A 111360-nucleotide genomic window follows, 5' to 3' on the forward strand; every position below is an offset into this window, starting at 1 on the left:
GGAGCGGTCCTTGGCGCCGTCAATGGCTGGATCTGCGAGAAGTGGAAGCTTCCGTCCTTCATCGTCACCCTCGGCATGCTGAACGTCGCAAGCGGCCTGGCCCGCGTCGTCAGCGACAATTCCACGATCACTGGCCTGCCGCAGCCTTTCGTCGATTTCGGCAACCTGATCTTCTGGGGCGTCTTTCCGTCGATCTTCCTGATTGCGATCGTCGTCGTGCTCATCGGCTGGTTCGTGCTGCGTTATACCGTCTTCGGCCGCTTCGTCTTCGCGATCGGCACCAATGAAGAGGCCGTGCGGCTGTCGGGGCACGCGCCGAAAAAATACAAGATCGCCGTCTTCACGATCTCAGGTCTGACGGCCGGCATTGCCGCCATGGTCTATCTGCTGCGCCTCAATGTCGGCAGCCCGGTCGCCGGCATCGGCTACGAGCTGAACGCTATTGCCGCGGTCATCATCGGCGGCACCAGCCTTTCGGGCGGCAAGGGCTCGATCATCGGCACGCTGGTCGGCGCCTGCATTCTGCAGGTCCTGTCGACGGGGTTGCAGCTGCTCGGCGCCGACGACAACATCAAGCCGATCGTCATCGGCGCCGTCATCGTCCTTGCCGTCATTCTCGACAGCTATCGTGGCCGGCTGATGCGGATCTTGGAAACGCGAAGCCCTTGATTGGCCGTTGCGTTTGATACCGGGCCGACCTACATCTGTCCGGCATTCAGCGAGGGACGGAAATGGCCAAGATCACCAATGTAGCGGTCCAGATGGATCATGTCGCCGGCATCAATATCGCGGGCGATTCCACCTTCGCGATGAGCCTGGAGGCGCAGACGCGCGGTTACAAGCTTTTCCATTACACGCCTGAGCGCCTGAGCTTTCGCGACGGCAAGCTCTTTGCCAGCGTCGAGCCGATGCTGCTGCGCGACGTCAAGGGTGATCATTTCGAACTCGGCGCGTCCGAGCGCGTCGATCTCTCGACCATGGACGTGGTGCTGCTGCGGCAGGACCCGCCCTTCGACATGGCCTACATCACCTCGACGCATCTGCTCGAGCGCATCCATCCGAAGACGCTCGTCGTCAACGATCCGGCCTGGGTGCGCAATTCGCCGGAAAAAATCTTCGTCACCGAATTTGCCGATCTGATGCCGAAGACGCTGATCACTAGGGATGCAGCCGAAATCCGCCGCTTCCGCGACGAGATGGGCGACATCATCCTGAAGCCGCTCTATGGCAATGGCGGCGCCGGCGTCTTCCACTCCACCCGCGACGACCGCAACCTCTCCTCGCTGCTGGAAATGTTCGGCCAGCTGTTCCGCGAGCCCTTCATCGCCCAGCAGTATCTGCCCGACGTGCGCAAGGGCGACAAGCGCATCATCCTGGTCGATGGCGAATTCGCCGGCGCGATCAACCGCGTTCCGGCCGAGCACGACAGCCGCTCCAACATGCATGTCGGCGGCCGCGCCGAGGCGACCGAGCTGACGCCGCGCGAAAAGGAAATCTGCGAACGCATCGGTCCGGCGCTGAGGGAACGCGGCTTCCTGCTCGTCGGCATCGACGTGATCGGCGATTACATGACCGAGATCAACGTCACCTCGCCCACAGGCATTCGCGAGGTCAAGAAGTTCGGCGGCGCAGATATCGCCAGCCTGCTTTGGGATGCGATCGAGCGCAAGCGCGGCTGAGCCTCCCGGCCGCAGCCGGAGACGCGGGCATGATCGGATACAACCGAATGTCACTTGATACGTCCGAATATGTTCCGCGACTGTTCTTGTTTTATTCTTGTTTCCATGCAAGATTGCAACCGCTGGCCTTAAAGGCCGCAGGGCGGTAAGTAGAGTTTGCTGGGCAAGGGGTAGGCGGATGGTCGCGCGCGTCAGTACGGTTGCATTTCAGGGTATCGAAGGCGTGCCGGTCGAGGTCCAGGTCATGATCGCGCCCGGCAAGGTCGGAATGCAGATCGTCGGCCTGCCCGACAAGGCGGTTGCCGAAAGCCGCGAGCGCGTGCAGGCGGCCCTGCATGCTTCCGGTCTGGCGCTGCCGGCAAAACGGGTGACTGTCAATCTGGCGCCTGCCGATCTTCCGAAGGAAGGCTCGCACTTCGACCTTCCCATCGCGCTCGCTTTGATGGCCGCCCTCGGCGCCATTCCCGCCGATGCGCTGTCGGATTTTGTCGTCGTCGGCGAACTCAATCTCGATGGAACGATCGCCGCCATTGCTGGCGCTCTGCCGGCCGCGATCGGCGCCAATGCGCTCGGCAAGGGGCTGATCTGCCCGGCCGAAAGCGGCGCGGAAGCCGCCTGGGCCGGTGCCGACGTCGATATTCTCGCACCCCGCAGCCTGATTGCCCTCGCCAATCATTTCCGCGGCACGCAGGTGCTCTCCCGGCCGGAGCCGTCCATCCGCGCCAACGCCGCCAACCTGCCCGACCTCGCCGAGATCAAGGGCCAGGAGAGCGCCAAGCGCGCGCTCGAGGTCGCGGCCGCCGGCGGCCATAACCTCTTGATGGTCGGGCCTCCCGGCTCCGGCAAGTCGATGCTGGCGGCAAGGCTGCCCTCCATCCTGCCGCCGCTTTCGGCGGCCGAGCTGCTTGAAGTGTCGATGGTCCATTCGATCGCCGGCCAGCTCACCGGCGGCAAGCTGTCCGACCGCCGGCCGTTTCGCACCCCGCATCATTCCGCCACCATGGCGGCTCTCGTCGGCGGCGGTTTGCGCGCCCGCCCCGGCGAGGCCTCGCTTGCCCATCACGGCGTACTTTTCCTCGATGAGTTTCCCGAGTTCACGCCGCAGGCGCTCGATGCCCTCCGCCAGCCGCTCGAAGGCGGCGAATGCGTCATCGCCCGCGCCAATCACCGCGTCTCCTATCCGGCGAAATTCCAGCTGATCGCGGCAATGAACCCCTGCCGCTGCGGCATGGCGGGCGAGCCCGGCCATACCTGCGCCCGCGGCCCGCGCTGCATGAGCGATTACCAGGCCCGCATCTCCGGCCCGCTGATGGACCGCATCGATATCCGCATTGACGTACCCGCCGTTTCCGCCGCCGATCTCATCCGCCCGATGGCCGCCGAGGCGAGCGCCGACGTCGCCCGCCGCGTCGCCCGCGCCCGCGAAATCCAGCAGCAGCGCTTCGAAGCCGCCGGCGCCAAGGGCATCGGCACCAATGCCCGCTGCTCGACCGCCATGATCGAGAAACTCGCCGAACCCGACGCCGGCGGCCTGCAGCTCCTGCGCGACGCCGCCGAAAAAATGAAATTCTCCGCCCGCGGCTACCACCGCGTCCTCAAGGTCGCCCGCACACTCGCCGATCTCGACGGCAAGCCGACGGTCGGCCGGATGCATCTGGCGGAGGCGATCTCCTACAGGATTGCCGGGGAGAGGCTGTCGGCCGCGGCTTAGGGAAGAAGGACGATGCCGTTACAGTAAGTTGGTGATATGTCTTTCTCCTCCTACTACGCTTTTTTGCTATTTTAGGGTGGTCAATGGGACTTCTGCACGAAATTCAGAATGATGCCGTGGATCAAGCAAGCACTACTTCGTCACTGCTCCGCAAATGTCTCTTGTTGGCATCGCGAATCGAAAGTCTTCTGCTAGAAGACTGGGTCAGACACGAACTAAACGGCTATCCTGAGAGCGAAGAGGTGCCAGACTACCGAAGATTGTCGATGAACTTCAAAGGCAACTTCGTTGCCTCGTTTGGACGACAAATTACAAATGCCCCGATCCCCCAGCATATCGTGGGAAAAATTGCAAAGCGACCGAATATTGGGACCTATCAGTTTCGCGGAGCGGTAAGCACGCTTGATGATAGGCAGGGCATGAGCGAGAGTGGTACCCTGCGTGTTAATTACGATAATATGGCGATGTTCCTTCACGATAAGGTGTTTGAAGACTATCAATGCCTACAGTTTTGGGGTGAGATCTCGACTATGGCTGCGCTTGCTATTCCCGATATAGTAAAAACACGTGTCCTCGATTTTACCCTGAAACTGGCCAAAACCTATCCGACCGCTGGGGACCTGGTCGGTATGACAACAACGGACCGAGGAATGAAAGAAAACCTATCTCAGATCTTCAATACGACTATAAATGGCCAAGCCAATTTGGTGGGCGTTGCCGATAAATCAACAATTTCAATTGTGAACGAGGCAGGCTCCGTAGCGGAGCTACGCAAGGCGTTATTGGAAGCCGAAATAGAACCCGTTGATCTTGGCGAATTGGAAAGGGCAGTAGGAGAAGAAAAACAGGTTGTTGCACCGGGAAAATTTGGTCCGAAGGTAACTGCTTGGATCGGGAAGATGGCCGGGAAAGCAGCCTCGGGCGCATGGGGTGTCGGGCTCACTGCTGGAACAAAGCTCGTAGAGTCTGCGCTTCTAAGATTCTACGGGTTCACACCGTGAACTCGCCGCAAGCGACAGTCGTCGCATCCGTCTCGTCGGAGTGATCTCCTATTTATTCCTGTCGAAAGGCTGACAACTGCGGCGTAGGAAGAAGAGGTGCAGGAGCGCCCAAGACCCCGGCAGCGTTCGTGGTTAAGATGTACCGCTACGCCAACCCATCAACTCACCCGAAAGATAAAGATATGGCGACAGTTAAATTCTTTAACGTCGAAGACGACACCGCGATTCTTTTTGGTGCAAATGGAACAGCGCTCACGGCGTCCCTTGCGGCCGTGGCGGGGATGATTTCGAACATTAAGTTCTCAATCCCTACGTTCCCAATGTGGATTTATTTCCTTGGCCTCATTTTTGCCTTTGGATCCAAGATGGTAATAATGGCTTATAATGGTGACATCCGCGAAAGAGAAAAGAGCCAAGCGACCCGCGATTTCCTCCTTGAGATCAAAGACGATCCGAATTTAATCGACGCCTTGAAGGCCGATTGGGACATCCAGTGGAAGACGATGGAGGAGAGGCGGAAAGTCTTATTGAGCCCCAACGTCGCTGAACGGCTTAACTATTGGCGTGCCCTATTTTTCTTCGCGTCAGCACTATGTTTTCTCGTTGGGACCTCCACCATCATTTGGTTTGTGGGTACGAAGGCTAGCGTTTAGTCACCCATTGTTGTGTAATTGTCGTTCCCAGTTCTTGTTGCGTTCCTTGCCCCCGAAAGCAGGGGGGCGGGTTCTTTAACACAGCCAATTGAAATACGGCCTCCGGCTCAGTCGCGAAATTGTAGCGGAGCGCCTAAGCGCTCCGATAATCTGCTGGGAGGTCAAGCCTACCTCAGCCCCCCAGCCCCTCAAACAGCGCCGTCGACAGATACCGCTCGGCAAAGGACGGGATGATCACGACGATGTTCTTCCCCGCATTCTCCGGACGGCTGCCGACCTTGATCGCCGCCGCCAGCGCCGCACCCGAAGAGATCCCCACCGGCACGCCTTCGAGCCTTGCGACTAGGCGCGCCTGTTCGAAGGCCTCGTCATTGGTGACGGTGACCACTTCGTCGTAAATACCGGTGTCGAGGATTTTGGGGGCGAAGCCGGCGCCGATGCCCTGGATCTTGTGCGGGCCGGGATTGCCGCCGGAGAGGATCGGCGAGTCGGCCGGCTCGACGGCGATGATCTGGACTTCGGGCTTGCGGCTTTTCAGCACCTGGCCGACGCCGGTGATCGTGCCGCCGGTGCCGATGCCCGAGACGACGATATCAACTGTGCCGTCGGTGTCGTTCCAGATTTCCTCGGCCGTCGTCTGGCGGTGGATTTCGGGATTGGCGGGATTTTCGAACTGCTGCGGAATGATGGCGTCGGGAAGCGACTCCGCCAGTTCTTCGGCCTTGGCGATGGCGCCCTTCATGCCCTTCGGCCCTTCGGTCAGCACCAGCTCGGCGCCGAGCAGCACCAGCATCTTACGGCGCTCGACCGACATGGTCTCCGGCATGGTGAGGATCAGACGGTAGCCCTTGGCGGCGGCGGCGAAGGCCAGCGCGATGCCCGTATTGCCGGAGGTCGGCTCGATCAGCACCGTCTTGCCGGGGGTGATCTTGCCCTGGGCTTCCAGGCTCTCGATCATCGCCACGCCGATGCGGTCCTTGACGGAGGCGATCGGGTTGAAGAATTCGAGCTTGCCGATCAGGTTGGCGACGACGCCCTTTTCCCGCGCCAGCTTGTCGAAGCGCACGAGCGGCGTGTTGCCGATGGTCTCGGTGATCGAGGAATAGATGCGGCCGCGGCCGGGCTTGTGCGACATGGTGCTCTCCCTTTTGAAATGCGGTTCTGAAATTGAGGAAGAGAATAGGGTCAAAGCGCGCGCGAGGCCAGACCGCGTTCATGCCGGGGCAGGCGGCCGCGGAGAAAAAAACCTTTGAAAACCGTTTCTTGCGGAATGTTTATTTCAGGCCGCCCGCGTGGCGATGAAGGCAGCCGTGCCGGCGAGGATGCCGGCGGCAACCCGGTTCAGCGCCTGCAATGCGCGCGGTTGCCTCAGCATCGTGCGGGCGCGTGAGGCGAGCAGCATATAGGGCACCAGCACGGCGATCAGCACCACGAAGGTCGCGGCGAGCAGCATGGCATAGTCGGCGAGCCCGATATTGCCGATGTCGATCAGCGTCGGCGCAAGCGCGACATAGAAGAGCATCGTCTTCGGATTGCCGAGCGTTACCAGCAGGCCGGAAAGGAACGACATGCCGATATTGCTGGACTTGCCTGCGGCAATATCATGCGGCAACAGCCCCGCCGTCCAGAGCTTCCAGGCGATATAGCCGAGATAAAGCGCCCCGGCGATCTTGATTGCGATGAACACCTCGGTGAAGGTCTGCGCCACGAAGGCAAGGCCGAGAATGACGGCGGTGAGGTAGATCATGTCGCCGAGCACCAGGCCGAGGCCCATGAAGAAGGTCTCGCGGAAATTCGAGCCGAGCGCGCGGGCGACGATCGCGGTAATCCCGGGTCCGGGGATGGCGGCCGCGATGAACAGCGCTCCGGCATAGGCAAGCAAGGCGGCAAGGCTCATGGGTCGCTCCCTCTTCCCCGGTGTCTTATGCCAGGTGAGCGGCGCCATCAATGCATCGGCGTTGATGGGTGCATCACGAGAAGGAATGTCTGCCGCCGCCCTTGCCGGAACACGCCCTTAGAACAGGATGATTTTAGGCTCTTTCGGCCTAAAATCTGAATCCTGTTCTAAATTAAAGAGTTAGAGCGTGTCGCGCAAAAGTGTGCGCGGTTTTGCGATAACGACACGTGTAAAAACAAAGACCTAAAGCACGGGGAGCGAATCTGAAAGATCGCGACGTGCTTTAGAGCATGATGTCGCCCGAAAACCGCCTGCACTTTTCGGCATCATGCTCTAGCTCTGAAGCGCCCTTGGCCGCAGCCATCGCGGCGCCCAGCCGAGATTCATGCCGGCGGCGGCAAGGAGAATGGTCGCAGCACCGGCGATCTGCATCGGCTGCAGCGCGTGGCCGAAGGCCAGCCGGTCGACGAGGATCGCGGCAATCGGATAGAGGAAGGAGAGCGCGCCGGTCAGATGCGTCGGCAGCCGCTGGATGGCGCCGTAGAGCAGCACATACATCAGGCCGGTATGGACGACGCCGATGGAAACCAGGATCGCCCAGCTTCCGGCATCCGCGGGCGGATGGGAAAAGTCCATCATCGGCGCCAGCATCAGCATGCCGGTCGCGACCTGGATCAGCGCGATCAGATGCGGCGGCGTGCCTTTCAGCCATTTCGCGGCAAGCGCTGCGAGCGCGTAGAAGAAAGCCGCGCCCAGCGCCATCAGGATGCCGAGGCCGTAGCTCTCGAACGTATCGCCGCTTCCGCCCGGTTTTGCCTGAACGATCGCCATCATGCCGGCAAAGGCGAGCGCCAGCCAGAACAGTTTGGCGGCGGTGATCTTCTCGCCAAGAAACAGCGCGCCGAGGACCAGCAGCATGAAGGGCTGGGTGTTGTAGACGGTCGTCGCGACCGAGATCGTCGCATGCGAATAGGAGGCGAAGAGCAGCAGCCAGTTGACGACGATGGCGATGCCGCCGAAGACGGCAATGGCGAAGGCGCGCAGCGTGATGATGCCGGGCCGCAGCAGCCCGAGAGCGCCGCAGATGGCAAGCAGGGTGAGCGCGCCGAACAGGCAGCGCCAGAAGACCACGCCGCTGACCGGCTGGCCGGACATGACGACGAACCAGCCGATCGTCCCCGAGATCAGCATCGCTGCCGTCATTTCCGCCGTGCCTCTTCTAATGTCGCTGCTCATGATCGCCTCCGTTTTGCTGAGGTGATAATATTGCGGCGAGGGGCAAAATTATATAAAGATAAAAACGAACTTCGCTGCCTTCACCTAATAATAATAGGGGGAATTACGCCCATGCCTAACGATGTCCAGCCGCCGGATGAAATCGATCAGGCCATTCTGGAGGCGCTGGCCGGCAATGCCCGCATCTCGCTAAAGGAGCTGGCGCAGCAGGTGGGGCTTTCCTCGCCGAGTGCTGCCGAGCGTCTGCGGCGGCTGGAGGAGCGCGGCGTCATCAAGGCCTTCACCATCGATCTCGATCCCGCCGCCGTCGGCTACCCCCTGCAGGCGATCGTCCGCGTGCGGCCGCTGCCGGGACAGCTGCATTTCGTCGAGCGCCTCATTCAGGAAATTCCCGAAATCGTCGAATGCGACAAGGTGACCGGCGAGGATTGCTTCATCGCCCGCCTGGTCATCCGCTCGATGGCGGAACTTGACGGCCTCCTGGACAGGGTCGCCGAACGTGCGGAGACCAACACCGCGATGATTAAAGCCTCGCCCGTCAAGCGCCGCCTGCCGCCTTTGTCACGTGGGAAATAGATCGGCGAAACGGGTTAGAAATCCGCCATCGGCGAGAGCATCGCCGGAAAATGCGGAGCATCGTCACCGAGCCCGCGCAGCATCAGCGTCGTCCCGCTTTCAAAGGGCTGCGGAGCGCCCGTCCAATCGAGCTTGTCGGGACGGAAGAGGACCTCGACGGTGGCCGAGGCAATGTCGAGCCCGCCGAGGATCGCGGCGAGCGACGGGATTTCCGCTGCCACGACATCGAGAAGGCTGAAGCGGCCTGTCCCATCCATCTTCCAGGCGACGACTGCCTGGCAGTCTTCCAGAAAGCTGATGCGGACATCGGGATCGAGCTGCGTGTTGATGAGAAACATCGCCGCATTCATTGCCACCGAGAGCGTCGTCGAAACCGGGCTGCGTGCTTTCAGCAGCAATTGCAGCAGGGCAAGATCCTCCGCATCCGCCGGCAAAAGCGGCCGGGCGGCTGTGGCGTCAATCGCGGGGGCGGGGGCCGTTCCCACATATCGGTGCAGCGGCATCGCGCGAAAACCGTAAGGCTCATAGAGCGACGGTTTATCGGTGTAGAGGACGACGGCTTCGAACCCCTGCCGCTCGCACCAGTCGAGCGCCTTCGCCGTCAGATCGCGATAAAGCCCGCGACCGCGCCACGGCGGCCGCACCGCACCCGATTGCAGCCCGGCGGCATGGACGATCCGGCCGTTGAGGGCAAAGGGCAGCGCAAAGGCCGTGAGATTGGCTGCAAGCTCGCCCTCGGCGTCAAACCAGCCGAACGGCATGCTGGTGGGATCCGGGCCGCCAAGCTGTTGCAGCGGACCGATGTCGATGCCGAAAATATCCTGGAGCAGCCGGACAAGCGCAGTCCAGCCGGCGGGATCGCCGAAATACTCCTGCCGGAAGGTAAGGCCCGCGCTGTCGAGGCCCGTTGCCATCACACGCCGGTGGAGCCGAAGCCGCCGGCGCCACGCGCGGTTTCGCTTGCCGCGGTGATCTCCGCCACCCGCGCCTGGGTCACCCGCGCGATCACCATCTGGGCGATGCGCATGCCGCGCTCGACGGTGAAGGCTTCCTCGCCGAGATTGGCAAGCAGCACCTTCACTTCGCCGCGATAGTCGCTGTCGACGGTGCCGGGTGAATTGAGGCAGGTGATGCCGTGTTTGAAGGCAAGGCCGGAGCGCGGACGCACCTGACCTTCGAACCCTTCGGGGATTTCGAAGATGAAGCCGGTCGGCACCAGCGCCCGTTTGCCGGGCAGAAGCGTTAGCGGCGCATCCGCGTCGACGGCGGCGCGCAGGTCCATGCCGGCCGCCCCCTTGCTTTCATAGGCGGGCAGGTCGAGGCTTTCGCCATTCGGAAGACGGATGAGGTTCAGCGTCGGGCGCGTATCATGATGAATGGTCATGGCCCATTACTTTGCGCCCCGCGCGCCGAGGTCAATTGCAATCTCGGCCTTTAATCGTTAGATACGCCGCAATTCCACAGGATTCACACCATGGCCGAAAGTCTCGCCGAGGCGGTCTCCCGCCGCCGCACATTCGCTATTATCGCCCACCCGGACGCGGGCAAGACGACGCTCACCGAAAAACTGCTGCTGTTCGGCGGTGCCATTCAGCTTGCCGGCGAAGTCAAGGCGAAGAAGGACCGTATGCAGACGCGTTCCGACTGGATGAAAATCGAGCGCGAGCGCGGCATCTCCGTCGTCACCTCGGTGATGACCTTCGAATATAACGACAATGTCTTCAACATCCTCGACACGCCGGGCCACGAGGATTTCGCCGACGACACCTATCGCACCCTGACGGCGGTCGATGCCGCCGTCATGGTCATCGATGCCGCCAAGGGCATCGAGCCGCGCACGCTGAAGCTTTTCGAAGTCTGCCGCATGCGCGATATCCCGATCATTACCTTCATCAACAAGATGGACCGCGAAAGCCGCGATCCCTTCGAGATCCTCGACGAGGTGGAAGAGAAGCTGGCGCTGGATACGGCGCCGATCACCTGGCCGATCGGCCGCTCGAAAACCTTCTGCGGCTCCTATCATCTCGCCAACAGCACCGCCCGTGGTTCCGATACCGAAGTCGAGACGACGCCGGTCAATGGCCCGCAGGCCGTTGCCGGCAAGCTGCCGGAAAACGAGCGCCAGGCCTTCATCGACGAGACCGAGCTGGCGATCGAAGCCTGCCGGCCCTTCGACCGCGACTCCTTCCTCGAAGGCCATATGACGCCTGTTTTCTTCGGCTCGGCGCTGCGCAATTTCGGTGTTCGCGATCTGATCAACGCGCTTGGCGAATTCGCGCCGCCGCCGCGCGACCAGGTCGCCGATACCAGGACGGTGCATGCGACCGACGACAAGATGACGGCCTTTGTCTTCAAGATCCAGGCCAACATGGATCCCAACCACCGCGACCGCATCGCCTTTGCCCGCATCTGCTCCGGCAAGCTCGAACGCGGCATGAAGGCGAGGCTCGCCCGCACCGGCAAGCAGCTCGGCCTGACGGCGCCGCAATTCTTCTTCGCCTCGCAGCGCCAGCTGGCCGACACCGCCTATGCCGGCGATGTCGTCGGCATTCCCAATCACGGTACGCTGCGCATCGGCGATACGCTGACCGAAGGTGAATCGCTGGTCTTCCAGGGCGTGCCGAACTTCTCGCCTGAGATCCTGCGCCGCGTGCGCCTCGAAGATGCGATGAAGGCGAAGAAGCTCAAGGAAGCCCTGCAGCAGATGGCTGAAGAAGGCGTCGTCCAGCTGTTTTCGCCGGAAGACGGCTCGCCCGCGATCGTCGGCGTCGTCGGCGCCCTGCAGCTCGACGTCCTGAAGGAGCGCCTGATGGCCGAATACGGCCTGCCGGTCTCCTTCGAAATGTCGCGCTTCTCCGTCTGCCGCTGGATCTCCGCCGACCAGCCTGCCGATCTGGAAAAATTCCTGACCGTCAAACGCGGCGATATCGCCCGCGATCTCGACGGCGATCCTGTTTTCCTCGCCCAGGACGCCTTCTCGCTGCGTTACGAGGCGGAGCGCTATCCGGCGATCAAGATGGTCGCCATCAAGGAATATCACGCCGCCAAGGCGGCGTGATCCTCATCCTGCCAGCCGTTCCGCCAGGAAATCGACGACGGCGCGAACCGCCGGCAGTTGGCCCCGCCTGTGCGGCATCAGGATCGTCGTGTCGATACTGCCGGCCGTCCAATCCGGCAGCACTCTCATCAGCCGCCCGTCGGCCAGCGCCTTCCGGCAGACGGATGTCGGCAGGCAGGTAATGCCGAGCCCGGCCGCGGCCGCCTCCATCAGGACTTGCGGCTGATCCGCGGCCATCAGTTGCTGGAGGATGGCAGGCCGATCAGTGAAAGCATGGCGATCCTCCATCATATAGCCGCACGCGGCATCGGCAGCGGTCAAAGCTTTGCGCAGGGCTCGGAGGATTTCGATCGCCTGAACCAGATGGTCGCCTACCTCAACACCAGTTTCTTCGGCGCCTTCGCCCCGCTCTGGCATGCGGTGGAACATCCGCTGGAACCGGGTGCAAAGCAGGCTTTGACGGCTTATGGCATAGCCGCGGTCGAGAAGGCGCATCACAAGCTGGAGCGCCTGCTCGATGGGCGGGAATGGCTCCTCGGCGACGGGCCGAGCCTGGCGGAGGCCTATTTCGTCGGGATCGCCAGATGGAACGATTTCCATAAGGTCGTGGATCGCCGCCAATTTCCAAGTCTGAACCGTCTCTATGAGCGCGTGCAGCGGGAGCCGGCCGTGCGTTTCGCGCATGCAATCGAGCATCGGCAGGAGACGAGAAGCAGCGGCGCTTTCCTCGGTGAAATCGATCTGGCTGAAGCCCTCGGCCTGTTGAAATCGGCAGCCTGAACACATGGCCGTCGCGCTCTTGTGGTGCGACGGTCACTTGCCGTTCAGCCGGCCGCGATGATCTCGATTTCAACCAGCCAGTCGTCGCGCAGCGTTTCGACGATGATGGCAGTGGTTGGCACCGCGCGACCGTTCAGCGCCCGAAGACGCGCATTCTGTTCGCCTCCATCGAGGCGCCGTCCCTGAGATAACTCGTCAACGCCGCTGCCGAGGGATCTGTTGAAAAAGTTTTCGTATCGCTGGAATAACTTCCTTACCGCGGTCTTCATCAGTCGCTCTCCTCGATTGCAGCCTGATGTCTCGGATCAATCCTCGCCATCGAACCGTGGCAGCGGCTCGATAGTCTCCACCCAAGGCAAGGCTGAGCGGCACCAGATCTGTTTTCTGGGCGCCAGCTCCCGCCGCTGATCGATGCCGCCGAGGCGGATGCCGACCGCGCCGCCGTCGTCATCCGTGCGGTAGAGGGGCGATCCGCAATTCGGGCAGAAGAATTGCCGGCTGAGGCCGCCGCTGTCGCCATATTTGGCGTAGCCTTTCGGCTCGCCCGATATCAGGCTGAAACTTCCCGGCCGCGCCGGCGCCGTGACGCGATAGGCCGAGCCGGTCAGCCGCTGGCAATCGGTGCAGTGGCAGATCGAGACCCGCTCCGGATCGATCTCCGCCAGATAGCGGATTGTCCCGCAGTGGCATCCTCCTGATATATGCATCGGCAATTCCTCAATCCGCCGGCTGAGCGAGCGGACGCGTGGCGTAGAAGGCTTTCGCATCCGCCGTGAAGGCGGCCCGCTGGTCGGCTTTGGTGTAGAACATGTGACCGCCGCGATAGAGTTTCAGCCCGACGCGGCCGCCGGCGAGCGACGGCGGCAGATGATCGACGACATAGCGGCTGACGCTGTAAGGCGTCACCACATCGCTGTAGCCATGCGCGATCAGGAGATGGAAGGCTGCATTCGAGGCGAGCAGCTGCCTGACGTCGTCGGTAGCGCTCGCCTGGAAGCGCGATCCGCCGCGCCCGCCGCCCCATTCCCAGCGCCGGCTGATATCGCCGTCGAGCAGCGAATAGGTCATTTCAGTCTTGAAGCCGAGTTCGCTGCGGGCATAGTCTGCGAAAGCGCCGCCATAGGCCCGGGTAAAGCCGTCGAGAATGGCGTCGTCCCCGCGGTCGTAGTCCGATTCCGGATAGGGGTCGGGGGCTGCGAAGGAGGCGTCGTATGAACTCATCACCTCGCCGCTTCCCGCATCCGAGTGCTTGACGAAGGAATTGCCGAGGAAGCCTCGGTTGCGGGTGACGATGTCCTGAGGAATGCCGGTCAATCGCGAGACCTTGCCGTAGAAGGCATCGGCCTCGGCGCCTGTTGGCGGCGGACCGGCCAGTGTGATCAGATAATCGCCGAGCGCGAAGGTCTCGGCCTCGCGCTGCTTCTCTTCGTCGAAGGCGTTGTCCCGGTCGAGCTTGGCCGCGGCCAGCGATGGCAGCTCCAGCGCGGCGCCGAGCGCGAACTGATCGGCACTGAACATCAGCTGGCCTTCGAGCAAGGGCGAAAGCATCACCGCGCCGGCGATGATGATGCCCTGGCTTTCCTGCAGCGCCGAGGCGACCTTGGCTGCACGGAAGCCGCCATAACTTTCACCGAGAAGATATTTCGGCGAATTGGAGCGGTTGTTGTGGGCGACATAGAGCGCGATCGCCTTGGCAATGCTCTGGGCGTCGGCATTGACGCTGTAATAATTGGAGGAGTCGTCCGCCTTTACCGTCCGGCTCCAGCCGGTGCCGATTGGATCGATGAGCACGAGATCAGTGAAATCGAGCCAGCTTTGCGCGTTGTCGACCAGCTTCGCATTGGCGCCGTCGCGGCCCTGCGGCCCGAAATCGAGGACTTTCGGCCCGACCAGCCCGAGATGCAGGAAGGCGGAAGCCGCTCCCGGCCCGCCATTGAAGGCAAAGGTCAGCGGCCGATCCGGCCCGCCGTCCTTCGCGACATAGGCGGTATAGAAGATCGCGCCGGTCTGGGCGCCGTCCTGGCCGAAGAGATCGAGGGTGCCGGCGGTCGCGGTATAGGCGATCGTCCGCCCGCCGATCGTCAACGTGTGATCCGTGACGGAATCGGCCGGCAGCAGCTTCAGCACGCCGTCGCGCGCGCTGCGTTCGACATTCGCCTGGCGTTCGCCGCCTTCCTGCGCCGGGGAAGGGGCAGGGGCGAGCGGTGCCATAAGCGCGGCGAGCAGAAACAGGGTTCGTATGCGCACGACTTGTCCTCCGGCGAATCCAGGCGGAGATAGCGTAGCACCCGCGGCCGGCGACCGGCATCAAGAGAAGGTGATGGGCGAGTGACAGCGGAAGAGCGGCTCAGGATGCCTTCTCGACCGCGTGCACATTCACTTCCAACGCCCGGCCGGCCTTCCAGCCGTTGATTGCCGCGCCGAGCCCGAGCGCGACGAAGAGGAGCGCGCACCAGGAAAAGCTTCCGGTCCAGCCGCGAATGAGGCCGACGACCATCGGGCCGATGGCCGCAAGAAGATATCCGACGCACTGGGCCATGCCGGAGAGATGGGCGGCGACATCGGGATCGCGCGAGCGCAGCACGATCGTCGTCATCGCCGCCGCGATCAGCCCGCCCTGGCCGATGCCCTGCAGCACCGCCCACAGCCAGACGGTCGAAAGCGGCGCGAAGAGCAGGCCGAGCAGGGCAGTGACGGCGACGCCGCAGAGGCCCGCATTGATCAGCCGCTGATCTTTGCCGCGCACGGCGATATGCGGCACGATAAGGCAGGATGCCGCCTGAACCATCACCGACATCGAGACGATCGCCCCGGCGGTGACGCCGTCGATCCCGCGTTCGCGCAAGATCGGCACCAGCCAGCCGAAGACGCAATAGGCGAGCGCCGATTGCAGCCCCATGAACAGCGTGACCTGCCAGGCGAGCCGGTCCCGCCAGAGACCTTCGACGCGAAAGCCGTTTCGCCTCGGCTGGCCGCCGCTGCGAAGGACCTGCGGCAGCCAGATCAGGCCGACGACGAGCGCCGGCAGCGCCCAGGCGGCGAGCGCGCCCTCGAGGGAGCCGCCGAGCGCGTGCTCGATCGGCAGCGTCAGGCCGGCGGCGCTTGCGGCGCCCGCGCAGAGCGCCATCGTATAGAAGCCGGTCATCAGCGCGGCTTGTGCGGGGAAATCCCGCTTCACCAGCCCCGGCAGGAGCACGTTGCCGATGGCGATGCAGGCGCCCGCCAGAGCGGTGCCGATGAAGAGCAGCGGCACGGACGAAAGCCCGCGCAAAGCCGTGCCGAGGGCGAGAAGCAGGATGACGCCGAGCAGCGTGCGTTCCGAACCGATGCGCTGGGCAAGGCGGGGCGCCAGCGGCGAAAACGCGCCGAGGCAGACGACCGGCAGCGTCGTCAGCAGGCTGGCGCCGAGCCCGGTGAGACCGAGTTCGGCGCGGATCTCAGGCTGGAGTGCGGAGGCGCTGGAGAAGACCGGACGCAGGTTGAAGGCGATCAGCACGAGGCTGGCGCCGAGCAGAAAACGATCGGCAGCGCTTCGCACCGGTGTCGCCCGCGGCGGCGGAAGGCTGCCGGCCTCGGCATCGATCAGCAGGTCGTCGGCAGGGTCGAGGGTGTCGATGGCTTGGTTGGACGGTGTGTTCATGACAGGATCATCCGGTCGAGTGCGGCAAGAACCGGCGCCATGAAGCGGCGCACTGCCGCATCCGCTCTGTCGGGATCGCCAGTTTCGATCGCGTCGACGATACAGGCATGCGCCTGCATGTCGGGCTCGGGAATATCCTTGCCGAGCGTCGCTGCGATGGTGTCGGCGATCGAGGCCGAGAAGAAATCATAGATCTCGATCATCGCGCGGTTGCCGGAGGCGGCGATGACCGCTTTGTGGAAGGCGAGGTCGCGCTGGATGAAGGCGGCCTCGTCGCCGGCATAGCTGCCGCGTTCCTCAAGCAGCCTGCGAAGCCCGGCCACCGTCTCCGGCGTCTTGCGCGCCGCTGCCAGCCGGGCGGCCTCGACATCGAGCGCCAGGCGCGCTTCGAACTGGTCGCGCAGGCTGGCGCGGCGCGCCATCGTCAGCGGCCGGCCGGCATCGCTGGTCGAGCGCACATAGGTTCCCGAACCCTGCCGGGTTTCGAGATAACCCTGGGAGACGAGCACCCGCACCGCCTCGCGGACCGTGCCGCGGCTGACGGAAAGCATGGCGGACAGCGAGGCCTCGTTCGGCAGCTTGTCGCCGACCGCCCAGCGCTTGCCGAGAATGTCGCTGCGGATCGCCTCGATCGCCTCGTCGGCGAGGTTGGTCTTGCTGAGCGCCTGCATCTTCTACTCATAAAGTCATCTGATGATTTTATGAGTAGACAGATTTCGATCTTCCGTCAACGGGATGAAGAGCAGGCAATAAAAAAGGGCCGCCTCGGCGACCCTTTCCATGAGTTTGGCCTCATACTGGCCTGGACTGTCAATGCAGCCCCAGGAAGGCGGGTATTAGAGCGAGGGCTGCCTCGCTTTCATCACCTCTTCCATGCCCGTTACGAGGTCCGAAATCTCATTAGACATTGGATCACCTTCCTTTCGTTCTGTTGCTGATAGACCAAAGGTAGGCTGATTCTTTTCAGATGCAAGTAGAAATCCACAGATGCGCCGCCTCGATACCTGCGAGACGTTCACGAGAGAAGACAGTGTTTTGCGGAATTTGAACCGTTGCCCGGTCACGAAACAGTCATGATCGGCTTGCAAATCGCCCCCGCGTTAAGCTGTTATTAGCCGCAGCGTTCGACAATTTCAGCATTCCCGCCGGTGCGGCGGCGGGTTCCGGAGCAAGAAAGCCATGTGTCGCTGGGCAGCCTATCGCGGAGAACCCCTCTATCTCGAGGAGCTGGTGTCCTCGCCTGCCCATTCGCTGATCGAGCAGTCCCATTGCGCCACCCGCGCCAAGACGGCGACGAACGGCGATGGTTTCGGCATTGCCTGGTATGGCGACAGGCCCGAGCCGGGCCGCTACCGCGACATCCTGCCGGCATGGTCGGATTGCAATCTGAAGAGCCTGGCGCGGCAGATCCGCTCGCCGCTCTTCCTCGCCCATGTCCGCGCCGCTACCGGCGGCGGCACGCGGCGCGACAACTGCCATCCCTTTACCCATGATACCTGGTCCTTCATGCACAATGGCCAGATCTCCGGCTTCGAGCGTCTGCGCCGGCCGATGGAGGCGATGCTCGACGACGAGCTGTTCAATGCCCGCGGCGGCACCACCGATTCCGAGCTGATGTTCCTGCTGGCGCTGCAGTTCGGCCTGCGCGAGGCGCCGATCGCTGCGATGGCCGATATGGTCGGCTTCATTGAGGACCTGGCCGAAAGCAGTCTCGGCTCCATCCTCCTGCGCTTCACCGCCGCCTTTTCCGATGGGAAGACGCTGTATGCGATCCGCTATGCCACAGATCGCAAGGCGCCGACGCTCTACGCTTCTCCCGTCGGAACGGGCCATTGCCTCGTGTCCGAACCGTTGAATGACGATGTCGACGCCTGGGCCGAAATTCCTGACGGCAGCGCCGTCATTGTCGGCGAGCACGGCATCGAGGTTGTCGACTTCCGGCCGGCGAAGCGCGGTGTGCCAAAGCCACAGCGTGTGGCCGTATCGGCTTGAGCTGCCGGACTGTCAGCTGAGCCGCTCGCGACTAGCGGAGCCGCTCGGCAATCAGCGCCGCCAGCCTTTCGGCAACCTCTTCCTTGGCGAGATCAGGCCATTGCTCGACGCCGTCATGGCGGATCAGTTTGACGCTGTTTCGGCTGCCGCCCATGATTCCGGTCGCGGGAGAGACATCGTTGGCGACGATCATGTCGGCGCCCTTTCTTTCGAGTTTCGCCCTGGCATTGCTTTCGACGTCCTGTGTCTCGGCGGCAAAGCCGATCACCAGATTCGGCCGCATCGTGTGATGGCCGACGGTCTTCAGGATGTCGGGGTTCTCGGTGAGCGCCAGCGTCGGAATGGATTCGCCCGGATGTTTTTTCAGCTTCTGATCGGCGGCCGAGGCCACGCGCCAGTCCGCCACCGCCGCGACCATCACGGCGATGTCGGCCGGCAGCGCAGCAAGCACGGCATCGCGCATTTCCTCGGCCCGCTCGACATGGATGACGCGGACACCGGCGGGATCGGGGATCGTTACCGGCCCCGAGACCAGCGTCACCTCGGCCCCGCGCTTTGCCAGTGCGGCGGCGATCGCATGCCCCTGCCGGCCGGAAGAACGGTTGGCGATGTAGCGCACCGGATCGATCGGCTCATGCGTCGGTCCTGACGTGACGATCGCCTTGCGCCCCTTCAGCGGTTTTTCTCCGTCGTCGAGCAGCGCTTCGGCGGCGGCGACGATGTCGAGCGGCTCCGCCATCCGGCCGATGCCCGCCTCCCGGCTTTCGGCCATCTCGCCGGCCATCGGCCCGACGAAGCGGACGCCGTCTCGCTGCAGCGTGGCCGCGTTGCGCCGGGTCGCCGCATGCGCCCACATGCTGGGGTTCATCGCCGGTGCGGCAAGCACCGGCCTCTCCGTCGCCAGCAGCACGGTCGAGGCGAGATCGTCGGCAAAGCCGTTCGCCATCTTCGCCATCAGGTCGGCAGTGGCGGGAGCAATGAGAACCAGATCGCAGTCGCGCGCCAGCCTGATGTGGCCCACATCCTGTTCGTCCTGGCGCGAAAACAGATCGACAAAGACATGATCTGCCGCCAGTGCGCCGACGGCAAGCGGCGTGACGAATTCCTGCGCCCCGTTGGTCATGACGGGCCGCACGCTGGCGCCACGCTCGCGCAGCCGGCGGATCAGATCCAGGCTCTTGTAAGCCGCGATGCCGCCGGAGATGATGAGGAGGATGCGTTTGCCGCTGAGAGCCATGGCTTTCTACCCGTCGCCTTTTTGACCTGCCCCCCGACCCTAAGCCTTTGGCGCAGAACATGCAATCGCGCGGATACCAGGCGTCGCGGCCGGGTTGAGGGATCACCAACCCGGCCGGCGGATATCGCCGTCTCAGCTGCGCGTGATCGAAATGCCGCCGTCAACAAGCGAGGCCGTGCCGGTGACGAAGCTTGCATCGTCGGAGGCGAGGTAGAGAACCGAGCGGGCGACTTCCTCAGGTGCCGCGACACGCTTCAGCGCATGCATATTGGTGACGGCAGCCTGTTTGTCCGCCGTATCGTTCATGTCCCGATACATGTCCGTATCGACGGCGCCCGGCAGCACGGCGTTGACGCGTACGCCCTGCGGCCCGAATTCAGCGGCGAGCGCCTGCGTCAGGCCGATCAGGCCGGATTTGCTCGCGGCATAGGCGGCAACGCCGGGAAAGGCGAAGCTGTAGCCGACGAAGGTCGAGGTGAAGATCACCGAGCCGCCGCCATTTTCCGCCATCGCGCCGATCTGGTGTTTGGCGGCGAGGAAGGATGCCGTGAGATTGACGGCCACCGTCTCGCTGAAGCCTGCTTCCGAAACGCCGGTGCTCGGGCCGGCCTCGCCGATGATGCCGGCATTGTTGAAGGCGATGTCGAGCTTGCCGTAGTTCGTTACGGCGGTCGTGACCAGCGCCTTGTGATAGTCTTCCGACCGGACGTCGCCGGCAACGGCCATGGCGTCACCGCCCTCCGCCCTGATCTCCGCGACGAGGCTGTCGAGCTCGGCCTGCCGGCGGGCGCCGACCACGACCTTTGCGCCTTCGGCAGCAAAGAGCTTTGCCGTGACGCGGCCGATGCCTGAGCTTGCGCCGGTGACGATCGCGACCTTGTTGTTCAAACGGTTCATGGTTCCATCTCCTGGGTTGAAGCGGGGCGGCCCCTGCCGTCCCATTCCGTTGAATGGAAGATGGCATTTTCTATTCGTTCGGATTAGTCTCCAGATCGGGGAATTCGAATTCGGAAAGACCGAACAATGATCAGTATCGAGGGCATTACCGCTTTCGTTGCCGTCGTCGAGGCCGGATCGGTTAGCGAGGCCGCCCGGCGCCTGCGCCTCTCCAAATCCGTCGTCAGCGAAAGGCTGGCGGAGCTGGAGAAGTCACTCGGGGGCATGCTGCTGCACCGCACGACCCGCAAGCTTACTTTGACGGAGGATGGGACGGCTTTCCTGGAGCGCGCAACGCGTATCGTGCGCGAGATCGAGGACGCCGCAGCCGCTATGGCGGAGCGGCGCGGAACATTGTCCGGCTCGATCCGCATTGCCGCCCCCGTCACCTTCGGCCGCATGCATCTCGGCCCGGCGCTCTATCCCTTTCTTGCCGAACATCGCGAGATCGAATTGACCCTCGATATCGACGATCGCCGCGTCGATGCCGCTTCCGATGGTTACGACGCCATCATTCGCCATGGCCCGATCGCCGACAGTCGGCTGGTCGCATGGAAGCTTGCGCCGAGCCGCCGTCTTCTTTGCGCCTCACCGGACTATCTCGCGCGGGAGGGAGTGCCGGCGTCGCTGACCGATCTCAACAGCCATCGCGGCATCTTCTACACCAATCGCGGCGTTGCCGACTGGCGCTTCGAGACCCCGGAGGGCGCGGTCCTCGTCCGCGCGAAACTGGCGCTCGGAATCAACAATGGCGACATGCTTCGCGACGCCGCCATTGCCGGCCTCGGCATCGCGCTGCTGCCCGCCTTCATCGCCGGTCCGGCCATCCGTGAAGGCCGGCTTGCCGAAATCGATGTTGGCCGCAGGCCTGAAGCCGAGTTTATCTACATGGCCCATCCCGAGGGCCGAAATCCCTCGGCCAAGCTGCGCGCCATCGCCGATCATCTGAAGAAGAGCTTCGGCGACCCGCCCTATTGGGATCCGGCAGGATAGCTCAGCAGGCTCATCAGGTTCTCGGTGACGGGCGAGTGATGTGTTTTCAGGATCGCCAGCGCCAGACGCGCCACGGCCGGCGGCCCTTCGATTGGCCTGTAGACCACACCTTCGAGCTTGATCTGTGAAATCGAGGCCGGCACGATCGAGACGCCGAGATCGGCCGCTACCAGATTGACGACGGAAGAAATTTGCGGCGCCTCCTGCGCTACGGCCAGCTCGAACCCTGCCTTGCGGCAGGCCAGCACGACATCGTCGTAGAGGCTCAAACCCACCAGCCGGGGAAAGAGAATGAAGGGTTCGCCGGCCAGCGCCGCAAGCGGTAGCTTGCTGCGCCGTGCCAAGGGATGGTTGGCGGGCAGCGCGATCACCATGGGCTCATCCGGCAGTCGCCGCAGCCGGATGCCGGCGGGATCATCAAGGCTCGGGCGCATGAAGGCGGCATCGAGTTCGCCCGCTTCCAGCTTCTGCATGAGCGCCAGCGTATTCATCTCGGTCAGCGCCAGCCGCACCTCCGGCCAATGGGCGCGAAAGCGGCGGATCGTCGTGCTGACCACTGGATTGAAGGCCGAAGAGGCGGTGAAGCCGAGCGACAGGCGTCCGGTTTCGCCGCGATTGGCTCTCTGCGCGGCAAGCTTCGCCTTCTCCGCTGCCGCCACCGCGGCCCTTGCCTCGCCGAGGAACGCAGCACCCGCCGCCGTCAGTTCGGCCCCGTGCGGCACGCGGTGAAAGAGCGCCGCACCCACCTCCGTCTCGAGGTCGCGGATCTGCTGGCTGAGCGGCGGCTGTCCGATGCCGAGCTTGCCGGCTGCGCGGGTGAAGTTGCCTTCCTCCGCCACCGCCAGGAAATATCTGAGGTGCCGCAGCTCCATCGCCATCTCCAAAACCTATTGAAATCGTCGGTTTCATATATTGGACAAATGGAGCGGTGTTGACTAGATCGGCAGTGGAAGGATGACGTTATGCCGATGTCAGTGCATGCAGTGAAAGCCTCCGAGCAAGCCGCGATATCGGGGCAAAAGCACTACCTCTCGCGCGGCACTAGCGCCTATCGCCGCGCCAGCCTGGCGCTCTTCCTCTCCGGCTTTTCCACCTTCTCGCTGCTCTATTGCGTCCAACCGCTGTTGCCGATCTTTGCCCAGGAATTTTCCGTCAGCCCGGCCGAAAGCTCGCTGTCGCTCTCGCTCTCCACCGGCTTTCTCGCACTCGCCATCCTTTGCGCCGCCGCTGTCTCGGAAGGACTCGGCCGCCGCAGCCTGATGTCGATATCGCTGGTCGGCGCGGCCGTGCTGACGATTGCCACCGCTTTTACGCCGAACTGGCACCTGCTGCTCGTCATTCGCGCCCTGCAGGGCCTCGTCCTCGGCGGCGTGCCTGCCGTCGCCATGGCCTATCTTGCCGAGGAGATCGATCCGCGCGGCCTCGGCGCCACCATGGGCCTTTATGTCGGCGGCACGGCCTTCGGCGGCATGTCCGGCCGTGTTCTCACAGGCATCTTCGCCGAATATCTCGGCTGGCGGCCGGCGCTCTTCCTGATCGGCGCCATCGGCCTTGCCGCCGCCATCGGCTTCATCGCCCTGCTGCCGTCATCAAGGAATTTCGCCCGCCGGCCCGGTTTTGATCCGCGTTACCATGTGAAGGCCTGGCTCGGCCATGTCGGCAATCCGGCGCTGCCCTTCCTCTTCGCCATCGCCTTCCTGGCGATGGGCTCCTTCGTGACCATCTACAATTATGCCGGTTTCCGCCTCGTGGCGCCGCCTTACGGCCTCAACCAGACCGAACTCGGCCTGATCTTCACCGTTTATCTCTTTGGCATCGGCGCTTCCTCGATCGGAGGCCTCATCGGAGACCGGATCGGCCACTTCCGCGTCCTGCTCTTCGGCCTTGCGCTGACGGCTGCCGGCAGCGCGCTGACGCTCTTCGCGCCGCTGCCGTCCATCATCCTCGGCATAACGGTACTGACGACCGGCTTTTTCATGAGCCATTCCATCGCCAGCGGCCTGGTCGGCAAGCTGGCGCGTGGCACCAAGGGCCACGCCTCTTCGCTCTATATGCTCGCCTATTATGTCGGCTCCAGCCTCATGGGCTCGGCCGGCGGCTGGTTCTTCGCCGTCGAAGGCTGGGCAGCCGTCGTTGCCTTCACGCTTGCCATGCTGGCGCTCGCCTTTATCTGCGCCTGTGCCGCCCAGCATTTCACGAGGAGAAAGATATAATCCGCATCGACCGTCTCGATCATCTCGTGCTGACCGTCGCCGATGTCGCAGCCACCTGCGATTTCTATTCCCGCATTCTCGGCATGTCGGTCGAAACCTTCGCGGAAGGCCGAAAGGCGTTGAAATTCGGCCGCCAGAAGATCAACCTGCATCAGGCCGGCCACGAATTCGAGCCCAAGGCGAAACATCCCGTCCCCGGCTCCGGCGATCTCTGCTTCATCGCCGAGACGCCGCTTGCCGATGTCATCGCACATCTGCTGACGCGGGGGATTGCGATCGAGGAAGGCCCGGTCGAACGCACCGGCGCGACCGGCCGCTTGCGCTCGATCTATTTCAGGGATCCCGATGGCAACCTCATCGAGGTTTCCAATCTGGCCAGCTGATGCGCTCACCGTCGAGCCGCCCACGGTGCACGCTGGCGCTATCGCTGTCTAAGGCCTCATTTGCCGCCGGTAGGAGAGGGTTCTTCGTAATTCTCGGAAAATCGGCCACGTGAGAGAAAAACCTTCAATGCGTCCTGTGCTACGGGCCTGATCCGCTCAGCGCACCCTGACTGAATATATTCAGCTTCACTTTGGAAGTGACGCGTCTCATCACTAATGCCTTCCAGCACCCGCCCAAGTGCATCGACAGCTCGCTCCTCCTCTTCTGTGATCGCGCTATTTGGCCGCACGACCAATCGCCCGTGATGCCAGCAGTCGTAAAAACCCTCGAAGAACTCATTGTAGTTCACTTCAATGAGTCCCTCATTGCCGCGCGAGAGAATTTCGATGGCTTCGATGATTCGGTTTCGCCAACGCTGTTCAACAATTCGGTCTGAAACTTCTTCACCCACGACAAAATTCTCCGCGACCTATGCCTTTGAAAGATTTCTCAAGCGCTTCTGCGCTCTCGCTGTTTCTGATGGAAGGACGGCGATCGGCAAATCAGGATTGTTCAACCAAGCCGGATATAGGGCACGTCCTTCTTCGCCACCTCGTCCAGCGCCTCCTCGTAACCGGCATCGGCGTATCGCATGACGCCGAGGGCGGTGTCGTTGGTCAGCGCGTGGTCGAGCCGCTCGTCGGCGGCATCGGTGCCGTCGGCGACGACGGTGACGCCGCAGCTCGTCATGTAGCCGGCGTAGCCGCCGCCGCCGGAATGGACGACGACGAGATCGGCCATCGACGAGCAGAGCATCATCGCGTCGATCAGCGGCCAGTCGGCGATCGCGTCGGAACCGTCCTTCATCCGCTCGGTCATGATATTGGGATGCGCCATGGCGCCGGCGTCGAGATGGTCGCGGGAAAAGGCGACGGGACCTTTCAGCTCGCCGCTTGCCACCAGCGCGTTGACGCGAAGGGCAAGCGCGGTGCGCTCGCCATGGCCGAGCCAGGCGATGCGGGCCGGCAGGCCTTCGAAGGGAATGTGCTCGCGCGCCAGCCGGATCCAGTTGGTGATGATCTTGTTGTCGGGGAACATTTCAAGCAGCAGGTCGTCGATCCGGGCGATATCGCTCTCCTCGCCCGACAGAGCCATCCAGCGGAAGGGGCCGATCGCCCGGGCAAAGAGCGGCCGGAGATAGGCTTCGGTGAAGATCGGGATGTCGAAGGCGTTGGCGACGCCGCCCTCGCGCGCCTGGGTGCGGATGAGGTTGCCGTTGTCGAAGACCTCGGAGCCGCGTTTCTGGAATTCCAGCATCGCCGTCACATGATCGACGATCGAGGCGCGGCTGGCTGCCATGAGCTGGCCTTGTCCGTCGTCGCGCAGGCCCTTGACCTGATCGAGGCTCATGCCTTTCGGCACATAGCCGTAGACGAGGTCGTGCGCCGAGGTCTGGTCGGTGACGATATCGGGCACGATGCCGCGCCGGGCAATCTCGGGATAGACCTCGGCCGCATTGCCGACGAGCCCGACGGACAGCGCCCGCTTTTCCTTCACCGCCGCGTCGATCATCTCAAGGGCGGCATCGAGATCGGGCGCGATCTCCTGGAGATAACCGATCTGCTGGCGCTTGCGGGCGCGCTCCGGATCAATGTCGATGCAGAGGATCGCAGCCCCCGCCATGCGGCCGGCGAGCGGCTGGGCGCCGCCCATACCGCCGAGGCCGGCCGTCAGCACGAAGCGGCCGGCAAGATCGCCGCCGAAGCGCCGTTCGGCAATGCGCATGAAGATCTCGTAGGTTCCCTGGATGACGCCCTGGCTGCCGATATATTGCCAGGCGCCGGCCGTCAGTCCGCCCCAGCAGATCAGTCCCTTGCGCTGCAGCTCGTAGAACACCTCGGCCTTCGCCCATTGCCCGACGATATTGCAGTTCGCCATGATGACGAGCGGCGCCTTGGCATGCGTTCGCACCAGCCCGATCGGCTTGCCCGACTGGATGAGCAGCGTCTGGTCCTCTTCCATCTCGGTCAGCGCCTTGACGATGCCCTTGTGCGCCGCCCAGTTGCGCGCCGCCTTGCCGAGCGCGGCATAGACGATCAGATTGTCGGGATCCTCGCCAACGGACAGCACGTTTTCGAGCAGCCGCAGCAGCGCTTCCTGCCGCCAGCCCTTGGCCCGCAGCTCCGGCCCGCCGGGGATGGGGAATTTCGGATGACGCGGATTGGCCTTCGGCATGGTTGTTCCTCGCTTGGTTCTCTGTTTTTCTCTTCTCCCCACTGGGGAGAAGGTGGCCCGAAGGGTCGGATGAGGGGGCCACACAGCACAACATTCATTGCCCTTCGCTTGCGCTCAGGGCATTCGCGGCTTTGCCGCTCACCCCCTCATCTGTCCTTCGGACATCTTCTCCCCGCTGGGGAGAAGGGGGAAAGCGCCGTCCCTACTTCCCCGGCAGCGATTCCACATAGGCGAGCGCGCCGTCCAGTAAACGCCGTCTCAGCGCATCGTCGCCGTAAACGTCGGCCGTGGCCCGGACCCAGCCCTGCATCACCCGCTCGCCTGACAGCATCTGGATCACGCCCGGCAGCGCCAGCGCCCAGCGGTCATTGCCCTTGCCGAGACGGATCAGCATACCGTCGCTGCGCGCGCCGCAGAGAAGATTGCCGTTCAGCATGAAGGCCCGGCCGCCGAACATGGATTTTTCGCCAAGGCCCGGGCGGTCGCCGAGTTCCTCGCGCAGCAGTTCTTCGAGACCGGGATCGCGCGCCATGGCTCAGGCCTTCGTTTCCAATGCATAGCGTGCGATCTCGATACCCATCGCCTTTTCGACGACCGGATAGACGGTCGGATCGAGCACGCTTGCAGACAGCGGAATGATATCCTTCGGCACATGCAGGATGAAGATCTGCATGCCTTCCCTGAGCTGGCCGACGCTGAGCGGTTCGCCTTCCGGCGACAGTGTGGTGATCACGGCGGGGAAGGTCGCAAGCCGCCCGCCATCGGCATCGTCCACGGCCATGTATTCGTTCATGACGTGCAGCGTTACCGATTTTGCGCCCGAACCGACGATGACCGTGCCGATGTCGAAGGCTTCCCTGGTGTAGACGACGTCTTTTCGAGAGATGGCGCCTTCAGCAAGGATATGCCCGCCCGTCGTCTTGCAGATCGCGTCGATGACCGCAGACCCGCCGCGCTTCTCGGCCGCGATGATCGCTTCTCCAAGCGAAAGCGCCATCGAAATGCCGCCGAGCGCCGCATGGCTGCGCACATAGGAGGCTCTGAGCGGATTGCGGCAGCTGGCGATGAAGCCGCCGGATTGATCGGCGGCGGCACGCAGCACCGGCGAGATCTTCGCCGTCGCCCCCTTTACCACCAGCTCGATATAACGATTCTCGGCCCTGTTGCCGCCGACCGCGGTCTGGATCATCGGCTCGGGCGAACCGGCCATGCCGATCGAACCCATGTCGCCGGTGGGATGCGCGCGGATATCGCCGACGGCATCGACCACCTTGGTGCCGAGGATCGCCGATGGCAGCCAGCCGTTCAGCGTCGAGGATTTGCCGTTCTGGCCGATGATCAGCCCGGAAAGCTTTTCACCGAGCGCCTCCTGCAAGAGCTGCACGGCCTTCACATAGTCGATGCCCTGCATTTCCCAGGGCGTCGTGGAGGCGGGCGCCCCGATCGCAGCTGCCGTGGCAACCCAGTCCTCGTCCTTCAGTTCCTCGATCGAGACCAGTTCCGGTTTCCCGACATTGACGGCTGCAAGCCCGAGCATCCGCCCGTGATCGGCCCAGCCGCCGCCGCCGGCGGCATAGACGGAGCCGCCCTTCACGGCGGCTTCCACGTCCTTCTCAACCAGTATGCGTCCCATCGGCCTTCTCCCGCTTCAAATCCCTATCCATCTCCCGCACCGCTTCGAAGAGCACGGCGGCGCCGAGCGCGATATCGTCATTATCGGCCCATTCGTCGGCGGAGTGGCTGCGGCCCTCCCGGCATGGCACGAAGATCATCGCCGCCGGCGCCACCTTGGCGATCCAGGCCGCGTCGTGTCCCGCGCCCGACGCCATGCGCCGATGTTTTGCGCCGACGCGTTCGCAGGCGGTTTCCAGGGTCGAAAGCAGGCCGGCATCGCCCGGTGTCGGCATGTTGTCGGACACCCGGTTCGGCGTTTCGATGGTTACGCCGAAGGCGGTCGCTAGCTTTTCGACATGGCCGTCGAGCCAGCGGCAGAAGGCCTCCATGTCGGCGCGAATCTCGGCGCGCCCGTCGATCAGCAGCACGACTTTCGACGGCACGACATTGGCCGCATTCGGCTCGATCCTGAATTCGCCGACCGTCGCCGCAAAATGCCCCGGCGTCCTGGCGAGCTCGGCGGCGGCGTTGCGGATATCGAGCACCAACTGCGATGCCGCCACCAGCGCATCAGCCCGCCGGTCCATCGGCGTTGTGCCGGCATGGTCGGCTCGCCCCTCGACGGTAATTTCGATGCGGGTGATGCCCGCGATCGCGGTGACGATGCCGATATCCTTGCGTTCGGCTTCGAGCACCGGCCCCTGCTCGATATGCAGTTCGAGAAAGCCCGCAATATCCGGCCTCTTCTGCTGCCGTAGCACACCGGGCTCACCGCCCACCTGCGCAATGCCCCCGGCGAGATCGAGATCGCCGCTGACGCGCGAAAGCCACGCCTCCGGCAATTGTCCGGTCATGCCGCGGCTGCCGATGCAGGAGACGCCGAAGATGCTGACTTCTTCGGCAAGGAAATCGACGATCTCCAGATCGTGGTCGAGCTCGATCGTCTGGTCGCGCAGCGCGCGGGCGACCTCGAGCGCCGAGATCACTCCAGCGATGCCGTCGAAGCGGCCGCCATCCGGCACTGTGTCGGAATGCGAACCGACCATGATCGTGCCGAGCCAGGGTTTGCGGCCTGTGCGCCGGCCGATCAGATTGCCGGCGGCATCGATCCGGGTTTCCAACCCCGCCGCTTTCATCCGCGCTTCGATATAGGCCCGGCCTTCGAGAAAGAGCGGCGAAAAGGCCCGCCGCGTCCAGGGGTGCCCCGGCTCGGTGACGGCGGCCAGCGCGTCGATATCCTCAGCGATCCGGGCAGCGTTGACGGGCAGATTGCGGGTCATAAACCTGCCCCCGTGATAACTTGGCGCGCCGGCGGCCGCAGGAACCGGCCGCTGCCGGGCTCGGCCAGCACCTTGCCGCCCTCGGCGATCTTTTCGCCGCGCAGATAGGTGGCCGAAACGGTCCACGGCAGGCGGATGCCGTTGTAGGGGCTCCAGCCGACGACATTGTTGCCGCTTGCCGACGCGTCATAGACACTTTCCCGCGGTTCCAGCACGGCGATATCGGCGTCCCTCCCAGGCGTCAGCGCCCCCTTGATATGGTCGAGCCGGAAATGCCTGGCCGGATTTTCCGCCATCAGCCGGGCTGCCCATGTCAGCGGAATGCCGCGTTCGATGGCTCCTTTCACGAAAAGCGGCACCATCACTTCGAGTCCCGGCACGCCGGATGCGTTGGTGAGCATATCGGGATTGGTCTTGCGGTTTTCCGACCAGCTGACGTGATCGGTCGAGACCAGCCAGACATCGCCGTCGGCCACCTTGCGCCACAGACTCTCCACCTCGGCGCGCGGGCGGATCGGCGGATTGATCTTCGCCTTGCCGCCGAGGCGCTTCACGTCGTTTTCCTCGTCGAGGGTGAGGTAATGGATGCAGCATTCGACCGTCGCCGCAAAACCGTCACGGCGATAGGCGCGGGCGATATCGTAGCCGCGCCCGAGCGAGCAGTGCACCACATGTGCGGGGCAGCCGGTATTGGCGCCGGTCTCGAAGATTGTGTGCATCGCCAGGAGTTCGGTGATCGCAGGCCGTGACAGGCCGTGCGCCCGCCAGTCGGTGATGCCGCTCGCCTTGACCTGCTCCATATAGCTGCGCACCGCTTCGTCGTCTTCATTGTGCACGCCCGCCGTCAGCCCGGTGGGCGCGATCGCCGCGAAGCAGGCGTCGAGCAGGGCCGGCGGAATGCGCGGAAAACGCTTGGGATCGGTGCCGAAGGTCGAGAATTTGAAGGCCGCGACGCCTGCCTCCACCATCTCGCGGATTCGCGCCGGTCCTTCCTCGGGATCGATGGTGCCGTAAAGGGCGAAGTCGACGCGCGCCTGCGGGCCGGCATGCTCGATCTTCCGCTTTAGCGCCGCGGCCGAGCAGACGAGATTGCCCTCGTCATAGGGCATGTCGACGATCGTTGTTACACCGCCGGCCGCCGCCGACCGCGTCGACCAGATGAAATCCTCCTGGTCTTTCTGGGAAAGCGAATGCACCTGTGCGTCGATGGCGCCGGGCAGGATCAGCGCTTTGCCGAGCAGGTGCCGCTCGCGCGCCGCAGGTGGAGTGCCGAGGCCGACCTCGGCGATCTTGCCGTCGCGGGCGGCGACATAGCCCTCTTCGAGAACGCGGTCCGGCAGTACCACCGTGCCCTGCAGAACGAGATCGAAGTCCATGCCGCTTCCTCCTAGACTGAAGTCAGACTGCTGCCGGCTCATGCCGGGCGAGCCGCTCCTCGATATATTCGGGCGAGCTGAGCGCGAAGAAATCGTCGAAGGAGGCGATCGGAACCTGCTCCGTCAGTTTCGAGAGGAAGGTGTCCGAGCCGAGTTCCTCTTCGATCGCCTCCACCTCCGCCGAAAGCGGCCGGTCGACGACATAGAAATCCGCATGTTTGCGCACGACCTCATAGAGCATCGCAGCAACACCCCTGGGCTCATCGCCCAGAATGTCGATCGCCTGGGCGGAGAGCAAGGCTTCGAGAGCCGCCAGACGCTTCAGCGCCTGCATCTGCCGCTCGAAGCGCTCGATGACGAGCGGCAGAAAGGCGGCTTCATCCTCCAGGCCGGCCGCAACCACCAGCGACTGCGCCGAAACCGGGCTGGACATCGACAATACGCGCGAGAAGATCTCGCCGGCAAGCTTGATGATCGGCCCGAAACCGGTAGCAATCCGTCCCGGCGGCACCAGATTGACCGGCAGGTCGCGCCGCTGGCCGTTGCCGAGAATGACGCAGCGGTTGAAGGCGTTGCGCGCCGCATGCGCCATGCAGAGCGCCGCCGATTCTAAGAGGATCGTCACATCGAGCGGCAGCGATCCGCCGGATGTCATCACCCGGCCTTCCACCACGACGGGATTGTCGTCCGAGCGGCCGGTGGCGGCAAGGATCTTGTGGCCGGTCGACAGCAGGTTCTCGATCACCGCGCCGAACACCTGGGCGATCATGCGCAGGCTGAGCGGATCCTGCACATGCGTCGCGACCGGCCAGTTCCAGTCCTCCGACGCATTGCAGAGCCAGGCGCCGATCAGCGCTTCGCGCGCCGTGCCGACATGGCGGACCGCCTTCCAGGGGTCGCGGGAGGCGCCGAGCGCGCCGGCCGCCATCATCGCCGTTGCCAACAGGACGCGGATCGAGGCCGCGGCATTGCGCGTCGTTTCCGCCGCCGCGGCAAAGCTCACCGCATTGACGCTGAGCGAAGCGAGGCTATCGCGCGGGGCCATCCGCACCGGTTGCAGCCCCGCCGCCCGGAAGGCGTCGGCCGCCTGCATCCGCTGGCCGCGATAGACCGCTTCGCCGACGCCGGTCAGCACCGCGCCGATCTGTCCCATCAGGCCGATATCGGCGCATCCGATCGAGCCGGTTCGGCGCACGACCGGAATGAGGTCGGCTTCCAGCATCGTGATGTAGGCCTGAATGAGCTCCGGCGTGCAGCCGACCTGGCCGGTCAGCGCCGTATTGACGCGGATCGCCATGGCATTGCGCACGACATTGCAGGAAAAGGGCGTGCCGGTGCCGAAATGATGGGCGCGCACCAGGCCGAGATTGAAGGTGTCGAGTTCGTCGGCCGACCACTCCACATCCTTCATGGCGCCGACACCCGTCGTCGAGCCGTAGACCGGCATGCCCGAAGCAATCGCATCCTCGACGATCTCGCGGGCGATGGCGATGCGGGCCATGCCGGTCGGCGAAGCCGAAATCGCCGCCTTGCCCGCCCCAATCGTCACCATCTCGGCAAAACCGAGCGGCCGTCCGGAAAGTTGGATGCCAAGGCGTTCGTGCTTCATATGCCGTATCTCCTAACTTCAGAGACTAAGCGAGCCTTCCGTCACATGGGATATCCCAAATGCCGAACACAGCATGCTTCTGGCAGGCTGTCAGCTCAGCATCCAGGCAATATAGAGAAGCGTCAATGCGATGACCCAGAGAGCGATCTTGGCCGAGCGGTTGTGACGCGCCTCGGCCTTGCCGATTGCCTCCGCCGTCTGCGCGTCGAAACGCAGGCCGTGCTCGCTCATATGCAGCAGTTCGTGGTGGAATTTTTCGGTTTTCGCTGCGATTTCGGGCACGGCTTCGGCGAGTTTCACCGCCGCCTTCAGGCCGTCCTTGAGATCGGTGACGATCCGCTTCGGCCCGAGATTGGTGCGGATCCAATCGCCGACCACAGGCTCGGACGCCTTCCACATGTTGAAGCGCGGATTGAGCATGCGCGACACGCCCTCGACCACGACCATGGTCTTCTGCAGCATGACGAGTTCCGGCCGCGTCGCCATGTCGAAGAGTTCGGTTACTTCGAAGAGCAGCGTCAGCAGCTTGCCCATCGAGATGGTCTCGGCCGGCTGCCCATGGATCGGCTCGCCGATCGCCCGGATGGCCTGGGCGAAGCTCTCGACATTGTGGTGACCCGGCACATAGCCCGCTTCGAAGTGCACCTCCGCCACGCGGACATAATCGCGGGTGATGAAGCCATAGAGGATTTCGGCGAGGAAGCGCCGCTCCTTCTTGCCGAGCCGCCCGACGATGCCCATGTCGACGGCGACGATCATGCCGCCCGCATCGACGAAGAGATTGCCCGGATGCATGTCGGCATGGAAGAAGCCGTCGCGCAGCGTATGGCGCAGGAACGACTGGATCAGCGTATCGGCGAGCAGGTTGAGATCATGGCCGGCCGCGCGCAGGCCCTCGACGTCGGACATTCTCGTGCCGTCGATCCACTCCATGGTGATGACGTCGCGCCCGGTGCGCTCCCAGTCGACCTTCGGGACGCGGAAGCCGGGATCCTCTTGGGTATTCTCGGCGATCTCGGAAAGGGCGGCTGCCTCCAGGCGAAGATCCATCTCCACCTTGGTCGTCTGTTCCAGTGTCTTCGTCACCTCGACCGGCCGCAGTCGCCGGCTAAAAGGCAGGAAACGCTCCTGCATATGGGCAACGAGGTACATGGCCTCGATGTCATGGGCAAAACGCTGGCGCACGCCGGGCCGCACGACCTTGACGGCGACCTTCTTGCGGCCCGCGGCCGTTTCGACTTCCGCCGGATGCACCTGCGCGATCGAAGCGGCGGCGATCGGATCGCCGAAGCTCGCATAGAGCTCGTCGATCGGCCGCCCGAGCGAGGCCTCGATATTGGCCTTGGCGGCAGCCGGGGGGAAGAAGGCCATCCGGTCCTGCAATTGCGACAGGTCGTTGGCGAATTCGACGCCGACCACGTCAGGCCGCGTCGCCAGGAACTGGCCGATCTTCACATAGGAGGGCCCGAGCCGCTCGACGGCCTGCGCCAGCCGGTCACTGCGCTTCTGATGCCTTGCCTTGCTCCGCTCGAAAATCGTGACGCAGGATTTGGCGAGCGCGACCGGCGGCGGCAAGCCTTCGGAAGGAAGCGCTGAAACGACGCCCTCGCGCACAAGCACCCAGCCGACGCGCCAAAGGCGGAAATAGGCTCCGAAGGTGCTCATGCTGAAATGCCCCGGTGACGGAGGTTCGTCTCTTTTTTCTTCATTCCCTCAGAGCTTCCAGCCGGAATGCAGTGCGGCAATGCCGCCGGTATAATTGGTGTAGGTGACACGCGAAAAACCGGCTTGGCGGATCATTGCCGCGAAATTCTCCTGGTTGGGGAATTTGCGGATCGATTCCACGAGATATTGGTAGGGTTCGGCATCGCCGGTGATCGCCTTGCCGAATTGCGGAATGGCGTTGAACGACCAGGCGTCATAGATCTTGTCGAGAAGCGGCATCTCGACCTCGGAAAATTCCAGCACCAGCAGCCGTCCGCCGCGCTTCAGCACGCGATAGGCCTCCGACAGCGCCACGTCGATCCGCGGCACGTTGCGGATGCCGAAGGCGATCGTATAGGCGTCGAAGCTCGACGCCTCGAAGGGCAGTTCCTCGGCATTGGCTTCGACGAAGGTGAGATTGTTGGAAAGCTTCTTCTTTTCCGCCCGCTCGGCGCCGACGCCGAGCATCGAGCCGTTGATGTCGAGCACGGTCGCATGCGCCTGCCGGCCCGAAGCCTCGACGATGCGGAAGGCGATATCACCAGTGCCGCCGGCAACGTCGAGCACCTTGTAGCCGGGCTCCCTGCGCGGGTTGAGGGCTGCGATCATCGCATCCTTCCAGGCCCGGTGCATGCCCATGGACATGACGTCGTTCATGATGTCGTAGCGCTTGGCGACCTTATGGAACACCTGGTTGACCAGGCCCTGCTTCTCGCCATCAGGCACATCGCGGAAGCCGTAGGAGGTTTCCATGCCGCCATCGGCGGAAGTGCGGCTTTCTGACATCAGGCTGCTCCGTTCCTTCAAGATTCGGACGCGGCGGCCATGGCGAAAGACCGCGAGCGACGTTATCACTGGGCCGCGCTCTCCGCGGCACACAGGCGCTATAGCGCACATCGTGCTGGGTTGAAACACGTTAGATATAGATGGGTTAAGATGCCGGAATTGCCAGAAGTCGAAACGGTCAAACGCGGCCTGACGCCGGCGATGGAGGGTGCTCGTGTCGCAAGGCTGGAACTGCGCCGCAGCGATCTGCGCTTTCCCTTTCCCGATGCTCTGGCGGAACGGGTTTCCGGCCGCACCATTATCGGCCTCGGCCGCCGCGCCAAATATCTGCTGGTCGATCTCGACGACGGCAACACGCTGATTTCCCATCTCGGCATGTCCGGCTCATTCCGCGTCGAAGAAGGGGCAGCTTCCGAGACACCGGGCGAATTCCACCATGCCCGCTCCAAGGACGAGAAGCACGATCACGTCGTCTTCCATCTGGAGGGTCAAGGCGGCCCGCGCCGGGTCGTCTATAACGATCCGCGCCGTTTCGGCTTCATGGATATAGTCGGACGCGCCGATCTCGGCGCCCATCCCTTCTTCCGCGATCTCGGGCCGGAGCCGACGGGCAACGAGCTCGGCGCCGCCTACCTCGCCGAACGTTTCCGCGACAAGGCGCAGCCGCTGAAGAGCGCGCTCCTCGATCAGAAGAACATCGCAGGGCTCGGCAATATATATGTGTGCGAAGCGCTATGGCGTTCGCATCTCTCCCCGATCCGCGCCGCCGGCACGCTGGTGACGTCAAGCGGTAAACCGAAGGAAAAGCTCGCCCTCCTCGTCGCCTCGATCCGCGACGTCATTGCCGATGCGATCGCCGCCGGGGGATCGTCGCTGCGCGACCATATTCAGACGGATGGATCGCTTGGCTACTTCCAGCATTCCTTCTCAGTTTACGATCGCGAAGGTCAGGCTTGCGGCACGCCGGGCTGCGGCGGTACGGTCGCCCGTATCGTGCAGGCGGGTCGCTCCACCTTCTATTGCGCCGCCTGCCAGAAATAAAAGAGAACCGGGAGACCAGCATGGCTTATGAGACCCTGATCGTCGAAACCCGAGGCAATGTCGGCCTCGTCACGCTGAACCGCCCACAGGCGCTGAACGCGCTGAATTCCACCGTGCTGAAGGAGCTGAAGGAAGCCTATGCCGGCTTCCACGCCGACGAGGCGGTCGGCGCCATCGTTATCACCGGCTCCGAGCGCGCCTTTGCCGCCGGCGCCGACATCAAGGAAATGCAGTCGCTGCAGTTCGCCGACATGTATAAGAGCGATTTCATCAGCGGCTGGGATGATATCGCCAAGGCTCGCAAGCCTGTCATCGCCGCCGTCAGCGGCTTTGCGCTCGGCGGCGGCTGCGAGCTCGCCATGATGTGCGATTTCATCATTGCCTCGGAGACGGCCAAGTTCGGCCAACCGGAAATCACCCTCGGCGTCATTCCCGGCATGGGCGGTTCGCAGCGGCTGACACGCGCCGTCGGCAAGGCGAAGGCGATGGATCTCGTGCTAACCGGCCGGATGATGGACGCGGCCGAGGCCGAACGATCGGGACTCGTTTCGCGTGTGGTGGCGCCCGAACGGCTGCTCGAGGAGGCTCTTGCCGCCGCCGAGAAAATCGCCTCGCTTTCGCAGCCCTCGGTGATGATGGCCAAGGAGGCGGTCAACCGCGCCTTCGAGACGACGCTGGAGGAGGGGCTGCGGTTCGAGCGCCGCCTGTTTCACAGCCTCTTCGCCACCGATGATCAGAAAGAAGGCATGGCGGCCTTCGTCGAGAAGCGCAAACCTGCCTTCAAGCACCGTTGAATGCTTTTCGGCGCTTACGGCTGGAAAGCTTGAAAATCCGCGTTGACGTGGGCCGGCTTTAGGGTTATATGCCCGCCCACGGTTCGGAAAGCCGGTCTGGTTTTCCGCGATTGCTCCCGCATTGCTGGATTTGGTGGCCGCAGGGCCCGCGGTAGTGGCGGAGTTTGTTCGAATTCTTGAGAGAGGCATCCATGGCCAATACAACTTCGGCGAAAAAAGCGACCCGCAAGATCGCCCGCCGTACCGACGTCAATAAGGCTCGTCGCTCGCGCGTTCGTACTTTCGTTCGCCAGGTCGAAGAGGCCATCGCATCCGGTGACGCCGACAAGGCGAAGGCGGCTTTCCTGGCCGCCCAGCCGGAGCTTGCCCGCGCTGCCAGCAAGGGCGTACTTCACTCCAACACGGCATCCCGCAAGGTCTCGCGCCTGGCCGCTCGTGTGAAGGCTCTTTCGGTCTCCGCGACCGCGTAATCTTCCGTTAACGACCACTTCGTTATGATTAGCCCGGTAATTTTACCGGGCTTTTTCGATTCCGCCGATCGGCCCTTTCATGGTTAATCTCACGACCGTTTCGTGTCAGCGCCATGACAGGAAAAGTTGTTTAAAAACAATGACTTGCGCAAGGATGCTTTCATGCTGCGCGACTCTGGCCGAAGCTTGCCGGACCATGGGCGAGTCAAGAAGATTTTTATTTTTTTTCTTTCCATGCGTGTCAAAATAGCCCGAAAGGGGAATCTCCTTGATTCAAAAGCGATTCTTTTTTGACGCTGGTGTGACGCCCGAAAAGGGCGGGCGGAGTCAATGGCCGCTTCTTAATTTTGCGTAAAATTCATCGTTGATCTTGCCTTTTGATCCTGCCTAAATGGCTTCCAACAAAGGGCGCGGACATCACCTGCAGAGGCTCGGTCTTAACTGCCACGTCGGCAGGGCGATAAGTTTGTGCCATTTGTTACGGAGCCTTGCGCTTCCGTTTTTTCAAGCACTTGACGGATTTGGGCCGTAACGTGGCTGTTACGGAACGGGGATGTTTTGTGCCTATGGCAGCCACACGTTTAACGCGAGGCTGCGGGATAGGGGTAAGGAATATTGCGTTCGGGCTGGTCGGCCGAAAACGAGGATTGACCGCCAGCCTGGCACGGAAGGCCGATGAAGGTTGCCGCATGAACGCGGTACCTGCAACGGTGTTCTGCGCCGTGTTTGAGTGAACCGGCAGGTGAGCGGCTTCATGAGGATGCCGCCAGCCCGCCAAGGCGGGGAATGATCGGGCGGCTATTTTAGCGGAAGCCGCCCGGTGGAATTGAAAGGCGGCATTATGCACATGAATACGATGACGGCGGGCGGGCTCGACAATGGGGATGCGGCACCGCAGGCGTTCGGCTCCATTCGCCTGGAAGTGGGGGAAGCAAAGGCGGAAATGAAGCAAGGCGTATTGTTTGAGCGTGTCAGTGCGCGCTTGAAGGCTCAAGTCGGTCCAGACGTCTATGCCAGCTGGTTTGCGAGGCTGAAGCTGCATTCGGTATCGAAGAGCGTGGTTCGCCTCTCGGTGCCCACGACCTTCCTGAAGTCGTGGATCAACAATCGTTATCTCGATCTCATCACCGGTCTGTTCCAGGCCGAGGATGCGGAAATTCTCAAAGTCGAAATCCTGGTGCGTACGGCAACGCGCAGCGGCATGAAGCCTGCCGACGAGGTCGTCCAGCCGGAGCCGGCCGCTCCCGCACAGATGCGCCGCCCGGTCAGCGCCCAGCCGGCCGGTCAGGCCGTCCAGCAGGCGGTTTCGGCCGTCGCCGCGGCAAGGCCCGCAAGCCTGGGCTCGCCGCTCTTCGGTTCGCCGCTCGACAGCCGCTTCACCTTCGAGACCTTCGTCGAAGGCAGCTCGAACCGGGTCGCCCTTGCGGCGGCGAAGACGATCGCGGAAGCCGGTTCCGGCGCCGTGCGCTTCAACCCGCTCTTCGTCCATTCGACGGTCGGTCTCGGTAAGACCCACCTCCTGCAGGCGATCGCCAATGCGGCGGTTCAAAACCCGCGGGCTCTGCGCGTCGTCTATCTGACGGCCGAATATTTCATGTGGCGTTTTGCGACCGCGATCCGCGACAATGATGCGCTGACGCTGAAGGATTCGCTGCGCAACATCGACCTGCTGATCATCGACGACATGCAGTTCCTGCAGGGCAAGATGATCCAGCATGAGTTCTGCCATCTCTTGAACATGCTGCTCGACAGCGCCAAGCAGGTCGTTGTCGCCGCCGATCGCGCGCCCTGGGAGCTGGAATCGCTCGACCCGCGCGTCCGTTCGCGCCTGCAGGGCGGTGTGGCGATCGAACTCGACGCGCCGGATTACGAGATGCGCCTCGAAATCCTCAAGCGTCGCCTTGCCGCGGCCCGGCTCGAAGACCCGTCGCTCGAAATTCCGGCAGATCTGCTGCAGCACGTCGCCCGCAACGTCACGGCCAGCGGCCGCGAGCTGGAAGGCGCCTTCAACCAGCTGATCTTCCGCCGCTCCTTCGAGCCGAACCTGTCGATCGAGCGCGTGGACGAGTTGCTCGCCCATCTCGTCGGCTCCGGCGAACCGCGCCGCGTGCGCATCGAGGATATCCAGCGCATCGTCGCAAGGCACTATAATGTGTCGCGCCAGGAACTGGTCTCGAACCGCCGCACCCGCGTCATCGTCAAGCCGCGCCAGATCGCCATGTATCTGTCGAAGACGCTGACGCCGCGCTCCTTCCCCGAGATCGGCCGCCGTTTCGGCGGACGCGATCACACGACGGTGCTGCATGCCGTGCGCAAGATCGAGGAGCTGATATCAGGAGACACCAAGCTTTCGCACGAAATCGAGCTGCTGAAGCGGCTGATCAACGAATAATTGGTGGATTTTCGAGGAAATTCGACGGCCGGGAGCGATTCCGGCCGTTTTCCTTTATAAGCTTTTTATTCTATACCTCCGCCCATCCCGTGCATGTCCGATTTGGAGCGGCGCGCATCGGAGAAAAACGAAAGCGCCGAAACGGGCGCGTGGGAGGATATGCATGAGTTTCAGAAAGATTGCCGTTGTCGGCCTGGGCAAGGTCGGACGGCTGGCGGCGACGCTGTTGCATGAGGGCGGCTTCGAGGTCATCGGCGTCGATGCGCAACTGCCTTTGGGCGAGCTTCCCTTCAAGTGCCGCACCGGCGATATCTCCGATCCTCAGGTGATCGGTGGGCTGCTGTCGAACGTCGAGGCGGTGCTGTCCTGCCTGCCTTATCACCTGAACATCGAGCTGGCGCGGGCCGCCCATCTTGCCGGCATCCATTATTTCGATCTGACGGAAGACGTTCCCACAACCAATTTCATCATCGAACTGTCGAAGACGGCCCGCGGCCTGATGGCGCCGCAATGCGGCCTGGCGCCCGGTTTTGTCGGCATCGTCGGTGCAAGCCTTGCCGATGGTTTCGATCGTTGCCGCTCGATCCGCATGCGCGTCGGCGCCCTGCCGCAGCATCCCACAGGTCTTCTCGGCTATGCCTTCAACTGGTCGCCGGAAGGCGTCGTCAACGAATATCTGAACGATTGCGAGGTCATCGAGGGCGGGGTGCGCAAGCTCGTCTCGCCGATGGAATGGCACGAGACCGTCTATGTCGGCGGCGTCAAGCTCGAAGCCTTCACGACCTCGGGCGGCCTCGGCACCATGTGCGATACCATGCTCGGAAAGATCGATAATCTCGATTACAAGACCATGCGGTATCCCGGTCATATGGAGCTGATGAACTTCTTCTTCCATGAGCTCCTGATGCGCGACAAGCGCAAGCTTGCCGGCGAGATCCTGACCAATGCCAAGCCGCCGGTTGAAGACGATGTCGTCTATGTCCATGTCGCCGCCGAAGGCACGGAGAACGGCAGCCTGCGCCGCAAGGAATTCGTGCGCGCCTATTACCCGATCGAGATCGCCGGCGCGCGCCGCACGGCCATTGCCTGGACGACGTCGGCGTCCGTCGTCGCCGTCATCGAGATGGTCCGCGACGGATTGCTGCCGGCGACCGGTTTCCTGCACCAGGAACACATTCCGCTGGAGATGTTCCTGAAGACGCCGACCGGCAGCCTCTTCAAGGCCGGCGCCACCAATCACGGCTGAGAAATGCTTTCCGGCGCGGCAGCAATGTTGCTGCGCCGGAATAAACCCGTTGCAGGAGCTTCAGCAGGCGAGGTCGGCGACGACCGAGTCGAGGATCAGCATGCCGGATGGCGTGCAGCGCAGACGGGAATTGCCGATGCGCTCGACGAATTTGTGTTCGAGCAGGAATTCTTCGCGTTTCGGATCGAGCTCGCGTCCCGAAAGCTGCTGCCAGCGCGCAAGGTCGACCCCCTCCCGCAGCCGCAGCCCCATCAGCAGCAGTTCGTCGGCCTGCTCGTCGTAACCGAGCCGGTCCTGGTCGAGAATGCCGTTGCCGTCACGCTCGACCATCTCGAGCCAGGCCTCCGGCTTGCGCTCGGTGGCGGTCGCGATCTTCTCGGGGCCGCGTGTCAGCCGGCCGTGCGCGCCGGGGCCGATGCCGGCATAATCGCCGTAACGCCAGTAGGTCAGGTTGTGCCGGCTTTCAGCACCCGGCCGCGCATGGTTGGAGACCTCATAGGCGGGCATTCCTTCGCGCGCCGTAATCTCCTGCGTCGCCTCGTAGAGCAGCGCCGATTGCTCGCCATCCGGCACGATCAGCTTGCCCGCCTTGTGCAGGCCGTAGAAGGGCGTGCCTTCCTCGATGGTCAGCTGATAGAGCGAAAGATGATCGACCGCATAGGAGATCGCTTCCTTCAGCTCCTTTTCCCATTCCTCGACCGTCTGATCGGGCCGGGCATAGATGAGGTCGAAGGACATGCGCGGGAAGATGTCGCGCGCCAGCCGGATCGCCTTCAGAGCGTCGGCGACGTCATGCAGCCGGCCGAGGAACCTGAGATCCCGGTCGTTCAGCGCCTGCACGCCGAGAGAGACGCGGTTGACGCCGGCGGCACGGTAGCCGCGGAAGCGTTCCGCTTCGACGCTCGAAGGGTTCGCCTCCATGGTGATCTCGATACCATCGGGCACATGCCAGTGCCGCGCAATGCCGTCGAGTATGGCGTCGACGGTTTCCGGTTTCATCAGCGAGGGCGTGCCGCCGCCGAGGAAGATGCTCGTCACCGTCTTCGGCCCGCTCATCGCCCGGACTGCCGCCGTCTCCTTCAGGAAGGCTGATGTAAAGCGCTCCTGATCCACCGGCTGGTGGCGCACATGACTGTTGAAGTCGCAGTAGGGACACTTCGCCGCGCAGAAGGGCCAATGCACGTAGACGCCGAAGCCGGGCTCGCCGGTATCGGGCAAGAGCGCCGCATCGCGCAAGGAGCCTGGCGTATCGAAATTGTCCACGTGGTGACCTTATGCCTCCAGGCAGGTTTCGACGAAGAGCTTGAAGGCGCGCGCCCGGTGCGACAGCGCCTGCGGCTTGCCGACGTTCCAGCCGTGCTTTTCCTCGCCGCTCATCTCGCCGAAGGTCACGCCGTAACCCTCCGGCTGGAAGACCGGATCATAGCCGAAGCCCTGGGTGCCGCGCGGCGGCCAGACGACATTGCCTTCCACCTCGCCGCGAAACAGCTCCGTATGGCCGTCAGGCCAGGCAAGGCAGAGCACGCTGACGAAACGCGCCTTGCGCTGTTCGGGCGTCTTCGCGCCCGCCTCCTGCAGCGCCTTTTCCACCTTGGCCATCGCCATGTCGAAATCGCGCGTGCCGTCGGGCTTTTCAGCCCAATTGGCGGTGTAGACACCGGGATCGCCGCCAAGCGCGTCGACCACCAGCCCGGAATCATCCGATAGCGCCGGCATGCCGGCTGATTTGGCGGAGGCGACCGCCTTGATCGTCGCATTCTCCTCGAAGCTCGTGCCGGTTTCGTCGGGCTCGACGAAATTCAGCTCCGCTGCCGATTTGGCGGTGAAGCCGAGCGGACCGATCAATTCCTGGATCTCGCGGATCTTGCCGGCATTGTGGCTGGCGACGACGATGGTTTTCGTTTCGAGCTTGCGCATTCAGATATCCTGTTCGATGCCCCAGATTTTAGCCTCCGCGCATTCCAGGCTGTTGCCGGCAGGATCACGGAAATAGATCGAGCGGCCGCCGTTCGGCCAATGAACCTCGGATTCGATCGCCACGCCGGCGGCTCTCAACCGTTCGGTCATGGCATCGATATTGCGGCCGGCCACCCTGAAGCAGGCGTGGCCCTGGCCTGATGTGCCGTGCGGCGGCACCTGCAGCGCATCGGGCGCCGGCGGCTTTACCGTTTCTTCGGGATTGAAGATCAGGAGAACGCCCGGTCCACAGCGGAAGAAGACATGCCGGTTGGCCGCACGGGTGATCTTTTCAAGTCCGAGAACGTTCTCGTAGAACGCCTCGGCCTGATCGAGATCGCGCGCGTAGAGCGCCGTTTCCAGCATGCCTTCCAGCATGGGGTTCATCCCGCAATGGCCTGTTTCTGCAGGGCGACGAGTTCGCCGATGCCGTTCTTGGCAAGATGCATCAGCGAGGTGAATTCCTCTTCGCTGAAGGGCGCGCCCTCGGCCGTGCCCTGGATCTCGACGATCCCGCCGGCGCCCGTCATCACGAAATTCGCATCGGTCTCCGCCGAGGAATCTTCGAGGTAATCGAGATCGATCACCGCCTGGCTGGCGAAGACGCCGCAGGAGATAGCGGCGACATGATCCTTCAGGACCCGGTCGACCTTGATCATGTTGCGGCTTTCCATCCATTTCAGGCAGTCGTAAAGCGCGATCCAGCCGCCGGTGATCGAGGCCGTCCGCGTGCCGCCGTCGGCCTGGATGACGTCGCAGTCGAGCGTGATCTGTCTTTCGCCGAGCGCCTGCAGATCGACGACGGCGCGTAGCGAGCGGCCGATCAGCCGCTGGATTTCCTGGGTGCGCCCGCCCTGCTTGCCGGCCGCCGCCTCGCGCTTCATCCGCTCGCCGGTCGCCCGCGGCAGCATGCCGTATTCGGCCGTGACCCAGCCCTTGCCGGTATTGCGCAGCCACGGCGGCGTCTTGTCTTCGAGGCTTGCCGTGCAGAGCACGTGCGTATCGCCGAATTTCACCAGGCAGGAGCCTTCCGCATGCTTGGAAAAGTTGCGCTCGAACGAGACCTTGCGCATCTGGTCGGTTTTTCTGCCTGAAGGCCGCATTCTTATCTCCTGGAGTTGCTGACCGCTTCTACGATTGGCCGCGCCCATTTGCAAATTCCCTTTTGCCACGGGTGCGAGTTTGACTATATTTTCGAGAGCATCATCAGCGTGGGTTCGAGAAGTTCATGGGCATCAGGTCGACGTCGGTTTCGGATGCCGTTGCTGCATTGGACGAGCGCTCCAGGGAAATTTTCCGCCGCATCGTCGAAGGCTATCTGGAAAGCGGCGAGCCGCTCGGTTCGCGCAATCTGTCGCGCCTTCTGCCGATGTCGCTCTCGCCGGCCTCGGTGCGTAACGTCATGAGCGATCTCGAAGAGCTGGGGCTGATCTATTCGCCGCATGTCAGCGCCGGCCGGCTGCCGACCCAGATCGGACTGCGCTTCTTCGTCGACGCCTTCATGCAGGTCGGCGATCTCTCTGCCGAGGACCGCGCCAATATCGACCGCCAGGTGCGGGCCGAAGCCGGCGGCAATCCTCTGGAATCGATGATGAACGAGGCGAGCCGCATGCTGTCGGGCATTTCGCGCGGCGCCGGCCTCGTCATTACCTCGAAAAGCGATCCGGTGCTGAAACATGTCGAGTTCATCCGGCTCGAGCCGACCAAGGCGCTCGCCGTGCTCGTCGGCGACCACGACCAGGTGGAAAACCGCATTATCGAGCTGCCGGCGGGCATCACATCCTCGCAACTGACGGAAGCGGCGAATTTCCTCAATGCCCATATGTCCGGTCAGACCCTGCCGGAGCTGCGCAAGCAATTGAGCCGCCTGAAGGATGATGTCCGTCACGAGCTCGATGCCCTGTCGCGCGATCTCGTCGAGCGTGGCATCGCCGTCTGGTCCGGCAGCCCTGATGAGGGGAAGCCCGCCCAGCTCATCATCCGCGGCCGCGCCAATCTGCTCGAAGGCCTTGCCGGCGCCGAGGATATCGACCGGCTGCGCATGCTGTTCGACGATCTCGAAAAGAAGGACAGCCTGATCGAGCTTCTCAATCTGGCCGAAAGCGGTTCGGGCGTGCGCATCTTCATCGGCTCGGAAAACAAGCTCTTCTCGCTGTCCGGCTCGTCGCTCATCGTCGCCCCCTATCGTGACGAGGACGACCGGATCGTCGGCGCTGTCGGCGTCATCGGCCCGACGCGGCTCAATTATTCCCGGATCGTGCCGATGGTGGATTACACCGCCCAGCTCGTCTCCCGCCTTTCGCGCAATCCGCTTTGAAGGCGTTTCGAAAGAAGGCGCGGAATTTTCGCTTCTTCGTCACGCAGACTTGATTTTTTCCGGTCAAACCTCGATATCGGGCGCATCTGAAGACACCAACCGGAGACCGTCATGACCGATGAAACGACGAAAAACGGACCTGACGCAACTGCGGCCGATGCCGCAGCCGACGCCGCCGCCTACGTCGAGAACGATACCGTGCAGGAAGAGACCGCCCAGCCAGACCCGCTCGAGCTTCTGAAAGCCGAAAACGGCGAGCTGCGCGACCGCTATCTGCGCCTTGCCGCCGAGATGGACAATCTGCGCCGCCGCACCGAGCGTGAGGTCAAGGACGCCAAGTCCTATTCCGTCGCCGGCTTTGCGCGCGACATGCTCGCCGTTTCCGACAATCTGCGCCGGGCGCTGGATGCCATCTCTCCGGAGGCCAAGGCCACGGCCGATGCCGGCCTGACCACGCTGATCGAGGGTGTGGAGATGACCGAACGCGCCATGCTCTCGGCGCTTGAGCGCCATGGCGTGCGCAAGCTGGAGCCGGTCGGCCAGAAGTTCGATCCCAATTTCCATCAGGCAATGTTCGAAGTGCCGAACCCCGAGGTGCCGAACAACACCGTCGTCCAGGTCGTACAGGCGGGCTTCACCATCGGCGAGCGCGTGCTGCGCCCGGCCATGGTCGGCGTCGCCAAGGGCGGCCCGAAGCCTGTTGAAGCCGAAGCCAATTCCGTTTTCGACGAGAAAGACGCCTGAGTTGCTTTCCTTCCCGTCGATAGGGAAGGAAAGCCGAAAAGTCAGATGCGGGCGAAGCGTTCGATCAGAAGATCGAAGAAGCCGTCCGCATCGACATAGCGCATGACCTTCGCATTGCGTTTGCGCTCGGTTACATGCCACCAGTCGACGACGGTCATGCCGACGGTGAGTTCGGACTGGATCTCGATCTCGACATTGCAGTCCCGGCCCTTGAAAAGCTCCGGCTTCAAGAGGTAGGCGATAACGGTGGGATCATGCAGCGGCCCGCCGTCTGAACCATATTTCTCGATATCGAAGCGTTCGAAGAATTCCAGCATCTCGACCATCGCCTTGGCCGGCGCCGTGCCGATCTCGGCCATGCGCTTCACCCGGTCCTTGCGGGTCAGCAGCTGGTGCGTCACGTCGAGCGGCATCATTACGATCGGAACGCCGGAGCGGAAGACGATGTCGGCCGCCTCCGGATCGACATAGATGTTGAATTCGGCGGCCGGCGTGATGTTGCCGCCTTCGAAGAAGCCGCCGCCCATCATCACCAGCTCGCGGATGCGCGGGATGACGTCGGGAGCCTTCTGGAAGGCTATGCCGATGTTGGTAAGCGGCCCGAGCGTGCAGAGCGTCACCGTGCCTTCCGCCTCGCGGCGCAGGGTCTCGATGATGAAATCGACGGAGTGGCCGGGCTGCAGCGCCATCGTCGGCTCGTCGAGTTCGGGGCCGTCGAGACCGGTCTTGCCGTGCACATGTTCCGCCGTCACCAGCTTGCGGGCGATCGGCGTGTCGGCGCCTGCGAAGACCTTCGTCTCCGGCCGGCCGCAGAGTTCGCAGACGATGCGCGCATTGCGGCTCGTGAGCGGAAGCGGCACGTTGCCGGCGACCGTGGTGATGCCAAGCACCTCCAGCTCATCGGGGCTGCCGAAGGCAAGCATGATGGCGGCTGCATCGTCCTGGCCGGGATCCGTGTCGATGATGATTTTTCTCACGTGTGCCATTCCGATTGTCCCATCCTCGCGGCGCTCTGTTTGTGCATGCACCATTTTCTTCATATCCCGTCACAAATCAGCACATCGCGCGGGCACGTTTTGATGCGAGGCTGCAGGCTCTTTGTCAAGCAAGGAGGAAGCTGCCGCGCCAGCCAAATCGAGGAGGCGACGCCGACATCTCGCCTGCGCCTTGCAGGGCCGGGATCCTGTCCCCATATTAGCGCCATCCGGATGCTGCGTATGAGGTCCGGGATGGTCGCTTGCGTCAAGGACTTGAAAACAGATGAGCCGCATTACCCCTTTCGCCAGCCCGCTGCTTCTGGGCTTCGATGCCATGGAAAAGACGCTGGAGCGCATTTCCAAGGCGAGCGACGGATATCCGCCCTACAATATCGAGCGCATCGCCGCCGATAGCGGCGCGCCGGAGCGCCTGCGCATTACCCTTGCCGTTGCCGGTTTCAGCGAGGAAGAACTCGACATTTCCACCGAGGAGAATCAGCTTGTGATCCGCGGCCGCCAGGCGGAGCAGGGCGAGCGGGACTATCTCTATCGCGGCATCGCCTCCCGTCAGTTCCAGCGCACCTTCGTCCTGGCGGACGGCATGCAGGTTTTGGGCGCCGGCTTGAAGAACGGCTTGCTCTCCGTCGATCTAATTCGTCCGGAACCCGCGCGCATGGTCAAGAAAATTAACATTTCGGTCTCACAGTAGCACAACGGTTTCCAAAAACCGTTGGTCCCTTCTCTCGGAGGAACAGGAATGTTGATGAAAGAAGCCACGTCTCGTCTGACCAAGTCCGAGCTTGCCCATATCGGCAGCGGCGAGGTCGCCTACATAAGAAAGATGCGCACCGAAGAGGTCGCCAAGTGTTTTCCCGAGGCGCCGGACATCGATCCGAACGTCGATCTCTGGGCACTTTTCGGCGCCGACGGCACGCCGATCCTCTTGACGGACAACCGCTCCAGCACCTTCTTCAAGGCTGCCGAGGACGAACTGAAGACGGTCAGCCTGCACTGACCGTCAAAGGGTGCCTAATTTTTGCGACGCTGCCTCAGGGGCCAATCGCCGTTGGTGCTGTGCCTGTAACTGCCCTTTAGCCGCCGACTCTCAGATTTTCCTGAACGTCAGATAGGCCGACGACCGGCCCTCGCGCCGCGCCTTGGCCTCGTAGCGGGTGCTCGGCCAGCCCTCGTAAGGCGTCAGCCAGTCTGCGGTATTTTCAGCCAGCCAGTCGAAGCCGCCGTGGTCGCGGCATTTGAGCAGCGTCCAGTTCACATAGGTATCGATGTCTGAGGCGAAGCAGAACAGGCCGCCGGGCTTCAGCACGCGGTGAAAGCGGTCGAGATTGGTTTTCGAGACGAAGCGCCGTTTCCAGTGCTTCCGCTTCGGCCAAGGGTCGGGATAGAGCAGGTCAATCTGGTCGAGCGAGGCGTCCGGCAGCCAGTCGAGCAGCTGCGTCGCGTCGTCATTATAGACGCGGATGTTCTGCGTTCCGGTCTGGCCGGCGCGCGCGAGCAGCTTCTGCATGGAATTGACGAAGGGCTCGACGCCGATGAAACCGGTGGACGGCGTCTCAAGCGCGCGGTGCATCAGATGTTCGCCGCCGCCGAAACCGATTTCCAGCCGCAATGTCTCGACCGGAACCGGAAAAAGCGAAGTCGGCGGCTCCGGGGGAGCCGCCGAGAGATCGATGAGGAATGCCGGCAGCAGGCTGTGCAATGTTTCGGCCTGCTGTTCGCGCAGGGCCTTTCCCTTGCGGCGACCGAAGAAGGCTTCGGTCGCCCGGCCCCGGCGTTCCATATCCGTCATGCAGCAGCCTTGGTCTTGACCGCTTCCTTGAGGGCCTTCACCAGGTCGGTGCGCTCCCAGGAGAACGAGCCGTCACGGCCGGCCTTGCGGCCGAAATGGCCGTAAGCCGAGGTCTTGGCGTAGATCGGCTTGTTGAGGTCGAGGTGGCGGCGGATGCCCGACGGCGACAGGTCCATATTCTCGCGGATCGCAGCTTCGATCTGGTCTTCCGAAACACCCTTGCCGGTGCCGTGCAGATCGACATAGATCGACAGCGGCTGAGCGACGCCGATCGCGTAGGAGAGCTGGATCGTGCAGCGGTCGGCGAGGCTGGCGGCGACCACGTTCTTGGCGAGGTAGCGAGCGGCATAGGCGGCCGAACGGTCGACCTTGGTCGTGTCCTTGCCGGAGAATGCGCCGCCGCCATGCGGAGCGGCACCGCCGTAAGTGTCGACGATGATCTTGCGGCCGGTAAGGCCGGCGTCGCCGTCCGGTCCGCCGATGACGAACTTGCCGGTCGGATTGATGTACCACTTGCAGTCTTCAGCAATCTTCAGTTCGCCGAGCGCTTCGCGGATATAGGGCTCGACGACCGCGCGGACCTTCTTGGAATCCCAGCTGTCGTCGAGATGCTGGGTCGAAAGCACGATCGACGTCACTTCCGACGGCTTGCCGTCAACGTAGCGTACGGTCACCTGGCTCTTGGCGTCGGGGCCGAGCTTGGCGACTTCGCCGTCGCCCTTCTTGCGGGCCACCGCGAGCAGCTGCAGGATCTTGTGCGAGTAATAGATCGGCGCCGGCATCAGGTCCGGCGTTTCCTTGCAGGCGTAACCGAACATGATGCCCTGGTCGCCGGCGCCCTCGTCACCCTGCTGGTCGGCGGCGCTGTCGACGCCCTGGGCGATGTCGGCCGACTGCGAGTGCAGGAGCACGTCGATCTTCGCCTTCTTCCAGTGGAAGCCGTCCTGCTCATAGCCGATATCCTTGATGGCGCGGCGGGCGGCGGCCTTGAACTTGGACGGATTGATGACGTCCTTGCCGTCCTTGTCCTTCTTCATCAGGCTCGGCGGCAGGCGGACTTCGCCGGCGATGACGACGCGGTTGGTCGTTGCCAGCGTTTCGCAGGCAATGCGCACGCCCCAGGGATTGACGCCCGTTTTGGCCGCTTCGCGGTAGACCAGGTCGACGATCTCGTCGGAGATGCGGTCACACACCTTGTCCGGATGACCTTCGGCAACAGATTCGCTGGTAAAGAGATAATTCGCGCGCATTCCGGGATTCCCCTCAAAGAACAAAAGCTAGCTAGTAGGTACTCAGTTCAGGGGCTGATGACAAGCGTACAACGACATAAATATATCTTTATATCTGCGGCAAAGTGACAAATTTTGCCCTAAAACAGCAAAAAAGCGGCCTTTCGACCGCTTTTCGAATTTCTGCAATGAAGATGGCTCAGTCGGAGTCGGCTTCGGCGGCAAGCGCCTTCACAAGCTCCACAACCTTGCGACGGACCTTGGGATCGGAAATCTTCACGAAGGCGCGATTGAGCTGCAGGCCTTCCGAGGAGGAAAGGAAATCGACGACGTAATTCGAGCTGGAGGCTTCCGCCATGCCGCCGATGGCGCCGGAATGTTCGCCCGGCGCATCCTCGAAGAAGAAGGACACCGGAACATTGAGAATGCTCGAAATGTTCTGCAGGCGGCTTGCGCCGACGCGGTTGGTGCCTTTTTCGTATTTCTGAATCTGCTGGAAGGTGATGCCCAGGCTCTCGCCAAGCTTTTCCTGACTCATGCCCAGCATCGTGCGGCGAAGGCGAATGCGGCTGCCGACATGAATGTCGATCGGATTCGGCTTCTTCTTGTTTTCAATCATGGTCGTGCCCTAGCTACGAATTTCAACCTGTTTCTAACCGGCATGCCCCTGATCCATCCCAAAACGCCACGTTGTAAGCGGTGGGAACCCACCGATTAACATACGTTAAGAACGCCGATTGACACTACTATGCAATTTTAGGGGTTTTTGGTCAATTCAACCCTGAAATAAAACCTGCGCGTGAAATTAGTGCAATCAAAATCAACAGCGCCTCAATCAACCAGAAGTATGTTTGATGGGGGAATGTTGTCCCGAACCCATTGCCGAGCCCATCAACAGTTGCATCAATAAAGCCGGTCTCACCAAGATCGAGGCCCGCAACAATTTCTCCATGCGCGTTCACCAAGGCCGAAATGCCGTTGTTGGCGTCGCGAATCAGCGGCAGGCCGGTCTCGATCGCCCGCACCCGCGCCTGCTGGAAATGCTGATAGGGGCCGGGCGTGATGCCGAACCAGGCATCGTTGGTGATATTGAGGAGCGCATTCGCGTCTTTGATGTCGCCGGTCATTTCGCCGGGAAAAATGATCTCGTAGCAGATCAGCGGATAGAGGTTGAGGCCGCCGGGCAGCGCCAGCAGATGGCGGGTGGCGGCGGCCGAAAATCCGCCCGGAATCTCGACAACGTTCTGGATGCCGAGTTCGGTGAGTACGTCCTCGAAGGGCAGATATTCGCCGAAAGGCACGAGATGCACCTTGTCGGAGGCGGCGATGATCTGGCCGCGGCCGTCGATCACGTAGATGGAATTGTAATAGCGCACCGGCGTGCCGGGCCCCATCTCCTCGGCGCGCACGGCGCCGGCGATCAGGATCTGGTTGTCGTCGAGCGTGTCGGCGATCCGCGTCAGCGCATCCTGGTTGTCAGTCAGGATGAACGGGATCGAGGTTTCCGGCCAGACGATGATATCAGGCTTGCGCCCGCCATTCTGAGGCGCTTCGGCCGAAAGCTTCAGATGCGTTTCGAAAATCGCATTGCGGTCGGCGTCGTTGTCCATCTTCGCCGACTGGTCGATGGCTGGCTGCACCAGCCGCACCACCGGCCGCTTGTCCTCGGGCAGGGGTTGCGGCCGCGGCGCGAGATAGAGGGCATAGGCGCCGTAACCGAGATGGGCGCCAAACAGCGCGACGGCAAGCGCGATGCCCGGCAGCACGCCTTGCCGTGTTCCCGCAAGGGCAGGGGCGGAAAAGACGAAGACGGCAAGGGCCGTCACTCCCATCGCGCCGATCACATGCGCCGACTGCATCATCAGCGGAACGGGCATCATGCCGTAGCCGACGGCGTTCCAGGGGAAGCCGGTGAGGATCGTGCTGCGAAGCCATTCAAAGAGCCCGAAGGCTGCCGCAAGCGCGGCGATCCGCCCCAGGCCGTCCGACCAGAAGATGCGGGCAAGCGCGGTCGCCAGGCCGTAAAAGATCGCAAGACAGGCCGGCAGGCCGAGGATGGCGAGGGGCAGCGCCCAGACGAATTCGTCCGAATCGACGAGCAGCGCGTGGCCGAGCCACCAGAGACCGGCGACGAAATAGCCGAAGCCGAAGAGCCACCCGACGGTGAACGCCGGCCACAGCCGGCCGATCAGACTGCTTTCAGGCGAAGCCGCTGCCCCGTCGATCAGCCAGACGAGCAGCGTGAAGGACAAGAACATCGCCGCGAAGAAGCCGAAGGGCGGCAGCGCCAGCACGGCGAATGCCCCGGCGAAGACGGCCAGCAACGACCGTTTGAACCCCCAGACGAGGATAACCCTGTCCGCAAGCCGCTCCATGCGCACTCCCATCAAGCCGCGAATCAACCCATCCGCAGTCTTTCAAAAAAGCGGCTCTTTGTCCTGTCAGTTGGCAGTCGATTCGGCCGGCCTGTCGTCGCCGACCTCGGAACCGGGGCCGATGTCGCCGTCCGCCTTGGCGCGGCGGCGGATGGCGTGACGCTTGCGGGTGATGCGCAGCCGCTTGATGCGGCGCGGATCGGCATCGAGGATGTGGAACTCGAAGTTCGGCAGCGCCTGGACGACTTCGCCGCGCACCGGGATGCGGCCGAGGGCGGAGAAGATCAGGCCGCCCAGCGTATCGACCTCGTCGACCTGCTCGCTGATATCGAAATCCGGCCCGATCGCTTCGGCGATCTCTTCCAGTTCGACGCGGGCATCGGCGAGGAAGACGTCTTCGGCGACGCGCTTGAACATCACCTCTTCGTCGTCATGTTCGTCGTCGATGTCGCCGACCACCATTTCGACGATGTCCTCATGCGAGGCGAGACCGTCGGTGCCGCCATATTCGTCGATAACAAGCGCCATCTGGGTGCGGTTCACCTGCATGCGGCGAAGCAGGTCGGATGCCAGCATCGACGGCGGCACGAACAGGATCTTGCGGATGATGCCGGCTTCGGCCAGCGTTTTCTGCAGATCGACACGGGCGAGATCGAAATTCGGCTTGGCCGAGCGCGGCGGCTTCTGGATGTTCTCGGGCGCGACCTCGATGGCCGGCGTTGCGGCGGCCGGCTTTGCCGGGTTACGGCGCTTGTTGCGCGCCTGTTTGGCGACATAGGAAAGCAGGTCGCGGATATGCACCATGCCGCGCGGATCGTCGAGCGTGTCGGCATAGACGGGCATGCGCGAACGGCCGGATTCCTCGAAGAGGATCATCAACTCGCCGATGGTGATGTTCTGGTCGACCGCCTCGATATCGGCGCGCGGCACCATCACGTCGGCGACACGCACCTCGCGAAAGCGCAAGATGTTGTGCAGCATCGCCCGCTCGTCGGGCGAAAAGGCGTCGTCGCCGGCCGCATCGGTCATCAGCGCGTCGGCGAGGTCCTCGCGCAGCCGCGAACCTTGTTGTGGGCGAAGGATGCGCGCGGCGCGCGACCAGAAGGATTGGGGTCGGCCGGATGGCCGACTACTACTGCCCGCCTCGTCTGAGGAAGAGGATGGCTCGGAGTCCTTGGCGTCTGCCGCCGGCTTCGTCGTAAAGTCGCTCATGGTTCCATTTTAAGGTCTTGACCCTCGTAAGGATCAGATAGGCCGAGCTGCGCTAAAATGCGAGTCTCCAACCCCTCCATAATTTCGGCTTCGGCACTATTCATATGGTCGTAGCCGAGAAGATGCAAGAAACCATGGACCAGAAGATGCGTCAGGTGGTCGTCGAAACTCTTTTCGAGCTCCTGGGCTTCCCGCTCCACGGTCTCGCGGGCGATGATGATGTCGCCAAGCATCGGGCCCGGCATCTTGCCGGGCTGAACCGGAAAGGCCGGGAAGGAGAGCACGTTGGTCGCCTTGTCCTTGCCGCGCCATTCCGCATTGATGTCCTGGATCGAGGCATCGTCGGTAAACACCAGAGAAACCTCGGGCGGCATCTGCGGAAAGGGCTGTTTCTCGCTGTCACGCAGATAGACCGCGGCCGCCCCGAGAACGCGGTCGCAAAACGACAGCAGCGTTTCCTCCCCGGGCCAGCCGATGTCCTCGACGCTGATCTGGATGTCGAGTTCGGCCATTAGTCCTGCCGGCTGACGTCTTCGGCTTCGACGGCATAGGTGGAATCATAGGCCCTGACGATGCGCCCGACCAGCGGATGACGCACGACGTCGGTATCCTTGAAGCGCACGATCGAGATGCCCTCGACGCCGTTCAGAAGCTGCAGGGCCTCGACGAGGCCGGATTTGACGCCGCGCGGCAAGTCGATCTGGCTGGGGTCGCCGGTCACGATCATACGCGCGTTTTCGCCGAGGCGCGTCAGGAACATCTTCATCTGCATCGACGTGGTGTTCTGCGCTTCGTCGAGGATGATCGCGGCATTGGCGAGCGTGCGGCCGCGCATGAAGGCGAGCGGCGCGATTTCGATGACGCCGGCGGTGATTGCCCGGTCGACCTTGTCGGCGGGGATCATGTCGTAAAGCGCGTCATAGAGTGGGCGGAGATAGGGATCGACCTTTTCCTTCATGTCGCCCGGCAGAAAGCCGAGGCGCTCACCGGCTTCGACCGCCGGACGCGACAGGATGATCTTTTCGACCGCGCCGCGCTCCAGAAGCTGGGCGGCGTGCGCGACGGCGAGATAGGTCTTGCCGGTGCCGGCAGGACCGACGCCGAAGACGAGCTCGGCGCGCTCCAGCGCCCTGATATAGGCGTCCTGCGTCGGCGTGCGCGCGATGATCGTCCTCTTGCGGGTGGAAATCTGCGCCATGGTCAGCTTGGCCTTGCGCTCCATTGTGGGAAGGCTGAGCTGATCGTCGGCGGCGACCGCCATGCGGATTGCGCCTTCGACGTCGGATCGTTCCACGCTGCCGCCCTTCTGAAGCTTTTCATAGAGATAATCGAGCGTTCGCCGCGCCTGGTTGGTGGCCACGACGTCGCCCGTGATGACGACGGAATTGCCGCGCGCCCGCGCATCGATGTTGAGCCGCTCTTCGAGCAGCTTGAGATTCTGGTCGAACTGGCCGAAGAGCTCGCTGGCGAACCGATTGTTCTCGAACGTCAGGACGAAGTGATTGGTGTCGCTCGGCGTGCGGGGGTGGCGCGGTGAAGAAGAAACCAATTCTTGTCCATTCAAGCGGTCGGGCTCCTTGGGTTAAACCGCAGCCTCTGCGCGTTCGGCAAACAGGCTGTTGGTTCCGGTTCCGGTGATTCGCACTTTAATAATGTCACCGATTTGCGATGCTTTTGCATCAACATTCACAGACTGAAGCCAGGGAGAACGTCCGATCAGCTGGCCGGCCATGCGGCCGGGCTTTTCGAGCAACAGATCGATCTCCTTGCCGATGCAGGATTCGGCAAATTCCTGCTGCTGCTTCAGGAGAAGCGCTTGCAGGCGTTCCAGCCGTTCTGCCTTGGTTTCTTCCGGCACCTGATCCTTCAGTTCCGCACCGGGTGTGCCCGGCCGAGTCGAGTATTTGAACGAGAAGGCCTGCGCATAGCGCACCTCCTCCACAAGTCTCAGTGTATCCTCAAAATCCGCGTCTGTCTCCCCCGGAAAGCCGGTAATGAAATCGCCCGACAGCGCGATGTCGGGCCGCACCGTGCGGATGCGCTCGATCAGGCTGAGATATTCGGCTGCCGTATGGCGCCGGTTCATTGCCTTCAGGATACGGTCTGAGCCCGATTGCACCGGCAGGTGCAGGTAGGGCATCAGCGCCCGGAGGTCGCGATGGGCCTCGATCAGCCGGTCGTCCATGTCGCGCGGATGGCTTGTGGTATAACGCAGCCGCGCAAGGCCGGGGATCTCGGCGAGGCGGTAGAGCAGGTCGCCGAGGCTCCAGGCTTCGCCGCGCGGCCCGGCGCCGTGCCAGGCATTGACGTTCTGCCCGAGCAGGGTGATCTCGCGCACGCCGCCCTCGACCAGCTTTTCGGCTTCCTCGACGATCTGGGAAACCGGCCGCGACACTTCCGAGCCGCGCGTGTAGGGCACGACGCAGAAGGTGCAGAACTTGTCGCAGCCTTCCTGCACCGTCAGGAAGGCGGTGACACCGCGGGCGCGGATCTTCCGGCTTTCGGCGATCGGCAGATGCTCGAACTTGTCCTCGATCGCATATTCCGTATCGACCACCCGACGGCCCTCTTTGGCCTGGCGCAGTGCTTCCGGAAGGCGATGATAGGTCTGCGGGCCGATGACGACGTCGACGGCGGGCGCGCGGCGCAGGATCTCCTCGCCTTCGGCCTGGGCGACGCAGCCGGCAACGCCGATCATCATCTCCCGGCCGTCCGCCGCCTTCTTCTTTTTCATCTCGCGCAGCCGCCCGAGCGCCGAATAGACCTTCTCGGCGGCCTTCTCTCTTATATGGCAGGTGTTGAGGAGAACGAGGTCCGCCTCTTCCATATCTTCCGTCGGCTCGTAACCGTCGCGGGCGAGGGCATCGCTCATGCGCGTGGAATCGTAGACGTTCATCTGGCAGCCATAGGTCTTGATGAAGACCTTGCGGCTGTTGCTGCCATCGCGGAGCGTCTGCTCCGGGGCCTGAAGAAGGGCGCTGTCCTGTGTCATGCCCGGCTATTTAGTGGTTTTTGCGGCCTGAGAAAATCGAAATCTTGCTTCAGGAAATTTCCCGCCCGCGCAGGCAGCTGTTCAGGAGGTTGCGGATACGCAGGGCGATCGTCGCGCTCACCTCCTTGCGGTTGGTGTCGGCGCGGTATTCCACCGCCTCACCGAAGGAAACCTCGGCATCGATGGCGCCGCATCGTACGATGTCGATGAGATGCGGCAGGAGCTCGATATCGCCCGGCCAGGCGGCGAGCGGCCTGTGATAGCGCCCCATGGCGATGCCGTGCACCCTGGTATAGGCAATTGCCACCGGTTGCACCACGACCGTTCCGGTCGGAGAGTAAGGCACGGCCATCGCGGCGGCGCCGAACAGCGAGGACTTGACGTCCAGCAGCCGATTGCCGTCCGACGTCGTGCCCTCGGGAAAGAGCACGACGATCTCGCCGTCGGCCATGCGCCCGGCGATCTCGTTCGCCTGGTGTCCGGTCTTGCGCCTTTCCTCGCGCACGACGAAGACGCTTTTCTGCAGCTTGGCGAGCGTGCCGAAGATCGGCCAGTCGGCCACTTCGATCTTGGCGATGAAGGCGACGTCGGCGACGGCCGACATCACCATGATATCCATCCAGGACGAATGATTGGAGCAGAGCATCAGCGGCCGGCGGTTCTCCAGCCTGCCGCTCACGCGGATGCGGATGCCGAGGCAATAACAGACGATGCGGTGCCAGATGCGCGGAAGCCAACGGCGCAGCCGCCAGTCGAAACGCAGGGCCAGCAGCTGCAGCGGGATGAGCGCGATGCTGACGACGAAGATGACGACCGCGGCGAGGGCGATGCGCAGCCAGGCGATCAAATGCCACTCTCCCTGGCTGCCATTGCTTCAGCGTTCTTCGTTTTTCAACGGAATGCCGTAGAGTTCCAGGCGGTGGTCGACCAGCCGGAAGCCGTGTTCGCGGGCAATGCGCTCCTGCAGCGCCTCGATCTCGGGCGAACGGAATTCGATCACCGTACCGTTCTTCAGGTCGATCAGGTGATCGTGATGTTCTTCCGGAACCGTTTCATAGCGTGAGCGCCCGTCGCGGAAGTCATGGCGGGCGATGATGCCGGCATCCTCGAACAGTTTGACGGTACGATAGACGGTGGAGATCGAAATCTTCGCATCGACCTTCACAGAGCGACGGTAAAGTTCTTCGACGTCGGGATGATCTTGTGAGTCTTCCAGGATCCGCGCGATCACGCGGCGCTGCTCGGTCATGCGCATGCCGCGTTCGGTGCAAAGCTCCTCGAGGGTCTTGGCTACATCAGGCATGGCCCGCCTTCAAAAAGATATTCGTCTTGCGACAAGACAGGACGGCGTTCGTGCCGACCTGCATGTCATCTCTCTGTCAGGGAACTACCTAAGAACGCGCTTCATGACAAGCGCCGTGGAGAGGGCGCCGTTCTCCTGCTTGTAGTAGCCCTGACGCTCGCCGACCTTTTCGAAGCCGAGCTTGCGATAGAGGCCAAGAGCTGCCGTATTGCCGTTGTCGACCTCGAGAAACATGGTCTCGCCGCCGCGTGCGCGCGCTTCCCGCATCGCCGCCTGCATCAGCCGCCAGCCGAGCCCGGAGCGGGCGGCCTTGGCCTGCACGGCGATCGTCAGGATTTCCGCCTCGCCGGCGACCTCGCGTGCGAGGATGAAGCCCGGAAGCGGCTTTCTCAAGATGGCGTTGGTCTGGCGCGCGACGAAGCCGAACACCGTTTCCTGCGAAAGCAGGCTATGGAACTCGCCGTCGCCCCAGGGGCGCGCGAAGCGTTCGCCATGCAGGACAGCGACATCGCGGCAATCCTCGGGCTCCATGGCGATGATTTCGAATTCGGGCTTCAGCGTCAGATAGGCTTCCAGCATCGTCATACTCGTCGCGCAATCGCATACCCGGCCTGCGGTTTGGCATCGGGTCCGCGCAGATAAAGGGGCTTCGGCTTTCCGGCATCGGGGGAGGCGGCAGCACCGAGGCGCGCCACGATGGAGATCGGGAATCTATTGGCGTAATCGCCGTCAGTGCCGGGCTTCAGGAGCGGCGTCGCCGATCCGGTGATCTCGCCGTCGAAGCCGGCCGCAAGAGCCTGGGCTTGCGCGACGCTCAACGCCCGTGGTTCATCGAGCGGCGAGCCATCGGCTGCGAAGGGCTGCAGGTAGATTTCGTCCCGCTTGGCGTCCATGGCCGCGAGAACCGCGCGGCCGGGCGTCTTCTCGCGCCGGGCAGCGGCCATGACTTCGAGCGTGGTGACGCCGACGGCAGGCACGTTGAGGGAGAGCGCAAAACCGCGGGCTGCGGCGACGCCGACGCGGATGCCGGTAAAGGAGCCGGGGCCGATGGTGACGGCCAGGCGGTCGATATGAGAAAGCGTCACTCCGGCCTGATCCAGCGCGCGGTCGACGATACCAATCAGATGTTCAGCATGCCCCTTGCCGATCATGTCCGATGCCTCCCCCAGCACCGTATTCCTGCCGCTGTCATAGACGGCGGCAGCGCAATCCACACCTGCCGTGTCGAGCGCCAGAACGATCATGCCATCAATTTCCGAATAAACTATTGTCGCCTATTCATAAATCCCTCTGGCCGAACCTGACATGAACGGCCGGAGAAAACTCCGGATTCTTAAGCGGCGATCACTTCCTGCACTTCCGGGACGAAATGGCGCAGCAGGTTCTGGACGCCGTGCTTCAGCGTTGCCGTCGAGGACGGGCAGCCGGAGCAGGAACCCTTCATGTTCAGATAGACTTTGCCGTCTTTGAAACCGCGGAAGGTGATGTCGCCGCCGTCTTGGGCAACGGCCGGGCGCACGCGGGTTTCGAGAAGCTCCTTGATGGTCAGCACGATGGATTCATCGCTCTCGTCGAAGAATTCTTCGTCGGCATCGGCATCTTCGGAGAGGATGGAGGCATCGCCCATGACGGGCTTGCCGGACATGAAATGCTCCATGATCGAGCCGAGGATAGCCGGCTTAAGATGCTGCCATTCGGCATTGTCCTTGGAGACGGAAATGAAGTCGTAGCCGAAATAGACGCCGGTCACGCCAGGAATATCGAACAGGCGAGCCGCAAGCGGCGAGGCCTGCGCCTCTTCGGCGCTGCGGAATTCGGCCGTGCCGTTTTCCATCACCACCTTGCCCGGCAGGAATTTCTGCGTGGCGGGATTGGGTGTGGCTTCGGTCTGAATGAACATCTGGATCTCCATGCGGCAGGCCCGTGACCTCAGCCGACTTTAGAATTCTTCAAAAGAAAATAAGCCCAATGCGGGCTCTATTCAAGAGACTTGTACTCAAGATTCTCAGCAGAGCGCGTCGATTTCCTCGTTGGTCAACGTATCCGGCAGCACGGTGACCGGGATCGGAAAGGCGGCGGCACGGCCGGCGACCGATGAAACCAGAGGCCCTGGGCCTTCCTTCGCCGAACCGGCGGCAAGAACCAGGATTGCCACATCGCGGTCTTCTTCGATCATGGCGTTGATCTGCTCGGCCGCGCTGCCCTCGCGGATGACGATCTCGGGCTCGATGCCGATCGTTTCGCGCACGATCTGGGCAATCTTGGCGACCACCGCCTCAGCCTCCTCGCGCGCCTCGGCCCGCATGATCTCCTCGACGCCGAGCCATTGCTGGAAATCGCCGTCCGGGATCACGTAGAGCAGCACGAGGCCGCCATTGGAATTCTTCGCGCGCCGGCCGGCATAATGAACGGCGCGCTGGCATTCGGGTGTACCGTCGATCACTGCCATGAATTTGCGGCGATGACCTTCGAGCCGTGAGAGTCGCTTCGATACCATGGAGCGGACTCTGACACCCGAAGCGAAAAAATTGCAAGCTCAGTTTTTGCTCCTCTTGCCCCAGCGGAGAGAAGAGGAGATGCACCCTCAGTAGAGGAAGCCGATGACGTCGCGCACCTGCTTCATCGTCACTTCGGCGCGCTCCCTTGCGCGCTCTCCGCCCCTGCGCAGGATGGCGTCGATATGGCTGGTGTCGTCCATCAACCGGCGCATCTCGCCGGTGATCGGCGCAAGCACATGGATCGCCAGATCGACCAGCGCGGGCTTGAAGACGGAGAACTGCTGCCCGCCGAATTCGGCAAGCACTTCGGTCTTCGACTTGTCGGCGAGAGCTGCATAGATCGCCACCAGATTATCCGCCTCGGGACGGCCCTGCAGCCCATCGATCTCGCTCGGCAAGCCGTCCGGATCGGTCTTCGCCTTGCGGATCTTCTTCGAGATCGCCTCCTCGTCGTCCATCAGATTGATGCGCGAGAGGTCGGAGGGGTCCGATTTCGACATTTTCTTGGTGCCGTCGCGCAACGACATGACGCGCGGCGCCGGTCCGCCGATCAGCGGTTCCACCATCGGGAAATAGGCATGCACCGGCTCATCGCCGACGGTGATGTCGACGCCATAACCGGTCCTTCGAATATGCTCGGCATAATCGAGGTTGAATTTCATCGCGATATCGCGGGCGAGCTCGAGATGCTGCTTCTGGTCCTCGCCGACAGGCACGTGGGTGGCGCGATAGACGAGGATGTCGGCGGCCATCAGGCTCGGATAGGCGTAGAGGCCGAGCGAAGCCTGCTCGCGGTCCTTGCCGGCCTTGTCCTTGAACTGCGTCATGCGGTTCATCCAGCCGATGCGGGCGACACAGTTGAAGATCCAGGCGAGCTCCGCATGCTGCGGCACGGCCGATTGATTGAAGACGATATGTTTTTCCGGATCGATGCCGGCGGCGATGAAGGCGGCTGCGATCGAACGCGTCTGGCTCGGCATGTCCTCGTGGACGAGCTGAGCGGTGAGGGCATGCATGTCGACGACGCAATAGATGCAGTCGTTGCCTTCCTGCAGCGCCACGAACCGGCGGATCGCGCCGAGATAGTTGCCGAGATGCAGATTGCCGGTCGGCTGCACGCCGGAGAATACGAGTTTCTTGAATTCGCTCATGTCGTCCTCAATAGGCTGGTGGAGGGCCCACAGCTTTGGTTTGCTGCATGGCAGCAGGGCTTTTCGCCCATGTTGTTAACGCCGCGGCTTATGCACGGGCAACCCGTCGCAATCAAGGGGTTCAGGCTGCGGCATGCTGGATCAGGTCGAAGCTGTTGCCATAGGGATCCGCAAAGACCGCCACCGTGCCGTAAACCTCATGCCTCGGCTCTTCCAGAAAGCGCACTCCGGCCGCAAGCATTGCGGCATGATCGCGGGCGAAATCGTCGGTCTTCAGAAAGAAGCCCACGCGGCCGCCCGTCTGATTGCCGATCGCCGCCCGCTGTGCATCGTTTGCCGCCTGCGCCAGCAGAAAGGCCGCGCCATCCCCGCCCTTCGGCTTCACCACCACCCAGCGCTTGCCCTCCGGCTGCGCCTCGTCCTGAAGGCAATCGAAACCAAGCGCATCGCAATAGAAGGCCTTGGCGCGGTCGAAATCGTCGACGACGAGAGTGACGAGAAAAAGCGACTGCATCATATGATCTCCTGGATTTGGACGTTTATTCCATTTCGAGGCGGCTGAGCCCCAGATTTTAAGCCAAATTGATCATTTGATTTAGCTATAATTGAGTATAAAATTTCACAGAAAAGCTTTTATTGAACTGAAAATCTCCGGGCGCACGTTTGGCGGCCCGCAGGCCGCCGTGCCAACCGCTCGGAGGGACCATGCAGAACGCCAGTTTGCTCGTCATGGCAGGCCTTTTCGCCCTACAATCAGCAACCAATGCCGTCGGTCAAGACGCCAAAAGGCATGCCGTTCATCTTCCCAAGCATGAGGCGCGCCTCGCCTATGCGGTCCAGACCGTCAGTGTTCGCGCCGGCTGTTTTCCCACGCGCCTGAGGGCGATCCTGTCCCATATCGCGGCAAAGACGGGACGCCGGCCGATCGTCACGTCCGGCCACCGGCCGCATCCGCGCCGCCACGGCTCCCTGCATGGAAAATGCCTGGCCGCCGATATCAGGGTTCCCGGCCTCTCCGAGCGCACGATCATTGCCGCCGCAAGAAGCGCGCCCGGCATCGGCGGCATTGGCAGCTATTGCAACGGCATCGTTCATGTCGACGTCGGCCCGCAGAGGCGATGGGTTGATTGCTAAAGCATGTCGCGCAAAAGTGTGCCGCGGTTTTGCGATAACGACATGCGCGAAAGGGAAAAACTAAAGCGCGGGCAGCGAATCTGAAAGATCGCGTCGCGCTTTAGCCGTCCTTTGCCGGTGCCGGCTTTCGGTTCAGATTGCGGCGGATCATGCCGAGATCGGCGCCGCCGATCAGGAAGGCGGCGGCGAAATAGATCAGCATGCTGATCGCAATCAGCAGCCCGAGCGTGCCGATCTTGGTCAGAAGCGGCGCGCCGGACGCCAGCCAGGGTGCGAAATATTGCTTCAGGAAGACGATGGCCGCACCCATGACCGCAGCGGCGATGACGAGCAGCGCGGCGCGCTTGGCCAGCGCCCATTCCCATGTCAGATGGCCGCGGCGCAGAAGCGTGGTGAACAGCAGCACGGTGCTGATCCAGCCGGCGGTGGCTTCGGCGACCGCAATGCCGGGCGCGCCCATATAAGGGAAGAGGGTGAGCGCGGTGGCGCAGTTGGTCGCAACCGCAATCGCCGAGAAGCGCATTGGCGTCTTGGTGTCCTCGCGGGCATAGAAGCCGGGCTGCAGCGCCTTGATCAGCACGAAGGCAGGCAGGCCGATGCCGTAGATCGCCAGGATGGCGCCGACGACGGCGGTGTTTTCCTGATGGAAGGCGCCGCGTTCGTAAAGCACGCGGATGATCTCGTCGGAGAGCATCCAGAGCGCGCAGGCGGCGGGGATCGTCAGGAACAGCACGAATTCGATCGAGCGGTTCTGCAGGTTCGCCGCCTCGCGCAGCGCGCCGCCCTTCAGCGCCCGGGCAAGCTCCGGCAGCAGCACCACGCCGACGGCGACGCCGACCACGCCGAGCGGCAGCTGGTAGATGCGGTCGGCATATTGCAGCGCCGCGATCGCGCCGTCGCGCGAGGAGGCGATCGCCTGGCCGATCAGCTGGTTGATCTGGGTGATGCCGCCGGTGACGGCGGCCGGCACGGCGAGGATCAGCAGCCGCTTGACGTTCGGCGTCATCTTCGGGAAGCGGAAGCCGATGCTCATGCCGGCCGCCAGCACGCCGACATAGACGACGGCGAGCTGCAGCACGCCGGCGACAAGCACGCCCCAGGAAAGATACCAGGCGGTCGCCAGCGGGTCGGCACCGGTATAGAGCGCATAGAACAGCGCTCCGATCATCACCACGTTCAAGAAGACGGGGGCGATGGCGGCGGCGAAGAAATGATGCAGCGAATTCAGCATGCCGCTCATCATCGCCGTCAGCGACATACACATGAGATAGGGGAACATCACGGCCGCCATGCGGATCGTGATCGAGAATTTCTCGGGGTCGTCGGCGAAACCCGGCGCGATGACGAAGCGCACCAAGAGCGGCATGCAGAGCTCCATCACGATGGTGATGAGGAGCAGCACCGAAAAGAGCACGCCGAAGACTTCTTCGGAAAAGCGCTTGGCCCCATCCGTGCCGTTCGCCTCGATCTCCTTGGCAAAGAGCGGCACGAAGGCGGCATTGAAGGCGCCTTCGGCAAACAGCCGGCGAAAGAGGTTCGGAAAACGGAAGGCGGCGTAGAAGACGTCGGCCATCGGCCCGGTGCCGAGTGCTGCCGCCATCAGCGTTTCACGGGCGAAGCCGAAGATGCGGCTGCCGAGGGTTGCGCCGCCGACGGTCGCGAATTTCTTGACGAGGCTCATGCTTGGGGGCTCATGCGGGAGAACCGGCTTTCTTGTCGGTGGGTGTAGAGGTCCGGGCGGTGGCGGCAGGTGCGATGATGCCGGAGGGCATGCGCTCGCGCAGCTCGTCCTCCTCCTCGGCCATGACGGCCTTCATCCGGGCGGTGATGTTGGCGCGCTTGCTGTCGCCGGAAATCTTCTGTCCCACAAGATCGGTGACATAGAAGGTGTCGATCACCTTTTCGCCGAAGGTGGTGATGCGGGCCGACTGGATGTCGAGCGACAGATCGGAGAGCACGGCGGTGATCTCCGAGAGCAGTCCCGGCCGGTCGAGGCATTCGACCTCGATGACCGTGAATTTGTTCGACAGGCTGTTGGTGATGTTGACCGACGGCGGAATAACGAAGGCCTTGCTTTTCTTGCGGTTGCGCGTGCGCGTGGCGATGACCTCGGGCAGGCGCTTGCGGCCGGACAGCACGTCCTCGATCATCCGCCCGATCGTCGCCGCGCGGCGCAGCTCGTCCGCATCGTCGGTGAATTCGCGGCTGACATGGATCGTGTCGAGCGCGCGCCCGTCCGAAGTCGTGAAGATCTGCGCATCCACGATGTTGGCGCCGGCCGCCGCACAGGCCCCGGCGATGACGGCGAGCAGGCGCGGATGGTCGGGCGACAGCACGGTAATCTCGGTGATCGCGTGGAAGCTGTCGGTCCGCACCGTGGTGGCGAGGGCCTGTCCTGCCTTGTCCGCCTGACGGATGAAATGGGCGTGGCGGAGCTGGTCTTCCAGCGGCACGGAGAGCAGGTAGGGCTGGTAGTGCAGCTTGGTATAGGTGTTGCGGTCCTTCTGGCTCCACTCGGCAAGTGCCGCGCGTAGCGCGTCGGCCGCCGCATTGGCCCGCTCCTTGCGGGAGACTTCCGAAAAGCCGCCGGCGAGCAGCAGCTCGGTTTCGTAATAGAGCGTGCGCAGAAGCTGGCCCTTCCAGCCGTTCCACACGCCGGGCCCGACGGCGCGGATATCGCAGATGGTCAGGATCAAGAGCATTTTCAGCCGGTCGAGCGACTGCACGCGGTCGGCGAAATCCGTGATCGTCTTGCGGTCGGTGAGGTCGCGGGTCTGCGCCACCATCGACATCGTCAGATGTTCCTCGATCAGCCAGACGACGATCTCCGTCTGCTTCTGCGACAGGCCGAAGCGGGCGCAGAGCTTGCGGGCGACGCGGGCGCCGGCGATCGAATGATCCTCCAGCCGGCCCTTGGCGATATCGTGGAGCAGAACGGCGACATAAAGCGCCTCGCGGTCCTCGATATTGGGCATCAGCTTGTTGGCGAGCGGATGCAGATCCTCGGATCGCGCCCCGTCGATCTCTGAGAGAACCTCGACGGTGCGTATCAGATGTTCGTCGACCGTATAGTGGTGATACATGTTGAACTGCATCATCGCGACGATCTTGCCGAATTCGGGGATGAAGCGGCCGAGCACGCCGGCCTCGTTCATGCGGCGCAGGATGAGCGCCGGATCGCGCTTCGACGTCAGGATCGACATGAAGAGCCGGTTCGCCTCGTCGTTTTCCCGGAGCTTGTTGTCGATCAGGGCCAGCGAACGGGTGACGCGCTTCAGCGCATCCGGATGAAATTCCAGCCCGTTGATGTCGGCGACGTGGAACAGCCGGATGATGCTGATCGGATCGCGTTTGAAGACCTCGGCGTCGGCCAGCGCGATGCGGCCGCGGTCTTCGACGAATTCGACGCTGCCGGCGATCTTGCGGTTGCGGTGGGTGAAGCGGCTGATGACGCCGGTCAGGCCCGGGATCGACTTCGCCTGCTGGTCTTCCAATGCGGCGCAGAGAATGCGGGTCAAATCGCCGACGTCCTTGGCGACGAGGAAATAGTGCTTCATGAAGCGCTCGACCGCCGAAAGGCCGGGACGGGTGTGGTAGCCGAAGGCTTCGGCGATCTCGCGCTGGATATCGAAGGACAGGCGCTCCTCGGCCTTGCCGGTGAGGAAGTGCATATGGCAGCGCACGGCCCAGAGAAAATCGTCGGCTTTCTCAAGCAGCCGGTATTCGTGCTTCGAGAGCACGCCGAGCTTGACCAGCTCCGCCTGATCGCGCACGTGATAATAATATTTCGAAATCCAGAACAGCGTGTGCAGGTCGCGAAGCCCGCCTTTGCCTTCCTTGACGTTCGGTTCGACGAGGTAGCGCGTGTCGCCTGCCTTGCGATGGCGTTCGTCGCGTTCGGCAAGCTTGGCGGCGATGAATTCAGGACCGGTGCCGGTGACGATTTCCTTGTCGAAGCGGGTCTCCAGCTCCGTTTCCAGCCGATGCAGGCCGCAGATGTAGCGCATCTCCAGAATGGCGGTGCGGATCGTCATGTCGGACTTCGAAAGCGCGATGCATTCATCCACCGTACGGGTGGCATGGCCGACCTTGAAACCCATGTCCCAGAGCACGTAGAGCATGAACTCGACTGCCTTGTGCGTCTCGTCCGCCGGCCGCGGCAGAAAGAGGAACAGTAGGTCGATATCGGAGCCCGGCGCCAGCGTGTCGCGGCCGTAGCCGCCGACGGCGGTGACCGCGAATTTGTCCCGCTGCTGCGGAAAGACGTGGGTGATGGCGAAATTGTAGAGGACGGCAATGATCTGGTCCTGCAGCCAGGAAAGCCGGTAGGCGCAATTGAGCCCGCCGCCGTCGGCCATAAGGGCGGCGCGCGCTTTCTGCCGGCCTTCCGCGCTTGCCTTCTTCAACGCGGCGAGAAGATCTGCACGCATCACGTCCGGCCGGTTGCGATTGGCTTCGGCGACGGCATCACACTGCTTCTGCAGGAGCTCGGCGTCGAGGATCTGGGAGAAATCGAGGTCGCGCATCGCTGTCACAGGGGCGGTTTCCTGTTCATTCCGGGCTGCCGGTTCAGGGCTTTCCGCTTGTTTCGTTTGCATGCGCTATAGCCTCTTTGCCCGATGAATGACACGGGCCTTGATACTGCATGAACCTTTAAATTTGGCGAAATGGTGTTGCCATGCTGCGATGCGGGACGCTTTGACGCAAGAAGCCTCAAGCGGCGGTCTGCGCTTGCAGCGCGTACAGCACCTGCCGGGTTTCGCTCAGGATCTCCTCGAGCGTCTGCTTATCGCATTCGCGATAGCCTGCCATGGCGATCGAGGTCGCGAGCTCGGATATCATAGCGCAGGAGCGTGTGATTTTCAGCAATCCGATCGGCGATGTCCAGCCGCGCGCATTGCGGTCCTTGTCGGCGCGCCGCATCGTGTCGAGCATGGAGCAGATGAGCGAGAGGCGCTGCGTTTCGCGAACCAGCTTCTCCATGAACATGGGCGCGCTCCTATTTCAGCTTCTTCTTGAGATCGTAAAGCGCATCCAGCGCCTCGCGCGGCGTCATGTCGTCAAGGCTCATCGCCTTCAGCGTCTCCTCGACCTTGGACGGACCGCGCGCCGTCTCCTCGCGGCGCACTGCCACCTGGAAGAGCGGCAGGTCGTCGATCAGCTGGCTCGCCGGGTTCTTGCGGTCGGCATCCTCGAGCCGCATGAGGACGTCGCGGGCGCGCGCCACGACCGAGGCCGGAAGCCCGGCAAGGCGGGCGACCTGGATGCCGTAGGAGCGGTCGGCCGCACCCGGGCCGACTTCGTGCAGGAAAATGACGTCGCCGTCCCATTCCTTGACGCGCATCGTGGCGTTCGATAGCCGGCCAAGCTTTTCCGAAAGCACCGTCAGCTCGTGGAAATGCGTGGCGAAAAGGCCGCGGCAGCGGTTGGCCTCGTGCAAATGCTCGACGGCAGCCCAGGCGATCGACAGGCCGTCGAACGTCGCCGTGCCGCGGCCGATTTCGTCGAGGATGACGAGGGAGCGGTCGCTTGCCTGGTTGAGGATCGCAGCCGTTTCCACCATCTCGACCATGAAGGTCGAGCGCCCGCGCGCTAGGTCGTCGGAGGCGCCGACACGCGAGAAAAGCCGATCGACGACACCGATATGGGCTGATCTCGCCGGCACGAACGAGCCCATCTGCGCCAGGATCGCGATCAGCGCGTTCTGGCGTAGGAAGGTCGATTTACCGCCCATATTGGGACCGGTCAGCAGCCAGATGGCGCCGTCCTTGTCGCCGTCCTTCGGCGAGAGATCGCAATGGTTGGCGACGAAGGGGCCGCCCGCCTGCCGTCGCAGCGCCTGCTCGACCACGGGATGGCGGCCGCCCTCGATCGCAAACATCTTCGAGCCGTCGACCTGCGGCCGGCAATAGGCCTGCTCTTCGGCGAGAAGCGCAAGGCCCGCTGCGACATCGATGACGGCGAGCGCCCGCGCGCCCGATTTGATCGCCTCGGCTTCAGCCACCACGGCCGCCATCATCCTGTCGAAGGCTTCGAGCTCGATTGCGAGCGCCCGGTCGGCGGCATTGGCGATGCGGCTTTCGAGAACGGCAAGCTCGGTGGTGGTGAAGCGCATGGCACTCGCCATCGTCTGGCGGTGGATGAAGCGGGCCTTTGCCTCGGCCGTATCGGTCATCGGCCCGGCATTGCCGGCGGTCACCTCGATGAAATAGCCGAGGATGTTGTTATGCTTGATCTTCAGCGACCTTATACCGGTTTCCTCGGCATATTGCAGCTGCAGGCCGGCGATGACACGGCGCGACTGGTCGCGCAGCGCCCGGACCCCGTCGAGTTCGGCATTGGCGCCGTCGCGCAGGAAGCCGCCGTCGCGCTTCAGGAGCGGCAATTCGTCGGAAAGCGTCTCGGTAAGCAGCTTTTCGAGCGCCGCCGGAAGGGCCTGTAGCCCGGCGAGCGCCTCGCCGAGTTCTTCGGGCAGCATCGCCTTGTCGAACATCTCCGCGATACCGGCGGCCGCGCCGAGGCCCTGGCGGATCGCCGAGAGATCGCGCGGGCCGCCGCGGTCGAGCGCCAGGCGGGAGAGCGCCCGCGGCATATCAGGCACGTGTTTCAGCGTGTCGCGCAGGTTGCCGCAGAGCGAGGGTTCGTCGATCAGAAAGCCGATCGAATCGAGCCGGGCATTGATGCGGCCGGGATCGGTGAGCGGCGACATCAGCCGTTCGGCGAGAAGCCGCGCGCCGCCGCCGGTGACGGTCCGGTCGATCGCCTTCAGCAGCGAGCCGTTGCGATCGCCGGAAAGCGTGCGGGCAAGCTCGAGATTGGCGCGCGTGGCCGGGTCGATGAAAAGCGTCGAGGCCGCGCTTTCCCGCTCCGGCTTTCCGAGCGGCGGCCGCTCAGCGATCTGCGTCTTCTCGACATAGGCAACGGCGGCGGCGGCGGCCGCAAGCTCGGCGCGCGAGAAGGTGCCGAAGCCGTCGAGCGTGGCGACGCCGAAGTAACGGGCGATCCGGCCCTCGGCGCTGGCGCTGTCGAAGAGTACCGCTGGCTGCGGCACGGCAGTGCGGCCGAGCACGTCGAAGACCGCCTTCAGTTCCGGATCGTGGAAGATCGTGTCGGGTAGGATCAGTTCGCGCGGATCGATGCGCAGAATATCGGCGAGCAGCCGCGATGCTTCCGTCTCGGCCAGCCGGAAGACGCCGGTGGAGATATCGATCCAGGCAAGCGCAAGGGCCGGTTCGGCCCCGCCGCGAATACGGGTCAGCGCCATTAGATAGTTCGATTCCGAGGGCGAAAGCAGCTTTTCCTCGGTGATCGTGCCCGGCGTGACCAGGCGGACGACGTCGCGCTTGACGACGGATTTGCCGCCGCGTTTCTTGGCTTCGGCCGGATCCTCGATCTGCTCGCAGACGGCGACGCGGAAACCGAGGGAAATCAGCTTCTGCAGATAATCGTCGGCCGCGTGCACCGGAACGCCGCACATCGGAATGTCCTGGCCCATGTGCTGGCCGCGCTTCGTCAGCGTGATGCCGAGCGCGCGGGCGGCTTCCAGCGCGTCCTCGAAGAACAGCTCGTAAAAGTCGCCCATGCGGTAGAAGAGAAGCGAATCCGGATTGTTCGCCTTGATCTCTATATATTGCTCCATCATCGGCGTGGCCGAGGCGCGGCTTTCCGCCGTAGCAAGCTCGGCAGCCGAAAAGGCTTCGTTCCCGGTATCTATTCGTGCGTTCACGGAGGTGCAGTTTTTCCCAAAAAAACAGGTGCCAACCCTATCCGCCCGCCGCTATAGATGACAACAGCATTTGAGGAAGAGCAAAGCGTCGCCCACAGGACGTTGGAGGATATATGCCCGATATCGATAAGAAGGATCGTCCGGTGACCTCGGTGACCGACCAGGAGGCGCTCGATTTTCACGCCATGGGCCGCCCCGGCAAGCTGGAGATCAACCCGACCAAGCCGATGGCGACGCAGCGCGATCTCTCGCTCGCCTATTCCCCCGGTGTCGCCGTCCCCGTCAAGGCGATTGCCGCCGATCCGCAGACGGCCTACGACTATACGGCGCGCGGCAATATGGTCGCCGTCATTTCCAACGGCACTGCCATTCTCGGCCTCGGCAATCTGGGTGCTCTCGCCTCCAAGCCGGTCATGGAAGGCAAGTCGGTGCTCTTCAAGCGCTTTGCCGACGTCGATTCCATCGACCTCGAGATCGATACCGAAAACGTCGACGAGTTCATCAACTGCGTGCGCTTCCTCGGCCCGTCCTTCGGCGGCATCAATCTGGAAGACATCAAGGCGCCGGATTGCTTCGTCATCGAAAGCCGCCTGCGCGAGCTGATGGACATTCCCGTCTTCCATGACGACCAGCACGGAACGGCAATCATCGCCGCCGCCGGCCTGATCAACGCGCTGGAGCTGACCGGCCGCGACCTGAAGACGACGAAGCTCGTCTGCAACGGGGCGGGAGCGGCGGCGATTGCCTGCGTCGAGCTCATCAAGGCGATGGGTTTTGCGCCTGACAATATCATCCTCTGCGATACCAAGGGCGTCATCTACCAGGGCCGCACCGAGGGCATGAACCAGTGGAAGTCGGCGCATGCGGCAAAGACCGATGCGCGTACGCTGGAAGAGGCGATGAAGGGTGCGGACGTCATTTTCGGCCTGTCTCAGAAGGGCGCCTTCTCGGCCGATATGATCCGCTCGATGGCCGATCGGCCGATCATCTTCGCCATGGCCAATCCCGATCCCGAAATCACCCCGGAAGAGGTGGCCCGCATCCGCGACGACGCCATCATGGCGACGGGCCGCTCGGATTATCCGAACCAGGTCAACAACGTCCTCGGCTTCCCCTATATTTTCCGCGGCGCGCTGGATGTCCGCGCTTCGACCATCAACGACGAAATGAAGATAGCAGCCGTCAAGGCCTTGGCAAATCTTGCCCGCGAGGACGTGCCCGATGATGTGGTCGCCGCCTATCAGGGGAACCGGCCACGTTTCGGGGCGCAATACATCATCCCCGTTCCCTTCGACCCGCGACTGATCTCGGCGATCCCGGTCGCGGTCGCTGAAGCCGCGATCGAAACCGGCGTCGCCCGCAAGGTCATCACCGACATGGCGGGTTACGCCCGCGAACTCTCGGCGCGCCGCGATCCGATCGCCTCGACGCTCGCGAGCCTCTATGAGCGCGTGCGCCGCCGCCCGAAGCGGATCGTCTTTGCCGAAGCCGAGGAGGAGCAGGTCCTGCGGGCTGCGCTCTCCTACGCCAATCAGCAGCTCGGCACCGCCATCCTGCTCGGCCGCGAAGACCTGATACGTGCGACGGCCGAACGCGCCGGCATCGATCTTAACCGGCCGGGCCTGGAGATCGTCAATGCCCGCATCTCTACCCGCGTCGAGGCCTATATCGATTATCTCTATGCCAGGCTTCAGCGGCACGGCTATCTCCATCGCGATGCCCAGCGCCTGATCCACAACGACCGCAACCACTTTGCCGCCACCATGGTGGCGTTGGGTGACGCCGACGGCATGGTCACGGGCATCACCCGCAACTATTCGACCGCCCTCGAGGATGTGCGCCGCTGCATCGACGAGAAGCCCGGCCACCGCGTCATCGGCGTGTCGCTGGCGCTCTGCCGCGGCCGCACGGTCTTCGTTGCCGATACGGCGGTGCATGACATGCCGACAGCGGAGCAGCTTGCCGATATCGCCGAGGAGGCCGCCGGCCTCGCCCGCCGCATGGGCTATCAGCCGCGCGTCGCGATGCTCGCCTATTCCACCTTCGGCCATCCCTCGGGCGAACGCTCCGAGCGGGTGCGCGAGGCGGTGAAGATCCTCGATAAGCGCCGCGTCGATTTCGAATATGACGGCGAGATGGCGGCCGACGTCGCGCTGAACCGCAAGGTGATGGAACAATATCCCTTCTGCCGCCTTTCCGGCCCCGCCAACGTGCTCGTCATGCCGGCCTTCCACTCGGCCTCGATCTCGACCAAGATGCTGCAGGAACTCGGCGGCTCGACAGTGATCGGCCCGATCCTTGTCGGCCTCGACAAGGCGGTGCAGATCACCTCGATGGGTGCCAAGGACAGCGACATCGTCAACATGGCGGCGATCGCTGCCTATGGGGCAGGTTCGTAAACTCGCCTCTGCCGATTCGGATTTAGCGCCCGGCCGACAGCACGTCGGCCGGGCGCGCCTTTTTGTGGCTTACTCGCCGAGGATATGGTTGAAAGCGTCCATCCGATAAGTCATACTTTTGATACGGTGCGCGCGGCATAAAATTGATATTTCATCAGCCTTTTGGATTCCCATGCCGGAAAATGCATCCCCGAATTTCACCGCCCGGTTTCAGGGCACAACCTTCGACGATATGGTCGAGGCTCTGACCAAGGGGTTCGGTTCGTTCGACGCATGGCGGAATGGTCGAGACAAACCACTCGAATGGAAAGTCGGGTTTTGGGGTGATGAGAGGTTGTCGCTGGTCAGCAACCAGGATTCCGGCGGCTGGGGTGCAAGAACGGCACATGGAACGCCGGAAACGCTGGCAATCATCGTTCCGCGCACGGGGGCTCTCGACGTATCGTTTGGCCGGACTGTGGTCGAAGCTACGCCGGGGCGGCTGTTGTTGACGAACAATCTCGAGCCAGAACGGGTTTCCGTGAGGGCGGCGCCTCACCGGTCGGACACACTCAGTCTGAGTTGGGCGATCTTGGCTCAGACCGTCGCCGCCGTATTGGAGACCCCGCTGACCGGGTCAATGGACTTGGCGCCGGTCGTTGATCGGTCCACGGCAGCGGGACAGATGATCGGCAATCTCGCGCACACGATGATCATCGGCATGCGCAACAACGGCCCGCTGCTTCACTCGCCAATTGCCATGTTGAATCTGATCCAGGCGTTTGCCGATCTCGTGGTGCGGTTGGTTCCTCATCGGCTCTCGCATCTTCTCGACAAGAAAATCCACCTGATCGCGCCTCGCCACGTCCGTCGTGCAATTGAATTTATGCAAGCGAACATCGCACAGCCGTTGACAATGCATAGTGTCGCGGAGGCGACAGGCATTTCCATTCGCGCTCTTGAAGTCGGTTTTCGCGCCTTCAAGGGAACCACGCCGTCCGCTTACCTCAGGACGATCCGCCTGCAAGCGGTCCGGGAGGATCTGCGCGACCCTTCAAACCGGCAGCCGTTGCGGGATATCTGTTTGAAGTGGGGGTTTTTCCACTTTGGCCGTTTCGCGGCGATCTATCGGGCGGCCTATGGAGAGAACCCGTCGGACACGAGAAGGCGATCCGATATATAAGGCGCCGATCGGAAGTCCTGGCGGGTTTCCGCCAGGACTGAATGCTTCGATCAGACCAGGAAAACTCTAAAGCACGTCGCGATCTTTCAGATTCGCTTCCCGTGCTTTAGATCTTTGTTTTTACACGTGTCGTTATCGCAAAACCGCGCACACTTTTGCGCGACACGCTTCAGCTCGCGAAGCGGCCGGCGTCGGCGCCGTAATAGTTCAGGTAACGGTCCGAAATGCTGGAGATCGGCAGCACGATCAGCACGTCTGTCGTGTTGAAGGCGTGGTCGATAACCGCGTTGGAGCCGACCATGGCGCCGAGGCGCAGATAACCCTTGATGAGCGGCGGCAAAGCCATCAGCGCCCGCTTGGGATTGACGGCCTCGACCGGCATCAGGTCCATGTTGCGGGCGAGATGCGGCAGGGCGCCGACCGCCCATTCGTCCTTCGCCAACACAGTGTGATAGAGGAAGGACAGCGCCAGCGCGTGGCTTTCCAGATAGACGCCAGGGAAGGAAGCGCAGCCGAACATGGCGCTCATGCCGTGCTTCAGCGCATAGGCCCAGTTGCCCTGCCACAGAAGCTCGACGGTGCGCTTGGTCCGGTATTCCGGCAGCACGCAGGACCGCCCGAGTTCCATGAAACGCTTGTCCGGATGCTTGGCCAGCAGGCTCTCGATTTCGAATTCGGAAGCCGAGTAAAAACCGCCATTGGCAAGCGCGACGTCCTGGCGCAGCAGCCGGTAGGTACCGACGATCTGGTCTTCCGGATCGCCCTCGAGCGAGCGGTCGAGAACGAGAAGATGGTCGCAGAAAGCGTCATAGGCATCGAAATCACGTTCGCGGCGCATCGCTTCCGGCGGCAGCTGCGCCTTCATTTCATTGACGAAAACGCGATACCGGACGGCCTGGGCGGCATCGATCTCGCGTGCCGTGCGGGCAAGGCGGGTCTCCAGGTTGCCGATGCGGCCGAGGATATCGCCGTCCTTTTGCACGGCAGCCGTCGAGGGTCGGGCAGCCTCCGCAGCAGTGTCACGATTCAGGATGTCGATGGAGGACATGGCGATTCTCCCGTTGCCGGCTTATCGACGCCATAAAACACTTCTGTACGACAGGAAAGTGACATATTGCATTTCCCGGCGCAAGAAGCGTGGGCTGGTCTCGAGCTCCTTACCGCGCCTCTGCGCGACGGGCGGAAAGCGCGGCGACAGCCTGAACTTCCGTCAGCAGCCGCACCGGATCGACCGGCTTTACCATGACGCGGTTGGCGCCGTTCAGCAAGACCTGGCGGCGCGATTCGTCGCTCTTGTCGGCCGTCAGCACGATCACCGGAACCGGGGCGAGATCGAGCCGCCGTTCGTGGCCGCGCAGCCGCCCCAGCATGTCGATGCCGTTGCCGCCCGGCATCGAGAGATCGCTGATGATGATATCGGGCCGGGCGCTTGCTTCGTAGAGCGCGCAATCGAGCAGCGTCTCGAAATCCTCGACGTGGCGCACCTTATGCCCGCCCTTTTCGAGCATGACACGCACCAGCGTGGCATTGATCGGATCGTCCTCGCCGAGCAGGATGCTGAGGCCGCTTGCCGCAATCACCGTCTCGGCCACCGAAAGCCCGAAGCCCGGCTGGTTGTCGTTCAGCGCGTCGCGCTTCTCCATGCCGCGCATGCGCCCGCGCAGCACGTCGATCAGCGATTGTTCGCGCAGCGGCCGGATGAGCCAGGCGTCGAAGAGATCGAGCGGATGGGCGCTGCGCTCCTCCGGATTGACGAGCAGTACCTTGCGCAGGCCGAGCGCGGCGATTTCGGCGCGGTCGGCGAGATGGGTGGAAAATTCCGCCGACATGCGATGGTCGACGATGATATCGGTCGGCCGCCGGCTGCCATTGGCCATGCCGAGCAGCGTCGCACGCGCCGTCTCGCCGTCGCTGACGAGATGGCAGAGGCCGCCGAGCGCGGTGATCGTTTCGGCAATCGCAGCGCGCGCAGCCCCGGCAGGTGCCAGCAGCACGACGCTGTTGCCGGCAAGCAACGTGTTTCGCCGGTCCGGCCGCTCGCTGCCGATGTCGACGGGAAAGCGAATGGAGAATTCGCTGCCTTTGCCTTTTTCGCTGGCAACCGTCAGCGCGCCGCCGAATTCGCGCATGATGCGGGCGGAGATGGCAAGGCCGAGCCCGGTGCCGCTGCTCTTCTCCGCGACGGTCCCGCCCTGCTCGAACTCGCCGAAGACGCGCGCCTGCTCCTCCGCCGTCATGCCGGGACCCGTATCGGCCACGGTGATCAGCAGATTGCCGGCATCGAGCCACACGCGGATGAAGACGCCGCCCGCCTGGGTGAATTTCACGGCGTTGCCGATGACGTTGAAGAGCACCTGGCGCAGCCGCGCCGGGTCGAAGCTCATATTCTCGGGCACGTCGGAGGATACCGTCGCGCCGATCTCGATGCCCTTTTCATGCGCCCGGTGGGCGAGCATCTCGACGACGCTTTCCAGGAGTTTGCGCAGCGATTCCGAGCGCGGATGCAGCTCGAAGCGGCCGACCTCGATGGTGGAGAAGTCAAGGAGGTCATCGACGAGCTGCGCCAGCGCATGGCCGGATTGGCGTATGTTCGCGAGATAATTCTGCTGTTCCTGCGTCAGCCGCGTTTCCGCGATCAGATGCGTCATGCCGAGAATGCCCGAAAGCGGCGTGCGCACCTCATGGCTGACGGTGGCAAGCAGCCTGGATTTGGCGGCGCTGTTATATTCGGCCTTCTGCCGGGCTTCCTCACGCGCCTGGGCGATGAGGCGTTCCTCGGTCACATCGCGGGCAACGCTCTGCAACAGCAGGCGGCCGTTTGCCGGATCGCGGGTGACGACGTCGCGCCAGAGGAAGATGCGCTGGCCCTCCGGCGTCGAGATCTCGACATCGTAGCAGTGCGGCACCGGGCCGGGGCGAAAGGCGATTCCGATCTCCTCGCAGGTCCGCCCTTCCGGACGCGGCCGCCCGGTCAGGCGGCGAAAAGTATCGTTGGCGCCGATGATGCGCCGGTCCATGGTGCGGCTGACCGTGATATCGCCGAGCACGTCGTGCACGTCGGCAAAGAGTTTCGCGCCGTCGTTCCAGTCCGGCAGAGGTTTCATCTTGTGCTGCCCGGGTCGGCGCCGGCGGACCATCAGGACCGCATAGCTGGCGATGACGGCAAGGCCGAGAACGACGAGGCCGCCCGAAAGGAGCAGCGGATCGCCGGCATGGGCAAGCAGCATCAGGATCGTCGCGGTGAGAAGGCCGGTCCCGCCCAGCCAATAGAACAGCAGGACCCTTGCGGCTGCAGGCCCCTTTCGGGCGTCATCGGCTTGCTGAGATGCGGATGCGTCCGGCCGTGAGGGAGAGCCCTCCAGCCGCGTCTCATGCGGCTTGGCGGCGGCTCCGCCGAACGCGGCGGACAATCTTTCCTGCAACTGTCCCAGGTTGTGCATGGTATCTGGGTAACATGAGGGCCGTTCCGAATGCCTTCAGGAATTCGATAAGATTTTAGCGGCTCGCCTTTTTCGGCAGCAGCAGTTCGTCGAGGATGACGCAGCCCGCACCGATGGTGATGAAGCTGTCGGCGAGGTTGAAGACCGCGAAAGACCAGCTGTCGGTGTGGAAGAGGATGTAATCGATCACATGGCCATAGGCGAAGCGGTCGACGAGATTGCCGATCGCACCGGCGATGATCAGCGCATAGCCGAGATGCGCGAGCCAGCGATCCTTCTCCGTGCGGTACCACAGCCAGATGACGAAGGCGACGATGACGAGCCGCATGCCGACGATGAACCAGCCGTCCATGCCCGACAGCATCGAAAAGGCGACGCCGAGATTGTAGGTGCGGTAGAGCGCCAGCATTGGAATGACGGGAACGGCTTCCTGCAGCGGCAGATAGTGGTCGACGGCGATCTTGACGGCTTGGTCGATGAGTACGGCGATGACGATGAAGAGAAGAATGGGCGCCGGGCGAGAAAAGAGCGCGGGGCGTGCGTGCGTCTGTTCGGTCATTTGACCTCGGCAAGTGAGAGGAGATGGCGGCGCGCCTCGAAAAGCATGACGGCGGTGGCGACGGCGAGGTTCAGGGAATCGGCGCGGCCCTGCTGCGGAATGCGGGCGAGCGCGTCGGCCTCCCTCGCCAGCTGGTCCGGCAGGCCGGACTGCTCGTTGCCCATCAGCAATACGACCGGCTTCTTCCTGTAGTCGATCGTGCGGTAATCGACCGCGCCGGCAAGATGCGTCGCAACGATGGAAACGCCGGCCGATTTCCGCCAGGCGATGAATTCCTCCGGCGTCGCCCGCGCCACCGGAACGGCGAAGACCGAGCCCATGGTGGCGCGCACGGTCTCGAGCGAGAAGGGATCGGTCGCTTCGCCAACCAGAATGACGCCGGAAGCGCCGGCCGCATCGGCCGTGCGGATGATGGTGCCGAGATTGCCGGGGTCGCGCACGCGGTCGAGCGCCACCCATGTCTCGCCCTCTTTCGGCCGGATATCCCTGAGCGGCTTCCAGCGCTGGTCGAAGATGCCGACGACCATTTGCGGATTGTCGCGGCGGCTGATCGAGGCGATCACCTTTTCGCTGACTTCGAGCACCAGCCCGCCCGAGGCGACTGTTTTCGCCGCCATCTGTTCGACCAGCGGCTTGCCCTTGGCAGCCTTGGCATAGACCAGCGTGCGGATCGTCCAGCCGAGTTCGATCGCGTCGATGACGAGCTTCAGCCCCTCGGCCAGGAAAGTCCCGCTTTCCTCCCGCGACTTCTTGTTCGTCAGCGCCTTGATGTCCTTGATGATGGGATTGGCGAGCGAGGTGACTTCTTTCACCTGGCCGACCCTGCGCGGTCCCTGATCGTGGAAGTCCTTGCTCATTTCGGCACCCAACGGGAAAAGAGAGAGGTGGAAAGCGCGCGGCCTTGCGTCTTGCCGTCGGCGCCTGCCTCGCGGATCACCAGCTCGCCGGATTCGACCACGCCGCCCGCACCGCGCATCGTCTCGCGCATCAGTTCGTGGATCGAATAGAAGCTGGCGCGGATCGAATAGGCCGTCAGCACCAGTCCGGCTGCCTTCGGCGAGAGAATCTCGCGGCAGATGTCGAGCATCAGCGGCAGATGCTCGAAGAGATGCCAGACCTCGCCGTTCGGGCCGCGGCCGAATTTCGGCGGGTCGGTGAGGATGATGTCGTACTGGCTGCCGCGGCGCTCCTCGCGCAGGATGAATTTCATCGCATCCTCGCAGATCCAGCGGATCGGCAGCTTCTCCATGCGCCCGAGCGCCTGGTTTTCGCGCGCCCAGCCGATTGCCTTCTTCGATGCGTCGACATGGGTAACCTCGGCGCCCGCCGCGGCGGCGACAAGCGAGGCGACGCCGGTATAGCCGAAGAGGTTCAGCACCTTCAGCGGCCGGCCGGCTGTTTCGGCCTGCTCCTTCATCCAGCTCCAGTGCACGATCTGTTCGGGAAAGACGCCGACATGACGGAAGGAGGTGAAGCGGCCGAGAAAATCGACGCCGAGCAGGTTGAGCGGCCAGGTTTCGCCGAGCGCCTCCTTCGGGAAGCGCCAGCGGCCGGTGCCTTCCTCGTCGGTATCGCCGGTGAAGACGGCATCGACCTTTTCCCAGACATGCGGTGGCAGCGAAGGCTGCCACAGCGCCTGGGCCTCGGGGCGGATGATGCGATAGGGACCGTATTGCTCCAGCTTCTGGCCGTTGCCGCTGTCGATCAGGTGGAAGTCGCCGGCCCCGAGCGATTCGAGAATAACCGGCACGCGCTCAGCCGGGCGCTCGCCGCTGCGCGTCATGAGAGGGCGCGAAATCGCGGCTGGTGCCGCAGCTTCGCGCACCGCCTCGCGTGCGGCCGCAGGCCGCGCGACGGGCTTCGCCGGCCGGCCGGCCCGATCGTCCCTGCGGCTTTCACCGGCGGGACCCGATGTCTTCTTCTGGCCCGGCCGGCGTTCTCTTTGTTTCAACGTGCTCTTCCGCGTCTCTGTCGAGGTGTCTTCATGGGGTTTTCGTCCTCTAGCCCAGAAGACCGCGCCGGATCAACTGCGCCGACCAAGCCCCGAAGCAGGTTCTCCCGGCCCGGCCTTTATTTCAAGCCCTCGCGTCCCTGCATGCGGAGCCAGCTTTCTGCCGAATAAAGCGCTGCGACATGCATCGACTGCATAATGACGGCGCCGGACCGTAGATCGGCGAGGATGTCCCCGAGATCGGCAAACAGCATGTCGGCCTTCTCGCCGGGGTCGAAACTGGGTTCGCCTGCTCTGTTCAGGCCGAGCGCCAGCCAGCTTGTGACCACGTTGCTGTGGTTGGCGGCATTCGGATAGGAAGTGAGCAGCCTGACGAAAGTCGAGGCTTCGTAGCCGGTCTCTTCCCGCAGTTCGCGCCGCGCCGCAGCCATCGCCGCATCACCGGCCTCCATGTCACCACGTTCCACGCCACCAGCGACGAGGCCGAGCACGATCTCGCCGCGGCCATGCCGGTATTCCCGCGTCAGCAATACGCGCCCGTCCGGCATCAGCGGGATGACATTGATCCAATCAGGGTAATCGAGCACATGGAACGGGGCGATGACGGTTCCATCGGCGGTCAGGCAGTCGTCGCTGCGAAGCCTGATCCAGCGATCCTCATAGGTGATGCGGCTCGCCGTCACGCTCCAGGGCTTCAACTCGTCGCTCATCACAATCCCTGCTCCAGATGAAGCCAGGCAGATAACATTCCCTTCCGCCTTGGCAAAGCGCTTTGCCGTTGGGATAAGATTGAGCGAATCGGAGATGGGGCTGTCGAATGGATTTCACCGGCGAAGAACGCATCGCCGCGCCGCGGGATGTCGTCTGGGCGGCGCTCAACGATCCCGAGATCATGCGCGTCTGCATCCCCGGCTGTCAAAATATCGAGCGGCTGTCGCCGGAAACCTTCGAGGCGACGATCAAGGTCAAGTTCAGTCTGCTGTCGGCCACCTTCCACGGACTGCTGACGCTTTCCAATGTCGATGCGCCGAAAAGCTACACGCTGTCTGCCGAAGGCAAGGGCGGCCTTGCCGGTTTTGCCAAAGGCAGTGCGGATGTCGTGCTCGAGGAGAGCGGTGCCGAGACGATCCTGCACTACCGCGCCGGGGCCGAACTCGGCGGCAGGCTCGCAGGGCTCGGCGCCCGCCTGCTCGATTCCACCTCGCACAGACTCGCCGAGGGTTTCTTTTCGGATTTCAATGCCGCCGTCGTCGCCAAAATGGCGGCGGACTGACGTCACGGCTTGGCGCGGCCAGAGGCTTGGTTTAAGCCGGAATCATGACATGGACCATCAGGCCGCCGCGGGCGGAAGACCAGGAAGCGCTCGCGGAGATCTATCTGTCCGTACGCCGCGAAACATTCGTCTGGGTCGATCCCGGCAAATTCCATCGCGAGGATTTCGCCGCCCATACCAATGGCGAGACGATCTTCGTCTGCGAGCATGCGGATGGCGGCGTGGCGGGCTTTCTCTCGCTCTGGCCGGCGGATGATTTCATTCACATGCTGTATATACGCCCGGAATTTCAGGGCTGCGGCGCTGGCACGGCGCTCTTGCGGGCGCTGCCGGAATGGCCGCGACACAAATACCGCCTGAAATGCCTGGTGAAAAACCGGCGGGCAAAGGCCTTCTACCTCTCCCATGGTTTCGAGGTCACCGGCAACGGCGCGTCGCCGGAAGGCGATTATGAGGAGCTGAGCTTCGTTCCGGCCTGATGACCGGCAGAACCGCTGTCTGAAATATTGGATGGTTTAGCGCGACGGCAATTGCCCGGCAATTTCCTCGGCGCGATTCTTGTGGCGGTCGGCTTCGCCCTGCCAGTGGATGGCTTCCTTGGCCTCGGTGCGGGCGCGCTTGCGGTGTTTGCCCTGGCCGAACCAGGTGGCGGCCGAACCGACGAGCATGCCTGTGATCAGCGCGATGAACAGGAAGACGAAGAAGGGTGCGGAAACCGCAAGCACCTGGTCTTCGGGCCTAAACGGATTGAAGGCGAGCGTGACGCTCTGCCGGTTGGCGACGCAGAAGACAATGAGAATGACGCCGAGCGGCAACAAAATCAAAAGGTTGACGATCTTCTTGGCCATTTCAGGTCTCCACATGCTGGATTTGCGCCGGTCTTTTCGGGCCGATGCGCCAAAGCGAGCCGCGATCTTTCAGATTCGCGCCTTGCGCTTTAGGCCTTTGTTTTTACGCATGTCACAAACCGCTGCACACCTTTGCGCGACATGCTCTAGCAGAATAGGAAAACGGCCTTCAAGTTCAAGTGCGGTTTCGCCGCAGGCAGTTCGCGCCGCTCAATCCTCTTCGTCGGCCTGGCCGGGGTTCAGCCGCTCGCGCAGTTCCTTGCCGGTCTTGAAGAAAGGAACCCACTTTTCCTCGACGAAGACGGTATCGCCGGTGCGCGGGTTGCGGCCGGAACGGGAAGGGCGGTTCTTCACGGAAAAGGCGCCGAAGCCGCGCAATTCGACGCGGTTACCCGCAGCCAGTGCATCGGTGATCTCGTCGAGAACCGCGTTGACGATATTCTCGACGTCGCGATGATAGAGATGCGGGTTGCGTGCCGCAACAATCTGCACCAATTCGGACTTGATCACAGTCGCCCCCTTAAATTATTGATTTCTTATCAATCGCGGCCAACCTGCCAAACTGAAAGCAGCCCGTCAAGAAGCAACTTTGGGGGCAGGATTCCATTGAGATCCTGGCCTTTGACGAGATCATCATAACCGAAGATCGTAATCAACCGCGAAACAGCCCCCGCGAGCAGAAAGGGCGTATTGCTCTTCTTGTCCCAATCCACCATCGGCAGCTCGCTGTCGATGCCGCGCGATGTGAGATAGGCGCGGATTTCCGCTTCGCCGCCGATCGTATCGACGAGTTTCACCTTCAGCGCCTGCCGGCCGGTGTAGATCGTGCCGTCGGCGAGCTTCAGCACCTCATCCCGCGGCAATTTGCGCCGGTCGGCCACCAGATCGACGAACCAGTTATAACTGTCGAGCACCATGTTGCGGATCATCGACTTCGCTTCCTCGCTCGCCTCGTGGAAGGGCGAGGGCTCGGCCTTCAGCGGCGAGGATTTGATCTCCTGCAGCGATACGCCGATCTTGTCGAGCAGCGGCTGGATCTGCGGATATTGGAAGATGACGCCGATCGAGCCGGTGATCGAGCTGTCGCCGGCAATGATCGTGTCGCCGGCGGTTGCGACCATGTAGCCGGCGGAGGCGGCAAGCGTGCGCACGTCGGAGACGACGGGCTTCTTGGCCGCAATCGCCCGGATCGCCTTGAAGATCTTTTCGCCGCCATAGGTCGTGCCGCCGGGCGAGGAGATCGAAACCACCACCGCCTTGACCTGGTTGTCGGCCTCGATCTTCTTCAATCGCTCGAGAAGCTCGTCGTCATCGACGATCAGCCCCGATATTGTCACATGGGCGACATGCGGGCGCGCCGTTCCGGCGTCGCCGAGAGCAAATTGATAGAAGGCGAAACCAAGCCCCACGATCAGGGCGACCGCGACGATGCGCCAGAATCCGAGCTTGCGGCGCAGCCGCCGCCGATCCGCAATGATCGAACTGTCCATGAAAACCTCCAGCGCTGGGCTCCGGTTTCGGCATCCGCCGATGGGTCCGGTGAAATAGGGTGGCAGCGGCACGTACGAATGCCACTTTTTGATGCTTTTCCGTTTTCTTGCTTGTTGCAGAAAAAATTCCATATTGGCAAGCCAATGTAATAATGCGAAACGAACTGTGATTGGCGGCCGGCTTTGTTACGAAGGCGCGGCGATCACCGCACATGGACGAGGCATATGCTCGATACCCTGAAGAACAACGGAAGCGCCGCTTTTGCGGGGTCCGGCAAGACCCCCTATGGCGATGCGTTGTTCCATTCTGCTCGCGTGCGGCGGCTGAAGGTCCTGCTGCCTGCGGCAGCCCTGATCGTCTCTTTCGCCTTCATTGCGGTGTCGGTGATCCGCACTTACCTGCCCGAAAATATCAAGATCGAAGGCGCCAAGATCGAAAACGGCAAGGTCGTGATGGAAAAGCCGGCGATCTCGGGACGCAATTCCGACGGCATCAATTATTCCATGCTTGCCGAAAGGGCGCTGCAGGATATCCGCGATCCCGATCTCATCACACTTGAAACCATCAAGGCTGCCGTGCCGATGAATGACGGGCTGATCGCCCGTGTCGTCGCCTCGACCGCCGACTATAATCGCGCCACCGACAATCTGCATATGACGACCCCCTTCACCCTGGTGCTGAGCAGCGGTCTCAATGCGAAATTCCAGTCCGCCCATCTCGACATCAAGGGCGGAAACATGCGCAGCGACGATCCCGTCACCATCACCAAGGACAATGCCTCCATAGTTGCGAACACGCTTCAGATCACCGATAAGGGGCGCGTGATCACATTCGAGGGGAATGTTCGCATGAATGTCGATCCCACCACCATCCATAAACAGGGCACTTAACCAGCCGGGTCACCTATGACAAAAGATTGTCGCATTTCCATTTGCAAGACTGGCCTGGCACTCATTGCCGGCGCATTTGCCCTTATTCTGACGGCCTCCGGCGCTGGCGCGCAGCAGGCGACGGCCTCGATGCCGGGCATGAAGCTTTCCAACGACCAGCCGATCCAGATCGAAAGCGACAAGCTCGAAATCCACGATCAGGAACACACTGCTTTGTTCACCGGCAACGTCAAGGTCGTCCAGGGGACGACGACCATGCAGTCGGGCAAGATGACTGTCTACTACAAGGACAAGGCGGCAAAGCCGGCCGCCGATGGGAGCCAGCCCGCCGCGCAACCGCAGCAGTCGGCCTCGCTTGCATCCGGAAGCGCCGATATCGACAAGATCCTGGTGACGGACAAGGTCTACTTGGTCTCGGGCACCCAGACGGCGACCGCCGATGACGGTAATTTCGACATGGCCTCGCAGACATTCATCCTTACGGCGGATGAGGGAAATAAAGTCATATTGTCGGACGGGCCGAACGTTTTCACCGGCTGTAAGCTGACGGTTCACATGCAAACCGGCCAGGCGGAGCTTGAAAGCTGCGGCGGGCGTGTCCAGATTCAGCTCGATCCGAAATCGCAGCAGCAGAAGCAGAACTGAAACCGGCCTCCCACGTGAAATTATCATCGCTATCCACCATGTTCGGCAAACCTGAGCCGCAAGCCTCGGGTGCCGCCGACAAGAGCCGCTATCAGGGAACGCTGATCGCACGTGGTCTGACGAAGACCTATGCGACGCGTCGCGTCGTCAACGGCGTTTCGCTGGTGGTGCGCCGTGGCGAGGCCGTCGGCCTGCTCGGCCCGAACGGCGCCGGCAAGACCACCTGTTTCTACATGATCACCGGCCTCGTGCCGGTGGATGAAGGCACGATCGAGATCGACGGAAACGAAGTCACGACCATGCCGATGTACCGCCGCTCGCGCCTCGGCGTCGGCTATCTGCCGCAGGAAGCCTCGATCTTCCGCGGGCTGACGGTGGAGGAGAACATCCGCGCCGTCCTCGAAGTGCACGTGAAGGACAAGGCCGAGCGCGAGCAGAAGCTGAACGAGCTTCTGGAGGAATTCCATATCCAGAAGCTGCGCAAGAGTGCCGCCGTCGCCCTCTCGGGCGGTGAACGCCGCCGCCTGGAAATCGCCCGCGCCCTTGCCACCGACCCGACCTTCATGCTGCTCGACGAGCCCTTCGCCGGCGTCGACCCGATCTCGGTCGCCGACATTCAGAATCTCGTCCACCACCTGACGGCCCGCGGCATCGGTGTTCTCATCACCGACCATAATGTGCGCGAGACGCTGGGCCTGATCGACCGCGCCTATATCATCCATGCCGGGGAAGTGCTGACCCACGGCCGCGCCAACGACATCGTCAACAATCCCGAAGTGCGCCGGCTCTATCTCGGTGACAATTTCAGCCTCTGACGGCGGAACGGGCAGAAATTCACCATGGCGGCACAGTTCCGCTTGACCAAACCCGATAAAAAAGCAATTTTTGGGCCAAGTTGGATTTCCGTGGCCTGAGGCGTTGATCGGACGCGGTTTCCCAAGGAATCGTGGGGAGTTTCGCGTCCGTCATGGCACTGTCCGCCAATCTTTTCCTGCGCCAGAACCAGTCATTGGTGATGACACCGCAACTGATGCAATCCATCCAGTTGCTGCAGATGACGCATTTTGAACTCACCCAGTTCATCGCCCAGGAAGTGGAGAAGAACCCGCTGCTCGAATTTCCGGCGAATGACGGCGAGGCGGCTGGCGAACGCGGCGAAACCGACGAGGCGGATTACAACCATCAGCCGGAGGACGCCGCAGCCGACGACGGCTACGACAGCCGCGCCGAGGCGCTCTCCAGCGAGTGGTACGACAATGGCGGCAGCGCCAGCACGAGCCGGCTGAACGACGAGCTCGACGCCAATTATACCAATGTCTTCCCCGATGACGGTGCGCCGCAGCGGCTCGATGCGCCGGAGCTCGTCAGTCAGTGGAAGTCGATGCCCGGCAGCGGCGAGGTCGCCGATTACGATCTCGATGATTTCGTCGCCGGCCAGGTGTCGCTGCGCGATCATCTCGCCCAGCAGATCCCCTTCGTCCTGCCCGATATGACCGACCGGCTGATCGCGCAGAACTTCATCGATCAGCTCGATGATGCGGGTTATCTGCAGGCCGATATGGCCGAAACGGGCGAAAGGTTGGGCACGAGCCTCGCGCAGGCCGAGCGTGTGCTTGCCGCCCTTCAGACGCTCGATCCTCCTGGTGTTTTCGCCCGCAGCCTGTCGGAATGCCTAGCGATCCAGCTGAAGCAGAAGGACCGGTACGACCCCGCCATGCAGGCGCTGGTCGAAAATCTCGAACTTCTGGCGCGGCGCGATTTCGCCACGCTGAAGCGCCTTTGCGGCGTCGATGAGGAAGACCTTCTCGACATGCTCGCCGAGATCCGTCAGCTCAATCCCAAGCCCGGTAGCGGCTTCGAGGCCGGCGTTTCCGAAGCCATCATGCCCGATGTGGTCGTCAGGCCCTCCGCGGAAGCGGGCTGGCTGGTCGAACTCAATCCGGATACGCTGCCGCGCGTGCTGGTCAACCAGTCCTATTTTTCCCGCGTGACCAAGAACGGTGAGGATCATGCCTTTCTTTCCGAGTGCCTGCAGAGCGCCAACTGGCTGACGCGCAGCCTCGACCAGCGGGCAAAGACGATCATGAAGGTGGCAAGCGAGATCGTTCGCCAGCAGGATGCTTTCCTGCTGCACGGGGTCGATTATCTGCGCCCGCTAAACCTCAAGACGGTCGCCGAGGCGATCAAGATGCATGAATCCACAGTCAGCCGCGTCACATCCAACAAATACATGCTGACGCCGCGCGGCCTCTTCGAGCTCAAATATTTCTTCACGGTTTCGATCAGCGCCGTCGAGGGCGGCGACAGCCATTCGGCCGAGGCCGTGCGTCACAAGATCCGCGCGCTGATCATGCAGGAAAGCCCCGACGCGGTGCTCTCCGACGACGATATCGTCGACATGCTGAAAAAGGGCGGCATCGACCTCGCCCGCCGCACGGTTGCCAAATATAGAGAGGCGATGAACATCGCTTCCTCGGTCCAGCGCCGCCGCGAGAAGCGGGCGCTCGCCAAGGTCACCGGCTTCTGACGCCTGAATGCTTCGATCGGGATCGAAGCATTCTGCTGCCAATGCTGCTACTCCTCGCTGGTCTCAACGAATATTGAAGTGCCTACATGACGCAGCAGAATCCGAGCCTTGCCAGGGAGCTTTCCCTGCTGCTGGCGCTCGCCACCCTCTGGGGTTCCTCCTACACCTTCATCAAGATCGGCGTCGAGACCATCCCGCCCGTCACCCTGATCGCCGCGCGCACGTTGATCGCCGGCGGCATTCTGCTCGCCATTCTTCGTTACCGGGGTGTCCGGCTGCCGCGCGACCGCGCGACATGGGGCCGGTTTTTCGTTCAGGCCTGGCTCAACAGCGTCGTTCCTTTCACGCTGATCGCCTGGGCGGAGCAATCCGTCGATGCCGGACTGGCGGTGATCCTGAATTCGGCAACACCGATCTTCACCTTCCTGCTGACAGTGCTGATCACCCGCCACGAGCAGGTGAGCCTGCGAAAGCTCTTCGGCGTCATATCGGGGCTGACCGGCATTTGCCTCGTCATCGGTATCGAAGCGCTGGCGGGACTCGGCGAAAGTCTGACGGCACAGATCGCCATCATCCTGGCGACCATCTGTTACGCAGGTGCCGCAATTTTCAGCAAGAACTTCAAGGGGCTCGATCCCGCTGTGCCGGCGGCCGGCTCGTTGATTTCTGGCGCCGTCATTCTGCTGCCGGTGAGCCTCGTCGTCGATCGGCCATGGGAACTCGATCCCTCCGCAGCATCGGTGCTGGCGCTGCTCGCCCTTTCTGCTTTTTCCACCGCTCTCGCCTTCGCGATCTATTTTCGCCTCGTCCAGACGCTGGGTTCCGTCGGAACCACCTCTCAGGCCTATCTCAGGGTGCCGATCGGCGTTGCGATCGGCATGGTGTTCCTCGGCGAGACGCTGAGCCCGACGGCGTGGATCGGATTCGTTTGCGTCATCCTCGGCGTCGCAGCCATGACGATCCCCCAGAGAAGGGCGGCGGCATTGCCGGCGCGGGGCGGCTGAGAACGATTGCAGGAGAATCGGCGGCGTCGTCTCGGCAGCCAGCGGCCATAGGCTTTCCGGCTGTCTCCAATGCGCATCGGGCGTCCCTATTGACTTTTCGGCGGCCCCCGTCTAGAAGCCCGCCGCAATCGATGCCGTGGACGGCATTTGGAGTTATCCCCATCATCCAAAGGGTACCAAGGGCACGCAGGCTCGCGCCGATCTTGCTTGAGATTGCGCGAAGTGCTTGGATGAACCTGAGGCTTGGCGTAAACTGATACCCGCAAACGACCATAAGAAGGGAAACTCCATGAGTGTGCGTGTATCCGGGAAACATATGGAAATTGGTGAATCGTTCCGTCAAAAGATCGAGGACCAAATTGGTATGGCCATCACGAAATACTTCGACGGGGGGTATTCCGGCCAGGTGACCGTGGAAAAGGCGAGTTCCCGTTTCTCCGCAGACTGCAAGCTCCATCTCGACAGTGGCGTGGTGTTGCATGCGGCCGGCGAAGCGACCGATCCTCAGCTCGCTTTCGACGCCGCTTCCGAGCGCATCGAAAAGCGTCTGCGCCGCTACAAGCGCAAGCTGAAGGACCATCATGCCGGAAACCATCTAAATGGTTTTGCAGAAGTCTCCTACACGGTCATGGATTCCGTTCCTGATCACGAAGATGAAATTCCCGACGATTTCGCCCCGGCGATCGTCGCTGAAAGCACGAAGCAACTGAAGACCATGTCGGTCGCCACCGCCGTGATGGCGCTCGACATGACCGACGAGCCGCTTCTCCTGTTCCGCAGCCCCGGCAAGGAACATCTGAACATCGTTTACCGTCGCCACGACGGAAATATTGGCTGGATCGATTCAGCCAATATCAAAGGCTGAGATCAGGGCGGTGAGCGGCGGAGTTACCGCCGCTCCTTGCATCATCTGATCCCGGCGACAGAAGGAAAAAGAAATGGCATTGGCAGATTTGCTCCATCAGGATGCGATCATTCCCGCCCTTAGAGTAAATTCCAAGAAACAGTTGCTTCAGGAATTGGCAGCAAGAGCCTCCAGGATCACCGGGCTTTCCGAGCGCGAGATCTTCGACGTCATCCTGCAGCGGGAGCGCCTGGGATCGACGGGCGTCGGCAACGGCATCGCCATTCCTCACGGCAAACTGGTGAACATCCATTCGATCGTCGGCATCTTTGCCCGGCTGGAGCAGCCAGTCGATTTCGAGGCGCTGGACGACCAGCCGGTCGATCTCGTATTCCTGCTTTTGGCGCCGGAAGGCGCCGGCGCCGACCATCTCAAGGCGCTGTCGCGTATTGCCCGTGTGCTGCGCGATCATGATCTCGTCGCAAAGCTGCGTGCCACCGATTCCGCTTCGGCGATCTATGCCTTCCTGAACGAAGAGCAGACGTCGAACGCCGCCTGAACGCTATCCGTTTCCGAATGAAAAAGGCGCCCGGTCTCCCGGGCGCCTTTTTCATTGATAGCGAGCTGAACGGAAGGGCTCAGAACTCTTCCCAGCTGTCCTGCGCCACCGCAGCCGAACCGCGTGATGCGGCGGCGGGCCGGCGCACCGTGCTGGCGGAGTGGCGGATCGCAGGAGCGGCTGGCGCACGCATCTGCTGCGCGACGGAGGCGAGGGCCGCGGCATTGCCGGAACCCGAGACCCTGAAGCGGGTGGCGAGCGCCTTCAGCGTCTGCGCCTCGTCGTTGAGCGCGACGCTCGCAGCGGTAGCTTCCTCCACCATCGCCGCGTTCTGCTGCGTCACCTGATCCATCTGGTTCATGGCCTGGTTGATTTCCTTCAGGCCGACGGCCTGTTCGCTGGCAGACGCCGAGATTTGCCGGATGAGGCTGTTGATGCCCATCACCTGTTCGGCGATCTTATGCAGCGTGCCGCCGGCGCGCCCAACGAGATCGACGCCTTCCTTGACCTGGACCGCCGAGGTGTTGATCAGCGTCTTGATCTCCTTGGCGGCGTTGGCCGAACGCTGTGCGAGTTCGCGCACCTCCTGGGCGACGACGGCGAAGCCCTTGCCGGCTTCGCCTGCGCGGGCGGCTTCGACGCCGGCGTTGAGGGCGAGCAGGTTCGTCTGGAAAGCGATTTCGTCGATGACGCCGATGATCCGCGAGACCTCCGTCGAAGATTGCTCGATCCCTTGCATCGAGGCGATCGCCTTCTGCACCACTTCGCCCGATTTCTCGGCATCCTGGCAGGCGAGATTGACGTTGTCGGCTGCCGTGCGCGCGTTCTCGGCGCTGGAATCGACCTGCGCGGTGAGCTCGTTGAGCGCAGCGGCCGTCTCTTCAAGGCTTGCCGCCTGCTGCTCGGTGCGCTTGGCGAGGTCGGAAGCGCTGTTGCTGATCTCGCCGGTGCCGGCGCCGATATTGACGACGCTCAGATTCATCGTGTTGATGGTCTCTTCGAGGCTCGCAAGGGCGGCGTTGAAGTCCTGCTTCAGTTTGCCGTATTCACCGGGGAATTCCTCAGTGATGCGGTAGCCGAGATTGCCGTGAGACAGCTCGGACAAACCGGCGCCGACAATCGAGACGATATGGCGCTGCAGCGACACCGATTGCTGGCGCTCCGATTCCGAGCGGCTGCGTTCGGTCTCGGCGGCCTGCCGCTGGTTGGTGGCCTCGTCTTCGAGGCGCTGGCTGTCGGCGAGCTTGAAGCGGAAGCCTTCGAGCGCCTTGGCGACCGAACCGACTTCGTCGCTGCGGTCCTGGGCGGCGACCGGCTCGGCGTATTCGCCGTCGCTGAGCGCCTTCACGCTGGCGACGAGGCTGCCGAGCGGCCGCTGCACGAACGCGCGGACGGCGAAATAGAGCGCGAGCATCACCGCGCCGAGCACGATCAGGCCGGTCGCGATCATCATGTAGGTCTGGTCCTGAACCGGCGCGTTGATCACTGTGTGCGGGACGTCGACGAGCACGACCCATGTGGCGTTGACGCCCGGGACCTCGAACGGATAGACGACGCGGTCGAAGGGATCGAGGCCGTCATAGGTGAGGTTCCTGACCAGGCCGGGCTGCTTGCCCGACAGCGCCGACTTGACGACATCGGCGCCTTCGCCGTCATATTGTTTGGTCATCAGGTCGGGGATCGGCGCGACGATCCAGTTGCCGGTCTGCGACAGCAGCGTGACGCGGCCGGAGCCGAAAGGATGCAGCGCCTGCAGCTTGTCGGTCAGCGACTTCAGCGAGATGTCGACGCCGGCGACGCCGATCATCTTGCCGCCCGATGTGACCGGATAGGCGATCGAGGTCAGCAGCGTCGGTACGTCGGTTCCTTCAGCCAGATAGGGCGTCGTGATCGCTCCCCTGCCGCTGTCGGCGGCAAGCTTCCACCATTCGGCGGCATAGTCATTGTCGAACGTCGAATACTGGACGCCGCCATCCTTGGTTTTCGACCAGTAGGGCGTGAAGGCGCCGTTCTTGTTGGTGCCTTCGTCGTTGTTGTTGGCGATCTCGGTCGTCTTGCCGTCGAGGGCGCCGAGCTGCTCGCAGAACCAGCTGCCGAAGGCAAAGGCATTCTGTTCGAGATTGGCTTTCAGTACGTTGATCATGCCCTTGCGATCGAGCGACTTGCCTTCATGGGCACGGCCGATGACCCCTGACATGCTGCGCGCGGCGCTGGCGAGTTCGCCGACATTGGCGGCAATTTCATTGGCGATCGCTTTTGCCTCGAGATTGGCCTGATCCATCGTCAGCGTCTGGACGCGATCCCGGGTCTGGCCAATGAGGAAAAAGTTCGAAACGGCGAGAACAAGCGCGATGGCGACGCCGGTAATGACGATGAGTTTCGCCGCAAGCGATTTCATGCGAAAAATGAACATGGGTTCCTCGGGCAAGGATGCGCCGAACGGGCATTCTTCGGCACAGGAGCAAAGCACCGCTCCCTCATGGAGCAGCCAAATGGAGGCCGGAACCAAAGGCAGTAGAGGCCGGCGATCATGAGCAACATCGCCAGAGATCTCTTAAATTTGAATGAAATTTTAGTCGCGTGCATAAGCAAAACCGCAAGAAACTCCCTTAGATTTAAGGGGCGTTACCGGCGGTTTCGCAAAGAGACTTGACTTATATCCTGTCTGCGACTTCCTCGCTCAGGGGGATCGAAGGCTGCGCCCCTGATTTGAGGCATGCCAGCGAACCGGCAACCGCCGCGCGGCGCAGCGCCGAAGGAAAATCAAGCCCTTCATCGAGGCTCGCGGCGAAATAGCCGCAGAAAGTATCGCCCGCGCCGACCGTGTCGACAGGGTCGATCACCAGCCCTTGCGCCCTTGAAATTGCACCGTCACGGATGGCGATGACGCCGTCGCCGCCGAGCGTCACGATCAGCGTCTGGCCGGTCTCCTGATGCAGGCGGACGAGGGCGGCCTCGCGCGCTTCGGCGTCCAGCCCGTCCTGTCCGGCAAGCCGTTCGAACTCGGTCTCGTTGGCGATGACGATATTGGCCAACCGGCCGAGGCGCGACGCGTCCGGAATCAGCGGCGCGAGGTTGAGAATGCTGGTGATGCCCTTGGCCCCGGCTGCCGAAAGTGCGCGCTCGACGGCTGCAACCGGCACTTCGAGCTGCAGCATCAGGATATCGCCCTCGCTCATGCGGCCGACCGCCGCTTCGGCATCGGCAGGGGTCACCAGCCCGTTGGCGCCCGGAACGACGGCGATCATGTTTTCGCCGTCGCCGCCGACAAGGATCAGCGCGGTGCCTGTCGGGCCGTCGACATGCCTGACGAGAGAAAGGTCGGTTCCCGCATCATCGAGCAGGGCGAGCGCATCCGCTGCGAAGGCATCCTTGCCGACGGCGCCGGCCATATGCACGTAGCGGCCGGCGCGGCGCGCTGCGAGCGCCTGATTGGCGCCCTTGCCGCCGGCGGCCGTAGCAAAGCCGTTGCCGGCAACCGTCTCGCCGGGCTTCGGCAGGCGCTCCGTCGTGGCGATAAGGTCCATATTGATGGACCCGAAAACTGTGATCATGAGGATGTCCCGTCCTTTGGAACATGCGGGCGACGTCATGTTCCAACTCTTTTAAAATGTGGAGCAGACACTGCCCGAAGCGGTCACTCCTCGTCAACCACCCGGAGTTTCAGAAGGCCGGTGCGGCTTTCCACCGATTTGGCCGCAGGCTCGTTGTCGCGAGCAGGCTTGCCGTCCCCGCCGGCTTCGAATTCCAGCGCTTCGATCTTGGCGCCGCGCTTGGTCAGCTTGTCGGCTGACGTGACCACCATGTCGATATCTTTCTGAGCCATGGCGAAATGACCCTGCAGCTTGCGCACCCGCTCGTCGAGGCGGCCGAGATCGTCCATGAGGAGCGCCACTTCGCCCTGGATCAGGTGCGCCTGCGCCCGCATACGCTGGTCCTTGAGCACGGCCTGGATCACCTGGATCGACAGCATCAGCAGCGACGGCGAGACGATGACGATGCGCGAACGATGCGCCTTCTGCACCACCGGCTCGAAATTCTCGTGGATCTCGGCGAAGATTGATTCGGACGGCACGAAGAGAAAGGCCGTATCCTGGGTTTCCCCCTGGATGAGGTATTTCTCGGAAATGTCCCGGATATGGACGTCCATGTCGCGGCGAAACTGCTGGCTTGCGATCTTGCCGGCCTCGGGGCTGCCGGCATCGCGGATCGCATTCCAGGCTTCCAGCGGAAATTTCGCATCGATCACCAGTGCCGGCGCGTCGTTCGGCATGCGGATCGTGCAGTCCGGCCGCGAACCGTTCGAAAGCGTCGGCTGGAAGGTGTAGGCGCCCATCGGCAGGCCGTCGGCGATGATCGTTTCCATGCGCGACTGGCCGAAGGCGCCGCGCGTCTGCTTGTTGGAAAGAATGGCCTGCAGCCCGACGACATCCTTCGCGAGCGTCTGGATATTGTTCTGCGCGGCATCGATGACCGCCAGCCGCTCCTGCAGCCGCTGCAGATTCTCATGCGTCGATTTCGTCTGCTCAGTGATCGTCGAGCTCATGCGCTGCGACATGCCGTCGAGACGCTGGTTGATTGCCTGGTTGAGCTCGCTCTGCCGCGCGCCGAAGACCTCGGTCATGGCCGTGATGCGGCCCTGCATCTCCGCCTGGATCTTCAGAAGCTCGGCCATGCGCGCCTCGCTTTCGGCGGCGCGAAAGCTCGCCTCTTCCGCCTGCTCGCGGCGAAGGCCGGCGCTGCGCAGAAGAAGGACGATCGCCAGCAGGATCAGGGCAGCGAAAGCCCCGCCGGCAAGCGCCAACATGGCCGGGCTGATCGAGCCAAGGGAAAGAGTGAGCGATTCGGAATGACTGGTCATGCTGGAACCATAACAGAAGAAATGGCGAGATACAGATCAAAACGTGAACGAAATCGATGGTCCCCAACATCTTCGCAAGCTGTCGGTCTTCTTCGCTCGCGAGAAGAAATCGCGGGCTAATTTAACCATTGCTCAACTATATTCGCCAAAACCTGTGGCGCAGAACCCTCCCGCGCATTCGCGCCAAGTACAGAGATCCCCATGACGTCCCAGCAGACTGACAGTGCCCTCAGGCAGCGCCTCGATTTCATCGAACTGGACGACGCCGCACGCAAATCGATGCGGGATCTGCGCCCTGTCATCGCCGAATTGATTGGCGGCGCGCTCGACAAATTTTACGCCAAGATCGCCAAGACCTCCGCTGTCGCGAGTTTCTTTTCCGACAAGTCCCATATGGGCCATGCCAAGAAGCGCCAGCAGGATCATTGGACGAATCTCGCCGGCGGTGCCTTCGATGAGACCTATGTCGCCGGCGTGACCGCCGTCGGCCGCACGCATGCCCGCATCGGGCTGGAGCCGCGCTGGTACATCGGCGGTTACGCCATCCTCATGTCCGAATTGGTCAAGGGCATCATGGAGAAGCAATGGCCGTCGATCTTCGCGCGCCAGCAAGGCAAGCTGCTGGCCGAGAAGCTTTCGGCCGTTATCAAGGCCGGCATGCTCGACATGGATTATTCCATCTCCGTTTACCTCGAGACGCTCGAAGCCAAGCGCCGCGCATTGGAAGAAGAGCGCGCCAAGGCCGAGGCCGACCAGGCAATGGCGCTGGAGCAGCTGCGCCGCGGTCTGGAGGCGCTGTCGAATGGTGACCTCGACGCCACGCTGCCGGCCGACCTTCCCGGCAACTTCAAGCAGATGGCCGCGGACTACAACCGTGCCGTCAGCGCCCTTCGCCAGTCCTTCGGGTCAGTGCGCGAAACCTCCGGCCATATCATGAGCGGTGCCGACGTCATTTCCAACGCGACCAACGATCTGGCGCTGCGCACCGCTCAGCAGGCAGCGGGCGTCGAGGAAAGTTCGGCGGCCCTGCAGCAGCTTTCCGTCAGTGTCGGCCAGACGGCCGCCAATGCCGAGAAGGCGTCGGACGCCGTGCGCGAAACGCAGCAGAAGGCGAAGAACTCCGGCGAACTCGTCACCAGCGCCGTCTCGGCGATGGCCGGCATCGAGAAATCCTCGACCGAAATCTCCAAGATCATCGGCGTTATCGACGAGATTGCCTTCCAGACCAATCTGCTGGCGCTGAATGCCGGTGTCGAGGCAGCCCGCGCCGGCGATGCCGGCAAGGGCTTCGCCGTCGTCGCCCAGGAAGTCCGCCAGCTCGCCCAGCGCACGGCGGAAGCCGCGAAGGAGATCAAGCACCTGATCTCGCAGAGCTCGACGCAGGTCAACGAAGGCGTCGACATCGTTTCCAGCACCGGCGAGGCGCTGAACGACATGATCAGCCGCATCGACATCATCAACCGTTTCGTCGCCGATATTGCCGCCACCGCGCGCGATCAGGCGACCGGCGTCAACGAAGTCAGCGTGGCGATCCGCAGCATGGGCGAGATCACCCAGCAGAATTCCGGCATGGTCGAGCATACCTCGGCGGAAACCCGCCGTCTCAAGGATGAGGTGGAGAGCCTGATCGCGCTGCTGCGGCGCTTCCGTGCTCAGCCCGAAGGCCGTTCCGCCGTCGCTGCCCGCCGGGCGGCATGACGCGAATATGGCAAAATTCGGGGCGGGGAGGCAAAAAAGCGCGCTCCCCCGCCACCGGATAATTCCATAGTCGGAAAAGATGGGTTATGGGAACGCCATGACCATTAAGCCACTCATCATTCTTCCCGATCCTCTCCTCCGCCAGATATCCAAGCCGATCGAGCGGGTGGATCGCGACCTGCAGCGTCTTGCCGACGACATGCTGGAAACCATGTACGATGCGCCCGGCATCGGCCTTGCGGCCATCCAGATCGGCGTGCCGCGCCGCATGCTCGTGATCGACGTTGCGCGCGAGGGCGAGGAAAAGCAGCCGCAGGTCTTCATCAATCCCGAAATCGTCACATCCTCCGACGAGCGGTCCGTCTATGAGGAGGGATGCCTGTCGATCCCGGATTATTATGCCGAAGTCGAGCGTCCGGCGATCGTTTCGGTGAAATTTCTCGACCGGAACGGCCAGGAGCAGACGGTAGAAGCTGACGGCCTGCTGGCCACCTGCCTGCAGCACGAGATCGACCACCTGAATGGCGTACTCTTCATCGACCATATCTCGCGGCTGAAGCGGGAGATGGTGATCAAGAAATTCACCAAAGCGGCGAAATCCAAGCCACTCTGACGAGCGTTGAAAATGCGCCGGCGAGGCATTATGATATCACCGATATCATAATGGAGGTGCCCATGGGTGACCTGCTTATTCGAGATGTTCCGGAAGTGATGAAGCGGCAGCTTCAGGAAAGCGCGCAGCGCAATGGCCGCAGCCTTTCGGAGGAAGCGATCGAAATCATCCGCCGTCAGATTGCGGTGGAGCGCTCTGGTGCTTCCGCCGGGCAGCGCCTGCGCTCCCTCATCGGCGAGGAAAGATTGAGCGAGGACGAAGTCAAAGCTATCGCCGCGGCCCGCCACGAACGCGATCGCGAGCCGCCGCGTTTCGACAGATGATCGTGCTTGATACGAATGTGATTTCCGAATTGCAGGGAAGGACGCACAGCGAGCGGATCTTGAACTGGCTGGATGCTTACGACGTCGAGACGCTATTCCTGACGACGATCTCGGTAGGGGAAATGCGCTATGGCCTTGAACTCCTTGATGACGGAAGGCGAAAGACGGCCTTGATCTCCGACTTCAACCGGATCGAGTCTGAATTTTCCGGCCGTTTGCTCGGGTTTTCCCTGAGTGCGGCGAATCGCTACGGCCTGCTGGCTGCTGCGCGCAGAAAGGCAGGATGGCCGATGGAAACAAAGGACGCCATGATCGCTGCCATCTGCCTTTCGAACGGCGCAACGCTCGCCACCCGCAACACCAGAGATTTCGAGGGGGTTGATCTCAAGCTCGTAAACCCGTTTGAAGACGGCTGATCCTCAATTGGCGAGATAGAATGTCCCTTCGCATCATCTTCATGGGAACCCCGGAGTTCTCGGTCCCAACCCTGCGCCTGCTCGTCGATGCCGGGCATAAGATCGTTGCTGTCTATACGCAGCCGCCGCGGCCGGGCGGTCGGCGCGGGCTCGATCTGCAGAAATCGCCGGTGCACCAGGCGGCCGAGCTGCTCGGTCTTCCCGTCTTCACGCCGGTCAATTTCAAAGATCCGGAGGAGCGCGAGAGGTTTGCCGCCTTCAATGCCGATGTCAGCGTCGTCGTTGCCTACGGATTGCTGCTGCCGGAGGCGATTTTGAACGGCACGCGGGACGGATGCTATAACGGCCATGCCTCGCTGCTGCCGCGCTGGCGGGGTGCGGCTCCGATCCAGCGGGCGATCATGGCGGGCGACGAAAAGACCGGCATGATGGTGATGAAGATGAACAAGGGCCTCGATACCGGCGCCGTCGCGCTGACCCGCGAAGTCGAGATCGGCCCGAACACGACGGCGGGCGAGCTGCACGACCGGCTGATGCAGGTCGGCGCCAAGGCGATGGCGGAAGCCATGGTGAAGCTGGAGATGAACGACCTGCCGCTGACGCCGCAGCCGGCAGAGGGCGTGCTTTACGCCGCCAAGATCGACAAGGCCGAGACCCGCATCGATTTTGCCAGAGATGCGGGGGATGTGCACAATCATATCCGTGGCCTCGCGCCGTTCCCCGGCGCATGGTTCGAACTTGAGATCGGCGGCAAGCCGGAACGGGTGAAGGTGCTGGGTTCGAAACTGGCAGCGGGAGAAGGCGCGGCCGGAGAGCTGCTGACGGATGACCTCGTGATTGCCTGCGCCTCGGGCGCGGTGCGGCTGACACGGCTGCAAAAGGCGGGCGGCAGGCCGCTCGCCGCAGCCGATTTTCTCAGGGGCACGCCGCTGGCGGCAGGCACGAGGCTCACCTGATGCCGCGCTACCGCATGACCGTCGAATATGACGGCGGCCCCTATGTCGGCTGGCAGCGGCAAGAGAACGGTCCCTCGGTGCAGGGCGCGATCGAGGCCGCCGTGCTGTCGCTGACCGGTGAAACCGTCTCGATCCGCGGCGCCGGCCGCACCGACTCCGGCGTCCACGCCATGGGCCAGGTGATCCATGCCGATCTTTTAAAAGAATGGTCGCCCTACAAGCTGCAGAACGCTCTGAACGCGCATCTGCGGCTCGCCGGCGAGCGTGTCTCCATTGTCGACGTCGAGGCGGCTCCTGACTTTTTCGATGCCCGCTTCTCGGCGCTGAGACGCCACTACCTCTACCGCATCGTCAGCCGCCGCGCGCCGCTGGCGCTGGAGGCCGGAAGGGCCTGGTGGGTGCCGAAGGCGCTTGACCACGAGGTCATGCATGCCGCCGCCCAGAGGCTGGTCGGCAGGCACGATTTTTCCACCTTCCGTTCCGCCCATTGCCAGGCGAACAGCCCGGTGCGCACGCTCGACCGGCTTGATGTGACGCGGAGCGGCGAATTGATCGAGATCCGCGCCACCGCTCAGAGCTTCCTCCACAACCAGATCCGGTCCTTCGCCGGCACGCTGAAGCTTGCCGGCGAGGGCAAATGGACACCAGACGACGTGCAGGCGGCGCTCGAGGCGCAGGATCGCAAGGCCTGCGGCCCGGTGGCGCCGCCGGAAGGGCTCTATTTCATGCAGGTGGACTATCCCGAGGTGATCACCAACCGGCGAAGGCCGAGCGACGAAACCGACGACGATCTGTCTTAAAGCTCTGCCGCTCCAGTCAGATCGGATAGATGCCGAGGAAGCGCTGGAGATATTCCGAAAGGATCATCGGCGGCACGAGCAGCACCAGCGTCAGCGCGCCGACCATCAGCGCATGGCCGTAGCAGATCATCCGCAAAATGCGCGCCAGCACGAAGACCTGCGCCAGCATGCAGGCGAGCAGCAGCAGCGAGACGAAGCCGACGGTTCCGGGCAGGAAGAAGACCAGCGCCAGCAGCAGCCCGTTGATGTAGGAAAGCGGCACGCCGAGCCAGTTGACGCTGACGACGAGGGGCGCGAAGCGTTCGCCCATGCGGAAGGCTAGCAGCAGCAGCCCGGCAAAGACCAGCGGCACGAACCAGTTGGCGACCTCGACGAGGCTAAGCCTGACATAGAAGGCGAAGTCGACATCGGCTTCCGGCGGCATCGCCCGCAGGAAGGCCTGTCGCCACCAGAGCCAGGAAATGCCCATCGGCGGCAGGCACCAGGCCATCGCCCAGAACGAACGATTGACGCCGCGCTCCGACATGTCGAGGAAGCGGAAGCCGCGCGGATCCAGCCGGATCAGCAGCCAGAGGCCGGCCAGATAATATTGAACTTCCTTAAGACCCGGCATTGGCGAACCAGCGGGCGATGAAGGTCTCGTAGATCGCCGTCAGCATCTCCAGATCGGAAACGGCGACGCGCTCGTCGACCATGTGCATCGTCTGGCCGACGAGGCCGAACTCAACGACCGGGCAGTAATCCTTGATGAAGCGCGCATCTGAGGTGCCGCCGGTGGTCGAAAGCGCCGGCGACCGGCCAACGACACTTTCGACGGCGGATGACAGCGAGGCGATCAGGGCATTGTTGCGCGTGAGGAAGACATGGCTCGGCCGGTCGGCCCAGACGATGTCGTATTTCACCGGCTCCCGGCCCGGTCGCAAGCCGCCGTCGCGGGCGGCGGCGTCGAGGCGCCGCAGGATTTCAGCCCTGAGCGTCTCGGCCGTCCAGCTATCGTTGAAGCGGATGTTGAAGCTTGCCGATGCCTTGGCCGGAATGACATTGGTCGCGGGATTGCCGACGTCGATGGTGGTCACTTCGAGGTTCGACGGCTGGAAGTTGTCGGTGCCGCCGTCGAAGGGCGGGTCCATCAGCGCCTCGGTCAGCTGCAGAATGCCGCGCACCGGATTGTCGGCGAGATGCGGATAGGCCGCATGGCCCTGCACGCCATGAACCCTGATCTTGCCCGACAGCGAGCCGCGTCGGCCGATCTTGATCATGTCGCCGAGCCTGTCCGGATTGGTCGGCTCGCCGACGAGGCAGGCATCCCAGCGTTCGCCGCGATCGGCCGCCCATTGCAGCAGCTTGATCGTGCCGTTGATCGCCGGGCCTTCTTCGTCGCCGGTGATGAGGAAGGAGACCGAGCCCTTCGGCGGACCGTTCTTCTCGATATGGCGAGCGACGGCGGCGACGAAGCAGGCGATGCCGCCCTTCATGTCGACGGCGCCACGGCCGAAAAGCTCGCCTTTGGCAATCTCGGCGGCGAAGGGCGGATGCGTCCAGGAGGCCTCGTCGCCGACGGGCACGACATCGGTGTGGCCGGCGAACATTAGGTGCGGACCGTCGTTCCCGAGCCGGGCATAGAGGTTCTCGATATCGGGTGTGCCCTCTTCGCTCGCCTTCACCCTGTCGATCTTGAAGCCGAGCGGCGCAAGCATCGCCTCCAGCGCCGTCAGCGCGCCGCCTTCGGCGGGCGTCACGGACGGGCAGCGAATCAGTGTCTGGAGATTTGCGACGGGATCGGTAGCGGTCATGGCGGTCGAACTATCCAGCGGGAATGGCAAAGACATGGCAAGGCGGGACCGCCTCGCGCAAAAAGACGCCCGCCTGTTTACCGGATCAATTTCCCGATGTCATCAATCGCGAAGCAGCTCGTTGATGCCGGTCTTCGAGCGGGTCTTTTCATCGACGCGCTTGACGATCACGGCGCAGTAGAGATGCGGCGCCGGCTGGCCGTTCGCCATCGTCGCATTGCCCGACGGCATCGAGCCAGCAACGACGACGGAATAGGGCGGCACTTCGCCATACATCACTTCGCCGGTGGCGCGGTCGACGATTTTGGTCGACTTGCCGATATAGACGCCCATGCCGAGCACCGAGCCTTCGCGGATGATGCAGCCCTCGACCACTTCGGAGCGGGCGCCGATAAAGCAATTGTCCTCGATGATCGTCGGGCCGGCCTGCATCGGTTCCAGCACGCCGCCGATGCCGACGCCGCCGGAGAGATGCACATGCTTGCCGATCTGTGCGCAAGAGCCGACCGTCGCCCAGGTATCGACCATCGTGCCTTCACCGACATAGGCGCCGAGATTGACGAAGGACGGCATCAGGACCGCATTCGCAGCGATATAGGCCGAGCGGCGCACGACGCAGTTCGGCACGGCGCGGAACCCCGCGGCGCGGAACTGGTTCTCGCCCCAGTGCTCGAACTTCGAGGGAACCTTGTCCCACCAGGTGGAATTGCCAGAGCCGCCTTTGACCACTTCCATGTCGTTGAGGCGGAAGGACAGGAGCACCGCTTTCTTCAGCCACTGATTGACCGCCCAGGCGCCGTCGGCGCCGCGTGTCGCCACGCGCGCCTTGCCTTCGTCGAGCAGATTGAGCGCTGCTTCGACCGCGTCGCGGACCTCGCCCTTCGTCGACGTGTTCACATTGTCGCGATTGTCGAAGGCGGCTTCGATGGTCTTTTCGAGGGATGCGAGGTCGGTGGCGCTCATGGGAATTCCTTAAACTTCGATCTTTATCGTGGAGACGGCGCAGTCTCCGGAATTGCGGTTGGCGGGATTGTGTCCTGCTCTACAGCATGCGCCCGTAGAATGGAATGATTTTTCGGGCAGGATCAATCTGGATTCAAGGCGTTATAGCGACATATCCGGCACTAAGGCCGGCAGGACTGAAAGGCATTTCGATATGGCGAAGGGACGAAACGGCGGTTCTAGGCGCAAGGATGGCGTATGGGACCCGCTGAAGAGCAGCTCGACCGACAGGCAGCGCGCCGAGGCCGTGCCGAAGACGCCGCAGACGATGTCGCCTGCCTATCGCCTTGCCTATGTCGATGAGGATTTCCTCTGCCGCGAGGAGCTGCGGCCGATCCGCCTGCAGCTGGAACTCCTGAAGACGGAGATGATGCTGACCGAACGCGGCATCCGCTCGACCGTCGTCATGTTCGGCGGCGCCCGCATTCCCGCTCCCGGGCAGAGCGCCTGGGCGGCGCGCAACGATGTCCAGCGCGCCAATCTGGAGGCGGCATCCGTCTATTATGACGAGGCGCGCAAATTCGCCCGGCTCTGCTCGAAATATTCGGCGACCTTCGACTTCCATGAATATGTCATCGTCACCGGCGGCGGCCCCGGCGTGATGGAGGCAGGCAATCGCGGCGCGACCGACGAGGGCGCGCCTTCCATCGGCCTCAACATCGTGCTGCCGCACGAACAGGCGCCCAACGCCTATGTGACGCCGGAGCTCAGCTTCAACTTCCACTATTTCGCCATTCGCAAGATGCATTTCATGGTGCGCGCCAAGGCGATCGCCGTCTTTCCCGGCGGTTTCGGAACGCTCGACGAGTTCTTCGAATGCCTGACGCTGATCCAGACCGGGCGCATGGAGCGCCTGCCGCTGATCCTGTTCGGTGAGGCGTTCTGGAAGAGCATCATCAACTTCGACGCATTGGCCGAATTCGGCACGATCGCGCCGGACGACGTCAAACTGATCAGCTTCGTCGAGACGGCCGAAGCCGCGTGGAAGATCGTGCAGGATTTCTACGAACGCCGCGAATAAGGGCTTAGCGCCGCATTCCGATTGAAGAAGCCCGAGAATCTCTTTCCCCGCCAGCGCGAGGAAAGAGCGAGGCAGTGGCTCGTCTCGCCTTACAGGAACGGCCGGTCCGGCATGTCGTCGATCGAGATGACGCCGTCCTTGTTGCGGTCCATCCGGACGAACAGCTTGTCGATGGCGGCTTCGGCCTCCTGCTTGGAGATCTGGCCGTTCTCGTCGGTATCGATCCGGTGCATCATGATCGAGGCGTTCATGATGTTGCCGCCATGGCGCATCCAGCGATGGCCGTCACGGCCTTCGTGAGCCTCGCGCGGCGGCCGGCCCTGATCGTTGTTCTCCGCCGTCTTGCCGGCGGCATTCGCGTCGCTGTTTTCGTCGGCATTCTGCTTGCGCTGGTCGCGCATCGCCTGCATCTGCGTCTGCCGGTATTGCCGGATTTCGCCCGGTGTCAGCGATCCGTCATTGTTGGTGTCGATCGCGACGAAGATCTTGTCGATACCTTCCTTCGCCTCGTCCTTGGTGACCTGTCCGTCCTTATTCACGTCGAACTGCTTGAGCATGCGCACATAGGTGATTTCGCGGAAGGCACCGAAGTCCGGACGGCCCTTGCCGGCGTGCTGACGCGGGCCGTCGCCGGGCGCAGCAAAGCTTGCTCCGGCTGCAGCGCCGAAAACGAGGACGGAGGAAAGCGCTGCCAGTATCAGCTTGTTGCGGTACATCGTATTTCCCTTTCGTAAGGTGTCCCCTCACGAAAGAAGCTATGGCAACGAGGCGGGAAGACCCAGTTAAACATCGGTAAGCCGGGTGAAACTTTCGTAACGTGATGCCGTCAGCGGCCGGATCCGGTCACCTTGCCGAGGAAAGCGGCGAGGTCGTCGGTGACGAAATCAATGTGATCTTCCTCGCCGCTGGTTTTCTCCCACCATTCGACGACGGTTTCCTCCAGATTGCGCGGCACGAGCAGCACGGTCTGCATGCCGAGCGCCTTGGGCACAGTCAGGTTGCGCGGCAGATCTTCGAACATGGCCGCCTTGTTCGTCTCGACGCGCTTCAGGACCGCAAATTTGTCGTAGGTCGCCTGCGCCGGCTTCGGCACGTAGTCGGCGGCGACGATATCGAATATGTCGTCGAAATGCTCGAGAATGCCGAGCGCGCCGGCCGTCATCTCGGCATGTTTGACGCTGCCGTTGGTGAAGATGAACTTGCGCCCCGGCAGCGCCTTGATCGCCTCGCCGAGTTCCGGCTGCGGCGTCAGCGCCGAATAGTCGATCGCATGCGCCTTTTCGAGAAAATCATTCGGGTCGATGCCGTGATGGATCATCAAGCCCTGCAGGGTCGTGCCATGGTCGAGATAATACTGCTTCTGCAGCTTTCGCGCTTCGTCCCGCTCCATCTGCAAGAGCGCTGCGACATAGGCCGTCATGTTCTTGTCGATCTGCGCGAAGAGATTGACATGATGGGGATAGAGCGTGTTGTCGAGGTCGAACACCCAGTCGGTGACGTGTTCGAAATCGGCTTTTTCAGGCGTGCGGTCGATCTTTGTCATGGGCGTCTTATTGCACAGGCGCGACCGCAGGGAAATCGACAAGAAAAAATAGACGCCCGATTTTCGGCGGACGCGGCAGGCGCGAGGTGCTAGAAAGTCGGCATGCTCTTCGAACGCCCCGACGACGATACGCTCTATGACGCCCTGATCGCGCGCCGCGCCGATTATGAGGGCCAGGCCTATGTCTGCGTCAAGACGACAGGCATCTTCTGCCGTCTGACCTGCCCGGCGCGCAAGCCGAAGCGGGAAAACACCATCTTCTTCGATACGATCGCCGCCTGCATGCATTCCGGCTTTCGCCCGTGCCGGCGCTGCAGGCCGCTGGAGCAGCCTGGCAGGGAGCCTGTTGTCGATGATCTGCTGGCGCGGCTGGACAACGAGCCCGAGGTTCGCTGGACCGAGGACGAACTCGTGCGCCGGGGGCTTGATCCCTCGACGGTGCGCCGGGCCTTCAAGCGGGCGCTCGGCATGACCTTTCACGACATTGTCCGCTATATCAGGCTTGGAGAGGCGGCCCGGCAGCTCGCCGACGGGGCGCGGGTGATCGATGCGCAGATCGAGGCCGGATACGAATCCCCGAGCGGCTTCCGCACGGCGTTTCAGCGGCTCGTCGGCAAAGCGCCGGTGCTCTCGCAGAACCGCGAACTGCTCTTTGCCGATTGGTTCGACACGCCGCTCGGACCGATGATTGCGGTCGCCGACCAGACATATCTGCATCTTCTCGAGTTTCACGATCGCAAGGCACTGCCGACCGAACTCCAGGCACTGCAGAAGCGTGTCCGTTCTTCGGTCGCGATCGGCCGGACGCCTGTCATCGACCAGATCAAAGCGGAGATTCGCGATTATTTCGAAGGCAGGCTTACCGTCTTCAAAACGCCGCTGGCGCTTGGCGGCACGCCGTTCGAAAAGCATGTCTGGGCAAAGCTCGTGGATATCCCGGTCGGTCAGACGCGCGCCTATGGCGATCTCGCAAGGGAGATGGAGCGGCCGGAGGTCGTGCGTGCCGTCGGTCGCGCCAACGGCGCCAATCAGCTCGCCATCATCGTGCCCTGCCATCGCATTCTCGGGGCGGATGGTTCGCTGACCGGCTATGGCGGAGGGCTCTGGCGCAAGCAGTGGCTGCTGCGGCATGAAGAGAAGGTCAGAGCACAGGCAAAGATGGAGGAGACGGCATGAACCAGACTGACAAAGCCAAGGCATTCCACGCGTTGCATCAGAAGGGCGATCCGGTCGTCCTATATAATATCTGGGACGCTGGCACGGCGAACGCCGTTGCCGATGCCGGGGCCAAGGCGCTTGCAACGGGAAGCTGGTCGGTCGCGGCAGCGCAAGGTTATGCCGACGGCGAAAAGCTGCCGATGCCGGCGCTGGTCGAGACGGTGAAATCCATCACCAATGTTATAGACCTGCCGCTTTCGGTCGATTTTGAAGGTGCGTATTCCCCGGAGCCCGCTGGTGCTGCCGCCAATGCCGCCAAGCTGGTGGAGGTTGGTGCTGTCGGCATCAATTTCGAGGATCGGGTCGTCGGCGGCAGCGGCCTCCATCCGGCCGAGCGGCAGGCGGCCCGTATCCGCGCCATTCGCGAGATGACGGACGGGAAAGGCATTCCCTTCTTCATCAATGCCCGCACAGACCTCTTCCTCGCCGAGAGCGATCTTTCCAAGCATGCGAGCCTGGTGGACGAGGCGATAGAGCGGGGCAGGGCCTATGCGGCCGCCGGCGGCAGCGGCTTCTTCGTTCCGGGCCTGATCGACGCTGCATTGATCGAAAGGATCTGCGCGGCATCGTCGCTGCCGGTCAATATCATGATGAGGGCCGGCGCCCCCGATGTGAAAGCGTTGGCAAAGCTCGGCGTCGGCCGCGTCAGCTATGGCCCGGGGCCTTATCGCTCGATGATGGAAAAGCTGAAGCAGGAAGCGGCGGCGGTCTATAGCCAGCTTTGAGGCCGATATAACTCGGCATGAAGGTGCGCCCTTCGCACTGGGGAAGGGCGCAGCCTCAATCAGGGAACGATCAGCGTGCCGATGCCGTGCTCAGTGAAGATTTCGAGCAGGACGGAATGGGCCGTCTTGCCGTTCAAGATGACGACGCCCTGCACGCCGGCCTTGATCGCGTCGATGCAGGTCTCGACCTTCGGGATCATGCCGCCGGAGATCGTGCCATCGGCGATCAGCGCATGGGCTTCGGCGACGGAGAGTTCCTTGATCAGCTGGCCGTTCTTGTCGAGCACGCCGGGCACATCCGTCAGGAACAGCAGGCGGGTGGCGTTCAGCGCACCGGCAATGGCGCCGGCGAAGGTATCGGCGTTGATATTGTAGGTCGCGCCGTCGCGGCCCGGCGCCACGGGCGCGATGACGGGGATCATCTCGGAGCGGGCGAGCAGATCGAGCAGCGTGCGGTCGACCTCGACCACTTCGCCGACGAAGCCGAGATCGAGGACGCGCTCGATGTTCGAATCCGGATCCTTGACGGTCTTGCGCGCCTTTTCGGCGAAGACCATGTTGCCGTCCTTGCCGCAAAGGCCGATCGCCCATTCGCCGGTCTGGTTGATGAGCGCGACGATCTCCTTGTTGATCGAGCCGGCGAGCACCATCTCGACGATCTCGACCGTCTTCTGGTCGGTGACGCGCAGTCCGCCTTCGAATTTCGATTCGATGCCCATCTTATTCAGCATGGCGCCGATCTGTGGGCCGCCGCCATGAACGACGATCGGGTTGACGCCCGATTGCTTGAGCAGCGCGATGTCGCTGGCAAAGGCCTTGCCGAGCTCCGGATTGCCCATGGCGTGGCCGCCATACTTCACGACGATCGTCTTGTTCTCATAACGCTGCATGAAGGGCAGCGCCTGGGCGAGAAGACGTGCCTGGATTTCGCTTTCGGACTCGTTCATGGGAACCCCGCAGAATTGATCGCGGCCTTTTATCGCAAGTTTCTGACAGAGGGAATAATCCAGCACGCAATAGTTTTTCGTATGTGGCACGGAGCCGGCGGACTTTTCCGTCCGATGCGGCGCAGCCACGATATGAGGAACGCATGCAAGGCGATGAGATCAAAGACCTGATCGGACGCGTCGCGCTCGGCGATCGCAAGGCCTTCGTTGCCATCTATAACCAGACGGCGCCGAAACTTTTCTCGATCTGCCTGCGTATCTTGAAGGATCGCACGGAGGCCGAAGAAGCCCTGCAGGAGGTCTATATCAGCATCTGGCAGCGTGCCCGGAGCTTCTCCGCGGCCTCGGGAGCGCCGTCGGCCTGGCTGGCGGCGATTGCACGCAATCGCGCGATCGACCTGATGCGGGCGCGCAAGCCGATCGCCGACGAACTGGACAGCGCCTACGATCTTGCCGATGCCGGCCCCGACCCGGAAATGCAGACAGTGACGAAGGATGAAGGAAGGCGGATTGACACCTGCATGGAAGAGTTGGAAGCTGATCGGGCGGTCGCGGTGAAACGGGCTTATGTCGAAGGGCTGAGCTATCAGGAACTGGCCGATCAGTTTGGTGTGCCGCTGAACACGATGCGGACCTGGCTCAGACGCAGCCTCTTGAAACTGAGAGAGTGCATGGAACGATGACATCGCCCGACAAAAGCAAGGGAAACCGCTCCCGCGACGAGGTCCTCGCCGGCGAATACGTGCTTGGCGTTTTGTCGCTTCAGGATCGCCGGGTGGTGGAAGAGCGCATGCGCCACGACCGGACCTTCGCTGCGATCGTCAGCCGCTGGGAAACCAACCTCTCCGCCTTCAACGACGAATATGAGGGCGTCGCTCCGAGCCGCGAGACCTTCAAGCAGATCGAGGCTCGGTTATTCGGCGACGGCGAAAAGCCCCCATCCTTCTCGCAAGGGCTCTGGAATTCCGCCGTCTTCTGGCGCTCGCTGGCCTTTGCTTGCATCGTCGTCGCCGTCAGCGCCGTCATCTTCGCCTCAGGCGTCGTGCCGCAGCCGCAGGGGCCGACACCGCTGGTGGCCGAGCTTTCGGGCCAAAACAACGCCATCAATCTTCGCGCCTCCTACGAGATCCAGAGCGGCACGCTGAAGATCGTGCCGGTCGCCGCTGGCAAGCCGGAGGAAAAATCGCTGGAACTCTGGCTCGTGCCGGGCAGCGGCATGCCCAAATCCCTCGGCGTCTTCCAGCAGGGCGAAAGCGGAGAGCTGGTCATTCCAGCCGATCTGCGCGCTCAGATAGCCGATGGCGCCAAACTTGCCGTCAGCCTCGAACCTTTCGGCGGCTCTCCGACGGGACAGGCGACCGGCCCTGTCGTTGCAAGCGGCACCGTGCGGCGTCCGTAATACATCTTCTTTGGTGAAACTCTTCGGCGCGGTCTTCCGTAGTTCGAAATGTCCGGACGACGCTCAGGCATCAAGCCGGCGGACGTGCTCCGGCCTGAGGAGAAAATCATGACCAAGTCTGCATTGCGCGCTGTTGCGCTCGCCACCGCCATGTCGGCCGCAGCCTTCGCTGCCCACGCGAAAAATCCAGAGGTCGGCGGGGCCGCGATGTTCGAGAACAAGAACATCGTCGAGAACGCCATGAATTCCAAGGATCACACGACGCTGGTCGCAGCCGTCAAGGCGGCCGGTCTCGTCGGCACGCTCGAAGGCAAGGGTCCCTTCACCGTCTTCGCACCGACCAACGAGGCCTTCGCCGCCCTGCCGGATGGCACCGTCGAGACGCTGCTGAAGCCGGAAAACAAGGAGAAGCTGACCAAGGTGCTGACCTGCCACGTGGTCGCGGCCGACGCGATGTCCAAGGCGGTCGCCAAGATGATCAAGGACGATGGCGGCGAACACGACATCAAGACGGTCGGCGGCTGCGTGCTGAAGGCCAGGGAAAGCATGGGCAAGATCACGCTGACCGATGAAAACGGCGATGTCGCCCATGTGACGATCGCCGACGTCAAGCAGTCGAACGGCGTCATCCATGTCGTTGACAAGGTGCTGCTGCCGAAGACCTAAAGCCCGCCCTTGTTGGCAGAGCAGGGTCTTCCCTTGGCGCGGATGGCCGCCCCTCACCCTAACCCTCTCCCCGTTAAAACGGGGCGAGGGGACGTGCCCCGCGAGGAGTTAAAGGGGAACGGAAAGGTCGCGGCATGTTCCTTCGCCCCGCGGGCGGGGAGAAGGTGGCGGCAGCCGGAGGAGGGGCAGGAGGCGATCTCTACTTCCAGTTTGCGATGCCGACGGTTTCGGCGATCGCCTGGCGCAGATCGTCCAGCCCGTCACCTTTTTCCGAAGACGTGGACAGCACGGCGGGATAGGCGGCGGGGCGCTTGCGGATCTTTTCCGCCGTCTCGGCGATGAGTTTCGGGACGGCCGGCGCCTTGATCTTGTCGGTCTTGGTGAGGACGACCTGGTAGGAAACGGCGGCCTTGTCGAGCAGGGTCAGCACGTCCTCGTCGTTCTTCTTGATGCCGTGGCGGCTGTCGATCAGCACATAGACGCGTTTCAGCGTCGCGCGGCCGCGCAGGTAATCGAAGACCAGCTTGGTCCATTTGTCGACCTGCTCCTTCGGCGCCTGCGCATAGCCATAGCCCGGCATGTCGACGATCGCCATCGGCGGCAGGTCCTCGCCTTCGCCGGAATAACCGTCCGGAACGAAATAATTGAGTTCCTGTGTGCGCCCCGGCGTGTTGGACGTGCGCGCAAGGCCCTTCTGCCCGACCAGCGCATTGATCAGCGACGATTTGCCGACATTCGAGCGGCCGGCAAAGGCCACTTCCAGCGGCCCTTCCGGCGGCAGGAAATTGAGCGACGGTACGCCGCGGATGAAGATCCAGGGATGGCCGAAGAGCGGCTTTTCGGTGTCGGGCATGCGGGCTCAGCAACCTCCGGGTTGGGTCTCTTGTCGGGCTTCGTGGTTTTGTAGGCAGATGTCAAGCTTCAGAGGCGCCGCGCACGGGCATGCCTTGCCTCTCTCGCGACGGCTGGAAACGAAAAGCCCCGCCGAAGCGGGGCTTGACGCGCGTTATTTCGATGAGGCCGCTTTTCGTCGGAAGATGCCCTTCAGATTGTCGAAGAGTTCGATCTTGACGCCGTGACGCTTCATGATCAGCGATTGCTGCAGCACCGAGAGCGTGTTGTTCCAAGCCCAGTAGATGACGAGGCCGGCCGGGAAGCTTGCCAGCATGAAGGTGAACACCAGCGGCATCCAGTTGAAGATCATCGCCTGCGTCGGATCGGGCGGGGTCGGGTTCATGCGCATCTGCACGAACATGGTGATGCCCATGATCAGCGGCCAGACACCGAGATGCAACAGTGTCGGTGCTTCGAAGGGCAGCAGGCCGAACAGATTGACGATCGTCGTCGGATCGGGCGCCGAAAGATCCTGGATCCAGCCGAAGAACGGCGCATGCCGCATCTCGATGGTGATGTAGATCACCTTGTAGAGCGAGAAGAAGATCGGGATCTGCAGCGCCACCGGCCAGCAGCCGGCGATCGGGTTGATCTTCTCTTCCTTGTAGAGCTGCATCATCGCCTGCTGCAGCCCCATGCGGTCGTCGCCGAACTTGGCCTTCAGCTCTTCCATCTTCGGCTGCACGCGCTTCATGTTCGCCATCGAGGCATATTGCTTGCTGGCGAGCGGGAAGAACAACAGCTTGACGACGATGGTCGTGCACAGGATCGCCACGCCGAAATTGCCGAAGAAGCGGAAGAAGAAGTCCATCATCGTGAACATCGGCTTGGTGATGAAATAGAACCATCCCCAGTCGATCAGGCGGTCGAATTTCGGGATCGAATAGGAAGCTTCATAGCCGTCGATGACGGGCACTTCCTTGGCGCCGGCGAAGACGAGGTTTTTGAGCTCGACCGACT

The 111360-nt window shown here is 62.7% G+C and carries 110 protein-coding genes and 3 pseudogenes (2 of these 113 only partly in view); 45 read left to right on the forward strand and 68 right to left on the reverse strand.

Annotation, left to right across the window (positions count from 1 at the left end; genetic code table 11):
* From ATY76_RS20630 to ATY76_RS20650, 5 genes are all read left to right on the forward strand, one after another.
* Positions 1-669 carry the 3' portion of an ABC transporter permease gene (locus ATY76_RS20630; protein ID WP_088676573.1) on the forward strand. Its footprint begins 360 nt before the window's first position, so 669 of the gene's 1029 nt are visible here — the last part of the coding sequence; the start codon falls outside the window, past its left edge; its stop codon occupies positions 667-669.
* 62 nt (positions 670-731) lie between these two features.
* Positions 732-1679 carry a glutathione synthase gene (gene gshB / locus ATY76_RS20635; protein WP_088676574.1) on the forward strand — a complete coding sequence of 316 codons (948 nt, stop codon included), beginning with the start codon at positions 732-734 and terminating at the stop codon, positions 1677-1679.
* Positions 1680-1857: 178 nt separating this feature from the next.
* The gene (locus ATY76_RS20640) at positions 1858-3390 is read left to right on the forward strand and encodes a YifB family Mg chelatase-like AAA ATPase (RefSeq protein WP_088676575.1); all 1533 of its coding nucleotides are present in this window, start codon (positions 1858-1860) and stop codon (positions 3388-3390) included.
* 83 nt (positions 3391-3473) lie between these two features.
* Positions 3474-4391 carry a hypothetical protein gene (locus ATY76_RS20645; RefSeq protein ID WP_141105030.1) on the forward strand — a complete coding sequence of 306 codons (918 nt, stop codon included), beginning with the start codon at positions 3474-3476 and terminating at the stop codon, positions 4389-4391.
* 137 nt (positions 4392-4528) lie between these two features.
* Entirely contained in the window at positions 4529-5044 is a 516-nt protein-coding gene (locus ATY76_RS20650) for a hypothetical protein (protein ID WP_088676577.1), read from the forward strand.
* Positions 5045-5216: 172 nt separating this feature from the next.
* Here ATY76_RS20650 and cysK read toward each other — a convergent pair whose 3' ends face one another.
* The 3 genes from cysK to ATY76_RS20665 form a co-directional block, all read right to left on the reverse strand.
* On the reverse strand, positions 5217-6179 hold the full coding sequence (gene cysK / locus ATY76_RS20655; RefSeq protein WP_088676578.1) for a cysteine synthase A: 963 nt from the start codon (positions 6177-6179) through the stop codon (positions 5217-5219).
* A 144-nt stretch (positions 6180-6323) separates the two neighbouring features.
* Positions 6324-6941, reverse strand: coding sequence for a LysE family translocator (locus tag ATY76_RS20660; RefSeq protein WP_088676579.1), 618 nt, complete (start codon positions 6939-6941; stop codon positions 6324-6326).
* Between the two features lie 333 nt (positions 6942-7274).
* Complete coding sequence (locus ATY76_RS20665; RefSeq protein ID WP_088676580.1) at positions 7275-8177, reverse strand: DMT family transporter; 903 nt, start codon at positions 8175-8177, stop codon at positions 7275-7277.
* A gap of 111 nt (positions 8178-8288) precedes the next feature.
* Here ATY76_RS20665 and ATY76_RS20670 point away from each other — a divergent pair, with 111 nt between their 5' ends.
* Entirely contained in the window at positions 8289-8753 is a 465-nt protein-coding gene (locus ATY76_RS20670) for an Lrp/AsnC family transcriptional regulator (RefSeq protein WP_088676581.1), read from the forward strand.
* Between the two features lie 14 nt (positions 8754-8767).
* Here ATY76_RS20670 and ATY76_RS20675 read toward each other — a convergent pair whose 3' ends face one another.
* Together ATY76_RS20675 and dut are read right to left on the reverse strand one after the other, a co-directional pair.
* On the reverse strand, positions 8768-9667 hold the full coding sequence (locus ATY76_RS20675) for a GNAT family N-acetyltransferase (protein ID WP_088676582.1): 900 nt from the start codon (positions 9665-9667) through the stop codon (positions 8768-8770).
* The gene (gene dut / locus ATY76_RS20680) at positions 9667-10137 is read right to left on the reverse strand and encodes a dUTP diphosphatase (protein ID WP_088676583.1); all 471 of its coding nucleotides are present in this window, start codon (positions 10135-10137) and stop codon (positions 9667-9669) included. The genes ATY76_RS20675 and dut overlap by 1 nt, the downstream gene beginning before the upstream one ends.
* A gap of 90 nt (positions 10138-10227) precedes the next feature.
* On the opposite strand from dut, the gene ATY76_RS20685 reads away from it, so the two are divergent.
* The gene (locus ATY76_RS20685; protein WP_039617451.1) at positions 10228-11811 is read left to right on the forward strand and encodes a peptide chain release factor 3; all 1584 of its coding nucleotides are present in this window, start codon (positions 10228-10230) and stop codon (positions 11809-11811) included.
* A gap of 3 nt (positions 11812-11814) precedes the next feature.
* Here the strand turns inward: ATY76_RS20685 and ATY76_RS34290 are convergent.
* A pseudogene (locus tag ATY76_RS34290) lies at positions 11815-12051 on the reverse strand (LysR substrate-binding domain-containing protein); the annotation flags it as partial.
* Here ATY76_RS34290 and ATY76_RS20690 point away from each other — a divergent pair.
* A pseudogene (locus ATY76_RS20690) lies at positions 12052-12591 on the forward strand (glutathione binding-like protein); the annotation flags it as partial.
* 44 nt (positions 12592-12635) lie between these two features.
* Here the strand turns inward: ATY76_RS20690 and ATY76_RS20695 are convergent.
* From ATY76_RS20695 to ATY76_RS20715, 5 genes and pseudogenes are all read right to left on the reverse strand, one after another.
* A pseudogene (locus ATY76_RS20695) lies at positions 12636-12790 on the reverse strand (RidA family protein); the annotation flags it as partial.
* Between the two features lie 106 nt (positions 12791-12896).
* Positions 12897-13298: a GFA family protein gene (locus ATY76_RS20700; protein ID WP_088676584.1), complete on the reverse strand. Its 402-nt coding sequence runs from the start codon at positions 13296-13298 to the stop codon at positions 12897-12899.
* Between the two features lie 10 nt (positions 13299-13308).
* Positions 13309-14838 carry a carboxypeptidase gene (locus ATY76_RS20705; protein ID WP_088676585.1) on the reverse strand — a complete coding sequence of 510 codons (1530 nt, stop codon included), beginning with the start codon at positions 14836-14838 and terminating at the stop codon, positions 13309-13311.
* Positions 14839-14938: 100 nt separating this feature from the next.
* Positions 14939-16231 (reverse strand): MFS transporter, encoded by a 1293-nt coding sequence (locus tag ATY76_RS20710; RefSeq protein WP_088676586.1) that lies wholly within the window; start codon positions 16229-16231, stop codon positions 14939-14941.
* Entirely contained in the window at positions 16228-16902 is a 675-nt protein-coding gene (locus ATY76_RS20715; RefSeq protein WP_088676587.1) for a FadR/GntR family transcriptional regulator, read from the reverse strand. Before ATY76_RS20715 ends, ATY76_RS20710 begins: the two co-directional genes overlap by 4 nt.
* A gap of 508 nt (positions 16903-17410) precedes the next feature.
* Between ATY76_RS20715 and ATY76_RS20720 the strand changes: the two genes are divergently transcribed.
* Complete coding sequence (locus tag ATY76_RS20720) at positions 17411-18223, forward strand: class II glutamine amidotransferase (RefSeq protein ID WP_088676588.1); 813 nt, start codon at positions 17411-17413, stop codon at positions 18221-18223.
* Positions 18224-18254: 31 nt separating this feature from the next.
* Here the strand turns inward: ATY76_RS20720 and coaBC are convergent, their stop codons facing one another.
* Positions 18255-19460 (reverse strand): bifunctional phosphopantothenoylcysteine decarboxylase/phosphopantothenate--cysteine ligase CoaBC, encoded by a 1206-nt coding sequence (gene coaBC, locus ATY76_RS20725; RefSeq protein ID WP_088676589.1) that lies wholly within the window; start codon positions 19458-19460, stop codon positions 18255-18257.
* Between the two features lie 132 nt (positions 19461-19592).
* Positions 19593-20357: an SDR family oxidoreductase gene (locus ATY76_RS20730; RefSeq protein WP_088676590.1), complete on the reverse strand. Its 765-nt coding sequence runs from the start codon at positions 20355-20357 to the stop codon at positions 19593-19595.
* A gap of 126 nt (positions 20358-20483) precedes the next feature.
* On the opposite strand from ATY76_RS20730, the gene ATY76_RS20735 reads away from it, so the two are divergent.
* Positions 20484-21389: a LysR family transcriptional regulator gene (locus ATY76_RS20735; protein ID WP_088676591.1), complete on the forward strand. Its 906-nt coding sequence runs from the start codon at positions 20484-20486 to the stop codon at positions 21387-21389.
* On the opposite strand, the gene ATY76_RS20740 is transcribed toward ATY76_RS20735, so the two are convergent.
* A complete protein-coding gene (locus tag ATY76_RS20740) occupies positions 21368-22261 on the reverse strand; it encodes a LysR family transcriptional regulator (RefSeq protein ID WP_088676592.1) in 894 nt (297 codons plus the stop codon). The genes ATY76_RS20735 and ATY76_RS20740 overlap by 22 nt on opposite strands.
* A gap of 90 nt (positions 22262-22351) precedes the next feature.
* On the opposite strand from ATY76_RS20740, the gene ATY76_RS20745 reads away from it, so the two are divergent.
* Positions 22352-23602, forward strand: coding sequence for an MFS transporter (locus ATY76_RS20745; RefSeq protein WP_088676593.1), 1251 nt, complete (start codon positions 22352-22354; stop codon positions 23600-23602).
* Complete coding sequence (locus ATY76_RS20750; protein ID WP_088676594.1) at positions 23599-23985, forward strand: VOC family protein; 387 nt, start codon at positions 23599-23601, stop codon at positions 23983-23985. The genes ATY76_RS20745 and ATY76_RS20750 overlap by 4 nt, the downstream gene beginning before the upstream one ends.
* 56 nt (positions 23986-24041) lie before the next feature.
* On the opposite strand, the gene ATY76_RS20755 is transcribed toward ATY76_RS20750, so the two are convergent.
* From ATY76_RS20755 to ubiE, 9 genes are all read right to left on the reverse strand, one after another.
* Complete coding sequence (locus ATY76_RS20755; RefSeq protein ID WP_088676595.1) at positions 24042-24437, reverse strand: hypothetical protein; 396 nt, start codon at positions 24435-24437, stop codon at positions 24042-24044.
* A 101-nt stretch (positions 24438-24538) separates the two neighbouring features.
* Positions 24539-26200, reverse strand: coding sequence for a urocanate hydratase (locus ATY76_RS20760; protein WP_088676596.1), 1662 nt, complete (start codon positions 26198-26200; stop codon positions 24539-24541).
* Between the two features lie 202 nt (positions 26201-26402).
* Positions 26403-26732: a TfoX/Sxy family protein gene (locus tag ATY76_RS20765; protein ID WP_088676597.1), complete on the reverse strand. Its 330-nt coding sequence runs from the start codon at positions 26730-26732 to the stop codon at positions 26403-26405.
* 3 nt (positions 26733-26735) lie between these two features.
* The gene (locus tag ATY76_RS20770) at positions 26736-27833 is read right to left on the reverse strand and encodes a DUF917 domain-containing protein (protein ID WP_088676598.1); all 1098 of its coding nucleotides are present in this window, start codon (positions 27831-27833) and stop codon (positions 26736-26738) included.
* Positions 27814-29094, reverse strand: a complete 1281-nt coding sequence (locus ATY76_RS20775; protein ID WP_088676599.1) for a Zn-dependent hydrolase — start codon at positions 29092-29094, stop codon at positions 27814-27816. Before ATY76_RS20775 ends, ATY76_RS20770 begins: the two co-directional genes overlap by 20 nt.
* Entirely contained in the window at positions 29091-30470 is a 1380-nt protein-coding gene (locus ATY76_RS20780; RefSeq protein ID WP_088676600.1) for an amidohydrolase family protein, read from the reverse strand. The genes ATY76_RS20775 and ATY76_RS20780 overlap by 4 nt, the downstream gene beginning before the upstream one ends.
* 22 nt (positions 30471-30492) lie before the next feature.
* Complete coding sequence (locus ATY76_RS20785; RefSeq protein ID WP_088676601.1) at positions 30493-32079, reverse strand: aromatic amino acid lyase; 1587 nt, start codon at positions 32077-32079, stop codon at positions 30493-30495.
* Positions 32080-32169: 90 nt separating this feature from the next.
* Positions 32170-33744 carry a 2-polyprenylphenol 6-hydroxylase gene (gene ubiB, locus ATY76_RS20790; RefSeq protein ID WP_088676602.1) on the reverse strand — a complete coding sequence of 525 codons (1575 nt, stop codon included), beginning with the start codon at positions 33742-33744 and terminating at the stop codon, positions 32170-32172.
* Between the two features lie 48 nt (positions 33745-33792).
* Positions 33793-34569: a bifunctional demethylmenaquinone methyltransferase/2-methoxy-6-polyprenyl-1,4-benzoquinol methylase UbiE gene (ubiE, locus tag ATY76_RS20795; protein WP_088676960.1), complete on the reverse strand. Its 777-nt coding sequence runs from the start codon at positions 34567-34569 to the stop codon at positions 33793-33795.
* Positions 34570-34719: 150 nt separating this feature from the next.
* Between ubiE and mutM the strand changes: the two genes are divergently transcribed.
* From mutM to ATY76_RS20820, 5 genes are all read left to right on the forward strand, one after another.
* Entirely contained in the window at positions 34720-35610 is an 891-nt protein-coding gene (gene mutM / locus ATY76_RS20800; RefSeq protein WP_088676603.1) for a bifunctional DNA-formamidopyrimidine glycosylase/DNA-(apurinic or apyrimidinic site) lyase, read from the forward strand.
* Between the two features lie 20 nt (positions 35611-35630).
* Positions 35631-36404 (forward strand): enoyl-CoA hydratase, encoded by a 774-nt coding sequence (locus ATY76_RS20805; protein WP_088676604.1) that lies wholly within the window; start codon positions 35631-35633, stop codon positions 36402-36404.
* Positions 36405-36595: 191 nt separating this feature from the next.
* Positions 36596-36874 carry a 30S ribosomal protein S20 gene (gene rpsT / locus ATY76_RS20810; protein ID WP_008524652.1) on the forward strand — a complete coding sequence of 93 codons (279 nt, stop codon included), beginning with the start codon at positions 36596-36598 and terminating at the stop codon, positions 36872-36874.
* Between the two features lie 841 nt (positions 36875-37715).
* Positions 37716-39266, forward strand: a complete 1551-nt coding sequence (gene dnaA, locus ATY76_RS20815) for a chromosomal replication initiator protein DnaA (protein WP_088676961.1) — start codon at positions 37716-37718, stop codon at positions 39264-39266.
* A gap of 163 nt (positions 39267-39429) precedes the next feature.
* The gene (locus ATY76_RS20820) at positions 39430-40512 is read left to right on the forward strand and encodes a saccharopine dehydrogenase C-terminal domain-containing protein (RefSeq protein ID WP_088676605.1); all 1083 of its coding nucleotides are present in this window, start codon (positions 39430-39432) and stop codon (positions 40510-40512) included.
* Positions 40513-40572: 60 nt separating this feature from the next.
* Here ATY76_RS20820 and hemW read toward each other — a convergent pair whose 3' ends face one another.
* From hemW to rph, 4 genes are read right to left on the reverse strand one after another with little or no spacing between them, the layout of a single operon-like run.
* Positions 40573-41775, reverse strand: a complete 1203-nt coding sequence (gene hemW / locus ATY76_RS20825) for a radical SAM family heme chaperone HemW (protein ID WP_088676606.1) — start codon at positions 41773-41775, stop codon at positions 40573-40575.
* Positions 41776-41784: 9 nt separating this feature from the next.
* Positions 41785-42429: an RdgB/HAM1 family non-canonical purine NTP pyrophosphatase gene (rdgB, locus tag ATY76_RS20830; protein WP_088676607.1), complete on the reverse strand. Its 645-nt coding sequence runs from the start codon at positions 42427-42429 to the stop codon at positions 41785-41787.
* Complete coding sequence (locus ATY76_RS20835) at positions 42430-42855, reverse strand: VOC family protein (RefSeq protein WP_088676608.1); 426 nt, start codon at positions 42853-42855, stop codon at positions 42430-42432.
* Positions 42852-43571 carry a ribonuclease PH gene (gene rph / locus ATY76_RS20840; protein ID WP_088676609.1) on the reverse strand — a complete coding sequence of 240 codons (720 nt, stop codon included), beginning with the start codon at positions 43569-43571 and terminating at the stop codon, positions 42852-42854. The genes ATY76_RS20835 and rph overlap by 4 nt, the downstream gene beginning before the upstream one ends.
* Before the next feature lie 125 nt (positions 43572-43696).
* Here rph and hrcA point away from each other — a divergent pair, with 125 nt between their 5' ends.
* Complete coding sequence (gene hrcA, locus ATY76_RS20845) at positions 43697-44785, forward strand: heat-inducible transcriptional repressor HrcA (RefSeq protein ID WP_088676610.1); 1089 nt, start codon at positions 43697-43699, stop codon at positions 44783-44785.
* Between the two features lie 111 nt (positions 44786-44896).
* Complete coding sequence (gene grpE / locus ATY76_RS20850; RefSeq protein ID WP_088676611.1) at positions 44897-45529, forward strand: nucleotide exchange factor GrpE; 633 nt, start codon at positions 44897-44899, stop codon at positions 45527-45529.
* Between the two features lie 41 nt (positions 45530-45570).
* On the opposite strand, the gene ATY76_RS20855 is transcribed toward grpE, so the two are convergent.
* Complete coding sequence (locus ATY76_RS20855; RefSeq protein WP_088676612.1) at positions 45571-46515, reverse strand: nucleoside hydrolase; 945 nt, start codon at positions 46513-46515, stop codon at positions 45571-45573.
* 274 nt (positions 46516-46789) lie between these two features.
* Between ATY76_RS20855 and ATY76_RS20860 the strand changes: the two genes are divergently transcribed.
* Positions 46790-47215, forward strand: a complete 426-nt coding sequence (locus ATY76_RS20860) for an Hsp20 family protein (RefSeq protein WP_088676613.1) — start codon at positions 46790-46792, stop codon at positions 47213-47215.
* A 48-nt stretch (positions 47216-47263) separates the two neighbouring features.
* Complete coding sequence (locus tag ATY76_RS20865; protein WP_088676614.1) at positions 47264-47521, forward strand: DUF1150 family protein; 258 nt, start codon at positions 47264-47266, stop codon at positions 47519-47521.
* Positions 47522-47611: 90 nt separating this feature from the next.
* Here ATY76_RS20865 and ATY76_RS20870 read toward each other — a convergent pair whose 3' ends face one another.
* From ATY76_RS20870 to ATY76_RS20945, 16 genes are all read right to left on the reverse strand, one after another.
* Complete coding sequence (locus ATY76_RS20870) at positions 47612-48313, reverse strand: tRNA (guanosine(46)-N(7))-methyltransferase TrmB (RefSeq protein WP_088676615.1); 702 nt, start codon at positions 48311-48313, stop codon at positions 47612-47614.
* Positions 48310-49563: a methionine adenosyltransferase gene (metK, locus tag ATY76_RS20875; RefSeq protein ID WP_088676616.1), complete on the reverse strand. Its 1254-nt coding sequence runs from the start codon at positions 49561-49563 to the stop codon at positions 48310-48312. The genes ATY76_RS20870 and metK overlap by 4 nt, the downstream gene beginning before the upstream one ends.
* Positions 49564-49741: 178 nt before the next feature.
* Entirely contained in the window at positions 49742-50161 is a 420-nt protein-coding gene (locus ATY76_RS20880; RefSeq protein WP_088676617.1) for a helix-turn-helix domain-containing protein, read from the reverse strand.
* A 151-nt stretch (positions 50162-50312) separates the two neighbouring features.
* A complete protein-coding gene (gene lnt, locus ATY76_RS20885; protein ID WP_088676618.1) occupies positions 50313-51917 on the reverse strand; it encodes an apolipoprotein N-acyltransferase in 1605 nt (534 codons plus the stop codon).
* A gap of 66 nt (positions 51918-51983) precedes the next feature.
* A complete protein-coding gene (locus tag ATY76_RS20890) occupies positions 51984-53129 on the reverse strand; it encodes a hemolysin family protein (RefSeq protein WP_088676619.1) in 1146 nt (381 codons plus the stop codon).
* Positions 53126-53641: an rRNA maturation RNase YbeY gene (gene ybeY / locus ATY76_RS20895; protein WP_088676620.1), complete on the reverse strand. Its 516-nt coding sequence runs from the start codon at positions 53639-53641 to the stop codon at positions 53126-53128. The genes ATY76_RS20890 and ybeY overlap by 4 nt, the downstream gene beginning before the upstream one ends.
* A complete protein-coding gene (locus ATY76_RS20900) occupies positions 53641-54693 on the reverse strand; it encodes a PhoH family protein (protein ID WP_088676621.1) in 1053 nt (350 codons plus the stop codon). The genes ybeY and ATY76_RS20900 overlap by 1 nt, the downstream gene beginning before the upstream one ends.
* Before the next feature lie 18 nt (positions 54694-54711).
* On the reverse strand, positions 54712-56121 hold the full coding sequence (miaB, locus tag ATY76_RS20905) for a tRNA (N6-isopentenyl adenosine(37)-C2)-methylthiotransferase MiaB (RefSeq protein ID WP_088676622.1): 1410 nt from the start codon (positions 56119-56121) through the stop codon (positions 54712-54714).
* Between the two features lie 49 nt (positions 56122-56170).
* On the reverse strand, positions 56171-56968 hold the full coding sequence (locus ATY76_RS20910) for a 1-acyl-sn-glycerol-3-phosphate acyltransferase (RefSeq protein ID WP_088676623.1): 798 nt from the start codon (positions 56966-56968) through the stop codon (positions 56171-56173).
* Between the two features lie 27 nt (positions 56969-56995).
* Positions 56996-57424, reverse strand: a complete 429-nt coding sequence (locus ATY76_RS20915) for a Fur family transcriptional regulator (RefSeq protein ID WP_088676624.1) — start codon at positions 57422-57424, stop codon at positions 56996-56998.
* Positions 57425-57508: 84 nt separating this feature from the next.
* Positions 57509-58009 (reverse strand): N-acetyltransferase, encoded by a 501-nt coding sequence (locus tag ATY76_RS20920; RefSeq protein WP_190233704.1) that lies wholly within the window; start codon positions 58007-58009, stop codon positions 57509-57511.
* The gene (gene tsaB, locus ATY76_RS20925; protein ID WP_088676626.1) at positions 58006-58668 is read right to left on the reverse strand and encodes a tRNA (adenosine(37)-N6)-threonylcarbamoyltransferase complex dimerization subunit type 1 TsaB; all 663 of its coding nucleotides are present in this window, start codon (positions 58666-58668) and stop codon (positions 58006-58008) included. The genes ATY76_RS20920 and tsaB overlap by 4 nt, the downstream gene beginning before the upstream one ends.
* An 89-nt stretch (positions 58669-58757) precedes the next feature.
* The gene (locus ATY76_RS20930; protein WP_088676962.1) at positions 58758-59324 is read right to left on the reverse strand and encodes a NifU family protein; all 567 of its coding nucleotides are present in this window, start codon (positions 59322-59324) and stop codon (positions 58758-58760) included.
* A gap of 105 nt (positions 59325-59429) precedes the next feature.
* Positions 59430-59921 (reverse strand): universal stress protein, encoded by a 492-nt coding sequence (locus ATY76_RS20935; protein WP_088676627.1) that lies wholly within the window; start codon positions 59919-59921, stop codon positions 59430-59432.
* A gap of 87 nt (positions 59922-60008) precedes the next feature.
* On the reverse strand, positions 60009-61073 hold the full coding sequence (trpS, locus tag ATY76_RS20940; RefSeq protein WP_088676628.1) for a tryptophan--tRNA ligase: 1065 nt from the start codon (positions 61071-61073) through the stop codon (positions 60009-60011).
* A gap of 121 nt (positions 61074-61194) precedes the next feature.
* Positions 61195-61590: a VOC family protein gene (locus ATY76_RS20945; protein WP_088676629.1), complete on the reverse strand. Its 396-nt coding sequence runs from the start codon at positions 61588-61590 to the stop codon at positions 61195-61197.
* A gap of 188 nt (positions 61591-61778) precedes the next feature.
* Between ATY76_RS20945 and ATY76_RS20950 the strand changes: the two genes are divergently transcribed.
* Positions 61779-62207 carry a D-Ala-D-Ala carboxypeptidase family metallohydrolase gene (locus ATY76_RS20950; protein WP_088676630.1) on the forward strand — a complete coding sequence of 143 codons (429 nt, stop codon included), beginning with the start codon at positions 61779-61781 and terminating at the stop codon, positions 62205-62207.
* 100 nt (positions 62208-62307) lie between these two features.
* Here the strand turns inward: ATY76_RS20950 and murJ are convergent, their stop codons facing one another.
* From murJ to mutS, 4 genes are all read right to left on the reverse strand, one after another.
* Entirely contained in the window at positions 62308-63888 is a 1581-nt protein-coding gene (murJ, locus tag ATY76_RS20955; protein ID WP_088676631.1) for a murein biosynthesis integral membrane protein MurJ, read from the reverse strand.
* Between the two features lie 10 nt (positions 63889-63898).
* Positions 63899-66805 carry a [protein-PII] uridylyltransferase gene (locus ATY76_RS20960; protein ID WP_088676632.1) on the reverse strand — a complete coding sequence of 969 codons (2907 nt, stop codon included), beginning with the start codon at positions 66803-66805 and terminating at the stop codon, positions 63899-63901.
* A 115-nt stretch (positions 66806-66920) separates the two neighbouring features.
* Positions 66921-67196: a hypothetical protein gene (locus ATY76_RS20965; protein WP_088676633.1), complete on the reverse strand. Its 276-nt coding sequence runs from the start codon at positions 67194-67196 to the stop codon at positions 66921-66923.
* A gap of 10 nt (positions 67197-67206) precedes the next feature.
* Complete coding sequence (gene mutS / locus ATY76_RS20970; protein ID WP_088676634.1) at positions 67207-69933, reverse strand: DNA mismatch repair protein MutS; 2727 nt, start codon at positions 69931-69933, stop codon at positions 67207-67209.
* A 113-nt stretch (positions 69934-70046) separates the two neighbouring features.
* Here mutS and ATY76_RS20975 point away from each other — a divergent pair, with 113 nt between their 5' ends.
* The gene (locus ATY76_RS20975) at positions 70047-72332 is read left to right on the forward strand and encodes an NADP-dependent malic enzyme (protein ID WP_088676635.1); all 2286 of its coding nucleotides are present in this window, start codon (positions 70047-70049) and stop codon (positions 72330-72332) included.
* Positions 72333-72504: 172 nt separating this feature from the next.
* Positions 72505-73494 carry a helix-turn-helix transcriptional regulator gene (locus tag ATY76_RS20980; RefSeq protein WP_088676636.1) on the forward strand — a complete coding sequence of 330 codons (990 nt, stop codon included), beginning with the start codon at positions 72505-72507 and terminating at the stop codon, positions 73492-73494.
* 169 nt (positions 73495-73663) lie between these two features.
* Here the strand turns inward: ATY76_RS20980 and ATY76_RS20985 are convergent, their stop codons facing one another.
* The 6 genes from ATY76_RS20985 to ATY76_RS21010 all read right to left on the reverse strand — a co-directional run bounded on the left by ATY76_RS20985 (position 73664) and on the right by ATY76_RS21010 (position 80154).
* Complete coding sequence (locus ATY76_RS20985) at positions 73664-74542, reverse strand: GNAT family N-acetyltransferase (RefSeq protein ID WP_088676637.1); 879 nt, start codon at positions 74540-74542, stop codon at positions 73664-73666.
* 109 nt (positions 74543-74651) lie between these two features.
* Entirely contained in the window at positions 74652-76934 is a 2283-nt protein-coding gene (locus ATY76_RS20990) for an ATP-binding protein (RefSeq protein ID WP_088676638.1), read from the reverse strand.
* Positions 76935-76989: 55 nt separating this feature from the next.
* Complete coding sequence (gene lspA / locus ATY76_RS20995; protein ID WP_088676639.1) at positions 76990-77493, reverse strand: signal peptidase II; 504 nt, start codon at positions 77491-77493, stop codon at positions 76990-76992.
* Positions 77490-78350 carry an RNA methyltransferase gene (locus tag ATY76_RS21000; protein WP_088676963.1) on the reverse strand — a complete coding sequence of 287 codons (861 nt, stop codon included), beginning with the start codon at positions 78348-78350 and terminating at the stop codon, positions 77490-77492. Before ATY76_RS21000 ends, lspA begins: the two co-directional genes overlap by 4 nt.
* Positions 78347-79444 carry a class I SAM-dependent methyltransferase gene (locus ATY76_RS21005; RefSeq protein WP_088676640.1) on the reverse strand — a complete coding sequence of 366 codons (1098 nt, stop codon included), beginning with the start codon at positions 79442-79444 and terminating at the stop codon, positions 78347-78349. Before ATY76_RS21005 ends, ATY76_RS21000 begins: the two co-directional genes overlap by 4 nt.
* Before the next feature lie 119 nt (positions 79445-79563).
* Positions 79564-80154: an NUDIX hydrolase gene (locus ATY76_RS21010; RefSeq protein ID WP_088676641.1), complete on the reverse strand. Its 591-nt coding sequence runs from the start codon at positions 80152-80154 to the stop codon at positions 79564-79566.
* A gap of 107 nt (positions 80155-80261) precedes the next feature.
* Between ATY76_RS21010 and ATY76_RS21015 the strand changes: the two genes are divergently transcribed.
* Together ATY76_RS21015 and ATY76_RS21020 are read left to right on the forward strand one after the other, a co-directional pair.
* Positions 80262-80717, forward strand: a complete 456-nt coding sequence (locus ATY76_RS21015) for a carbon monoxide dehydrogenase subunit G (protein WP_088676642.1) — start codon at positions 80262-80264, stop codon at positions 80715-80717.
* Positions 80718-80761: 44 nt separating this feature from the next.
* Complete coding sequence (locus ATY76_RS21020) at positions 80762-81196, forward strand: GNAT family N-acetyltransferase (protein WP_088676643.1); 435 nt, start codon at positions 80762-80764, stop codon at positions 81194-81196.
* Between the two features lie 36 nt (positions 81197-81232).
* Here ATY76_RS21020 and ATY76_RS21025 read toward each other — a convergent pair whose 3' ends face one another.
* The 3 genes from ATY76_RS21025 to sppA form a co-directional block, all read right to left on the reverse strand.
* Entirely contained in the window at positions 81233-81565 is a 333-nt protein-coding gene (locus ATY76_RS21025; RefSeq protein ID WP_088676644.1) for a DUF1049 domain-containing protein, read from the reverse strand.
* A 210-nt stretch (positions 81566-81775) separates the two neighbouring features.
* Complete coding sequence (locus tag ATY76_RS21030; protein ID WP_003544934.1) at positions 81776-82075, reverse strand: integration host factor subunit beta; 300 nt, start codon at positions 82073-82075, stop codon at positions 81776-81778.
* A gap of 29 nt (positions 82076-82104) precedes the next feature.
* Positions 82105-83055, reverse strand: coding sequence for a signal peptide peptidase SppA (gene sppA, locus ATY76_RS21035; protein ID WP_088676645.1), 951 nt, complete (start codon positions 83053-83055; stop codon positions 82105-82107).
* Positions 83056-83280: 225 nt separating this feature from the next.
* On the opposite strand from sppA, the gene lptC reads away from it, so the two are divergent.
* The 7 genes from lptC to ptsN all read left to right on the forward strand — a co-directional run bounded on the left by lptC (position 83281) and on the right by ptsN (position 89525).
* Positions 83281-83946, forward strand: coding sequence for an LPS export ABC transporter periplasmic protein LptC (gene lptC / locus ATY76_RS21040; RefSeq protein ID WP_088676646.1), 666 nt, complete (start codon positions 83281-83283; stop codon positions 83944-83946).
* Between the two features lie 15 nt (positions 83947-83961).
* Positions 83962-84591, forward strand: a complete 630-nt coding sequence (locus ATY76_RS21045) for an LptA/OstA family protein (RefSeq protein ID WP_088676647.1) — start codon at positions 83962-83964, stop codon at positions 84589-84591.
* Positions 84592-84629: 38 nt separating this feature from the next.
* Entirely contained in the window at positions 84630-85406 is a 777-nt protein-coding gene (gene lptB / locus ATY76_RS21050; RefSeq protein WP_088676648.1) for an LPS export ABC transporter ATP-binding protein, read from the forward strand.
* Between the two features lie 152 nt (positions 85407-85558).
* Positions 85559-87118 carry an RNA polymerase factor sigma-54 gene (gene rpoN / locus ATY76_RS21060; protein WP_088676649.1) on the forward strand — a complete coding sequence of 520 codons (1560 nt, stop codon included), beginning with the start codon at positions 85559-85561 and terminating at the stop codon, positions 87116-87118.
* Between the two features lie 86 nt (positions 87119-87204).
* Complete coding sequence (locus ATY76_RS21065; protein WP_088676650.1) at positions 87205-88122, forward strand: EamA family transporter; 918 nt, start codon at positions 87205-87207, stop codon at positions 88120-88122.
* A 289-nt stretch (positions 88123-88411) separates the two neighbouring features.
* Positions 88412-88987, forward strand: coding sequence for a ribosome-associated translation inhibitor RaiA (gene raiA, locus ATY76_RS21070; protein WP_003570772.1), 576 nt, complete (start codon positions 88412-88414; stop codon positions 88985-88987).
* 73 nt (positions 88988-89060) lie between these two features.
* Positions 89061-89525 carry a PTS IIA-like nitrogen regulatory protein PtsN gene (gene ptsN / locus ATY76_RS21075; protein ID WP_065281989.1) on the forward strand — a complete coding sequence of 155 codons (465 nt, stop codon included), beginning with the start codon at positions 89061-89063 and terminating at the stop codon, positions 89523-89525.
* Positions 89526-89604: 79 nt separating this feature from the next.
* Here the strand turns inward: ptsN and ATY76_RS21080 are convergent, their stop codons facing one another.
* The 3 genes from ATY76_RS21080 to ATY76_RS21090 all read right to left on the reverse strand — a co-directional run bounded on the left by ATY76_RS21080 (position 89605) and on the right by ATY76_RS21090 (position 94386).
* Positions 89605-91938: a methyl-accepting chemotaxis protein gene (locus ATY76_RS21080; RefSeq protein ID WP_088676651.1), complete on the reverse strand. Its 2334-nt coding sequence runs from the start codon at positions 91936-91938 to the stop codon at positions 89605-89607.
* A 241-nt stretch (positions 91939-92179) separates the two neighbouring features.
* On the reverse strand, positions 92180-93079 hold the full coding sequence (locus ATY76_RS21085) for a ribokinase (protein WP_088676652.1): 900 nt from the start codon (positions 93077-93079) through the stop codon (positions 92180-92182).
* A gap of 83 nt (positions 93080-93162) precedes the next feature.
* Positions 93163-94386, reverse strand: coding sequence for a DNA recombination protein RmuC (locus tag ATY76_RS21090; RefSeq protein WP_088676653.1), 1224 nt, complete (start codon positions 94384-94386; stop codon positions 93163-93165).
* Positions 94387-94587: 201 nt separating this feature from the next.
* On the opposite strand from ATY76_RS21090, the gene ATY76_RS21095 reads away from it, so the two are divergent.
* The 6 genes from ATY76_RS21095 (at position 94588) to truA (ending at position 99192) form a co-directional block, all read left to right on the forward strand.
* Positions 94588-96084 carry a globin-coupled sensor protein gene (locus ATY76_RS21095; RefSeq protein ID WP_088676654.1) on the forward strand — a complete coding sequence of 499 codons (1497 nt, stop codon included), beginning with the start codon at positions 94588-94590 and terminating at the stop codon, positions 96082-96084.
* Between the two features lie 97 nt (positions 96085-96181).
* Positions 96182-96697, forward strand: a complete 516-nt coding sequence (def, locus tag ATY76_RS21100) for a peptide deformylase (protein ID WP_088676964.1) — start codon at positions 96182-96184, stop codon at positions 96695-96697.
* A 62-nt stretch (positions 96698-96759) separates the two neighbouring features.
* A complete protein-coding gene (locus ATY76_RS21105) occupies positions 96760-97020 on the forward strand; it encodes a plasmid stabilization protein (RefSeq protein WP_088676655.1) in 261 nt (86 codons plus the stop codon).
* Entirely contained in the window at positions 97017-97436 is a 420-nt protein-coding gene (locus tag ATY76_RS21110) for a type II toxin-antitoxin system VapC family toxin (protein WP_088676656.1), read from the forward strand. Before ATY76_RS21105 ends, ATY76_RS21110 begins: the two co-directional genes overlap by 4 nt.
* Before the next feature lie 20 nt (positions 97437-97456).
* Positions 97457-98392, forward strand: coding sequence for a methionyl-tRNA formyltransferase (gene fmt / locus ATY76_RS21115; RefSeq protein WP_088676657.1), 936 nt, complete (start codon positions 97457-97459; stop codon positions 98390-98392).
* Positions 98392-99192 (forward strand): tRNA pseudouridine(38-40) synthase TruA, encoded by an 801-nt coding sequence (gene truA, locus ATY76_RS21120; protein ID WP_088676658.1) that lies wholly within the window; start codon positions 98392-98394, stop codon positions 99190-99192. The genes fmt and truA overlap by 1 nt, the downstream gene beginning before the upstream one ends.
* 16 nt (positions 99193-99208) lie before the next feature.
* Here the strand turns inward: truA and ATY76_RS21125 are convergent, their stop codons facing one another.
* The 3 genes from ATY76_RS21125 to dapD form a co-directional block, all read right to left on the reverse strand.
* Positions 99209-99805 carry a hypothetical protein gene (locus ATY76_RS21125; RefSeq protein ID WP_088676659.1) on the reverse strand — a complete coding sequence of 199 codons (597 nt, stop codon included), beginning with the start codon at positions 99803-99805 and terminating at the stop codon, positions 99209-99211.
* Complete coding sequence (dapE, locus tag ATY76_RS21130; protein WP_088676660.1) at positions 99792-100985, reverse strand: succinyl-diaminopimelate desuccinylase; 1194 nt, start codon at positions 100983-100985, stop codon at positions 99792-99794. Before dapE ends, ATY76_RS21125 begins: the two co-directional genes overlap by 14 nt.
* A gap of 102 nt (positions 100986-101087) precedes the next feature.
* Positions 101088-101948 carry a 2,3,4,5-tetrahydropyridine-2,6-dicarboxylate N-succinyltransferase gene (gene dapD, locus ATY76_RS21135; RefSeq protein ID WP_088676661.1) on the reverse strand — a complete coding sequence of 287 codons (861 nt, stop codon included), beginning with the start codon at positions 101946-101948 and terminating at the stop codon, positions 101088-101090.
* 193 nt (positions 101949-102141) lie between these two features.
* Between dapD and ATY76_RS21140 the strand changes: the two genes are divergently transcribed.
* On the forward strand, positions 102142-103008 hold the full coding sequence (locus tag ATY76_RS21140; protein ID WP_088676662.1) for an LOG family protein: 867 nt from the start codon (positions 102142-102144) through the stop codon (positions 103006-103008).
* 89 nt (positions 103009-103097) lie between these two features.
* Here ATY76_RS21140 and ATY76_RS21145 read toward each other — a convergent pair whose 3' ends face one another.
* Together ATY76_RS21145 and ATY76_RS21150 are read right to left on the reverse strand one after the other, a co-directional pair.
* Positions 103098-103724, reverse strand: a complete 627-nt coding sequence (locus ATY76_RS21145; protein ID WP_088676663.1) for an EF-hand domain-containing protein — start codon at positions 103722-103724, stop codon at positions 103098-103100.
* A gap of 110 nt (positions 103725-103834) precedes the next feature.
* Entirely contained in the window at positions 103835-104551 is a 717-nt protein-coding gene (locus tag ATY76_RS21150) for a pyrimidine 5'-nucleotidase (protein ID WP_088676965.1), read from the reverse strand.
* Between the two features lie 102 nt (positions 104552-104653).
* Between ATY76_RS21150 and ATY76_RS21155 the strand changes: the two genes are divergently transcribed.
* Together ATY76_RS21155 and ATY76_RS21160 are read left to right on the forward strand one after the other, a co-directional pair.
* On the forward strand, positions 104654-105727 hold the full coding sequence (locus tag ATY76_RS21155) for a trifunctional transcriptional activator/DNA repair protein Ada/methylated-DNA--[protein]-cysteine S-methyltransferase (RefSeq protein ID WP_088676664.1): 1074 nt from the start codon (positions 104654-104656) through the stop codon (positions 105725-105727).
* Complete coding sequence (locus tag ATY76_RS21160; RefSeq protein ID WP_088676665.1) at positions 105724-106494, forward strand: isocitrate lyase/phosphoenolpyruvate mutase family protein; 771 nt, start codon at positions 105724-105726, stop codon at positions 106492-106494. Before ATY76_RS21155 ends, ATY76_RS21160 begins: the two co-directional genes overlap by 4 nt.
* A 59-nt stretch (positions 106495-106553) precedes the next feature.
* Here the strand turns inward: ATY76_RS21160 and argB are convergent, their stop codons facing one another.
* Positions 106554-107441: an acetylglutamate kinase gene (gene argB, locus ATY76_RS21165; protein ID WP_088676966.1), complete on the reverse strand. Its 888-nt coding sequence runs from the start codon at positions 107439-107441 to the stop codon at positions 106554-106556.
* Between the two features lie 143 nt (positions 107442-107584).
* Between argB and ATY76_RS21170 the strand changes: the two genes are divergently transcribed.
* From ATY76_RS21170 to ATY76_RS21180, 3 genes are all read left to right on the forward strand, one after another.
* A complete protein-coding gene (locus tag ATY76_RS21170; protein ID WP_088676666.1) occupies positions 107585-108124 on the forward strand; it encodes a sigma-70 family RNA polymerase sigma factor in 540 nt (179 codons plus the stop codon).
* On the forward strand, positions 108121-108840 hold the full coding sequence (locus ATY76_RS21175; RefSeq protein WP_088676667.1) for an anti-sigma factor: 720 nt from the start codon (positions 108121-108123) through the stop codon (positions 108838-108840). Before ATY76_RS21170 ends, ATY76_RS21175 begins: the two co-directional genes overlap by 4 nt.
* 108 nt (positions 108841-108948) lie before the next feature.
* Positions 108949-109506: a fasciclin domain-containing protein gene (locus ATY76_RS21180; protein ID WP_088676668.1), complete on the forward strand. Its 558-nt coding sequence runs from the start codon at positions 108949-108951 to the stop codon at positions 109504-109506.
* Positions 109507-109705: 199 nt separating this feature from the next.
* Here the strand turns inward: ATY76_RS21180 and yihA are convergent, their stop codons facing one another.
* On the reverse strand, positions 109706-110359 hold the full coding sequence (gene yihA, locus ATY76_RS21185; RefSeq protein ID WP_088676669.1) for a ribosome biogenesis GTP-binding protein YihA/YsxC: 654 nt from the start codon (positions 110357-110359) through the stop codon (positions 109706-109708).
* A gap of 153 nt (positions 110360-110512) precedes the next feature.
* A protein-coding gene (gene yidC, locus ATY76_RS21190) for a membrane protein insertase YidC (protein ID WP_088676670.1) crosses the window boundary here: on the reverse strand, positions 110513-111360 show its final stretch. 946 nt of this gene lie beyond the right edge of the window; 848 of the gene's 1794 nt are visible here — the last part of the coding sequence; its start codon lies off the right edge, out of view — the gene reads right to left on this strand; it ends in the stop codon at positions 110513-110515.

The organism is Rhizobium sp. R339 (genome assembly GCF_002211395.1).
Taxonomy (GTDB): Bacteria; Pseudomonadota; Alphaproteobacteria; order Rhizobiales; family Rhizobiaceae; genus Rhizobium.

Excerpts from the sequence above, each read along its gene's own strand:
- dapE (WP_088676660.1), bottom strand. The coding sequence starts at position 100,985 with ATGACCGCTACCGATCCCGTCGCAAATCTCCAGACACTGATTCGCTGC.
- ATY76_RS20945 (WP_088676629.1), bottom strand. The coding sequence starts at position 61,590 with ATGATGCAGTCGCTTTTTCTCGTCACTCTCGTCGTCGACGATTTCGAC.
- ATY76_RS20650 (WP_088676577.1), top strand. The coding sequence starts at position 4,529 with ATGTACCGCTACGCCAACCCATCAACTCACCCGAAAGATAAAGATATG.
- ATY76_RS20785 (WP_088676601.1), bottom strand. The coding sequence starts at position 32,079 with ATGAAGCACGAACGCCTTGGCATCCAACTTTCCGGACGGCCGCTCGGT.
- ubiB (WP_088676602.1), bottom strand. The coding sequence starts at position 33,744 with ATGAGCACCTTCGGAGCCTATTTCCGCCTTTGGCGCGTCGGCTGGGTG.
- grpE (WP_088676611.1), top strand. The coding sequence starts at position 44,897 with ATGACCGATGAAACGACGAAAAACGGACCTGACGCAACTGCGGCCGAT.
- ATY76_RS21145 (WP_088676663.1), bottom strand. The coding sequence starts at position 103,724 with ATGTACCGCAACAAGCTGATACTGGCAGCGCTTTCCTCCGTCCTCGTT.
- ATY76_RS20660 (WP_088676579.1), bottom strand. The coding sequence starts at position 6,941 with ATGAGCCTTGCCGCCTTGCTTGCCTATGCCGGAGCGCTGTTCATCGCG.
- ATY76_RS20930 (WP_088676962.1), bottom strand. The coding sequence starts at position 59,324 with ATGTTCATTCAGACCGAAGCCACACCCAATCCCGCCACGCAGAAATTC.
- ATY76_RS20720 (WP_088676588.1), top strand. The coding sequence starts at position 17,411 with ATGTGTCGCTGGGCAGCCTATCGCGGAGAACCCCTCTATCTCGAGGAG.
- lnt (WP_088676618.1), bottom strand. The coding sequence starts at position 51,917 with ATGGAGCGGCTTGCGGACAGGGTTATCCTCGTCTGGGGGTTCAAACGG.
- ATY76_RS20920 (WP_190233704.1), bottom strand. The coding sequence starts at position 58,009 with ATGACGATGCTGGAAGCCTATCTGACGCTGAAGCCCGAATTCGAAATC.
- ATY76_RS20715 (WP_088676587.1), bottom strand. The coding sequence starts at position 16,902 with ATGCAGGCGCTCAGCAAGACCAACCTCGCCGACGAGGCGATCGAGGCG.
- ATY76_RS20975 (WP_088676635.1), top strand. The coding sequence starts at position 70,047 with ATGCCCGATATCGATAAGAAGGATCGTCCGGTGACCTCGGTGACCGAC.
- ATY76_RS20770 (WP_088676598.1), bottom strand. The coding sequence starts at position 27,833 with ATGGGACGCATACTGGTTGAGAAGGACGTGGAAGCCGCCGTGAAGGGC.
- ATY76_RS20775 (WP_088676599.1), bottom strand. The coding sequence starts at position 29,094 with ATGACCCGCAATCTGCCCGTCAACGCTGCCCGGATCGCTGAGGATATC.
- ATY76_RS20670 (WP_088676581.1), top strand. The coding sequence starts at position 8,289 with ATGCCTAACGATGTCCAGCCGCCGGATGAAATCGATCAGGCCATTCTG.
- ATY76_RS21170 (WP_088676666.1), top strand. The coding sequence starts at position 107,585 with ATGCAAGGCGATGAGATCAAAGACCTGATCGGACGCGTCGCGCTCGGC.
- miaB (WP_088676622.1), bottom strand. The coding sequence starts at position 56,121 with ATGACACAGGACAGCGCCCTTCTTCAGGCCCCGGAGCAGACGCTCCGC.
- ATY76_RS21125 (WP_088676659.1), bottom strand. The coding sequence starts at position 99,805 with ATGCCGGGTCTTAAGGAAGTTCAATATTATCTGGCCGGCCTCTGGCTG.
- truA (WP_088676658.1), top strand. The coding sequence starts at position 98,392 with ATGCCGCGCTACCGCATGACCGTCGAATATGACGGCGGCCCCTATGTC.
- rpoN (WP_088676649.1), top strand. The coding sequence starts at position 85,559 with ATGGCACTGTCCGCCAATCTTTTCCTGCGCCAGAACCAGTCATTGGTG.
- ATY76_RS20820 (WP_088676605.1), top strand. The coding sequence starts at position 39,430 with ATGAGTTTCAGAAAGATTGCCGTTGTCGGCCTGGGCAAGGTCGGACGG.
- ATY76_RS20880 (WP_088676617.1), bottom strand. The coding sequence starts at position 50,161 with ATGATTGAAAACAAGAAGAAGCCGAATCCGATCGACATTCATGTCGGC.
- ATY76_RS21065 (WP_088676650.1), top strand. The coding sequence starts at position 87,205 with ATGACGCAGCAGAATCCGAGCCTTGCCAGGGAGCTTTCCCTGCTGCTG.
- coaBC (WP_088676589.1), bottom strand. The coding sequence starts at position 19,460 with ATGGCTCTCAGCGGCAAACGCATCCTCCTCATCATCTCCGGCGGCATC.
- ATY76_RS20740 (WP_088676592.1), bottom strand. The coding sequence starts at position 22,261 with ATGGAGCTGCGGCACCTCAGATATTTCCTGGCGGTGGCGGAGGAAGGC.
- rdgB (WP_088676607.1), bottom strand. The coding sequence starts at position 42,429 with ATGCGCAAGCTCGAAACGAAAACCATCGTCGTCGCCAGCCACAATGCC.
- lspA (WP_088676639.1), bottom strand. The coding sequence starts at position 77,493 with ATGACCGAACAGACGCACGCACGCCCCGCGCTCTTTTCTCGCCCGGCG.
- ATY76_RS21180 (WP_088676668.1), top strand. The coding sequence starts at position 108,949 with ATGACCAAGTCTGCATTGCGCGCTGTTGCGCTCGCCACCGCCATGTCG.
- ATY76_RS20950 (WP_088676630.1), top strand. The coding sequence starts at position 61,779 with ATGCAGAACGCCAGTTTGCTCGTCATGGCAGGCCTTTTCGCCCTACAA.
- ATY76_RS20990 (WP_088676638.1), bottom strand. The coding sequence starts at position 76,934 with ATGCACAACCTGGGACAGTTGCAGGAAAGATTGTCCGCCGCGTTCGGC.
- ATY76_RS20675 (WP_088676582.1), bottom strand. The coding sequence starts at position 9,667 with ATGGCAACGGGCCTCGACAGCGCGGGCCTTACCTTCCGGCAGGAGTAT.
- ATY76_RS20960 (WP_088676632.1), bottom strand. The coding sequence starts at position 66,805 with ATGCAAACGAAACAAGCGGAAAGCCCTGAACCGGCAGCCCGGAATGAA.
- ATY76_RS20855 (WP_088676612.1), bottom strand. The coding sequence starts at position 46,515 with ATGGCACACGTGAGAAAAATCATCATCGACACGGATCCCGGCCAGGAC.
- ATY76_RS21155 (WP_088676664.1), top strand. The coding sequence starts at position 104,654 with ATGCTCTTCGAACGCCCCGACGACGATACGCTCTATGACGCCCTGATC.
- murJ (WP_088676631.1), bottom strand. The coding sequence starts at position 63,888 with ATGAGCCTCGTCAAGAAATTCGCGACCGTCGGCGGCGCAACCCTCGGC.
- ATY76_RS21150 (WP_088676965.1), bottom strand. The coding sequence starts at position 104,551 with ATGACAAAGATCGACCGCACGCCTGAAAAAGCCGATTTCGAACACGTC.
- rph (WP_088676609.1), bottom strand. The coding sequence starts at position 43,571 with ATGCGGCCTTCAGGCAGAAAAACCGACCAGATGCGCAAGGTCTCGTTC.
- ATY76_RS20965 (WP_088676633.1), bottom strand. The coding sequence starts at position 67,196 with ATGTTCATGGAGAAGCTGGTTCGCGAAACGCAGCGCCTCTCGCTCATC.
- ATY76_RS20730 (WP_088676590.1), bottom strand. The coding sequence starts at position 20,357 with ATGAACCGTTTGAACAACAAGGTCGCGATCGTCACCGGCGCAAGCTCA.
- ATY76_RS20765 (WP_088676597.1), bottom strand. The coding sequence starts at position 26,732 with ATGGCGCGCGATCCCGGTCTCGAAGAACTGCTGCGCGAGGAACTCGGC.
- ATY76_RS20890 (WP_088676619.1), bottom strand. The coding sequence starts at position 53,129 with ATGAGCGACTTTACGACGAAGCCGGCGGCAGACGCCAAGGACTCCGAG.
- ATY76_RS21175 (WP_088676667.1), top strand. The coding sequence starts at position 108,121 with ATGACATCGCCCGACAAAAGCAAGGGAAACCGCTCCCGCGACGAGGTC.
- ATY76_RS21020 (WP_088676643.1), top strand. The coding sequence starts at position 80,762 with ATGACATGGACCATCAGGCCGCCGCGGGCGGAAGACCAGGAAGCGCTC.
- ATY76_RS21105 (WP_088676655.1), top strand. The coding sequence starts at position 96,760 with ATGGGTGACCTGCTTATTCGAGATGTTCCGGAAGTGATGAAGCGGCAG.
- ATY76_RS21140 (WP_088676662.1), top strand. The coding sequence starts at position 102,142 with ATGGCGAAGGGACGAAACGGCGGTTCTAGGCGCAAGGATGGCGTATGG.
- ATY76_RS20935 (WP_088676627.1), bottom strand. The coding sequence starts at position 59,921 with ATGGTATCGAAGCGACTCTCACGGCTCGAAGGTCATCGCCGCAAATTC.
- ATY76_RS20745 (WP_088676593.1), top strand. The coding sequence starts at position 22,352 with ATGCCGATGTCAGTGCATGCAGTGAAAGCCTCCGAGCAAGCCGCGATA.
- def (WP_088676964.1), top strand. The coding sequence starts at position 96,182 with ATGACCATTAAGCCACTCATCATTCTTCCCGATCCTCTCCTCCGCCAG.
- ATY76_RS20805 (WP_088676604.1), top strand. The coding sequence starts at position 35,631 with ATGGCTTATGAGACCCTGATCGTCGAAACCCGAGGCAATGTCGGCCTC.
- mutM (WP_088676603.1), top strand. The coding sequence starts at position 34,720 with ATGCCGGAATTGCCAGAAGTCGAAACGGTCAAACGCGGCCTGACGCCG.
- tsaB (WP_088676626.1), bottom strand. The coding sequence starts at position 58,668 with ATGATCGTTCTGGCGCTCGACACGGCAGGTGTGGATTGCGCTGCCGCC.
- gshB (WP_088676574.1), top strand. The coding sequence starts at position 732 with ATGGCCAAGATCACCAATGTAGCGGTCCAGATGGATCATGTCGCCGGC.
- ATY76_RS20645 (WP_141105030.1), top strand. The coding sequence starts at position 3,474 with ATGGGACTTCTGCACGAAATTCAGAATGATGCCGTGGATCAAGCAAGC.
- ATY76_RS20665 (WP_088676580.1), bottom strand. The coding sequence starts at position 8,177 with ATGAGCAGCGACATTAGAAGAGGCACGGCGGAAATGACGGCAGCGATG.
- lptB (WP_088676648.1), top strand. The coding sequence starts at position 84,630 with ATGTTCGGCAAACCTGAGCCGCAAGCCTCGGGTGCCGCCGACAAGAGC.
- ybeY (WP_088676620.1), bottom strand. The coding sequence starts at position 53,641 with ATGGCCGAACTCGACATCCAGATCAGCGTCGAGGACATCGGCTGGCCC.
- ATY76_RS21015 (WP_088676642.1), top strand. The coding sequence starts at position 80,262 with ATGGATTTCACCGGCGAAGAACGCATCGCCGCGCCGCGGGATGTCGTC.
- ATY76_RS20985 (WP_088676637.1), bottom strand. The coding sequence starts at position 74,542 with ATGTCCTCCATCGACATCCTGAATCGTGACACTGCTGCGGAGGCTGCC.
- dut (WP_088676583.1), bottom strand. The coding sequence starts at position 10,137 with ATGACCATTCATCATGATACGCGCCCGACGCTGAACCTCATCCGTCTT.
- ATY76_RS21110 (WP_088676656.1), top strand. The coding sequence starts at position 97,017 with ATGATCGTGCTTGATACGAATGTGATTTCCGAATTGCAGGGAAGGACG.
- hrcA (WP_088676610.1), top strand. The coding sequence starts at position 43,697 with ATGGGCATCAGGTCGACGTCGGTTTCGGATGCCGTTGCTGCATTGGAC.
- yihA (WP_088676669.1), bottom strand. The coding sequence starts at position 110,359 with ATGCCCGACACCGAAAAGCCGCTCTTCGGCCATCCCTGGATCTTCATC.
- ATY76_RS20710 (WP_088676586.1), bottom strand. The coding sequence starts at position 16,231 with ATGAACACACCGTCCAACCAAGCCATCGACACCCTCGACCCTGCCGAC.
- ATY76_RS20685 (WP_039617451.1), top strand. The coding sequence starts at position 10,228 with ATGGCCGAAAGTCTCGCCGAGGCGGTCTCCCGCCGCCGCACATTCGCT.
- ATY76_RS21085 (WP_088676652.1), bottom strand. The coding sequence starts at position 93,079 with ATGATCACAGTTTTCGGGTCCATCAATATGGACCTTATCGCCACGACG.
- ATY76_RS20860 (WP_088676613.1), top strand. The coding sequence starts at position 46,790 with ATGAGCCGCATTACCCCTTTCGCCAGCCCGCTGCTTCTGGGCTTCGAT.
- ATY76_RS20835 (WP_088676608.1), bottom strand. The coding sequence starts at position 42,855 with ATGAACCCCATGCTGGAAGGCATGCTGGAAACGGCGCTCTACGCGCGC.
- ubiE (WP_088676960.1), bottom strand. The coding sequence starts at position 34,569 with ATGTCAGAAAGCCGCACTTCCGCCGATGGCGGCATGGAAACCTCCTAC.
- sppA (WP_088676645.1), bottom strand. The coding sequence starts at position 83,055 with ATGGACAGTTCGATCATTGCGGATCGGCGGCGGCTGCGCCGCAAGCTC.
- ATY76_RS20980 (WP_088676636.1), top strand. The coding sequence starts at position 72,505 with ATGCCGGAAAATGCATCCCCGAATTTCACCGCCCGGTTTCAGGGCACA.
- ptsN (WP_065281989.1), top strand. The coding sequence starts at position 89,061 with ATGGCATTGGCAGATTTGCTCCATCAGGATGCGATCATTCCCGCCCTT.
- ATY76_RS20700 (WP_088676584.1), bottom strand. The coding sequence starts at position 13,298 with ATGCATATATCAGGAGGATGCCACTGCGGGACAATCCGCTATCTGGCG.
- raiA (WP_003570772.1), top strand. The coding sequence starts at position 88,412 with ATGAGTGTGCGTGTATCCGGGAAACATATGGAAATTGGTGAATCGTTC.
- ATY76_RS20640 (WP_088676575.1), top strand. The coding sequence starts at position 1,858 with ATGGTCGCGCGCGTCAGTACGGTTGCATTTCAGGGTATCGAAGGCGTG.
- dnaA (WP_088676961.1), top strand. The coding sequence starts at position 37,716 with ATGCACATGAATACGATGACGGCGGGCGGGCTCGACAATGGGGATGCG.
- ATY76_RS21090 (WP_088676653.1), bottom strand. The coding sequence starts at position 94,386 with ATGACCAGTCATTCCGAATCGCTCACTCTTTCCCTTGGCTCGATCAGC.
- ATY76_RS21010 (WP_088676641.1), bottom strand. The coding sequence starts at position 80,154 with ATGAGCGACGAGTTGAAGCCCTGGAGCGTGACGGCGAGCCGCATCACC.
- fmt (WP_088676657.1), top strand. The coding sequence starts at position 97,457 with ATGTCCCTTCGCATCATCTTCATGGGAACCCCGGAGTTCTCGGTCCCA.
- metK (WP_088676616.1), bottom strand. The coding sequence starts at position 49,563 with ATGCGCGCGAATTATCTCTTTACCAGCGAATCTGTTGCCGAAGGTCAT.
- trpS (WP_088676628.1), bottom strand. The coding sequence starts at position 61,073 with ATGAGCGAATTCAAGAAACTCGTATTCTCCGGCGTGCAGCCGACCGGC.
- ATY76_RS21045 (WP_088676647.1), top strand. The coding sequence starts at position 83,962 with ATGACAAAAGATTGTCGCATTTCCATTTGCAAGACTGGCCTGGCACTC.
- ATY76_RS20780 (WP_088676600.1), bottom strand. The coding sequence starts at position 30,470 with ATGGACTTCGATCTCGTTCTGCAGGGCACGGTGGTACTGCCGGACCGC.
- rpsT (WP_008524652.1), top strand. The coding sequence starts at position 36,596 with ATGGCCAATACAACTTCGGCGAAAAAAGCGACCCGCAAGATCGCCCGC.
- ATY76_RS20760 (WP_088676596.1), bottom strand. The coding sequence starts at position 26,200 with ATGCCGAAGGCCAATCCGCGTCATCCGAAATTCCCCATCCCCGGCGGG.
- ATY76_RS20915 (WP_088676624.1), bottom strand. The coding sequence starts at position 57,424 with ATGCCTGATGTAGCCAAGACCCTCGAGGAGCTTTGCACCGAACGCGGC.
- ATY76_RS21160 (WP_088676665.1), top strand. The coding sequence starts at position 105,724 with ATGAACCAGACTGACAAAGCCAAGGCATTCCACGCGTTGCATCAGAAG.
- lptC (WP_088676646.1), top strand. The coding sequence starts at position 83,281 with ATGCTCGATACCCTGAAGAACAACGGAAGCGCCGCTTTTGCGGGGTCC.
- ATY76_RS20870 (WP_088676615.1), bottom strand. The coding sequence starts at position 48,313 with ATGACGGATATGGAACGCCGGGGCCGGGCGACCGAAGCCTTCTTCGGT.
- ATY76_RS21080 (WP_088676651.1), bottom strand. The coding sequence starts at position 91,938 with ATGTTCATTTTTCGCATGAAATCGCTTGCGGCGAAACTCATCGTCATT.
- ATY76_RS20735 (WP_088676591.1), top strand. The coding sequence starts at position 20,484 with ATGATCAGTATCGAGGGCATTACCGCTTTCGTTGCCGTCGTCGAGGCC.
- ATY76_RS21000 (WP_088676963.1), bottom strand. The coding sequence starts at position 78,350 with ATGAGCAAGGACTTCCACGATCAGGGACCGCGCAGGGTCGGCCAGGTG.
- ATY76_RS20865 (WP_088676614.1), top strand. The coding sequence starts at position 47,264 with ATGTTGATGAAAGAAGCCACGTCTCGTCTGACCAAGTCCGAGCTTGCC.
- dapD (WP_088676661.1), bottom strand. The coding sequence starts at position 101,948 with ATGAGCGCCACCGACCTCGCATCCCTCGAAAAGACCATCGAAGCCGCC.
- argB (WP_088676966.1), bottom strand. The coding sequence starts at position 107,441 with ATGAACGAGTCCGAAAGCGAAATCCAGGCACGTCTTCTCGCCCAGGCG.
- ATY76_RS21095 (WP_088676654.1), top strand. The coding sequence starts at position 94,588 with ATGACGTCCCAGCAGACTGACAGTGCCCTCAGGCAGCGCCTCGATTTC.
- cysK (WP_088676578.1), bottom strand. The coding sequence starts at position 6,179 with ATGTCGCACAAGCCCGGCCGCGGCCGCATCTATTCCTCGATCACCGAG.
- ATY76_RS21025 (WP_088676644.1), bottom strand. The coding sequence starts at position 81,565 with ATGGCCAAGAAGATCGTCAACCTTTTGATTTTGTTGCCGCTCGGCGTC.